At 61.5% G+C, this 115,343-nt stretch carries 98 protein-coding genes and 2 tRNA genes (2 of these 100 running past the window's edge); 40 read left to right on the top strand and 60 right to left on the bottom strand.

Annotated elements, in window-relative coordinates; genetic code table 11:
* A protein-coding gene (locus tag GM655_RS06190) for a YncE family protein (protein WP_155434168.1) crosses the window boundary here: on the top strand, positions 1-1,149 show its 3' portion. It extends 93 nt beyond the left edge of the window; only the last 1,149 of its 1,242 coding nucleotides appear in the window; its start codon lies beyond the left edge, outside the window; the stop codon is at positions 1,147-1,149.
* Between the two features lie 33 nt (positions 1,150-1,182).
* Here the strand turns inward: GM655_RS06190 and GM655_RS06185 are convergent, their stop codons facing one another.
* The 5 genes from GM655_RS06185 to galA all read right to left on the bottom strand — a co-directional run bounded on the left by GM655_RS06185 (position 1,183) and on the right by galA (position 7,325).
* Entirely contained in the window at positions 1,183-1,671 is a 489-nt protein-coding gene (locus GM655_RS06185) for a tetratricopeptide repeat protein (RefSeq protein ID WP_196308711.1), read from the bottom strand.
* Positions 1,658-2,074, bottom strand: coding sequence for a hypothetical protein (locus GM655_RS22735; RefSeq protein ID WP_196308710.1), 417 nt, complete (start codon positions 2,072-2,074; stop codon positions 1,658-1,660). The genes GM655_RS06185 and GM655_RS22735 overlap by 14 nt, the downstream gene beginning before the upstream one ends.
* Positions 2,075-2,093: 19 nt before the next feature.
* On the bottom strand, positions 2,094-2,717 hold the full coding sequence (locus GM655_RS06180) for a hypothetical protein (protein WP_155433676.1): 624 nt from the start codon (positions 2,715-2,717) through the stop codon (positions 2,094-2,096).
* Between the two features lie 154 nt (positions 2,718-2,871).
* Entirely contained in the window at positions 2,872-4,338 is a 1,467-nt protein-coding gene (locus GM655_RS06175; RefSeq protein ID WP_155433675.1) for a serine hydrolase domain-containing protein, read from the bottom strand.
* A gap of 149 nt (positions 4,339-4,487) precedes the next feature.
* Positions 4,488-7,325 (bottom strand): beta-galactosidase GalA, encoded by a 2,838-nt coding sequence (galA, locus tag GM655_RS06170; protein ID WP_229632388.1) that lies wholly within the window; start codon positions 7,323-7,325, stop codon positions 4,488-4,490.
* A 564-nt stretch (positions 7,326-7,889) separates the two neighbouring features.
* Here galA and GM655_RS06165 point away from each other — a divergent pair.
* Positions 7,890-8,489 (top strand): hypothetical protein, encoded by a 600-nt coding sequence (locus tag GM655_RS06165; RefSeq protein ID WP_155433673.1) that lies wholly within the window; start codon positions 7,890-7,892, stop codon positions 8,487-8,489.
* Positions 8,490-8,550: 61 nt separating this feature from the next.
* Here the strand turns inward: GM655_RS06165 and GM655_RS06160 are convergent.
* The 6 genes from GM655_RS06160 to GM655_RS06135 form a co-directional block, all read right to left on the bottom strand.
* Positions 8,551-8,627 (bottom strand) — tRNA-Arg (locus tag GM655_RS06160).
* Positions 8,628-8,701: 74 nt separating this feature from the next.
* Positions 8,702-8,778: transfer RNA gene (locus GM655_RS06155), tRNA-Pro, on the bottom strand.
* A gap of 82 nt (positions 8,779-8,860) precedes the next feature.
* Entirely contained in the window at positions 8,861-10,198 is a 1,338-nt protein-coding gene (gene glmM, locus GM655_RS06150; RefSeq protein WP_155433672.1) for a phosphoglucosamine mutase, read from the bottom strand.
* A 17-nt stretch (positions 10,199-10,215) separates the two neighbouring features.
* Complete coding sequence (gene folP / locus GM655_RS06145) at positions 10,216-11,061, bottom strand: dihydropteroate synthase (RefSeq protein ID WP_155433671.1); 846 nt, start codon at positions 11,059-11,061, stop codon at positions 10,216-10,218.
* Between the two features lie 85 nt (positions 11,062-11,146).
* The gene (gene ftsH, locus GM655_RS06140) at positions 11,147-13,030 is read right to left on the bottom strand and encodes an ATP-dependent zinc metalloprotease FtsH (RefSeq protein WP_348694101.1); all 1,884 of its coding nucleotides are present in this window, start codon (positions 13,028-13,030) and stop codon (positions 11,147-11,149) included.
* 200 nt (positions 13,031-13,230) lie between these two features.
* Positions 13,231-13,932 (bottom strand): RlmE family RNA methyltransferase, encoded by a 702-nt coding sequence (locus GM655_RS06135; protein WP_155433670.1) that lies wholly within the window; start codon positions 13,930-13,932, stop codon positions 13,231-13,233.
* Between the two features lie 45 nt (positions 13,933-13,977).
* Here GM655_RS06135 and yhbY point away from each other — a divergent pair, with 45 nt between their 5' ends.
* Positions 13,978-14,442: a ribosome assembly RNA-binding protein YhbY gene (yhbY, locus tag GM655_RS06130; protein ID WP_155433669.1), complete on the top strand. Its 465-nt coding sequence runs from the start codon at positions 13,978-13,980 to the stop codon at positions 14,440-14,442.
* Between the two features lie 184 nt (positions 14,443-14,626).
* Here the strand turns inward: yhbY and GM655_RS06125 are convergent, their stop codons facing one another.
* The 11 genes from GM655_RS06125 to GM655_RS06075 all read right to left on the bottom strand — a co-directional run bounded on the left by GM655_RS06125 (position 14,627) and on the right by GM655_RS06075 (position 31,903).
* Entirely contained in the window at positions 14,627-15,109 is a 483-nt protein-coding gene (locus GM655_RS06125; protein WP_155433668.1) for a DUF4149 domain-containing protein, read from the bottom strand.
* Positions 15,109-15,585 carry a transcription elongation factor GreA gene (gene greA / locus GM655_RS06120; RefSeq protein ID WP_155433667.1) on the bottom strand — a complete coding sequence of 159 codons (477 nt, stop codon included), beginning with the start codon at positions 15,583-15,585 and terminating at the stop codon, positions 15,109-15,111. The genes GM655_RS06125 and greA overlap by 1 nt, the downstream gene beginning before the upstream one ends.
* 125 nt (positions 15,586-15,710) lie before the next feature.
* The gene (carB, locus tag GM655_RS06115; RefSeq protein ID WP_155433666.1) at positions 15,711-18,941 is read right to left on the bottom strand and encodes a carbamoyl-phosphate synthase large subunit; all 3,231 of its coding nucleotides are present in this window, start codon (positions 18,939-18,941) and stop codon (positions 15,711-15,713) included.
* Positions 18,942-20,117 (bottom strand): glutamine-hydrolyzing carbamoyl-phosphate synthase small subunit, encoded by a 1,176-nt coding sequence (carA, locus tag GM655_RS06110; protein WP_155433665.1) that lies wholly within the window; start codon positions 20,115-20,117, stop codon positions 18,942-18,944.
* Between the two features lie 259 nt (positions 20,118-20,376).
* Positions 20,377-21,069 (bottom strand): LamG-like jellyroll fold domain-containing protein, encoded by a 693-nt coding sequence (locus tag GM655_RS06105; protein WP_155433664.1) that lies wholly within the window; start codon positions 21,067-21,069, stop codon positions 20,377-20,379.
* A gap of 184 nt (positions 21,070-21,253) precedes the next feature.
* Positions 21,254-21,664, bottom strand: coding sequence for a GlcG/HbpS family heme-binding protein (locus tag GM655_RS06100; protein ID WP_155433663.1), 411 nt, complete (start codon positions 21,662-21,664; stop codon positions 21,254-21,256).
* 43 nt (positions 21,665-21,707) lie between these two features.
* Positions 21,708-22,631 (bottom strand): patatin-like phospholipase family protein, encoded by a 924-nt coding sequence (locus GM655_RS06095; RefSeq protein WP_155433662.1) that lies wholly within the window; start codon positions 22,629-22,631, stop codon positions 21,708-21,710.
* Between the two features lie 81 nt (positions 22,632-22,712).
* Positions 22,713-24,074 (bottom strand): Gfo/Idh/MocA family protein, encoded by a 1,362-nt coding sequence (locus tag GM655_RS06090; RefSeq protein ID WP_155433661.1) that lies wholly within the window; start codon positions 24,072-24,074, stop codon positions 22,713-22,715.
* A 17-nt stretch (positions 24,075-24,091) separates the two neighbouring features.
* The gene (locus GM655_RS06085; RefSeq protein ID WP_229632387.1) at positions 24,092-25,366 is read right to left on the bottom strand and encodes a DUF3472 domain-containing protein; all 1,275 of its coding nucleotides are present in this window, start codon (positions 25,364-25,366) and stop codon (positions 24,092-24,094) included.
* Between the two features lie 76 nt (positions 25,367-25,442).
* Positions 25,443-28,415 carry a TonB-dependent receptor plug domain-containing protein gene (locus GM655_RS06080; RefSeq protein WP_196308708.1) on the bottom strand — a complete coding sequence of 991 codons (2,973 nt, stop codon included), beginning with the start codon at positions 28,413-28,415 and terminating at the stop codon, positions 25,443-25,445.
* A 110-nt stretch (positions 28,416-28,525) separates the two neighbouring features.
* A complete protein-coding gene (locus tag GM655_RS06075) occupies positions 28,526-31,903 on the bottom strand; it encodes a TIM-barrel domain-containing protein (protein WP_155433660.1) in 3,378 nt (1,125 codons plus the stop codon).
* A 270-nt stretch (positions 31,904-32,173) separates the two neighbouring features.
* On the opposite strand from GM655_RS06075, the gene GM655_RS06070 reads away from it, so the two are divergent.
* The 6 genes from GM655_RS06070 to GM655_RS06045 are packed head-to-tail and all read left to right on the top strand — an operon-like array spanning position 32,174 to position 39,390.
* Complete coding sequence (locus GM655_RS06070) at positions 32,174-33,310, top strand: SIS domain-containing protein (RefSeq protein WP_155433659.1); 1,137 nt, start codon at positions 32,174-32,176, stop codon at positions 33,308-33,310.
* Positions 33,297-34,238, top strand: a complete 942-nt coding sequence (locus GM655_RS06065) for an ROK family protein (RefSeq protein ID WP_155433658.1) — start codon at positions 33,297-33,299, stop codon at positions 34,236-34,238. Before GM655_RS06070 ends, GM655_RS06065 begins: the two co-directional genes overlap by 14 nt.
* Positions 34,239-34,255: 17 nt before the next feature.
* On the top strand, positions 34,256-35,557 hold the full coding sequence (locus GM655_RS06060; protein ID WP_155433657.1) for a D-tagatose-bisphosphate aldolase, class II, non-catalytic subunit: 1,302 nt from the start codon (positions 34,256-34,258) through the stop codon (positions 35,555-35,557).
* 33 nt (positions 35,558-35,590) lie between these two features.
* Complete coding sequence (locus tag GM655_RS06055; RefSeq protein WP_155433656.1) at positions 35,591-36,358, top strand: DeoR family transcriptional regulator; 768 nt, start codon at positions 35,591-35,593, stop codon at positions 36,356-36,358.
* A 4-nt stretch (positions 36,359-36,362) separates the two neighbouring features.
* Positions 36,363-37,496 (top strand): N-acetylglucosamine-6-phosphate deacetylase, encoded by a 1,134-nt coding sequence (gene nagA, locus GM655_RS06050; protein WP_371866717.1) that lies wholly within the window; start codon positions 36,363-36,365, stop codon positions 37,494-37,496.
* Between the two features lie 40 nt (positions 37,497-37,536).
* Positions 37,537-39,390 (top strand): MFS transporter, encoded by a 1,854-nt coding sequence (locus tag GM655_RS06045; protein ID WP_229632386.1) that lies wholly within the window; start codon positions 37,537-37,539, stop codon positions 39,388-39,390.
* Positions 39,391-39,452: 62 nt separating this feature from the next.
* Here GM655_RS06045 and GM655_RS06040 read toward each other — a convergent pair whose 3' ends face one another.
* Complete coding sequence (locus GM655_RS06040) at positions 39,453-40,115, bottom strand: glutathione S-transferase family protein (protein WP_155433654.1); 663 nt, start codon at positions 40,113-40,115, stop codon at positions 39,453-39,455.
* Between the two features lie 174 nt (positions 40,116-40,289).
* Between GM655_RS06040 and GM655_RS06035 the strand changes: the two genes are divergently transcribed.
* Together GM655_RS06035 and GM655_RS06030 are read left to right on the top strand one after the other, a co-directional pair.
* Positions 40,290-41,105: a MipA/OmpV family protein gene (locus GM655_RS06035; protein ID WP_155433653.1), complete on the top strand. Its 816-nt coding sequence runs from the start codon at positions 40,290-40,292 to the stop codon at positions 41,103-41,105.
* Positions 41,106-41,167: 62 nt separating this feature from the next.
* A complete protein-coding gene (locus tag GM655_RS06030) occupies positions 41,168-42,064 on the top strand; it encodes a CPBP family intramembrane glutamic endopeptidase (RefSeq protein ID WP_229632385.1) in 897 nt (298 codons plus the stop codon).
* A 16-nt stretch (positions 42,065-42,080) separates the two neighbouring features.
* Here GM655_RS06030 and phoR read toward each other — a convergent pair whose 3' ends face one another.
* The 7 genes from phoR to pstS all read right to left on the bottom strand — a co-directional run bounded on the left by phoR (position 42,081) and on the right by pstS (position 48,771).
* Positions 42,081-43,394, bottom strand: a complete 1,314-nt coding sequence (phoR, locus tag GM655_RS06025; protein WP_155433652.1) for a phosphate regulon sensor histidine kinase PhoR — start codon at positions 43,392-43,394, stop codon at positions 42,081-42,083.
* A 12-nt stretch (positions 43,395-43,406) separates the two neighbouring features.
* Positions 43,407-44,096: a response regulator gene (locus tag GM655_RS06020; protein WP_155433651.1), complete on the bottom strand. Its 690-nt coding sequence runs from the start codon at positions 44,094-44,096 to the stop codon at positions 43,407-43,409.
* Positions 44,097-44,141: 45 nt separating this feature from the next.
* Positions 44,142-44,855 carry a phosphate signaling complex protein PhoU gene (gene phoU, locus GM655_RS06015; protein ID WP_155433650.1) on the bottom strand — a complete coding sequence of 238 codons (714 nt, stop codon included), beginning with the start codon at positions 44,853-44,855 and terminating at the stop codon, positions 44,142-44,144.
* Between the two features lie 37 nt (positions 44,856-44,892).
* A complete protein-coding gene (gene pstB, locus GM655_RS06010) occupies positions 44,893-45,711 on the bottom strand; it encodes a phosphate ABC transporter ATP-binding protein PstB (RefSeq protein WP_229632384.1) in 819 nt (272 codons plus the stop codon).
* A gap of 19 nt (positions 45,712-45,730) precedes the next feature.
* Positions 45,731-46,588, bottom strand: coding sequence for a phosphate ABC transporter permease PstA (pstA, locus tag GM655_RS06005; protein ID WP_155433649.1), 858 nt, complete (start codon positions 46,586-46,588; stop codon positions 45,731-45,733).
* The gene (gene pstC, locus GM655_RS06000) at positions 46,585-47,580 is read right to left on the bottom strand and encodes a phosphate ABC transporter permease subunit PstC (RefSeq protein ID WP_155434161.1); all 996 of its coding nucleotides are present in this window, start codon (positions 47,578-47,580) and stop codon (positions 46,585-46,587) included. The genes pstA and pstC overlap by 4 nt, the downstream gene beginning before the upstream one ends.
* A 144-nt stretch (positions 47,581-47,724) precedes the next feature.
* Complete coding sequence (gene pstS / locus GM655_RS05995) at positions 47,725-48,771, bottom strand: phosphate ABC transporter substrate-binding protein PstS (RefSeq protein WP_155433648.1); 1,047 nt, start codon at positions 48,769-48,771, stop codon at positions 47,725-47,727.
* 299 nt (positions 48,772-49,070) lie between these two features.
* Here pstS and ppk1 point away from each other — a divergent pair, with 299 nt between their 5' ends.
* Entirely contained in the window at positions 49,071-51,167 is a 2,097-nt protein-coding gene (gene ppk1 / locus GM655_RS05990; protein WP_155433647.1) for a polyphosphate kinase 1, read from the top strand.
* Position 51,168: 1 nt separating this feature from the next.
* Positions 51,169-51,636 carry a SixA phosphatase family protein gene (locus tag GM655_RS05985; protein ID WP_155433646.1) on the top strand — a complete coding sequence of 156 codons (468 nt, stop codon included), beginning with the start codon at positions 51,169-51,171 and terminating at the stop codon, positions 51,634-51,636.
* Positions 51,637-51,946: 310 nt separating this feature from the next.
* Here GM655_RS05985 and GM655_RS05980 read toward each other — a convergent pair whose 3' ends face one another.
* The 5 genes from GM655_RS05980 to alr all read right to left on the bottom strand — a co-directional run bounded on the left by GM655_RS05980 (position 51,947) and on the right by alr (position 57,547).
* Complete coding sequence (locus tag GM655_RS05980; protein ID WP_155433645.1) at positions 51,947-53,047, bottom strand: polyamine ABC transporter substrate-binding protein; 1,101 nt, start codon at positions 53,045-53,047, stop codon at positions 51,947-51,949.
* A gap of 125 nt (positions 53,048-53,172) precedes the next feature.
* The gene (gene fliD / locus GM655_RS05975; RefSeq protein WP_155433644.1) at positions 53,173-54,546 is read right to left on the bottom strand and encodes a flagellar filament capping protein FliD; all 1,374 of its coding nucleotides are present in this window, start codon (positions 54,544-54,546) and stop codon (positions 53,173-53,175) included.
* A gap of 104 nt (positions 54,547-54,650) precedes the next feature.
* Positions 54,651-54,950: a PilZ domain-containing protein gene (locus GM655_RS05970; RefSeq protein ID WP_371866716.1), complete on the bottom strand. Its 300-nt coding sequence runs from the start codon at positions 54,948-54,950 to the stop codon at positions 54,651-54,653.
* Between the two features lie 123 nt (positions 54,951-55,073).
* Positions 55,074-56,450, bottom strand: coding sequence for a DNA repair protein RadA (radA, locus tag GM655_RS05965; RefSeq protein WP_155433642.1), 1,377 nt, complete (start codon positions 56,448-56,450; stop codon positions 55,074-55,076).
* Positions 56,451-56,452: 2 nt separating this feature from the next.
* Positions 56,453-57,547, bottom strand: a complete 1,095-nt coding sequence (alr, locus tag GM655_RS05960) for an alanine racemase (RefSeq protein ID WP_155433641.1) — start codon at positions 57,545-57,547, stop codon at positions 56,453-56,455.
* A 128-nt stretch (positions 57,548-57,675) separates the two neighbouring features.
* On the opposite strand from alr, the gene lplT reads away from it, so the two are divergent.
* The gene (gene lplT, locus GM655_RS05955; RefSeq protein ID WP_155433640.1) at positions 57,676-58,938 is read left to right on the top strand and encodes a lysophospholipid transporter LplT; all 1,263 of its coding nucleotides are present in this window, start codon (positions 57,676-57,678) and stop codon (positions 58,936-58,938) included.
* A 45-nt stretch (positions 58,939-58,983) separates the two neighbouring features.
* Here lplT and GM655_RS05950 read toward each other — a convergent pair whose 3' ends face one another.
* From GM655_RS05950 to tsaB, 4 genes are read right to left on the bottom strand one after another with little or no spacing between them, the layout of a single operon-like run.
* A complete protein-coding gene (locus tag GM655_RS05950) occupies positions 58,984-59,964 on the bottom strand; it encodes a DUF1853 family protein (RefSeq protein WP_371866715.1) in 981 nt (326 codons plus the stop codon).
* Positions 59,957-60,967, bottom strand: coding sequence for a uracil-DNA glycosylase (locus GM655_RS05945; RefSeq protein WP_229632382.1), 1,011 nt, complete (start codon positions 60,965-60,967; stop codon positions 59,957-59,959). The genes GM655_RS05950 and GM655_RS05945 overlap by 8 nt, the downstream gene beginning before the upstream one ends.
* A 5-nt stretch (positions 60,968-60,972) precedes the next feature.
* Positions 60,973-61,443 carry a ribosomal protein S18-alanine N-acetyltransferase gene (gene rimI / locus GM655_RS05940; RefSeq protein ID WP_348694207.1) on the bottom strand — a complete coding sequence of 157 codons (471 nt, stop codon included), beginning with the start codon at positions 61,441-61,443 and terminating at the stop codon, positions 60,973-60,975.
* Entirely contained in the window at positions 61,440-62,153 is a 714-nt protein-coding gene (gene tsaB / locus GM655_RS05935) for a tRNA (adenosine(37)-N6)-threonylcarbamoyltransferase complex dimerization subunit type 1 TsaB (RefSeq protein ID WP_155433637.1), read from the bottom strand. The genes rimI and tsaB overlap by 4 nt, the downstream gene beginning before the upstream one ends.
* Before the next feature lie 120 nt (positions 62,154-62,273).
* On the opposite strand from tsaB, the gene GM655_RS05930 reads away from it, so the two are divergent.
* A complete protein-coding gene (locus GM655_RS05930; protein WP_155433636.1) occupies positions 62,274-62,693 on the top strand; it encodes a thioredoxin family protein in 420 nt (139 codons plus the stop codon).
* 27 nt (positions 62,694-62,720) lie between these two features.
* Here the strand turns inward: GM655_RS05930 and GM655_RS05925 are convergent, their stop codons facing one another.
* Together GM655_RS05925 and GM655_RS05920 are read right to left on the bottom strand one after the other, a co-directional pair.
* Positions 62,721-65,024, bottom strand: coding sequence for a xanthine dehydrogenase family protein molybdopterin-binding subunit (locus tag GM655_RS05925; RefSeq protein ID WP_155433635.1), 2,304 nt, complete (start codon positions 65,022-65,024; stop codon positions 62,721-62,723).
* An 18-nt stretch (positions 65,025-65,042) separates the two neighbouring features.
* Positions 65,043-68,159, bottom strand: coding sequence for an EAL domain-containing protein (locus tag GM655_RS05920; protein ID WP_155433634.1), 3,117 nt, complete (start codon positions 68,157-68,159; stop codon positions 65,043-65,045).
* Between the two features lie 169 nt (positions 68,160-68,328).
* Between GM655_RS05920 and GM655_RS05915 the strand changes: the two genes are divergently transcribed.
* Positions 68,329-68,838 (top strand): DUF1993 domain-containing protein, encoded by a 510-nt coding sequence (locus GM655_RS05915; RefSeq protein ID WP_155433633.1) that lies wholly within the window; start codon positions 68,329-68,331, stop codon positions 68,836-68,838.
* A 62-nt stretch (positions 68,839-68,900) separates the two neighbouring features.
* Here GM655_RS05915 and GM655_RS05910 read toward each other — a convergent pair whose 3' ends face one another.
* The gene (locus GM655_RS05910) at positions 68,901-69,089 is read right to left on the bottom strand and encodes a DUF1289 domain-containing protein (RefSeq protein ID WP_155433632.1); all 189 of its coding nucleotides are present in this window, start codon (positions 69,087-69,089) and stop codon (positions 68,901-68,903) included.
* Positions 69,082-69,645, bottom strand: a complete 564-nt coding sequence (locus GM655_RS05905) for a DUF1415 domain-containing protein (protein WP_155433631.1) — start codon at positions 69,643-69,645, stop codon at positions 69,082-69,084. Before GM655_RS05905 ends, GM655_RS05910 begins: the two co-directional genes overlap by 8 nt.
* A 225-nt stretch (positions 69,646-69,870) precedes the next feature.
* Between GM655_RS05905 and GM655_RS05900 the strand changes: the two genes are divergently transcribed.
* The 7 genes from GM655_RS05900 to GM655_RS05870 all read left to right on the top strand — a co-directional run bounded on the left by GM655_RS05900 (position 69,871) and on the right by GM655_RS05870 (position 76,659).
* Positions 69,871-71,256, top strand: a complete 1,386-nt coding sequence (locus tag GM655_RS05900) for a transglycosylase SLT domain-containing protein (protein WP_155433630.1) — start codon at positions 69,871-69,873, stop codon at positions 71,254-71,256.
* Positions 71,257-71,474: 218 nt separating this feature from the next.
* Positions 71,475-72,266, top strand: coding sequence for an enoyl-ACP reductase FabI (fabI, locus tag GM655_RS05895; protein WP_155433629.1), 792 nt, complete (start codon positions 71,475-71,477; stop codon positions 72,264-72,266).
* A gap of 396 nt (positions 72,267-72,662) precedes the next feature.
* Positions 72,663-74,054, top strand: coding sequence for a DEAD/DEAH box helicase (locus tag GM655_RS05890; protein ID WP_155433628.1), 1,392 nt, complete (start codon positions 72,663-72,665; stop codon positions 74,052-74,054).
* Between the two features lie 157 nt (positions 74,055-74,211).
* On the top strand, positions 74,212-74,748 hold the full coding sequence (locus tag GM655_RS05885; RefSeq protein ID WP_155433627.1) for a sigma-70 family RNA polymerase sigma factor: 537 nt from the start codon (positions 74,212-74,214) through the stop codon (positions 74,746-74,748).
* Positions 74,749-74,774: 26 nt separating this feature from the next.
* Positions 74,775-75,098, top strand: a complete 324-nt coding sequence (locus GM655_RS05880) for a hypothetical protein (RefSeq protein WP_155433626.1) — start codon at positions 74,775-74,777, stop codon at positions 75,096-75,098.
* Complete coding sequence (locus GM655_RS05875) at positions 75,095-76,327, top strand: MFS transporter (protein WP_155433625.1); 1,233 nt, start codon at positions 75,095-75,097, stop codon at positions 76,325-76,327. Before GM655_RS05880 ends, GM655_RS05875 begins: the two co-directional genes overlap by 4 nt.
* Before the next feature lie 122 nt (positions 76,328-76,449).
* Complete coding sequence (locus tag GM655_RS05870; protein ID WP_229632381.1) at positions 76,450-76,659, top strand: hypothetical protein; 210 nt, start codon at positions 76,450-76,452, stop codon at positions 76,657-76,659.
* A 124-nt stretch (positions 76,660-76,783) separates the two neighbouring features.
* On the opposite strand, the gene GM655_RS05865 is transcribed toward GM655_RS05870, so the two are convergent.
* Both GM655_RS05865 and GM655_RS05860 read right to left on the bottom strand, forming a co-directional pair.
* Positions 76,784-77,032 carry a DUF3297 family protein gene (locus GM655_RS05865; RefSeq protein WP_155433624.1) on the bottom strand — a complete coding sequence of 83 codons (249 nt, stop codon included), beginning with the start codon at positions 77,030-77,032 and terminating at the stop codon, positions 76,784-76,786.
* A 42-nt stretch (positions 77,033-77,074) separates the two neighbouring features.
* Entirely contained in the window at positions 77,075-78,280 is a 1,206-nt protein-coding gene (locus tag GM655_RS05860; protein WP_155433623.1) for a cation:proton antiporter, read from the bottom strand.
* Positions 78,281-78,535: 255 nt separating this feature from the next.
* Here GM655_RS05860 and GM655_RS05855 point away from each other — a divergent pair, with 255 nt between their 5' ends.
* The 5 genes from GM655_RS05855 (at position 78,536) to GM655_RS05835 (ending at position 84,216) form a co-directional block, all read left to right on the top strand.
* Entirely contained in the window at positions 78,536-79,015 is a 480-nt protein-coding gene (locus GM655_RS05855) for a MarR family winged helix-turn-helix transcriptional regulator (protein ID WP_155433622.1), read from the top strand.
* A gap of 15 nt (positions 79,016-79,030) precedes the next feature.
* Entirely contained in the window at positions 79,031-80,452 is a 1,422-nt protein-coding gene (locus GM655_RS05850) for an MFS transporter (RefSeq protein WP_155433621.1), read from the top strand.
* A gap of 10 nt (positions 80,453-80,462) precedes the next feature.
* On the top strand, positions 80,463-81,425 hold the full coding sequence (locus GM655_RS05845) for a LysR substrate-binding domain-containing protein (protein ID WP_155433620.1): 963 nt from the start codon (positions 80,463-80,465) through the stop codon (positions 81,423-81,425).
* A gap of 175 nt (positions 81,426-81,600) precedes the next feature.
* Positions 81,601-82,893, top strand: a complete 1,293-nt coding sequence (locus tag GM655_RS05840) for a Glu/Leu/Phe/Val family dehydrogenase (protein ID WP_155433619.1) — start codon at positions 81,601-81,603, stop codon at positions 82,891-82,893.
* A 90-nt stretch (positions 82,894-82,983) separates the two neighbouring features.
* Positions 82,984-84,216: a malic enzyme-like NAD(P)-binding protein gene (locus tag GM655_RS05835; RefSeq protein WP_155433618.1), complete on the top strand. Its 1,233-nt coding sequence runs from the start codon at positions 82,984-82,986 to the stop codon at positions 84,214-84,216.
* An 11-nt stretch (positions 84,217-84,227) separates the two neighbouring features.
* Here GM655_RS05835 and GM655_RS05830 read toward each other — a convergent pair whose 3' ends face one another.
* The 3 genes from GM655_RS05830 to senA form a co-directional block, all read right to left on the bottom strand.
* On the bottom strand, positions 84,228-85,538 hold the full coding sequence (locus GM655_RS05830; protein ID WP_155433617.1) for a hypothetical protein: 1,311 nt from the start codon (positions 85,536-85,538) through the stop codon (positions 84,228-84,230).
* A 162-nt stretch (positions 85,539-85,700) separates the two neighbouring features.
* Entirely contained in the window at positions 85,701-86,996 is a 1,296-nt protein-coding gene (locus GM655_RS05825; RefSeq protein WP_155433616.1) for a Xaa-Pro dipeptidase, read from the bottom strand.
* Between the two features lie 86 nt (positions 86,997-87,082).
* Positions 87,083-88,285, bottom strand: coding sequence for a selenoneine synthase SenA (gene senA, locus GM655_RS05820; RefSeq protein WP_229632380.1), 1,203 nt, complete (start codon positions 88,283-88,285; stop codon positions 87,083-87,085).
* Positions 88,286-88,408: 123 nt separating this feature from the next.
* Here senA and selD point away from each other — a divergent pair, with 123 nt between their 5' ends.
* Positions 88,409-89,458 (top strand): selenide, water dikinase SelD, encoded by a 1,050-nt coding sequence (gene selD / locus GM655_RS05815; protein ID WP_155433615.1) that lies wholly within the window; start codon positions 88,409-88,411, stop codon positions 89,456-89,458.
* Positions 89,459-89,460: 2 nt separating this feature from the next.
* On the opposite strand, the gene GM655_RS05810 is transcribed toward selD, so the two are convergent.
* Positions 89,461-90,531 (bottom strand): rhodanese-like domain-containing protein, encoded by a 1,071-nt coding sequence (locus GM655_RS05810; protein ID WP_155434157.1) that lies wholly within the window; start codon positions 90,529-90,531, stop codon positions 89,461-89,463.
* 494 nt (positions 90,532-91,025) lie between these two features.
* On the opposite strand from GM655_RS05810, the gene leuA reads away from it, so the two are divergent.
* Complete coding sequence (gene leuA, locus GM655_RS05805) at positions 91,026-92,723, top strand: 2-isopropylmalate synthase (protein WP_155433614.1); 1,698 nt, start codon at positions 91,026-91,028, stop codon at positions 92,721-92,723.
* A gap of 145 nt (positions 92,724-92,868) precedes the next feature.
* Positions 92,869-94,416 carry a methyl-accepting chemotaxis protein gene (locus GM655_RS05800; protein WP_155433613.1) on the top strand — a complete coding sequence of 516 codons (1,548 nt, stop codon included), beginning with the start codon at positions 92,869-92,871 and terminating at the stop codon, positions 94,414-94,416.
* Between the two features lie 37 nt (positions 94,417-94,453).
* Here the strand turns inward: GM655_RS05800 and egtB are convergent, their stop codons facing one another.
* Together egtB and egtD are read right to left on the bottom strand one after the other, a co-directional pair.
* Positions 94,454-95,728, bottom strand: a complete 1,275-nt coding sequence (gene egtB, locus GM655_RS05795; protein WP_371866714.1) for an ergothioneine biosynthesis protein EgtB — start codon at positions 95,726-95,728, stop codon at positions 94,454-94,456.
* Positions 95,725-96,693, bottom strand: a complete 969-nt coding sequence (gene egtD / locus GM655_RS05790; protein WP_155433612.1) for an L-histidine N(alpha)-methyltransferase — start codon at positions 96,691-96,693, stop codon at positions 95,725-95,727. The genes egtB and egtD overlap by 4 nt, the downstream gene beginning before the upstream one ends.
* 257 nt (positions 96,694-96,950) lie before the next feature.
* Here egtD and GM655_RS05785 point away from each other — a divergent pair, with 257 nt between their 5' ends.
* Positions 96,951-97,826, top strand: coding sequence for a putative selenate ABC transporter substrate-binding protein (locus tag GM655_RS05785; RefSeq protein ID WP_155433611.1), 876 nt, complete (start codon positions 96,951-96,953; stop codon positions 97,824-97,826).
* 3 nt (positions 97,827-97,829) lie between these two features.
* Positions 97,830-98,651 (top strand): phosphonate ABC transporter ATP-binding protein, encoded by an 822-nt coding sequence (locus GM655_RS05780; protein WP_155433610.1) that lies wholly within the window; start codon positions 97,830-97,832, stop codon positions 98,649-98,651.
* Between the two features lies 1 nt (position 98,652).
* Here GM655_RS05780 and GM655_RS05775 read toward each other — a convergent pair whose 3' ends face one another.
* Complete coding sequence (locus GM655_RS05775) at positions 98,653-99,360, bottom strand: response regulator (protein WP_155433609.1); 708 nt, start codon at positions 99,358-99,360, stop codon at positions 98,653-98,655.
* A 21-nt stretch (positions 99,361-99,381) separates the two neighbouring features.
* Positions 99,382-100,926 (bottom strand): ATP-binding protein, encoded by a 1,545-nt coding sequence (locus GM655_RS05770; RefSeq protein WP_155433608.1) that lies wholly within the window; start codon positions 100,924-100,926, stop codon positions 99,382-99,384.
* Between the two features lie 190 nt (positions 100,927-101,116).
* Here GM655_RS05770 and GM655_RS05765 point away from each other — a divergent pair, with 190 nt between their 5' ends.
* The 5 genes from GM655_RS05765 (at position 101,117) to GM655_RS05745 (ending at position 105,633) form a co-directional block, all read left to right on the top strand.
* Entirely contained in the window at positions 101,117-102,718 is a 1,602-nt protein-coding gene (locus GM655_RS05765; RefSeq protein WP_155433607.1) for a cytochrome C, read from the top strand.
* Positions 102,719-102,847: 129 nt separating this feature from the next.
* The gene (locus GM655_RS05760; protein ID WP_155433606.1) at positions 102,848-103,681 is read left to right on the top strand and encodes a PhnE/PtxC family ABC transporter permease; all 834 of its coding nucleotides are present in this window, start codon (positions 102,848-102,850) and stop codon (positions 103,679-103,681) included.
* Positions 103,678-104,469: a phosphonate ABC transporter, permease protein PhnE gene (gene phnE / locus GM655_RS05755; RefSeq protein WP_155433605.1), complete on the top strand. Its 792-nt coding sequence runs from the start codon at positions 103,678-103,680 to the stop codon at positions 104,467-104,469. The genes GM655_RS05760 and phnE overlap by 4 nt, the downstream gene beginning before the upstream one ends.
* Before the next feature lie 15 nt (positions 104,470-104,484).
* On the top strand, positions 104,485-105,168 hold the full coding sequence (locus GM655_RS05750; RefSeq protein ID WP_155433604.1) for an ABC transporter ATP-binding protein: 684 nt from the start codon (positions 104,485-104,487) through the stop codon (positions 105,166-105,168).
* 177 nt (positions 105,169-105,345) lie between these two features.
* The gene (locus GM655_RS05745; RefSeq protein WP_155433603.1) at positions 105,346-105,633 is read left to right on the top strand and encodes a hypothetical protein; all 288 of its coding nucleotides are present in this window, start codon (positions 105,346-105,348) and stop codon (positions 105,631-105,633) included.
* A gap of 127 nt (positions 105,634-105,760) precedes the next feature.
* On the opposite strand, the gene GM655_RS05740 is transcribed toward GM655_RS05745, so the two are convergent.
* Positions 105,761-106,354: a YdeI/OmpD-associated family protein gene (locus GM655_RS05740; protein WP_155433602.1), complete on the bottom strand. Its 594-nt coding sequence runs from the start codon at positions 106,352-106,354 to the stop codon at positions 105,761-105,763.
* A gap of 91 nt (positions 106,355-106,445) precedes the next feature.
* On the opposite strand from GM655_RS05740, the gene GM655_RS05735 reads away from it, so the two are divergent.
* Together GM655_RS05735 and GM655_RS05730 are read left to right on the top strand one after the other, a co-directional pair.
* Entirely contained in the window at positions 106,446-107,237 is a 792-nt protein-coding gene (locus GM655_RS05735; RefSeq protein WP_155433601.1) for a transporter substrate-binding domain-containing protein, read from the top strand.
* Positions 107,238-107,301: 64 nt separating this feature from the next.
* A complete protein-coding gene (locus tag GM655_RS05730; protein ID WP_155433600.1) occupies positions 107,302-109,623 on the top strand; it encodes an FdhF/YdeP family oxidoreductase in 2,322 nt (773 codons plus the stop codon).
* Positions 109,624-109,635: 12 nt separating this feature from the next.
* Here the strand turns inward: GM655_RS05730 and fdhD are convergent, their stop codons facing one another.
* From fdhD to GM655_RS05700, 6 genes are all read right to left on the bottom strand, one after another.
* Positions 109,636-110,448 (bottom strand): formate dehydrogenase accessory sulfurtransferase FdhD, encoded by an 813-nt coding sequence (gene fdhD, locus GM655_RS05725; RefSeq protein WP_155433599.1) that lies wholly within the window; start codon positions 110,446-110,448, stop codon positions 109,636-109,638.
* An 87-nt stretch (positions 110,449-110,535) separates the two neighbouring features.
* The gene (locus tag GM655_RS05720; protein WP_155433598.1) at positions 110,536-111,300 is read right to left on the bottom strand and encodes a GNAT family N-acetyltransferase; all 765 of its coding nucleotides are present in this window, start codon (positions 111,298-111,300) and stop codon (positions 110,536-110,538) included.
* 198 nt (positions 111,301-111,498) lie between these two features.
* Positions 111,499-112,146, bottom strand: coding sequence for a hypothetical protein (locus GM655_RS05715; RefSeq protein ID WP_229632379.1), 648 nt, complete (start codon positions 112,144-112,146; stop codon positions 111,499-111,501).
* 63 nt (positions 112,147-112,209) lie between these two features.
* Positions 112,210-112,587 (bottom strand): response regulator, encoded by a 378-nt coding sequence (locus GM655_RS05710; RefSeq protein WP_155433597.1) that lies wholly within the window; start codon positions 112,585-112,587, stop codon positions 112,210-112,212.
* 2 nt (positions 112,588-112,589) lie between these two features.
* Positions 112,590-115,220 (bottom strand): hybrid sensor histidine kinase/response regulator, encoded by a 2,631-nt coding sequence (locus GM655_RS05705; RefSeq protein ID WP_229632378.1) that lies wholly within the window; start codon positions 115,218-115,220, stop codon positions 112,590-112,592.
* Positions 115,221-115,224: 4 nt separating this feature from the next.
* A protein-coding gene (locus GM655_RS05700) for a substrate-binding periplasmic protein (RefSeq protein ID WP_155433596.1) crosses the window boundary here: on the bottom strand, positions 115,225-115,343 show its final stretch. Its footprint extends 664 nt past the window's final position; the window shows 119 of its 783 coding nt (coding positions 665-783); the start codon falls outside the window, past its right edge; the stop codon is at positions 115,225-115,227.

Genomic DNA, 115,343 nt, shown 5'->3' with positions numbered 1-115,343 from the left:
GCCATCGTCACCGTACCGGGCATGCCGCCGGTGGTGAACCGCAATAACATCTACAGCGAAACCAACGGCCCGGCCTTCATCTCCGCTGCCGTCAAGGGCGATCTGGAACGCGTGTACGTGCCCAATCTGCGTTCCAACGACGTCTCCGTGATCGATCCCGTCACTCTCAAAGTGGTGGACAAGTTCAAGGTTGGCAAAGCACCGCAGCACGTGATTCCCTCGTGGGACCTGCGCACCCTGTGGGTGGCCAACAATGCCGAACGCACCAACATCGGCAGCCTGACTCCGATCGACCCGCGCACCGGCAAACCGGGCAAGGAAATCGCGGTAGACGATCCATACAATCTGTACTTCACGCCGGACGGCAAATCCGCCATCGTCGTAGCCGAAGCCAAGCACCGCCTGGACTTCCGCGATCCGCAGACCATGGCCATGCAGTATTCGATCGAAGCGCCCAAGTGCGGCGGCATCAACCACGCCGACTTCTCCATCGATGGCCGCTACGCCCTGTTCACCTGCGAATTCGAAGGCAGCGTCGCCAAGATCGATCTGGTCGAACGCAAGGTACTGGGCTATCTGAAACTGAACATGCCTAGCACCCGCTTCAAGGATGTGCCGCCATCGGACGCGCCATTCGCCAGCGAAATCTGCAGCTCCAAGAAAGGCATGCCGCAGGACATACGCATTTCGCCGGACGGCAAACGCTTCTACATCGCCGACATGGAAGCGGACGGTGTGCACATCGTCGATGGCGACGCCTTCAAGGAAATCGGCTTCATCTCGACCGGTCTGGGCGCACACGGCATCTACCCTAGCCGCGACGGCAAGCAGTTCTACGTGGCCAACCGCGGCACCCACAGCATCCACGGTCGCCGCAAGGTACGCGGCAGCGTGACGGTGGTGGACTTCGCCACGGAAAAAGTGGTGGCACAGTGGCAGATACCCGGCGGCGGCAGCCCTGACATGGGCAACGTCAGCGCCGATGGCAAATCGCTGTGGCTTTCGGGCCGCTTCGACGACGTGGTGTATCGCTTCGACACTACCGACGGCAGCGTCAAGCAGATCAAGGTGGGCCAGGAGCCGCACGGTCTGGTGGTCTGGCCGCAGCCGGGCCGCTACTCCGTGGGCCACACGGGCAACCTGCGCTAAGCGGCCTGCCCTGCCAGCTAGCCGCGCCAGCGGCTAGCGCGCGGGCGCCAGCCGTTCCAGATACAGTCTGGCGACCGCGCTGCCCTGTGCAACGGCGCGTTCGTACCAGAGGCGCGCCAATGCGCTGTCCTGCGGCACGCCCCGTCCCGATGCGTACATGATACCGAGCCAGTTCTGCGCCATATCGTCGCTGCGCCGTGCGGCACGTTGCAGCCATAACAGTGCCTTGCCATCGTCTTCGGCTACGCCTTCGCCGTACAGATACATATTGCCCAGCATGGCCTGCGCATAGGGAAAGCCATCGCGCGCCAGTTGCGCGAACATTTTAAAGGCGGCGGCAAACTGCTTTTGCTGGTACAGCGTCAGGGCCTCGTTTAGCTTACCCAGTTCGTTATCCTGCGCATGCAGCGGCACCTGCCCGAGACAGACCAGCAGCATTAGCAACTGGCCTAGCTGCCCGCGCCGCCGCCAGCTCGCCGGTCCACGCCCACCCATGCTGCCACGGTGGCTATTCGCGGACATAGCTGCCCGCATGGCGTGTATTCGGCTCGCCTGCCAGCATTGCACCCTGCGCCGGAGCCTTGGCATCAGCACAGCCGGCCAATAGCCCCAAGTCCACGCTGACGGGACCATACCATTCGTACACCCCGGCATAGCCGCCGGAACGCTGTATCCATGCCTGCTTGCTCAGCGTATCGACGTATGCCCGATGAATGAAACCGTCGAGCAGAGCTCCGCGTCCGTTCAGAGGAAGCCGCAGCACCCGTTCATCGTTCCTGCCAAAATCGACTTCTGCCGCAGGTAGCTCGCGCTCGAAACCTATCGCAGAAATTCCGTAGCGGTGCACCAGATCCTCGGCCAGCGGGCAGGCCTGCAGCACTGCCGTTACGCACATCAACCCCAGCAAAACCACGCAGCGCCACATGCTCGTCTCTCCCGTTCTATTACGGCTGACCGCTTGCCTGTCCGGCCGTGGCCAGACACCCAGCCAGCAGCGTGATGAACTGCTCGCGCAAGGCCAGGTACTCCGCCTCGTTTGCAAACTCGCGTACTTCCGGACGCTGATTCAGCAGATACGCGGTGGCGATAGTGCCACTGCGCTCGTCGAACAGGGTGTAGTGACTGATCACGCCACTGGCCTGGCCGAACTCCGCAAAGTTCAAGCCTAATATCTCGATACCCTGCTGTGTGCTGCGGTCCAGCACGATCTGGTGAGGCGCCTTGCTGGCAGCGGCAATATCCTGCACCTGCGTCGTGATGGCCGCACGGTCATCAGCAAAGCGGCCGCGGAACGAGCGCTCCAGCTTCAGATTGACCAGTGGCGCATTGCTGCGGCGGAACATCATCAGCCGGTAACCATCGGCCGTCGATACGGACAACTCGCCCTGACGGGTACTCACCATGCGCCCCGTCGCGCTGACTGGCAGCCGATCGCGCTGGCGGAACTGGAAGCCATCACGGTTGACGCATTCTGTCAGCGGAGCCAAAGGATCGTCGCTACGCTCCTGCGCGGCACAGGCAGCAGTGCTAGCCAGCAAAGAAAACAACAGCAGTAGAAATTTCGCCATGCCTGATACTACTCCTATGATGATGCTGAATGATGCAGCGAGCTTACCACCGGACCGACGATGAAAATGCGCCAAATGTCACTGCACGCGACCACCGCCCGTCCCCGCACCAGCTCGAGAAGCTGCCAGTCGCAGGCTACATAAGACTGCAGCATCAAGGCAGGCGCTTACCCGGACGCGGGCGACCATCATGCAGCGTCAGGGTCTGCACGGGCTGGCCCTGATTTGCATCGAAATGCAGCGTCGCATCCTTCTCGCGCACAAAATAATCATACGGTCCGGCCGCGATCAGCTCCAGCGCGGCAGGCCCCAGCGGCGGCCCCGCCACCATCAGCTTCTCGCCTACGCGCGAAATCCGCAGCGTGGTATTGGCCACCTTGAACTGCCCGGTGAACTGGTCAAACAGATCGGTCCGCGCTGGCGCAGCCGTACGCACGATAGGCCGGTAATCTTCCCAGCCATATTCGGCTGCAATACTACGCATCAGTTCCTCGATCAGCGGCCAGGCGCTATCGCCATTGGTCAGGATGACTGCGCCCTGCCCCGTCTGCGTATAGGCAAACAGCAGCGCTTTATAGCCTATGGTCGAGCCGCTGTGGTGGAATGCTGCGGCCTTGCCGACATGATCGAGCTCGAAGCCTAGCCCGTATTCATTGCTCACCGGCGTGAGCATCGCCTTGCCCACCGATGGCGCCAGCCATTGCCGGTTCTGGCCTGCGGCCGCATCCTGCACGGCCAGTGCGAAGCGCGCCAGATCCGTCGCCGTGCTCCATAAACCAGTAGGCGCCAGTTCGGGATGACGGCGCCAGCGTCCAGCCAGCACAGCGCCATCCAGATCATGACCAGCAGCGGCCAATGCAGCCTGCGGTGCTGGAGGCGACGGCGCAAACAACGAGGCCTGCATGCCCAGCGGCTGCAGCACTTCCGCTTGCGCCAGTGCGGCGAAAGGCTGCTGCATGACAGCCTCGAGATACTGCTGCAGCACCACATAACCCAGGCTGGAATAGGCATAGTCATGCTGGCTGCTGCGCGTGACGGGTGGATTAGTGGCCGGCGCCTCGCCGCGCAAAACCTGCAACAGGGTCGGTGTGCTGGCGGCAGCGGCATAGCCAGTCAGGCCATATTCGGGCATGCCTGCCGTATGGCTTAGCAAAGTACGGGCCGTGACTGCGGCTGCGCCTGCAGGCACCTGCCAGTCGCGCAGGCGCAGATTGACATCTTCATCGGGATCCAGCTTGCCGGCCGCCGCCAGCCGCATGACCAGCGCCGCCGTCACTGGTTTGCTCACCGAGCCGGCCTGAAACAGCGTCTCAGGAGTGACGGCCTGCTGGCCGCCGGCATCCGTAACGCCATAGGCGCGCGACCATTCGATTGCACCCTGGTTGATCAGTGCCACGCTCACACCGGGCACGCGCCAGTAGGCCATGCGCTGCTGCAGCGTCATGGCGGGTGCCGCCTGCCCTTGCACCACCACCGGCAACAACAGGCCCTGCTCTACCCGCGCTATGCGTGCCTGTATCTGCGCTTGTGGCGGCACGGCTGTGTGAGTGTAAGTTTGAGTCTGCGCCTGCGCCACGCCTGCCGCCAGCCATAATGCCGATAACCATGCCGCTGCCCGCAATATCGTCTCCCGATTCCGCCTGCACTAACAGCACGCGCTACAGCGCGATCAGTGGCCAGGCGGCGTTGTCATTTTTATTAAGAATATCATCTTATCAAAATTGGAACGACATTAATTTCCACTATCCCTGGCGGTGGCGCACGGGCCGCTCAGGGGAACGCCGGTTCGATCCGCACCACACCTTCGATTCCGCTGCGCTGTCCCTGCTGTCCTTCGATCAGTACATTCAGCTGGCGCGCACCAGAACCCGCCGGCAGAGCCACGCGCAACGGCGCTGGCGCGTAATCATCCTTGCGGCCGATCAGGCGGCCATCGAGCCAGACTTCGGCCCGTCCGGCCAGACGCAGGAAATGCAGCATGCCGCCGCCATCGGCGAGCTTTTTGCGTGGCGTGAAACTGGCGCGGAAAATCCGGTAGCCAGGCTGCGCGCTTTGTGCTGCATGCAGCATAGGCGGATCGCCATATTCCCAGGTGTTCATATCGAAGTCCGCCAGCGCCTGATTCGGGTCTGGCCGCACATCACTGTGCGGTGAAATACGCCAGTAGTTAACCGTGTTATATGGTGCCGCCGATGCTGGCTGGGTCGCTATGGGCGCGGTCGCGCGTACCGGCAGCACCAGCCGTGCCGGCGCCAGCCCCTGGGCGCTAGCCTCCACTACCAGCTCGCCTGCGCTGTCGTCCTGCGATTGCACGATCAGCTGCGCCAGTCCGTTAAACAGCCGGCGCGTCGGGCCCTGTTCGTCCTCGTGCGAGGTCGGATCGCCGTTGCCATGGCCGAGAGACCGCCCGGCACCATGCACGGCAAAGCGAATCTCCGCATCGGCCAGCGGTACGGGGCGCCCTTGCGCGTCCAGTGCGCGTACGGTAATCGGCATGGCGTCACGACCATCGCCGCACAATTCACCGCGGTCAGGTACTAGCTCTATCCGGACTGCGGCGCCGGTCGTTTCTACCGAAGTATGGGCGACCTGCTTGCCGTCGCGGTAGGCGAGCGCCTCCAGCTTGCCCGGCGCGTAAGCCACCTGGAAGTAGTTCATGCGGTACGGATCCACCTGTTGTTCGCCCAGCAGCTGTCCGTTCAGCAGCAACGCCACCTTGTCCGCGTTCGACATCACCATCACGCGGATTTGCTGTCCCTCGCGGCCGGCCCAGTTCCAGTGCGGCGCTATGTGCACCAGTGGCTGGTCTTTGATCCACTGCACCTGATGAATGTAATAGGCATTCTTGGCGAAACCATTCAGGTCCATGATGCCGAATACCGAATTCACAGCAGGCCACTGGTTGGGCGTGGGTTCGCCACGATAGTCGAACCCCGTCCAGACAAAGCCGCCTGCCACGTAGGGCCGGCGCGCAATCGCCTCCCACGCATCGCGATGGCTGTTGCCCCAGCTGGCGTAATCCTCGTCGTAGCTGGCAAACACATTGGTGCTCTGGTCTGTGCTGTAGACGCCGCGCGTCATGAAGGCCGACGTATCTTCTGAACTCGTGAACGGCACGTTGGGGAACTGCTGATGGAACTTGTCGTAAGCGTCGACCTGATAATTCGCTCCTACCACGTCGAGCGCATGGGCCACGCTGTATGGTCCGAAGAAGCCACCGTTCATGGCGGCCGTCACGGGCCGCGTATCATCCAGCGCCTTGACGGCAGCGGCCATGGTGCGCGTCATCTGGTAGCCCGCTTCCGTCGATTGCATGGGTTCTTCATTGAACAGCGACCACAGTACCACGCTCGGATGGTGACGGTCGCGTCGCACCAGCCACTCGAGCTGCGGCAGATAGTCGGGAGAGATATTGAAGTTGCGGTTCTCGTCCATCACGAGAAAGCCCATGCGGTCGGCCATGTCGAGAATTTCGGCCGCTGGTGCACCGTGGGTGAACCGGATGGCATTGGCACCCAGCTCCTTCAGCCTACGCAAACGGTAGGCCCAGATGGCATCGGGCACAGCCACGCCCACACCGGCGTGATCCTGATGGATGCTCACGCCCTGCAGCTTGACGTGGCGGCCGTTCAGGAAGGCGCCGCGGGCCGGATCGAAATGCATGTCGCGCAGACCGGTGTTCAGGCTCGTCTCATCAATCGTCGCACCATTCTGTATCACCTTCGCGCTGACCTGATACAGCTGCGGCTGTTCTAACGACCACAGTAGCGGCTTATCGATTGCCAGCGGCAGCTGCGCCACGGCCTGCGCCAGCACAGGCACCTGAATTTTGCTGCGCCGGCTAGCCACCAGCACGCCCGACGGATCGCGTAGCGTGACTTCAACCATCGCACTGGCGCCAGCCTTGCCGCCATTCTTGAGCGTGACAGCAACCGGTATCGTCCAACGCCCCTGCGGGCTACGACGCGGCGTGGCGTGCAAGCCGTCCGTCGCGATATGCAGCGGCGCGCGTTTGACCAGCCACGCATGGCGATAAATACCTGCGCCTTCATACCACCAGCCTTCCATGGGCACGGCATCGGCCCGTACCGCGATGGTATTCATCTCGTCACCGTAACGCAGGTAGGGCGTGATATCGATGTTACTTCCGTTGTAGCCGGACCAGTTGCGATGCACGAGGATACCGTTGACCCACACCGTCGCATGGGTCGCAATCGCATCGAACTGCAGCTCGAACTGGCGTCCCCGTTCGGCCGGCTCGATGCGCAGGTAGCGCCGGTACCAGCCTACCCCGCGCGGACGGTAACCCTGCGCCAGATTTTCCTGCGCGTCAAACGGCCCCTCCACCGCCCAGTCATGCGGCAGATTGAGCGTGCGCCAATCGCCGTCATCATAGGTGGTGCCGGCCGGGCCCCACGCAAAGCCGGCCTTGCCGTAGCCATAGCTGGCGCCATGCCCTTTCACTTCAGGCGACACGATATCGCCCAGATGGAACAGCCAGCCACGATCGAGCGACAGGCGTTCGCGGCCTGTGTTGGCCGACGCGGATACCGAAGCGATGTCAGGAGCTGCAAGCGCTACCACGGAAATGCCAAGCGTCAGCAGCATAGCCATCGCTGCGCTGCAACCGCGCAGGATAAAGAGCAGAGTGGAAATCATCGGGGGGTGACTCGCGGAGTAGTTATCACAGATCGCTTCGATGTTACGCAATCATACTCACGCTCACCAATGACTTTAACGATTCCAACTATACGATTCCGGAATAGACAATTTCGCGCACGAGTTAGGGGGGGGGAAATTCTAAATATCTGACCCGCCGGCATTTATCGTCTCGATACAGCCTGTCCATAACTCAGTTGACTAGAGCATCAGCCTTCTAAGCTGAGGGTCGCCGAGTCGAATTAACTAGGCGCTCCAAGTCAGAAATTATGTTTGCAACATCCTTGCTCTATGTCTCGCTGGCCTTCAAAGAAAGTGTAAAAATTAAGCGCCTACATTGCAGGAAGCATTCAATGCGAGACAAATATTTTCTTCAGTTTCTTCCCCTGATGCTATTCGCCAGCAATACCATTGTTGGCCACCCAACATATACCTTACAAGGCAGATGCGATTGCACGAGACTTTGAAAGTCTGCTCAAGGCAACCCCGTCAGGAAGAATACCGAGGTCAATCATGAAAATCGCACCACTCGGAATTTGCTTGTCTGGCCAATTGGCGGCCATATTCCACCTGCCTCTACATGCACAGGTCTTGATGTCATCAGCTACCGAGTCGGAATTAATTCACGCGACTAGGCCTCCGCCAGAAGTTGTAAAGTTAATTCTTCATGGCGAAACCCAAGATAACTTGCTATTCAATGAATGCCTGCGGTCAAGTCGAGAACATGGCATGTCTGCGAACCGCTTTTTTTCATCTAGGCGTATCGATTTGAACGGCGATGAATTGCCCGACTACTTTGTCCGTCCGGCACTTCAGCCCTATTGTTCAGCTTTTTATGGCGCTCATCTGTTCCGCTATTGGCTAGTGGTTGGCGTACGAAAAAATGCCAAGACGGACTATCAGATTGTTTTTGCCTATGGTGGCGACGAAGTGCGCGTACTAAGGCATCGAAGCAACGGATATCGCGACCTGGAACTGTTTGGACATACTGCGGAATGGGAAGCCAGATCTACCTGGCACTATGACGGGAAGCGCTATGTATCGACAGCATGTTCCATTCGAAATATCGACCCTGAGAATAAGGCCAAAATATCGTGTGAGACGGCAGAATGACTGGGGCAGATCGATACGCTCGATCACACAAGTTGCGCTACTTATAAACTTGGCTGAATACTGGCCTGCCCAGCAGGAATCGAACCTGCGACCCTCAGCTTAGAAGGCTGATGCTCTATCCAACTGAGCTATGGGCAGTTTTTTTGTCGCGACGGGAATTGCCGCCGGAAATGAAAAACGGGCTGTCTTAACGACAACCCGTTTTAGTATTTTGGTCGGAGTACAAGGATTCGAACCTTGGACCCCCTGGTCCCAAACCAGGTGCGCTACCGGGCTGCGCCACACTCCGAAGACATCATTCTAACGCTTGCTCTCTATAACGTCAATGTGAGCAAGCATTTTCTTTCATTAGCAAAAGATTCAGTCCTGCCTCAAGCCGCCATTTTGTCGGCAATCCGGCGCGCCATGCTTTGCGCTGCATCCTCTTCACGCGCTTCAACCATCACGCGGATCAGAGGTTCCGTGCCTGATGCGCGGATCAGTACGCGGCCGCTATCGCCCAGTTCGCGCTCGACCGCTTCCTTCTCAGCCACCATGGCAGCATTCTTGGTCCAGTCAAAGCCCGGGGTCACGCGCACGTTGACCAGCGCTTGCGGGAAGATCACCAGATCCTTGGTGCAATCGGCCAGCGATTTGCCGGCACGCTTGAGCGCCGACAGCACTTGCAGCGCCGAGATGATGCCGTCGCCCGTGGTGTGCTTGTCGAGGCACAGCAGGTGGCCCGAGCCTTCGCCGCCGAGCATCCAGCCATTTTCCTTCATCACTTCGAGTACATAGCGGTCGCCCACTTTGGCGCGGGCAAAACCTATGCCCTTCTGTTTCAGCGCCACTTCCACGGCCATATTCGTCATCAGCGTGCCGACGGCGCCAGCCACTGGGCCCGTAGCCAGACGGTCCATCACCATCAGGTACAGCAGTTCGTCGCCGTTATACAGGCGGCCATTGGCATCGCACATGATCAGGCGGTCAGCATCGCCATCCAGTGCGATACCGAGGTCGGCGCCATGGGCCTGCACGGCTTCAGCCATGGCTGCCGGTGCGGTAGCGCCGTGCTTGAGGTTGATATTGAAACCGTCAGGCTTGTTGCCTATGGCGATAACCTCGGCGCCCAGCTCGTGGAATACGTGCGGCGCGATGTTGTAGGCAGCGCCGTGGGCGCAATCAACCACCAATTTCATGCCGTGCAGATCGAGTTCGTTCGGGAAGGTACTCTTGCAGAATTCCACGTAGCGGCCGTTGGCGTCGTCCAGACGCTTGGCGCGGCCCAGCTTTTCCGACGAGACGCAAGACATCGGCTGATCCAGCGCAGCTTCAATCTCCAGTTCCACTGCATCCGGCAGCTTGGTGCCATGCTCGGAGAAGAATTTGATGCCGTTATCCTGGAAAGGATTATGCGAGGCCGAAATCACCACGCCAGCGGACAGGCGCAGCGCGCGCGTCAGGTAGGCAATCGCCGGCGTCGGCATAGGGCCGGCCAGCATCACGTCCACACCAGCGGCCGAGAAACCAGCTTCCAGTGCCGCTTCCAGCATATAGCCGGAAATACGGGTATCTTTGCCGATCAGCACGGTCGGGCGCGAGGTGCCGCTACGGCCACTGGCCAGCACTTTGCCGGCAGCATAACCGAGGCGCATCACAAAATCCGGCGTAATCGGAGCTTCGCCTACCAGACCACGGATGCCATCGGTACCAAAATATTTACGGGACATTGTGTTTCTCTCTATCGTTATCGGTTAATTCCAGCCTGCCAGACTTTCAAAGCATCTACGGTTTCCGCCACATCATGCACGCGCACGATCACAGCACCTTGCGCTACCGCAGCCAAAGCACCGCCCAGACTGCCTGCCATACGCTGCTCGACCGGCTTGCCCGTCACGGCACCCACCATGGACTTGCGCGACAGGCCAGCCAGCAGCGGCATCTGTAGCTCGGCAATGATACGCGCCGTAGATCTTAGCAAAACATAATTATGCTCTAAGGTCTTGCCAAATCCAAAGCCCGGATCGACACAGATGCGGCGCGGATCAATGCCGGCCGCCGTCATGGCCTCGATACGCTCACGCAAAAAGGTGATGACTTCGGCCACCACATCGCCGTACTGGGGCGCCAGTTGCATGTGCTGCGGGTCTTTCTGCATGTGCATGATGCACAGCGCGCAATCGCTATCGCGCACAGCCTCGATCGCACCGGGCGCGCGGAAGCCGTTGATATCGTTGATCATGTCGACACCGGCGATGATGGCTTCGCGCATCACCTGCGGCTTGTAGGTATCCACCGAGATGGCCGGACCCTGATCGCGCAGCGCGTACAGCACCGGCATCACGCGCTGCAATTCCTGCTCGAGCGGCAGCGGGTCGGCACCGGGCCGGCTCGATTCGCCACCCACATCGATGATATCGACGCCGTCGCGTATCATTTCCTCGGCATGGGAAATGGCAAATTCCAGCGTATGGTGCTGGCCGCCATCAGAGAAGGAGTCGGGGGTGATATTCAGGATGCCCATCACAAGGGCGCGGGCGTGTTCGCCGCTCAGGGGGTAGTTGAAGCGGCCAAACTGTAAAGTGCTATGCATGGAGTGTGTCAGTACAATGAAAAAGGGGCGAGGATCACTCCTCACCCCGATGTTACTTGCCGCTAGAACAAGCTAGGCTAGCTGCTTAGGCTGGTGCCGTGACGCTAGGCGCTACGCCCGAACCGCCATCGCTAGGTGGCTGCTTGCGGATGGTTACGCCAGCTTTCGGTGCACGTGGTTCCAGACCGGCCATGATGTCGTTGATCTGGTCGGCATCGATGGTTTCCCATTCCAGCAGCGCCTTGGTCATCACTTCGACCTTGTCGCGGTTTTCTTCCAGCAGCTTGCGCGCCAGTTGGTACTGGGTATCGAGGATGCGGCGGATTTCCGCATCGACCAGTTGCTGGGTGGCTTCCGAAATGGTCTTGGAAGCACCACCGAAGAAACCATCGTTCTGGCTATCTTCGTACACCATCACGCCCATGCTGTCGGACATACCGAAGCGCGTCACCATCGAACGGGCCAGCTTGGTGGCACGGGCAAAGTCGTTGGAAGCACCGGTCGACATCTGGCCGACAAAGATTTCTTCCGCGATACGGCCACCGAACAGGATGGAAATTTCTTCCAGCATCTTGTCCTTGTAGCCCGAAATATTGTCGTGCTCAGGCAGCTGCCAGGTCAGGCCCAGTGCCCAGCCACGCGGCATGATGGTGACTTTGTGCACGGGATCAGCCTTGGGCAGCAGCTTGGCTACCACAGCGTGACCGGACTCGTGGTAAGCCGTGTTGCGACGCTCTTCCTCGCGGATGATCATGGACTTGCGTTCCGGCCCCATGAAGATCTTGTCCTTGGCATCTTCGAAGTCGATCATGTCGACCAGACGCTTGCTGCGACGCGCGGCAAACAGGGCTGCCTCGTTGACCAGATTGGCCAGATCGGCACCCGAGAAGCCGGGCGTACCACGGGCCAGAATGTCAGCCTTGACGTCGGTGCCGATAGGCACTTTGCGCATGTGCACGTTCAGGATCTGTTCGCGGCCGCGGATGTCCGGCAGGCCTACCGAAACCTGACGGTCGAAACGGCCCGGACGCAGCAGCGCTTTATCGAGCACGTCGGCACGGTTGGTAGCCGCCACCACGATCACGCCGGACGATGCTTCAAAGCCGTCCATTTCCACCAGCAGCTGGTTCAGCGTCTGCTCGCGTTCGTCATTACCGCCGCCCATGCCGGCGCCACGGTGACGACCGACCGCATCGATTTCGTCGATGAAGATGATGCAAGGCGAGTGCTTTTTCGCGTTTTCGAACATGTCGCGTACGCGGCTAGCGCCCACGCCGACAAACATTTCCACGAAGTCCGAACCAGAAATCGAGAAGAACGGTACTTTGGCTTCACCGGCAATCGCGCGCGCCAGCAGGGTTTTACCCGTGCCCGGAGGACCAACCATCAGCACGCCGCGTGGAATGCGGCCGCCCAGTTTCTGGAATTTGCTCGGGTCTTTCAGGAAGTCGACGATTTCGTTGACTTCTTCCTTGGCTTCATCGCAACCGGCCACATCGGCAAAAGTCACGGTGTTATTGGTTTCGTCCATCATGCGTGCCTTCGATTTACCGAAGGAGAACGCACCGCCCTTGCCGCCGCCCTGCATCTGGCGCATGAAGAAAATCCACACGCCGATCAAGAGCAGCATAGGGAACCACGACACAAAGACCTGCTGCAGGAAGCCAGGCTCTTCTGGTGGTTTGATATCGAAGTGGATGCCGGCATCGCGCAGGTCACCGACCAGACCGCGATCGAGCATGGTGGCGGTCGAGCGCACCTTGGTGTCATCGCTGCGGGTGGCAGTGATGTTGGCGCCTTCGATCACCACATCCTTGATGCGCTTGGCTTTAACCTCATCCAGCAAATCGGAATAAGCGATCGTTTTAGGACCACCGGACACGCTATGGCTGTCGAACTGCTTGTACAACATCAGCAGCAGCAACACCACAACTACCCAGATGGCGGATTTGGAAAACATGTTATTCACGAAAACTCCTTGGATGCGGGGCGCATCTGTAACCTATAGCTTGAAATCCGATTTTACCTGCAATAAACAGCCACTGCCAGAAGGCCATTCAGGGGTGCGCGCAGATTTCTCGCCTAAAACACATTATTTGACCAAAACACGGGTGCGATCAAGTCAAAACTGATCTTCACGGTGGCTATGTGCGGCCCGTCAGGCAAATATCAAGGGCGGACGGGCGGGAAATCCCCGTCATCATAAGGTTGCGAAGAAAGCATGCCTTCCGTCGGATTTTTCAGTCCGCGCCCCAGCAGGAAGATTTCCGACGACTTGTCGCGACTGGCTTTCGGCTTCTTCTGGGTCACGGTTTTGAATTCCTGACGGAACTTCAGCACGATGTCGTTGAAACCCATGTCTTTAAAGCATTTCACCAGCAGCGCCCCGCCCGGCTTCAAATGGGCTTGCGAAAATTCGATGGCCAGATCGATCAGATGTTCCATCCGCGCCGCATCGGAGGCAGCAATACCCGACAGATTGGGCGCCATATCGGACAGCACCAGATCGACTTTTTGACCTTGCACCACATTTTCGAGCTGTTGCAACACTTCCGGCTCGCGGAAATCGCCCTGGATAAAGTGGAAATCGGCAATCGGCTCCATCGGCAGGATATCCAGCCCGATCAGCGTGCCATTGATGCCGCCGCCTTCCTTGCCGGCCAGCTTGCGACGCGTGTACTGGCCCCAGCTGCCCGGCGTACAGCCCAGATCGACAATGACCTGGCCCGGTTTGATCAGCTTCTCGTCCTCATCGATCTCCTTGAGCTTGAACGCAGCACGGGCGCGGAAGCCCTCTTTTTGCGCTAATTTCACGTAAGGATCGTTAATGTGGTCGTGAATCCAGTTTTTGTTGATTTTGTTCTTTGCCATTCGCGTAGAATACTGCCTTTAAGGGAACTACTAAAAAATATTATTATGCAAAAACTTACACCCGTTGAGCGCAGCGCACTGCGCGCCGAAGCGCATGGTCTCAAGCCTATCGTCCTGATCGGCGAGGCGGGATTAACCGCCAACGTCCTCAAGGAAATCTCGCTGGGCCTCGACTCCCATGGTCTGATCAAGGTGCGCGTGTTCGGCGACGACCGCGAAGCCCGTATTGCCATGTATGAAAGCATCTGCGAACAGCTCGACGCTGCTCCAGTGCAACACATCGGCAAACTGCTGGTGCTCTACCGTCCTAAAAAGGAAGCAGCGAACGAGCGTAGCGCCACGGCTGGCCGCGGTCTGCGCGAAGTCACCATCGTCAAGCCTAGCCCAAGCGGCACCAAACGTCCATCCGTGACCAAAGTTCTGCTGAAAGGCAACGAACGCGTCACCCAGGGCGGCAACATCAAACGCGCCAAAGTGCGTCAGAAATCGACCAAAAAGAGTCTGGGCTAAGCCGGTTTAGACCGCGTTTTTGCGAGAAATTCGGGGCCAGAGCATGCCGCATGCTCTGGCCCCGCTTTTTTATTTGGGGTCAGGTCGGGCAAAGTGTCGGTGTCAGGTCGGGCAATGGGGCACTCAACATTTTGCCCCGATGCCCGACCTGACACCTGCACTTTGCCCGACCTGACCCCGTGGTTTATTGTTTGACGACTAGCCAGGCGGCCAGCAAGCTCTGCACCAGATAAACGCTGCTGGAAATGCCGTGCAATATGCCGAACTCGTTGTGGGCGGCTTCTTCCATCACGCCGCCGGGACCGGCCGCAGCGCGCAGGCTGGCCATCATCGGCTGCAGACCGAAGTGCATGATCAGGGTGCAGGCCAGCATGATGGCGACGATCACCAACAGCACGCGGCGGGTACGGGCTGCCGAATTGGCGGCCGAACCGGCAAAAATGCCGCCCGTCTCGCTACCGCGCCCTACCCACAGCAAAGCCAGCATCACGAGCGCGCAGGCAATCGACAGCCAGGCCTGATGGGCGAATAAATTGGCGGCAATATTGCCAGCCAGCACACGGTCACTCAGCGTGGCAAACAGGGTCGGCGCGGCCAGATAGCCGACCGTCCAGATACTGCCCGCCCACAGCGTTGCAACCAGTAGCCGTGTACGTGCGAGTAACATCAGACGTAACGCACTTCCAGAATTTCGTATTCGCGCGGACCCGACGGGGCCTGCACTTCCACTACGTCACCAGCCGATTTGCCGATCAGGGCACGGGCGATAGGCGAAGTCACGGAAACCTTGCTCAGTTTCAGGTCAGCTTCATCGATGCCGACGATTTGGTAGGTCACTTTGGCGCCCGATTCCAGATCTTCCAGATCCACGGTCGAAGCGAACACCACGCGGCCTTCGGCGTCCAGGGTGGTCGGATCAATGATCTGAGCCGTGCTCAGCTTGCCTTCCAGTTCGGCAATACGGCCTTCGACAAAGGCTTGACGCTCTTTGGCCGCATCGTATTCGGCATTTTCCGACAGGTCGCCGTGCGAACGGGCTTCGGCGATGGCGTCGATCACGACGCGGCGCTCTACGTGCTTCAACTGGTGCAACTCTTCGCGGAGCAGCTCTGCGCCGAACTTGGTAAGTGGAACTGAAGTCATCTTGTATTTACTCTGTTGTAACAATGGAAAACCACAGAGGCCGCGCCTGCCTGCTGCGCGAGCTCTGTGGTTAGGAAGTCCTGCTTGGCGTCAGCGCAGTGGAACACCGCGCTGACTCAAGAACCTTAGTGTAAGGTTTTATGCAGCCCTTGTAAATCGTACACTTGCAACTGATCCAGATGACGGATACCTTCCACCGCCGCTTCGGCACCGGCGATGGTGGTGTAGGTGGTCACGCGGGCCGCCAGCGACGAGGTACGGATGGCGCGCGAGTCCGTGATGGCGCTGCGCTTTTCTTCCACCGTATTGATCACCAGTACGATTTCGTGGTTTTTGATCATGTCGACCACGTGCGGACGACCTTCCACCACCTTGTTGACGGGGGTGACAGGGATGCCGGCAGCGGCGATCACGGCAGCCGTACCCTTGGTAGCCACCAGCGTGAAGCCGATTTCCACCAGATCACGTGCCACTTTCACAGCGCGCGGCTTGTCCGACGATTTCACCGACAGGAATACCTTGCCCGATTTCGGCAGCTTGATGCCTGCACCCATCTGCGATTTGACGAAGGCTTCACCGAAGGTTTTACCCACGCCCATCACTTCACCGGTCGATTTCATCTCAGGGCCGAGGATGGTGTCCACGCCAGGGAATTTCACGAACGGGAACACGGCTTCTTTCACGCTGTAGTAGGAAGGTACGACTTCCTGCGTCACGCCCTGCTGTGCCAGCGTCTGGCCGACCATGCAGCGTGCGGCAATCTTGGCCAGTTGCAGGCCCGTTGCTTTAGATACATACGGCACGGTACGCGAAGCGCGCGGATTCACTTCCAGCACATACACCACGTCCTGCAGCGCGCCGTTGATTTCCTGCTTCTGGATCGCGAACTGCACGTTCATCAGACCCACCACGTTCAGGCCCTTGGCCATCAGCGCGGTCTGGCGTTTCAGTTCGTCGATGGTCGCTTGCGCCAGCGAGTACGGTGGCAGCGAGCAGGCCGAGTCGCCCGAGTGCACGCCAGCCTGTTCGATGTGTTCCATCACGCCGCCGATAAAGGTGGTTTCACCGTCGCTGATGCAGTCCACGTCGCACTCGATGGCGTCGTTCAGGAAGCGGTCCAGCAGCACTGGCGAATCATGCGACACCTTCACAGCTTCGCGCATATAACGTTCCAGATCGCGCTGCTCGTGCACGATTTCCATCGCACGGCCGCCCAGCACGTAGGAAGGACGCACCACCAGCGGGTAGCCGATTTCCTGTGCCAGTGCCAGCGCGTCGGCTTCGGTACGGGCGGTACGGTTAGGCGGCTGACGCAGATCCAGTTTGTGCAGCAGTTGCTGGAAGCGCTCGCGGTCTTCCGCAGCATCGATCATGTCAGGCGAGGTACCGATGATAGGCACGCCGTTCTTTTCCAGATCCAGCGCCAGTTTCAACGGGGTCTGGCCGCCGTACTGGACGATCACGCCCAGCGGTTTTTCCAGTTCGACGATTTCCAGCACGTCTTCCAGCGTCAGCGATTCGAAGTACAGACGGTCGGAGGTGTCGTAATCGGTCGATACGGTCTCTGGGTTGCAGTTGACCATGATGGTTTCATAGCCATCTTCGCGCATCGCCAGTGCCGCGTGCACGCAGCAGTAGTCGAACTCGATACCCTGGCCGATACGGTTAGGGCCACCGCCCAGTACCATGATCTTCTTCTTGTCGGTCGGATTCGACTCGCACTCTTCATCGTAGGTCGAGTACATATACGCCGTGTTGGTGGCGAATTCTGCTGCGCAGGTATCGACGCGCTTGTAGACCGGACGGATGTTCAGTTCGTGACGACGGGCGCGCACGGCAGCCTGCGTGGTCTGCAGCAGGAAGGCCAGACGGCGGTCCGAGAAGCCCTTCTGTTTCAGCTTGTACAGAGTGTTCTTGTCCAACTGTTCCAGCTTCTGGGTGTCCATCCACAGTTCCAGATCGACGATCTCTTTAATCTGGATCAGGAACCACGGATCGATCTTGGTCAGCTGGTGCACTTCTTCCAGCGTGAAGCCTTGTGCGAACGCGTCGCCCACGTACCAGATACGCTCAGGACCTGGCTCGCCCAGTTCCTCTTCGATCTTCTCGCGGTCTTTGGTCTTTTCGTTCAGACCATCCACGCCCACTTCCAGACCGCGCAGGGCTTTCTGGAACGATTCCTGGAAGGTGCGGCCGATCGCCATCACTTCACCCACGGATTTCATCTGAGTGGTCAGGTGGTGGTCGGCAGTCGGGAACTTCTCGAAGGTGAAGCGCGGGATCTTGGTCACGACGTAGTCGATCGAAGGTTCGAACGAGGCCGGGGTGGCACCGCCGGTGATCTCGTTGCGCAGTTCGTCCAGCGTGAAGCCCACGGCCAGCTTGGCCGCCACTTTGGCGATCGGGAAGCCGGTGGCTTTCGAAGCCAGTGCCGAGGAACGCGATACGCGCGGGTTCATCTCGATGACGATCATGCGGCCGTCTTTCGGGTTGATCGAGAACTGCACGTTCGAGCCGCCCGTATCCACACCGATTTCACGCAGTACCGCCAGCGAGGCGTTACGCATGATCTGGTATTCCTTGTCGGTCAGCGTCTGGGCTGGTGCTACGGTGATCGAGTCACCCGTGTGCACGCCCATAGGGTCCAGATTTTCGATCGAGCAGATGATGATGCAGTTGTCCGCCTTGTCGCGCACCACTTCCATCTCGTACTCTTTCCAGCCCAGCAGCGATTCTTCGATCAGCAGCTCGTTGGTTGGCGAAGCTTCCAGACCGCGTTTGCAGATGGCTTCGAATTCTTCTTCGTTGTAAGCGATACCGCCGCCGCTACCACCCATGGTGAACGATGGACGGATGATGGTCGGGAAGCCCACATCGCGCTGCACAGCCCAGGCTTCGTCCATCGAGTGAGCGATGCCGGAACGGGCCGAACCCAGACCGATCTTGGTCATGGCGTCCTTGAACTTGGCGCGGTCTTCAGCCTTGTCGATGGCTTCCGGCGTGGCGCCGATCAGCTCTACCTTGTACTTGTCCAGCACGCCGTTGCGGTGCAGGTCCAGCGCGCAGTTCAGCGCGGTCTGGCCACCCATGGTCGGCAGAATCGCGTCCGGCTTTTCCTTGGCGATGATCTTCTCGACCACTTGCCACGTGATCGGCTCGATGTAGGTGACATCGGCCATTTCCGGGTCGGTCATGATGGTCGCAGGGTTGCTGTTGACCAGAATGACTTTGTAGCCTTCTTCACGCAGGGCCTTGCAGGCCTGTGCGCCGGAGTAGTCGAATTCGCAAGCCTGACCGATGATGATCGGGCCGGCACCAATAATCAGGATGCTTTTAATATCAGAACGTTTTGGCATTTATTTTTTCTCCGTAGCTTCCATCAGGCCGATGAAGCGGTCAAACAGGTAAGCGACGTCAGTCGGGCCGGGCGATGCTTCAGGGTGACCCTGGAAGCAGAACGCTGGCGTATCGGTGCGGGCGAAGCCTTGCAGCGAACCATCGAACAGCGACACGTGGGTGACGCGGCAGTTGGCTGGCAGGGTGTTAGGATCAACCGCGAAGCCGTGGTTCTGGGACGTGATCATGACTTTTTTGCTGTCCAGATCCTGTACCGGATGGTTGGCGCCGTGGTGGCCGAACTTCATTTTCAGGGTGGTGGCGCCGGAGGCCAGACCCATGATCTGGTGACCGAGGCAGATGCCGAACAGCGGAATCTTCTTCTCCATGAACACCTTGGCGGCAGCAATCGCGTAATCGCAGGGCTGCGGGTCGCCAGGACCATTCGACAGGAACACGCCGTCCGGATTCAGCGCCAGCACGTCGGCTGCACTGGTCTGAGCTGGCACCACGGTGACTTTGCAGCCGCGCGAGGTCAGCATGCGCAAGATATTGCGCTTGACGCCGAAGTCGTAGGCCACTACGTGGAATTGGGCGGCCGGCGAGGCATCGGCCAGCTTGCCATAGCCTTCGCCGAGTGCCCATTCGGTTTCGGTGAACTCGTAGGTCGACTGCACGGTGACCACTTTGGCCAGATCCATGCCGGACAGGCCGGGGAAGGAACGGGCCAGATCCAGTGCCTGCGATTCCGATGGCTCGTTACCTTGCGTACCCACGAGGATGGCGCCGGACTGGGCACCCTTCTCGCGCAGGATACGGGTCAGCTTGCGCGTATCGATACCGGCGATGGCGACGATGTTCTCGGCCTTCAGGTATTCGGACAGGGTTTGGGTGGAGCGGAAATTCGAGGCGACCAGTGGCAGGTCACGGATGATCAGGCCAGCGGCATGAACTTTGGAGGATTCGACGTCTTCAGGATTGATGCCGTAGTTGCCGATGTGGGGATAGGTCAGCGTGACCATCTGGCGGCTATACGATGGATCGGTCAGGATTTCCTGATAACCCGTCATGGAAGTATTGAAGACCACTTCACCGGTAGTGTGGCCGGCAGCGCCGATCGAAAAACCTTTGAAGATGGTTCCGTCAGCGAGGGCCAGTATGGCTGGAACGGTGGGGCCAGAAAAAAATGGCGGCAAGGGCAACTCCTGATAAAGTTACCGTAGCTGCGCCACGTCAGACGACCGTCGTGCTATCTCAGCCATCTCAGGCTGGAAAGGATAGTCAGATTGAAGATGGATGAGTGGTAGTCGCTACGGTAGATGTGAGATTGGCTAAACCTTTGAATTATAACCAAATCTCTCCTGCTTGGCAATGGCGTGGCGGGAGTTTTTTTACGCCAAAAGCCCGGTCACGGTGTGCCGTGCCGGGCTATCCTCACCACTACCAGCAGGCGTATCAGGCCTTGCGCGAACGGCGGCGCAGCATCGCCAGCATGCCCAGACCAGCCGCCAGCATGGCGCCGCTGGCCGGCTCCGGCACGGGCGACACACCGGCTGCCACTTCGCCCGCCGTCAGCGCACGGTCGAAGGTGGCAATGTAGTCAACATTGCCAGCCGCCGCTTCCGGCTTGGTATTCGTCGTGTCATCCATAAAGAAGAAAGCGCCCTTGCCTTCGAAGGTGGCGATGTTTGCGCTATCGACGAACGAACCAGCCAGCGCACCATTTACATACAGCGACACCAGGCTGCTGCTGTCGCGCGTCAGCGTCAGGCGCGCTGCCTGCCCATCGGCAGGTACATTACCCATGCTGCCGACATCATAGAAGTACCAACGCGTATCGCTGGTGTATAGCCCCTTGTCCGAGGTGCGATCCTTGAAATCAATGATCTTCTGCCAGCCGCTGTGAGTATCGAAGCTCATCACCATATCGATGGTGTACACGCTACCGAGCTGTTCACCGAGCGACAGTCCTTCGTTCTTGCCGAAGCTGTAACTGGTGCTACCCAATATACCGCCAGCCCCCACCATGTCGGCGCCGCCCAGCGCGTCGGCCAGTGTGCCATTGAAGGTGTACAGGTGATTGGCCGCACTGGCGCTGCCGCCCAGTGCCAGCAGAGCCGAGAAAGCGAGTGCCTGGATTTTCTTCATGCTATATCCTGATTACTGATTGAATAAAAGATCACAAAAGTATCAACAAAGCACGTTTTATTGTCAACTGATTATTTCCACCGAACTCACACATACAACTGGAAGTGGGCCGTACGCAGCGCCAGAAAGACAAAAGCCGCCGGGCCTGAGCCGGGCGGCTTGATCTGGCGACAGAACGAAAAAATTAGCCCAGCGCAGCGATACCGGCTTTGGCGATCTGCGCGTCTTCGGCCGATTTAACGCCCGAAACGCCGACCGCGCCGATCACGTGACCATCCACCACGATAGGCACGCCACCTTCCAGCATGCCGTCCGTCTGCGGCGCCGGTGCGCTCAGGAAGGAAGTGCGGCCATTGTTGATCATGTCTTCATAGATCTTCGATTCGCGGCGCCCCAGTGCCGACACGCGCGCCTTGGCCGGAGCGATGTGGGCCGACAGCGCGGCGGCGCCATCCTGACGCTGCAGCCACAGCAGGTGGCCGCCGTCGTCGACGATGGCAATCACCACCGGCCAGTTATTGGCCACGGCTTCCGCTTCGGCAGCGGCAGCGATTTTTTTCACGTCGGCGAGCGTCAGATAAGGTTTGCTTTGCATGATGTTTCCTCTTTCAGGGAGTGTGTAATGGCGTAGTGCCGCCTCACAGCGGACGGCGCTTCGCTTCCAGTTTCTGTTTAAGCTGCGCCATCACCTGCGCAGCCGCCTGCTCGCCGGCCAGTATGGCCTGATTACGGCCGGCGAAATCATTGCTGGCCATCTTGCCCAGTGCAGGCACGATGACGACATCGGCATCCTTGAGTTCATACTGGTTGATGCGCTGGCCCATGATGCTGAAGGTCTGCATGATGACGTCGAGCGAACTGACAGTCGCCTGCACATCGGCCTGGGTCGAAATATTCACGGCGATGACGAAATCGGCACCCATGTCACGCGCAAAGCGCACCGGCACCGGCGCCACCAGACCGCCATCGACATAAGTGCGGCCATTGATGGTCACCGGCTGGAACACGCCGGGCACGGCGGACGAGGCACGCACGGCCATGCCGGTATTCCCGCGCTGGAACAAGATGGGCTGGCCATCTTTCAGATCCGCCGCTACGGCGCCGAACGGAATCTTCAGCTTTTCCATGGGCTGGTTGTTGACGGCCTTGTTGACGTAAGCCTGTAGCGCTTCACCCTTGAGCACACCGGTGCTCTTGCGGAACAGCGGCAAGGCCCAGTCGGAAATCGACGCTTCGTCCATTTCCAGCGCCATCTTCTGTAGCTGGAAGCCGGTATTACCGGCTGCGTACAGCGCACCGACCACACTGCCGGCACTGGTGCCTACCACCACATCGGGATGGATGCCCTGCGCTTCCAGCGCCTTGATCACGCCGATATGGGCAAAGCCGCGCGCAGCACCGCCACCCAGGGCCAGACCGATACGGACTTTTCTGGGCGGCGCAGGCTCCGCCAGCGGCGGCTGAAGTACCGGCGTTTCAGCCACCGGCGTGGTTTTACAGCCGAACAGCGTAGCGGCAGTCAGCGTGGCAAGAGTAACAAGAGCGAGGCGGCGTGCAGACATGGACGGGGTTGGATAGAACGTTGGGTTGAATTCAAGCGCCCAGATTGTACACCGCCTGCCCTAATCCTTCAGTGCAGCAGATTAATACCCATCATTAAAGGCAAAGATAGGCTTGCGCGACTTCCACTGCCCCGCCGTGAAGTCGGGGAAATCCAGCGTCTGGAAGTTCTGCGCGATCGACTGTTCCGACAATGGCGTAATGGCGCTCCAAGTCACCGCATCGTAAATATCGATAGGCATGGGCGCTTCGGCCTTCAGGGCCTCGACAAAAGCGTGGATCACGAAGAAGTCCATGCCGCCATGGCCAGCACCTTCTGCCGTCCTGGCGTACTTCTTCCACAGCGGATGCTCGTAGCGGTCCTGCCACTGCTGGAAATCGTCCCACTGGTGCGGCTTGCTCTTGCCTTCGATGTGGATGGCATGGTTCACATCCATCCACAGCCCGTCCGTACCCTGCACACGGAAGCCCAGCGAGTACGGCCGCGGCAGCGAAGTATCGTGCTGCAGGATGATGGTCTCGCCGTTCTCGCAGGCCAGCGTGGTAGTCACCACATCGCCCAGTTTGAACTGCACGCGCGCATTCGGATGCTGCGGCCCACCTTGCTTGACGATGTAGTCATGCAGGCCGCGCGCCTTGGTGGCAAAGGTGTTGATGCGGGTGAAGCGGTTGCCGCGATTGATATTGCTGTACATCGCACACGGGCCGATGCCGTGGCTGGGATACAGTTCGCCATTGCGCTGCACCGAGTGTTCGGTGCGCCAGCGCGCTTCCGACCAGCCCTTGCTGCCGAATTCCCCCCCGCCGCCATACGGCTTGGCCGGATCGCCGCTGTTGAATTTCACGGCCCGCAGATCGTGCTGATAGCCGCCCTGCAGGTGCACCAGTTCGCCGAACACACCGGTGCGCACCATCTGCAGCACGGCCATCACATCGCGCCGGTAGCACACATTCTCCAGCAGCATATACGGCGTACCCGTTTTCAGCTGGGTGTTCAGCACGTCCCAGTGGTCCTGCAGGGTGATGCCGGCCACCACTTCGCAGCCCACCGGCACCTTGGCCTGCATGGCTGCTATCGCCATCGGTGCATGCCATTCCCATGGCGTAGCGATAATCACGCCATCGAGCTTGCCGGCATCGAGCATGCGCTTATACGCTTGCGGGTCGCGGTCATCGCCGTAGGTCTGCGGCCGCACCTTGCCGAATTTTTCCACCTGCTTGAGCGCCTTGCCCAGCATGACAGGTTCGATATCGCATAGCGCCACCACCTCCACATCATCACGGCGCAGCAGTTCCTGCAGCAGCACCTGCCCCCGCATGCCCGTACCTATCATGCCGAGGCGCACACGCGGGCGCACCGCTGCATGGGCACTAGGCAGCAGCAGGCTACCGGCCAGTGCGGCACCGGCCGCCAGAAAATCACGTCGTTTGAATACAGATTTCATGCTACTCCCTCAAAAAATCATCGCGGCAGGCTAGCCACATCCACTTGCGGCGGCTGGCCGGCAGCAGGACGGGTAAAGCTCTGGTCGAGACCTACATAATCGTTAAAAAAGCCACAGTTGCGCAGGTAGAAGCGGCCACCTTCCAGACCACCGGCATAGTCCATGCGCTGCGCCTTGCGTGCCGTCATATCACCGGTCAGCCTGGCCGTGGTGACTTCGCTCCACACACCGCCGCTATCGCGTGCCCACTGATTGCCGTACAAAACACGGCGCCCTGCATAGCCCTGCGTATCCTCGAAGTTCTCGAGGAAGGAATGGTTACCGGCCAGATAGCTGACCGTGGCCGGCCGCTTCCAGGTGGCGATGAAGCGCCAGCGTCCTAGCTCCGGCGCATAGAACCACGCCGAGTACAGCGTGGCGCCATGGCCGTCGGGCTGGCCGCGGGTGATAAAGCGGTAAGTCGTGCCGGCCTTCCAGTTAAACACCAGATAACTCTGCCCGCCCGTACCTTCACCACCAAAGTTGTTGTCCACCACGCCCTCGCCCTTGCGTACCAGCGTGGTCCGCTCGCCGTTCTGGGCATCCCATACCGAGAACAGGATCCAGCGTTCGCTGGGAGAGTTGACCTGTATGCCGAAATAGCCCCCGCGGAAGCCGTTGGCCATGAAGTAGGACCCCAGCGTGTCCTGACCTTCGGGGATGGTCATCTCGTTATAGAAATACTCGGTAGCATTCGGCGTGCTGTAGTTCAGGTGCACCGAAGGACCACGGCGCGACCAGTAATAATTCTCCGCTTCGCTGGCATACACCAGCGGGCTGGCGGTCGTCACCTTCAGCGCGCTGACTTCACCGAACGTACTGCCATCCTTGCTCACGCCCTGCAGATCGACGCGCACATAACCGGGAGCTGCCACGGCGATGCTGCCCACGGCATAGCTGCGCACTGCGCTGCCCGCAAGCGCCACAGTAAAGGGCTGGCCATTCACGGTGACGCGGATGGTGCTGTGTTCACTGTCCTGCAGGCGGGCATCGAGCGCCAGTGTCAGCGTGCCTGCCTGCTGCATGCGGAAATAGGTGCTGATCACCGCAGCAGGATTGCTCCAGTGAGTCAGCCCCTGTTCTTCTATGCTCTCCTGCGCCCCGTCCGGCGCCTGCACGACAAACCCGTTCCCTGCCAGCGCCACCGTTACGGTGGGCACAGGCTGCGCCGCCGGTGCTGCTGCCTGCGCCAGCGCGCTGCTGTTCAGGCATAGCCACATCAGAGCGGAATACAGCAAACTACGTCCTTGCATCCTGATCTCCTCGTATCGTTATAGCGTCGGGCAGGCAGGCCCGCTGCCAGCACAGGCCTGCCTTACCCTGACGCGATCAGAAGAACTTGTAGTTCAGCGAGAAGGCGTACTGACGGCCGAACAGGTTCTGGCTGTGGTTATAGCCTTCCCAGCCGTTCGGATCGTAGTAAGGCTGCTTGTTAAACAGGTTCTTGATGTTCAGCCCCAGATCGAGGTTCTTCATCGGCGTCCAGTTCAGGCTCAGATTGACCGTAGTGTAGGACGGCGCACCGTCACACAGCTCGCTCGGCATTTTCACCCCGGCAGCGCTGCAGGTACCCGGCGCGTTGTCGGTATCCCATGGACCGTAAGCCCATTTGGTCTTGCCCGTGTAATTCACGAACAGGCTGGTGACGAAGTCGCGGTAGCTCCAGTCAGCATTGAAGGTGGCGCGCATGCGTGGCGAATCGTAATAGCCCACGTTGTTGCCACCGAAGCCGGCACCGTCATCGCTGTTATAAGTCTCACGCCGACGGAAGGTAGTGGAGACGCCCGTATTCAGCTTGCCGTAGGCGCCCAGACTGAAGCGGGTGCGCGCGTCCAGATCGATACCGTCGATCAGCGTGCGGCCGCGGTTGGAATAGGAGTTGATCAGACCACCGATATTGCCCACCGTGTAGGTCGGCAGCGTACCGGCACAGGCAGCCGCATTGGCTGGGTTCTTGCACATGGTCGCTACCGCCGCCATGTTGCCACGGTCAGCATCGCTGATCGGGTTGCGAATTGCCGCCGTGGTACCTGCCAGCGTAGGGCCGAATTTTTCCACCAACTGAGTGAACAGCTCGTTGAAGTCTTGGCGCACGATCTCGTTGCGACGGTAGGCGAACCAGTAGTCAATCGACACGCTGACATCTTTAGCAGGCTGCAGCACCAGACCGGCCGTGGAAATCTTGGCTTTTTCCGGACGCAGATTAGGATTCGGCGGGGTCAGGCCGCCCACGGTGGTGGAGCAGTTAGAGTTGAGCAGGGTCTTGCCCAGTTCAACGTCGGTCGGCACCACGGATTTCTTGAGCAGATTGGCCATGGCATTGGTCTGGTCGCAACGTACCGTATCGCGGATGCCGCCCACCTGCGCAAACACGCCACCGCTGCCCGATTCGGCCAGATTCGGCGCACGGAAGCCTTCCGAGTAGGTAGCGCGTGCCATCACTTCCGGCATGGCGCGCCACTGCACGCCCAGCTTGGGCGCCAGATTGGCAGCAAAGTTAGGATATTTATCGAGACGTGCCGCAGCATTGATTTCCAGCGTATCCGTCAGCGGCACCACCACTTCGCCAAACAGGGCGGCGATATTGCGCTGGCCGTCGAACCACGAACCACCCTGCTGGGTAATCAGGCCATTGGCCGCATCGGCATTACCGGGCGTACTGAAGGTCTCGCGCATCAGGCTGGCGCCAACGGCAGCACGCACTTCGCGTTCGCCTATCTTGGCTACCGTGCCTTCTACCTTGCCGTCCCAGGTAATCAGCTTGGTCCACGACTGGATATCGAAGGTCGGATAGGCTGCGCGCAGCAGTGCGGCATTGGCGTCGCTGATTTCGCCGAACTTGTAGGCCGGATTATCGGCTATATAGGTACGGCCGCTGACCGGGTCCTTGGTGAACGGGCCGAAGGCCGCCTCGAAGCCTTTGGTGTTGATGTTGATGGTCTGGTACAGGGTGGAGTGGCTGCCTGCCACGCTGAGCGCCGTTTCGAAGTCCCAGCCGTTGGCAAAGCTGCCGCGCAGACCGGCCAGCGCACGGTAGCTGTTGTCGATATTGGTCTGGCCGAAGTGGCCCACAGCATCCGTCAGCAGATAGTTCAGACCTGCTGCGCCACCCATCTTGGCGGCCATGTCGGCATCCAGCTTGCCCTTCAGGTAGGCATTGTTCGGGCCCAGATATGGCGTGACGAAGGTATTCAGATTGTTGCCGGTATTGCGCGAGAACCAGTTGCTGGTGGTGCCGCTGTTGAAACTGCGCGGGCCGTTTTCACCGCGCAGCTTGATGTGGGTATAGGCCGTTTCGGCAAACGCTTCCAGATCGCCGCCCAGTTTGATGCGGCCATTCAGATAGCCGGTGGCACGGTCGGAAGTCGGGCCCGTATCGAGTGCATACGGCAGCGAGTTCCACACGCAGCGCGTACCCGAAGCTTCCGTGATCGATGTACTGCAGCCCTTCACGGCACGCTGGGTGCGCGCATTGTTGGCGTTTTTGTCGAACACGAAGAAGGTGCCGGGATTGACCACTCCCGGTTCACTACCGACGCCGACGCGGAAGCCCGGTACAAAGGTCGGATTGTTTTCATAGAAGCCGGCCGGGCGCTTCAGGTAAGTGTCTTCCAGCGCAATGCGGTCACGCTGATAGACGTTGATCGAGCCATAGATGTTATAGCCTTCGTTATTCAGATCGCCGAGGCCGTACAGCAGGCTGGCCTGACGTTCGCCATAGGATTTCACGCTAGGCGAAAAATCGCCGTTGGCGCGCAGCTCCAGTCCCTGGTAATTCTTCTTGGTGATGACGTTGATTACACCGGCCACAGCGTCGGAGCCATACACAGCGGAAGCGCCGTCCGTCAGGATTTCCATGCGCTCGATGGCAGCAGCAGGAATCGCATCGATGTTGACGAACATGGTCTGGAAGCCGGCCGGCGCGCCGTAGAACGACAGGCGGCGGCCATTCAGCAGCACCAGCGTGCCCTGCGCACCCAGGCCGCGCAGATTGGCCTGCGAAGCGCCATCCGAGCCGGTGAACATGGAACGGAAGTCCTGCTGCGAAGGGCGGGCGGCCGGCAGATTATCGAGCACCTGCAGCAGCGTGCGCGCGCCCATGTTGGCGATCTGCTTGGCATCCACCACCTGTACCGGCGAAGCCGTTTCGCCGTTGATGCGCTTCAGACTGGAGCCGGTAATTTCTACCCGCGTGATCTTCTCGTCCTTCTTCTGCTTCTGTTCTTCCTGCTCGTCTGCTGCCAGTGCGCCCGAAGCCAGGCCCACCGCCATCATTGCAGCTACCAGTTTTTTTATCTGCATGTTTATCTCCCTGAATTGCGTGGTGTCGTGTGTTACTCAAAACGTCAAGATGCAACTACCCCTCCCCGGTCCGTGGAGGGGTTCCTACTTGTGGAAAAAAATGGATTAGATCAGCGTGGCCGGACGGTGCTGCCCTCGGTGCCTATCAGGACCGCGTTGGCCCAGTTGCCGCACACTTGCGCCGGCTTGCTGCCCTGCACACCCAGCGTGCGCAGGCTAAGCTGGGTCAGTCCGCGCACGTCGATCTCCGGCTTGACGACGGCGGGCGCGCTAATCAGGCCACTGTCGTACAGCAGACGTTCACCGCTCCAGATCTGGAACTGCAGGCCACCGGCATTGCGGCAGCTATCGTCCACACCGAGATCGGCACGCAGCAGATTCCAGTTACCGGCCAGTTGCAGATCGACCCGGCTGCTGGCCCCCACGCCCAGGCCCTTGCGGAACCACAGGCCGTTCATGCGCATTTCCTTGCCCTGCATGGGCTGATCGCGCCGCACACTTTTGGGCAAGGCCAGATCGGACAGATACTGCTGGATTTCCAGCCCTTCCTTGGGCTGGTAAGCCATCACGTGGAAAGTGGACAGGGTAATCGGCGCCACTTCGCTGGCCGTTACCGCGTTGTAGGCTCGCGCCACCGGCGTGGCTGCCGCCGTCACCATAGGGTCGCTGGCCGAAGCACCGTCGCCCTCCGGATTGTGCGTGCTCAGTACGCGGAAGCGCAGCAGCCGGCCCGCGGTAGCAGGGAAGCTGATGCTCTGCAGTCCTTCGGCCAGTTTCAACTGGCCCCGTTTAACGGGAGTACCCCAGTCGCCATTGTTATCGCCAAGGTAGATTTCGTAGTCGCGGATCTGGCCATGCTTCCAGTGCTGGTCATTGCGCGGCGCCAGCTCGATACCATCGATCAGACGGCGCTCGGTAAAGCCTATCACCCACTCGTGCGGCCCGCCCTGTACGGCCGGGCTGCGCGTGGTGCGGAACCAGCTGGCCGGATTGTCATCGAACGCATTTTCCAGCGGATTGCCCACTTCTTCTGACGGCCGGTTCAGCACCATCATGCCGTCAGCCGGAATGGCGCGGCCTATGGCTGGCGCGGCAGGGAAAGCATCGTCAGCCAGCGCAGGCTGGGCCGCATGCTGCACCTGTACCTGCAGCGGCTGGCGGATATCCTGCTGGCCCAGTTTCACATGCAGCGTACCCAGACGTTCCGCACTATCGAAATACCAGCCCTCGCTGGCCGCATCGAAGGCAGCGCGGTCGGCCTGTGCTGCCAGTACGCGATCACCAGCGCTGACCGAGGCGGGACGCTGGCGGCTCAGCACGCGCAGCGCATAGGCGCGCCGTAGCAGCTGGCCCTCGTAGCTGCCGACCACGGGCGCCAGCTCCACGCTATAGCCATCGGCGGCGCTGCGCAGGCGGAAAGTCTGCTGGCTGAATGCGCCCTGCTGGTAGCGCCGCGTGTTGCCGTCGTCTTCATACAGCGTGTAGTCGGAATCGCCGGCGCCGCTGTGCGGATACAGGTCCAGCGTCAGCACATCTTTCGGCTTTTCGCCGTCGTACAGCATTTCCGGATACATGGGCACAATCGCCCCGGCGCGCACGAACACGGGCAGCTTGTCCAGCGTGACGGCCAGATCGATATCGCGTCCGCCCTTGCCTGCCGTGGCCTGACGGCCGTCCCAGTAATCGAACCACTGGCCCTGCGGCAGGTGGATGGCGCGGCGCCAGCCAGCGCTGACCGCCTGGCTGCGGTACACCGGCGCCACCAGCAGATCACGGCCCAGCATGAACTGGTATTTATGGGCTTCCGTCAGCGCGGTCGGATCATCCGCATAATCCCACATCAGGCCACGCACCAGCGGCGCGCCGCTCTGCTCGGCCTCGTGCATCAGCGTGTACATATACGGCGTCAGGCGCATCTTCAACTTCAGATAGCGCCGGTTGATGCTGACGTACGGCTCGGCAAACCACCACGGGTGCTTGCGCTCCGCCGCGGCCCAGCCGGACATGCCCATCAGCACAGGCGTAAAGCTCTTCCACTGCAGGTCACGCGTATAGGTTTCCGGGCTGCCGCCAAAAATGGCGTCCACATCGCCCGTGGCATAGGCCTGGCCGGACAGGCCGGAGCCTATCAGGGTAGGCACATGCCAGCGAATGTAGTCCCAGCTGGCGCTCTGGTCGCCCGTCCATGTCACGGCATAGCGCTGGGTACCGGCCCAGCCCATCACCGTCCAGATGAAAGGACGGCCGTCGGAATTATTCAGAATGCCGTCGTAGGCCGACTTGTTGGCATCGAGCGAAAACTGGTAGCCCTTGCCGGTCCACGCCACGTCCAGCTTCTGCACGCGGGTGCCGGCCGTGCCCACTTCCCAGGCCATTTTCTCGACCCCGTTTTCCGTCCACAAACCAGTACGGAAGCCATATTTGGCCAGCCCCTGCACGGTTTCCGGCAGCGCCGTGTAGCCGCAGCCATAGCCATCGTTCGGCAGTATCCAGCCGCCCGGCATATCATGTTCGCGGTATTTGCGGGCCACCGTTTCGATCACGTCCGGCGTCTTGCCCGTTGGACCATCGCTCCAGCCCTTAGGCACGGTGCCCGGCTTCTTCACATTGTCGCCATCGTTGTAGCAATCGGCATCGCCATATTCGAGCGCCCAGCGCGGCAGCATGCGCGCCCGCCCGGTCCACTCGGTATAACGCGCCAGCACGTCCTTGACATCCTTGCCGACGAAGTAATAGGCATCGAAGCGGGCCTCGTCATGGGCCAGCGCGATCTGCTCGTTCTGGCGCAGATCGTAATTCCCGTCCGACCAAGTGTTACGCAGCACACCCCAGCCGCGTGAACTCATGAGGAAAGGCGCGGGGCTAGGCCGGTCGCCCTCTTCCCAGCCACCGGAGTAGGATACGGGTAATTGCCTGCCCTTGAATTCGTAACGCCCGTTCTGCTGGCCGCCGCCGAAGAAACGCTCGGCCTTGTCGCTAGACAGCACCTGCACGCTCTGCTTGTCGCCCAGTTCCAGCGGCTGCACTTCGCGCCACAGGGGCAGGGCCTCGCCTGTGCGGAACAGGCTGAAACGCAGCGGCTTGCGCTCTACTTTCAAGGTCAGCGCGGTGGTGCGGATCAGGATATGGTCAGGCTGTTCGCTCACGCTGTATTCGACTTTGCCTGCCGCCTGCGCTACCACGATGGGCGCGGCCTGATCGCCGGGGCCAGTCAGGCCAGTCTTTTTCGGGCCGGCCCAGATATGCAGCACATCGGCGCGGGGCAAGCTCAGTTCGATCTGCGCGCCCGTATCGGTCTGCAGTTGCCACTGTGCGCCGCTGCTGCTGTTGCTGCTGCCAACTGCCTGGATCGAGCGCAGGTTGCCGATCGCGGCGGCCTGCACGGCCGGACTGCTTGCCAGCATGGTCAGCGAGGTGGCGATGGCCAGCACCAGCGGCCGGACGGCGGGAACGCTGCACAAAGCAGCAGGATGCGGTATCTGTTTCATGTCGTGTGAAATTCGTAAATACAGTATTGCGATGTATTAACTCTAGAAATAAAAATTCAGCCGGTCAATGAAAAGAAAAGAAAAATTTTCAATTGGCTAGCAATATCTTTCGTTTACGTTCGAACAAGGAAATACAGCTTTCGTTTATGTAGCAAAATGTCCACATTGATGCGCAACAACATTAGCATTCGTCTTTCGTTTTACTTTCGACTTTGACAAAACGAAAATTAAACTTTATTCTTTGCCTTACCTAACCTGAGAATTCTTTCGATGACTACGCTATTCCAACGCACACCCGAAGCCTGGCGCGAACTCGGCGGCCTTGATACTGCCGAAGAAATCGCCCAGCAACCTGCCCTGTGGCGTGAACTGGCGCGCCTGCTCGACAGCCAGCGCGCCGCTCTGGCCGACTTCCTCGGCGACGTACTGAGCACGCCCGAAGCCCGCATCATACTGACCGGCGCCGGCAGCTCGGCCTATGCGGGCGAAATCATTGCCGACGAAATCAATGCAGCCTGGCCTTGTCAGGTGCGCGCCATTTCCACCACCAGCCTGCTGACCCACCCGGCCCTGTACCTGCGGCGCGAACGCCCTACGCTGGTGATCTCGTTTGCCCGCAGCGGCAATAGTCCGGAAAGCACGGCTGCCGTCCAACTGGTGCGCGACGTGGTGCCGCATGCCCGCTTCCTCAACATCACCTGCAACGCCGACGGCGATCTGGCACGCCAGGGCGCCGGCGACAAGTCCAGCTACAACCTGCTGATGCCGGCCGCTAGCTGCGACCGCGGCTTCGCCATGACCAGCAGCTTTACCTGCATGCTGCTGGCCGCACTGTCCGTGCTTGATCCGGACTTCCAGACGGCGCAGATCGAAATGCTGGCCCAACTGGGCGAGCGTGCGCTGACCGGCTGGTCTGCGCCCGTGGCGCAACTGGGTGCGCAGAAGGTCGCGCGCGTGGTGTATCTGGGCAGCGGTCCGCTGGAATCGCTGGCCAAGGAAGCGGCACTGAAAATCCTCGAACTGACGGGCGGCGAAGTGCTGTCCGTGGCGAATAGCGCGCTGGGCTTCCGCCACGGCCCGAAAGCCATGGTCAATCGCGAAACCCTGGTGCTGATGTTCCGCAGCTCCGACCCGGTAGCGCGCCGCTACGAAGGCGACCTGCTGGCCGAACTGCAGCGCGACCAGATTGCGGCTACCTGCCTGACTATAGGCGCCGGCGGCGACTTCAGCATCGATGCACCGGCCTGGGCCGACGCATGGCTGGCGCCCCTGTGGCTGCTGATGGCGCAGCAATATGCGCTGCACCAGTCGGCCCTGCTGCAGCTGCGTCCCGATAATCCCTTCGCCAGCGGCACCGTCAACCGCGTGGTACAGGGCGTCACCATTTACCGCCATGATGCGTTCTAGACTGCGCGGCTACCACGGCATCGACATCGGCGGCACCAAGATAGAACTGGTGGCGTTTCACGATGACGAGCATGGCCTGCGCGAAGTCCACCGCGAACGCATCCCCACGCCGGGCACCGACTTTGCGGAGTTCGTCCAGTCCATGCAGGCACTGGTGGCGCGCGCCGATGTGGAACTCGATATGCGCGCTGCCGTCGGCATCGGCCTGCCCGGCGTCGTCGACACCATCAGCGGACGCCAGCTCAGCTCCAATGTGCCGGCCCTGAACGGCCGCGTGGTCGCCAGCGCCCTACAGGAAGCACTGCAGCGGCCACTGGTAATCGGCAATGACTGCCAGTGCTTCGCCCTGTCGGAAGCCGATGGCGGCGCAGCCCATGCGCTGCCCAGCATGTTCGGCGCGATTATCGGCACCGGCGCCGGTGGCGGCTATTGCGTCAACGGCCGGCTGCTGCGCGGCGCCAACGGCATTGCCGGCGAATGGGGCCACTGGCCCATGCCGGCCGCCCTACTGCAGCAATACCAACTGCCTTTGCTGCCTTGCGCCTGCGGGCGCAGCGGCTGCCTGGAACGCTATGTGTCCGGCCCCGGCATGAGCCAGTTGCATCGCCATCTGGGCGGCGACGGCGCGCCGCCGCATGCCATCGCGGCGCAAGCTGCCGCCGGTTCGCAACTGGCCCAGCAGACGCTGGCACTGCATCTGGACCTGCTCGCGCATGCACTGGCGACGCTGGTCATCACGCTGGACCCGCATGCCATCGTGCTCGGTGGTGGCCTTTCGCAGATGAGCCACCTGTACCAGCAACTACCGGCGGCCGTGAAGCGCCACCTGTTTGCCGGCGTGATCGTGCCGCCCATCCTGCCGCCGGCTTACGGCGATGCCGGTGGTGCACGCGGCGCGGCCTTACTGGCACGCCAGCTTTATCCCTGACTCAATTCGTGAAGAAAATGAACGCTACGCTCTCCCCCGTCCAGCACATCATCGCCGCCCACCGCCGAGGCGAAGCGGCCGGCATCTACAGCGTGTGCTGCAGCCACCCTGCCGTGCTGCGCGCCGCCATGCAGGTGGCGCTGCACTACGACACCATCCTGCTGGTCGAAGCCACCTCGAATCAGGTCGACCAGTTCGGCGGCTACACGGGCATGACGCCGGCCGCGTTCCGCGACTATGTGCAGCAACTGGCCAGCGCACAGCAATTCCCGCTGGAGCGGCTGGTGCTGGGCGGCGACCATCTGGGCCCGAATGCGTGGCAGACGCTCGATGCTGTCACCGCCATGCAGCACGCGGAAACCCTGATCGCCGCCTATGCCGCAGCGGGCTTCCACAAGATCCACCTCGATTGCAGCATGCGCTGTGCCGACGATCCGGCCATCCTTGGCGACGACCTGATAGCGACACGCTCGGCGCGCTTGTGCGCCGTAGCCGAAGCGGCCGCCGCGCAGGCCGGCCTGGCGCCCCCCGTGTATGTGATCGGCACGGAAGTGCCGATACCGGGCGGCGAAGCCAGTCTGGCACAGGCTGGCGCCGTTACCTCGCCCAAGGCTGCCGCGCGCACGCTGGACGTGCACCGCCAGGCCTTCTTCGAGCACGATCTGCATGGCGCATGGCGCCGCGTGATCGCCATGGTGGTGCAGCCCGGCGTAGATTTCGACCATAGCCAGATCCAGCACTATCAGGCCGACGCCGCACAGTCGCTGTCCGAATTCATCGCCGGCCAACCCGGCCTGGTGTTCGAAGCCCACTCCACCGACTACCAGCGCGAGACTGCCCTGCACCGCATGGTGCACGACCACTTCGCCATTCTGAAAGTGGGGCCGGCGGCCACCTTTGCCCTGCGCAGCGCGCTGCAGGCCCTGTGCGCCATCGAGGCCGAACTGCTGCCCGCCAGCCAGTGCTCGCATCTAATGCAAATTCTCGACGATGCCATGCTGGCCCAGCCCAAACAGTGGCTCAAGCATTATCCGGGCACGGCCAGCGAACAGCGTCTGCTGCGCCGCTACGGCCTGAGTGACCGCTGCCGCTACTACTGGGGCGAGGCCAGCGTGCAGGCGGCCGTCAATCAGTTGCAGCGCAATCTGGATGGCCTGCAGATTCCACTGATGCTGATCGCCCAGTTCCTGCCGCTGCAGTATGAAGCCGTGCGCGATGGCCAGCTGCCCAACCGCTACGACGCCCTGCTGGAACACAGCATAGGCCTGGCACTGGCGCCGTATGCACGCGCCTGCAACCACAACCTCGCGATCTGTTAAGCTCGACGTCTTTTCTGCACTAGCCACATCATCATGCGACAAACCAGCCAACGCCGTGCCGCCATATTGCAAGCCCTGACCGAGCACGGTAACGTGCAGGTCAACGAACTGGTCGAGCAAATGGGCGTTTCTGCCGTCACCATACGCAGCGACCTCAGTGCTCTCGAATCACAGGGACTGGCGCGGCGCAGCCATGGCGGCGCGCGCCTGAGCCGCACGCCACCGCCGGAACAGACCATACCGCAGAAGGACGCGCTCAACCACGAACAGAAAGAGCGCATCGGCGCCTGCGCTGCCCGTATGGTGCAGCCCGGCGATAACATCATCATCGATTCCGGCACCACCACCATTTCGCTGGCGCGCCATCTGCACGACGCCGAGAACGTCACGGTGCTGACCAATGGCCTGAACATCGCGTGGGAACTGGCGCAGGCACCGGGCGTGGACCTGATCCTGACGGGCGGTCTGCTGCGCAAGCAGTCGCTGTCGGTACAGGGCAGCCAGGCCGAAGCCTGCCTGCAGGCCTACAGCTTCGACAAGCTGTTCCTCGGCGTGGACGGTTTCGATCTGCAGTTCGGCGTCACCACTCACCATGAGGCCGAAGCCAGCCTGAATCACAAGATGGTCGAGCGGGCCAAGAAAATCATCGTCCTCACGGATGCCTCCAAATTTGGCCGGGTCAGCCTGCACCGCATCGTGCAGCTAGACCGGGTCGACACTGTCATCACCGACGCCAGCATCAGCGACGAGTATCGCGAAGGCTTGCTGGCCGCCGGTATCGAACTTCTGATTGCGGACTAAGCACGTGTTTCCCCGTAAAGTAAGCGGTAACATCCTCACCCCTCAAGGCTGGCTGCAAGGCAGCCTGCAGTTCGGCCAACGCATCGAAGCCATTGAAGCCGATGCCGCCGCAGCCGATGCCGCGGCCACCGCCGCCGGCGGCAAGCTGACCATCCTGCCCGGCTTCATCGATCTGCACGTACATGGCGCCGCCGGCGTCGACATCATGCAGGGCGGCGATGCCGGTGCGACCGTAGCGCGCGCCCACGCCCGCCATGGCACCACGGCCATGCTGGGCACCACCATGACGGCCACCGACAACTCCATCCGCCGTGCCCTCAGCGGTCTGGCGCCGTCGATCGCCCTGCGTCCGGCCGGCGCTGCGCGCATGCTGGGCGTACATCTGGAAGGCCCTTTCCTCAGCATCCACCGGCTCGGCGCCCAGCCGGCCGATGCGGTGGTGGAAGGCAGCCTCGATCTGGTGCGCAGCTATCACGCCATTGCGCCGATACGGGCCATGACGCTGGCCACAGAAGTGGCCCAGCATCTGCAGCTGATACCGCAATTGAAAGAGCTAGGCATCCGCGTCCAGCTAGGCCATAGCAACGGCAGCTACGACGATGGCGTGGCAGCGCTGCAAGCTGGTGCCGCCGGCTTCACCCACCTGTTCAACGGCATGACGGCGCTGCAGCACCGCCAGCCCGGCATCGTCGGCGCTGCGCTGGCCCATGCCGAATATGCCGAAATCATTCCCGACCTGCAGCACGTGCATGAAGGCGCCATCCGCGCTGCGTTGCGCGCCATCCCGCGCCTGTACGGCGTGACCGATGCCACCGCCGCCACCGGCATGCCCGATGGCGAATATGGCCTTGGCAGCCAGCGCGTCTACAAATGCATGGGCTGCGTGCGGCTGGCCACGGGTTCGCTGGCCGGCTCCGTGCTGACCATGGATCAGGCACTGCGCAATTTCGTCGCGCTGGGGCTGGATCTGGCCGATGCCTCGCACCGCCTGTCACTCTACCCGGCCGACTATCTGGGCGAAACCGAACGTGGCCGCCTGCAGACGGGCGCCTGGGCTGATCTGGTGGTGCTCGATGCCGACCTGCAGCCCGTTGCCGTCTACGTCGAGGGTGAAGCCATCGCGCTGAACGCCGCCTGAACCACTGCCACTTCCCCCACCAACCCGAACCGGAGCACCGATGCACGTCACCGAGCCTAGCGCAGCAACGCCCACCGAGTTGAAATCCACTGCCCGCGCCATGCGCTATCTGCTATTCATCGCCGGCATGGGCGGTCTGCTGTATGGCATCGACGTCGGCATCATCGCCGGTGCCCTGCCCTATCTGGAAGCCACGGCTTCGGTGGCATGGCATCTGAGCGCGCAGCAGCTAAGTTTCATCGTGGCGGCCGTGCTGCTCGGTTCCGTGCTGTCCTCGCTATTCGCTGGTGCGCTGGCCGATCTGATCGGACGGCGCTGGGCCATGGTGCTGGCCGGTGCCCTGTTCACCCTGAGCATTCCCCTGATTGCGCTGGCCGACGGCTATCTGCCCCTGTTGCTGGGTCGTCTGCTGCAAGGCATCAGCGGTGGCCTGATCGGCGTGGTAGTGCCGCTGTATCTGGCAGAGTGCCTGCACGCGCGCCAGCGCGGCCGTGGCGCCGCCCTGTTCCAGCTGCTGCTCACCATAGGTCTGGTAGCGGCCGCGCTGATCGGCCTGTATCAGGCCCAGAGTGTGGAAGCCGTCAGCACGGCAGCACAGGCGCTGGCACCCGAAGCCCGGGCAGACGCACTGTTTGCCGCACGCGATCACGCATGGCGCAGCATTTTCTGGGTCTGCCTGACGCCGGGCCTGATCTTCACAGTGGGCAGCCTGCTGCTGGCCGAATCACCGCGCTGGCTGGCCCGCCGTGGCCAGCTGGCGCAGGCCCATCAGGCCTTGCTGCGCACCCGCCCTGCTGCCGAAGCGCAAGCCGAACTGCGCGAAATCGAACACGCGCTGGCACCGGAAACGGCGGACAGCCGCCATGCCAGCGAACCGCTGCTGAGCCGCCGCTATGTGCTGCCCTTCCTGCTGGCCTGTCTGGTGCTGGCATTGACGCAGGCGACCGGCATCAACTCGATTCTGGCGTATGTCGTCACCATCCTGAATCAGGCCGGCCTGCCCGGCGCCAGTGCGAATATGGCCGACGTGGGCCTGAAGGTGCTGAATGCGGTGATGACGGTAGTCGCGGTAGCACTGGTGGACCGCAAGGGCCGCAAATTCCTGCTGATGCTGGGCACGGGCGGCATCGTGCTGGCGCTACTGTCGGCCGGGCTGCTGTTCCGCAGCGCCGAGAGCCATCAGCGCGATGTCGCCAGTGTGCTACAGGCGCGCGTGCAGGGCGACAGCTTGAGCATACAGCTCGACAGCGCCACCTTGCAGGCGCTGGGTGCCAGTGCCGGTAGCAGCAACGCGGCGACGGCAGCAGGCAGCACCACCGCTGCGCCGGCACTGCAACTGACGCTGGCCTATTCCTATGGCCCGTTCACCAACGTGCAAAGCCTGCGCAGCGATGATCCGGCTCTCCCCGTGCTGCGCCTGAACCGCGCCGACACGGTGCAGCCAGACAGCGTGATCGGCGTATTCTTCCGTCGCCTGCATCTGAATCCGTTTGCCGATCCGGCCGATGGTGCCAGTGCACCGCTGCGTATCGAACAGGCCCACCTGTCGCCGCTGCCATCGACCAGCCACGGCTGGCAGGTAGCGCTGGCCATGTGTCTGTTCGTGGCCAGCTTTGCCGTCGGCCCCGGCGTGTGCGTGTGGCTGGCACTGTCCGAACTGATGCCCAACCGCATACGCTCTAACGGCATGAGCATCGCCCTGCTGATCAACCAATTTGTCTCGACCTCCATCGCCGCCGTATTCCTGCCCACGGTGGGACAGTATGGCTATGCCACCCTGTTCTTCTATGGCGCCGGCTGCTCGCTGTTGTACTTCCTCACGGCCGCCCTGTTGCTGCCTGAAACGCGCGGCAAGACGCTGGAAGAAATCGAAGCCCACTTCGCCGGCAAATAGCCGCACACGGTTTGCAGGCGCGCCGCGCCTGCTGCCTGCGGCGCCAGCGCGCGCCTCGCTCCTTACAGAAAACGTTCCGGTATATCGTCGTAGAACGGGTACATCTGGAAGTAAGGCTTGGCCTCTTCCAGCACGCGCCGCACGGAAGGCCGCGCCATCAGGCGATCGAAGTAAGTGGTCAGCGCATCGTACTCCTCGGGGAATGGCAGCACGGTAGCAGCGTAGAACAGTGCCGGCGCAGCAGCACAATCAGCCAGTGAAAAGCTGGCGCCGCACATCCACTCGCGCGCTTCCATACGCTTTTCTATCATCTTGTATGCTGTCTTGAGCTTGGTGCGCTCGCTGGTCTGGTCGCACTGGATATCGTTCAGACGCGCCAGCACGATGGACTGCATGGGCTCCTGCACATAGTGGTCGAAGAAACGATCCCACAGCCGCACATCAAGCGCCACATCGGGGTCCGTCGGCAGCAGCGGCTGCGCGCCCGGATAATGCCGATCCAGATATTCGATGATGATGCTGGTCTCCGGCACATCCACTGCGCGTGCATGGTCGCGCACTACCGGGAAGCGGCACAGTGGCCAGATGGCCTCCAGTTCGGCGCGGTCAGCTGGTTCAGCGAGATTGATGATGCGGCGCTCAAAAGCTGTATTGTTTTCATACAGGGCAATCAGCACCTTGTGGCAGAACGAAGCGAGCGGGTGGTAATACAGCGTCAGCGACATGGAAAGCTCCGAAGGTGAGGCATCACCGCGTGATACCAGAATATGCGGCACATGATACTTCAGACTGAGCGCTGGTGGCGTCTGATAAAAACGGCAATACTGCGTTCGCTCCAGCGCCGGGCCATTACACAACGCGCCGGCGGGGCAACGCCACTCCCCAACAACGAGGAAATCATGAAGCCAGTCGCCATCACCCTTGCCACCCTGTGCGCCATCAGCGCCCTGAGCCTGCCCTGCCACGCCGATCCACTAGCCAGCGCCAATACGGAAGACCGCCCGGCCGCCGCCAGCCAGGACAGCATGCGCCTCGGCGTGGGGCTGGCCTATATACCCGAATATGCAGGCGCCAAGAAAAGCCGCGTAGTGCCCCTGCCTATCTTCGAACGCACCTTCAGCAACGGCATGTTCATCAGCAGCACGCGCGGCCTCGGCATCCAGATGGCTCAGGATAATCTGCAACTGAGCGCAGCCCTGAGCTATGGCGGTGCGCGCGCTGACCACAGGCGCAATGTGTTTGAAGGTTCGGATGCCCTGAAAGGCATGGGCGATATCGACGGCGCGGCGCAAGCGGTACTCAGTGCCAGCTACCGCTTCGATGCGATCAGCGTCAGTCTGGGCACGACCCAGAATCTGGGCCAGCGCAGCCACGGTAGCACCTACACGCTGGGCAGCAGCCTGCAACTGATGAGCACTCCCAGCGATCAGATCGGGCTAGGCATCTCGGCCGAATACGGCGACCGCAAACATGTGCAGACCTACTTCGGCGTCACCCAACAACAGAGCCAGAACTCAGGCTATCACAGCTTCTCGACCAAGGCCGGTTTCACCAGCGTGGGCGCAGCCGTCAACTGGAACCACGTGATCGACAAGCAGTGGTCGGTGCATACGGTGGCCGGCTTCAAGACGCTGACCGGCGATGCGGCCGACAGCCCCCTCACCAAACGCCGCACCGCACCGATACTGCTGACTGGCCTGATCTATTCGTTCTAATAACGATGCCATAATGTTATGATCGGGAGCCGTACATCCTCAGGCCTGTGCTGCTCCCGTTTATGCTCGCTCTGATCACCGCTGCCCCGTATTCCCTGATCCTGATGTCTGCCATCGGCACCGTCTGGACACCCGCGATTACCCTCTCCCCCCGACTACAGATACCGCGCTGGCTAGTGATGGCCATGCCGGCACTGGGCTGGGCCACTTTGCTCGGCGCACTGCATATTACCGGCTGGCTGGCACTGGCGGCGCTGCTGCTGGCCGCATGGGCTTACCGGCAGGCGCCGCAGCGCGCGCTGCGCCTGCTCGGCGGTGTGCTCACGCTGCTACTGACACTGGCACTGGCCATGCACAAGCTGCCGGGCTTCGTGAATCCCGTGCTGCTCAAAGGCGTGCTGGTATCGCCGGATGGCCTGCCATACACCCAGTACGCCAATCTGGACAAGGCTTGCGTGGGGCTGGTGCTACTAGCGCTTGTCAGCCAGCGCCTGCACAACATGGCGCAATTGCGCACGGCGCTGCGCAGCTTCGCAGTGATCGCCCCTGCGACCGTGGTCGTCGTGATGGCTGCGGCACTGGCCAGCGGCTTCGTACACGTCGATGCCAAACTGCCCGCCTATACGCTGCAGTTCATCGTCGTGAATCTGTTCTTTACGGTGATAGCGGAAGAGACGTTCTTCCGTGGACTGATACAGGGCCAAGTGGCGCGCTGGCTGGAACAGCGCTGGCCACAGGCGCGCTGCTGCGGCCTGCTGGCCGTGCTGGTTTCTGCCCTGCTGTTCGGCGTAGCCCATCTGGGTGGCGGCCCGGCCTATGCCGCGCTGGCGGCGCTGGCCGGTGTGGGCTACGGCTATGCCTACCATGCCACGGGGCGCATCGAGGCGGCCATCGCCACCCACCTGCTGGTGAATACCGTGCATTTCCTCGGCTTCACCTACCCCGCGCTGGCTGGCTAATGCCGCTGGAATCGGCCTAGTGCAGTTGCAGTTCGATCTGCGGCAGCACTAGTGCCGTCTTGGGCATGCAGACGATGAAGGTACTGCCCTTGCCTGCTTCCGATTTGATTTGCAGCGTGCTGCTATGGCGCAGCAACACATGCTTGACGATGGCCAGCCCCAGCCCGGTGCCCTGGGTTTCGCGCGAGCGGCTCTTGTCGACACGGTAGAAACGCTCGGTCAGGCGCGAGATGTGTTCGGTGCTGATGCCTATGCCGGTATCTTCCACCATGAACTTGGCACCGGCGTCCGAAGCCTTCCAGACCAGACGGATCTGGCCACCGGCCGGCGTGTAGCGCACGGCGTTCGAAGCCAGATTGCCAAAGGCGCTATGCAGTTCCTCATAACTGCCCATCACATCAGGGCCATCGATCGCAATGCTGATGTCATGTCGCCCGGCCGACAGCGCTTCGGCATCGCGCTGCACCTGTTCCACCAGCCGCTTCACATCGACTCGCTCGGCGCGCAGCGGATAATCCACCGACTCCAGACGCGACAGCGTCAGCATGTCTTCGATCAGATGCTGCATGCGGTGGCCCTGCTCCGTCATCAGCTTCAGGTGGGCGCTGCGGGTAGCGGCATCGAGCCCTTCCGACGCGGCGATTTCGAGGAAGCCGACGATCACCGTCAGCGGCGTACGCAGTTCATGCGAAGCGTTGGCGATAAAGTCGCGCCGCATTTCCTCGATGCGCTCGCTCTCCGTCACATCGTGCGTGACCAGAATCTGGCGCCGGTTCTCGAACGGGATGATCTGCACGATCAGCTTGCGGTCGCGGAAGCTGATGGTCAGCGGCTGGTCGTAGCGGCCCAGGATGATGTAATCCATAAAATCGGGATTGCGTACCAGATTGGTCACGCGCATACCCTTGTCGCGTTCATGGGTCAGGCCCAGATGTTTTTCTGCAGCCGGATTGCACCATTCGAGGAACAGCACATCGTCCATGATAACCACGCCGTCCGGCAGCAAATGCATGGCCTGACGGAAGCGCGCCAGCCATTCGGTCAGCTCGGCCTGATTTTTTTCGTCTTCGCGCCGCATCTTGTACAGGCGCGAGAAAATACTGGTCCACGCGCCCCAGCCATCAGGCAGCTTGGCGCTTTGCGGATCGTCCAGCCAGTTACTTAGCTGGTACAGATAGGATAGCTGGACAAACACCATCACGATCATGGCCCCCAGCGCCAGCACCAGTCCTTCCACCCAGCCAAACAGCCAGCCCAGCGTGGCGCAAGCACCCAGTATGATGGCACTGCGCAGTGCCGCCGGCACCCAGAACAGCAACTTGGGATTCATCCGTTACGCTTTCTATTTTTCCGACAGCATGTAGCCCACGCTACGCACCGTCTTGATCAAATGCTCGGCTTCTTTGAGTGCCTTACGCAGGCGCAGCACATGCACATCCACCGTGCGCTCTTCGATCACCACGTGGTCGCCCCAGACTTTGTCGAGCAACTGGCTGCGCGAGAACACGCGCTCCGGATGGGCCAGCAGGAACTTCAGCAGCTTGTATTCGGCGTGGCCGATATCGATCTTCTGCTGGTCCATCATCACCGTGCAGCTGACCGGATCGAGCACCACATTGGCGGCCCGCATGGTGGCCTGCGCATGTTCCGGTGCTTTGCGGCGCAGCAGCGCCTTGGCACGGGCCAGCAGCTCGCGCGGCGAAAACGGCTTGGTGATGTAGTCATCGGCGCCGTTATTCAGGCCGGCCAGCTTGTCCTCTTCCATGCTCTTGGCCGTCAGCATGATGACGGGGATTTCATTGAAGTGGCGGTCGGCGCGGATGCGCGTGAGCAGACGCAGGCCGGTCTGGTCCGGCAGCATCCAGTCCAGCAAGATCAGTTGCGGCGTGCGGGTTTGCAGAAAGTCCCACGCTTCGCCGCAGCTTTGTACCGCAACGCAGTTCCAGCCTGCTTCACGCAGGGAGAAAGTCACCAGTTCCACAATCGCCGGCTCATCCTCGACGATCAGAATGGTAGTTTTATCAGATGCCATAGCTCTTTATTTTATTGTATTTATTGCGCCGTCCGTAGCGGCAATTTACTCCGCCTGCTCGGGGGCGCTGTTTTCGATCTGCGCAGTCTTGGTATGGCGGATGTCCTTACCATCGACGACGTAGATCACATATTCTGCAATATTCTTGGCATGATCGCCGATACGCTCGATGGCCTTGGCTACCCACAGCGTATCGAGTGCCGCCGAAATGGTGCGCGGGTCTTCCATCATAAACGTAATCAGGTTACGCATGATGGAACGGAATTCGTGATCGATCACGGCATCCTGCGCGATCAGCTGCAGTGCGCGTTTGCCGTCGTTGCGCGCAAAGGCATCCAGCGCGTCGTGCAGCATGTCGCTGGCATTGGTGGCGATGCCGCGCACCATTTCATAGTGGCTCACCGTGACGGTTCCGCGTGCATGCAGGGCCTTGGCGATACGGGCAATCTTGGTGGCTTCGTCGCCGATGCGTTCCAAATCGGTAATCACCTTGATGGTGGCCATGATGGTGCGCAGATCGTTGGCTGCCGGCTGGCGGCGCACGATCAGGTGGCTGCAGGCGTCGTCGAGCGACACTTCCAGCTGGTTGACGGCGTCGTCTTCGCGCATTACGCGGTCGGCCCGCTCAGGGTTGCCGATGCGGAAGCAGGTCATGGCGTCGAGAAACTGGGTCTCGACGATGCCGCCCATCAGCAATACCTTGGAGCGGATGGACTCTAATTCGTTGTCGTACTGTTTGGATGAATGCTCACCGATCATGCTGCTCTCCGTAATCGTATGGGTATTATAAGGTTGATCAGCCGAAACGGCCGGTGATGTAATCCTGGGTTTCCTTACGGGCAGGATTCATGAAGATCTGGTCCGTCTCGCCGAATTCCACCAGCTCGCCCAGATACATATAGGCCGTGTAGTCCGAGCAACGGGCGGCCTGCTGCATATTGTGGGTCACGATGGCGATGGTGTAATCGCCTTTCAGCTCGCTGATCAGCTCTTCCACTTTGGAAGTCGAGATCGGGTCCAGCGCCGAAGTCGGCTCGTCCAGCAGCAGCACATCCGGCTTCACGGCCACGCCGCGGGCGATGCACAGACGCTGCTGCTGACCGCCGGACAGCGACAGGCCGCTCTTGTTCAGCTTGTCCTTCACCTCGGTCCACAGCGCGGCTTTTTTCAGCGCCCATTCCACCCGTTCGTCCATCTCGCCTTTGGACAGGTCTTCATACAGGCGCACGCCGAACGCGATGTTGTCGTAGATCGACATCGGGAACGGCGTAGGCTTCTGGAACACCATGCCCACCTTGGCGCGCAGCATATTGACGTCCTGCGTGCCCTCCAGAATATTGTGGCCGCGATAGCGGATCGAGCCTTCCGCGCGCTGGCCCGGATACAGGTCGTACATGCGGTTCAGCGTGCGCAGCAGCGTCGATTTGCCGCAGCCCGAAGGGCCGATGAAAGCCGTGACCTGTTTCTCGTGGATGTCGAGGTTGACGTTGTGCAGGCTCTGGCTCTTACCGTAGAAGAAGTTCAGGCCCTGGATTTCGATAATTTTCGGTTTGCCGTTCACGGCCACGCTATTCTGCTTGGCTACCACGTTTTCTGCGCTCAGTTGGGTATTCATGGATACTCGCTCTATCAGATTAATTCGGTTGTTTCTGGCTAAACACGGTACGCGACAGGATGTTCAGCGCCAGCACGCTAAACGTCACCAGCAGGGCTCCGCCCCACGCCAGTTCACGCCAGTTGTCGTAAGGGCTCATGGCGAAACCGTAGATCACCACCGGCAGGTTGGCCATAGGCCCATTCATGTCAGCGCTGAAGAACTGGTTGTTCAGGGCAGTGAACAGCAGCGGTGCCGTTTCGCCCGAGATACGCGCTACGGCCAGCAGCACCCCCGTGATCACCCCGGCTTTGACGGCGCGCAGGCGCACCATCAGCGCCACCTTCCAGCGCGGCGCACCGAGTGCGAATGCAGCTTCCAGCAGGCTGTTCGGCACCAGGCGCAGCATATTGTCGGTGGTGCGCACCACCACCGGCACGGCGATCAGGGCCAGCGCGATGGAACCGGCGTAGCCCGAGTAGTGCTTGGCCGTCGCCACGTACATGGCCCAGACAAACATGCCGATCACGATGGACGGGGCCGACAGCATGATGTCGGTGACGAAGCGGGTCAGGTTGGCCACCTTGTTCTCTTCGCCGTATTCGGCCAGATAGATGCCGGCCAGAATACCGATCGGCGTGCTGATCAGCGTCGACAGGCTGACGATCATCACCGTGCCGAAGATGGCATTCATCAGGCCGCCGCCTTCGCTGCCCGGGGCCGGCGTGGTCTGGGTGAACATATTCAGGCTCAGGGCGCCGAAACCTTTCACGGCCAGCGTGATCAGGATCCAGGCCAGCACCAGCAGACCGATGGACATGGCGCCCACCGACAGCGCGATGCCGATGCGGTGCATGCGCAGACGCTTGCGGTACACCGGATTCATAACTTGCTTCATTTGACGCCTTCCTTGCGAGACATGCCAGCCAGCATCAGCTTGGCGGCGGACAGAACGATAAAGGTGATGACGAACAGGATCAGGGCCAGTGCGAACAGCGAGGACGTATGCAGCGGCGTATCCGACTCGGCGAACTCGTTGGCCAGCGTGGAAGCGATCGAGTTGCCGGCCGCGAACAGCGACCACGACAGCTTGTTGGCGTTACCGATCACGAACGTCACAGCCATGGTTTCACCGAGTGCGCGACCCAGGCCCAGCATCACGCCGCCCACCACACCAGTCTTGGTGTAAGGCAGCACGATCTTACGCACCACTTCCCAGCGCGTGCAACCTAGGCCATAGGCCGATTCCTTCAGCACGGCCGGAACGATTTCGAACACGTCGCGCATGACCGAGGAAATGAAAGGAATGATCATCACGGCAAGAATCAGGGCCGCAGTCAGGATGCCTATGCCCATGGTGGGGCCGCTGAAGAACTGGCCGATGATAGGCAGCGGGCCCAGCACGCTCTTCATCAGCGGCTGCACATAGTCGCCGAACAGCGGCGCAAACACGAACAAGCCCCACATGCCGTAGATGATGGACGGGATACCGGCCAGCAGCTCCACGGCCGTGCCCAGTGGGCGGCGCAGCGGGGTCGGGCAAATTTCAGTTAGGAACAGGGCAATGCCGAAGCTGACCGGGAAAGCGATCAGCAGCGCAATGCCGGAAGTGGCCAGCGTGCCGACGATGGCGATGGCCGCGCCGTACTGGTCATTGACCGGATCCCATTCCACCGTGGTGATGAAACGCGGGCCGAACTCCTTGAACGCAGGCCAGGCGCCCACCATCAGCGAAGCGATAATCCCCAGCAGCACTGCCAGCACGGACAGGGCGAACAGCATGGTGGTCTTGTGGAAGAAGAAGTCCTGGATGCGCTGGTTGCGCATAGTGCGATGCATGGCGCGCTGGGCGGCCTGTTCGGCATCGGTATTGGCGGCGGCTGTTGCCATCTGGACTGGCTCGTTGGTATTCAAGGGCGTGGAAGTGATGTCAGCACTCATATTGTGATCTCGTCGATGGAAGCTAGCCTGCGCTGCCCACCCGGGTAGCGCAGGCTAACCCCCTCGCCGCCGTGGCGGCGAAGGGACTGAGGATTAGTAGATGGCTTTGCCCGAAGCGTCTTTCAGGTTAGCTTTCCAGGCATCCTGTACCTGTTTCACGACTGCTGGTGGCAGAGGCACGTAGTCCAGTTCCACTGCAGCAGCGCCGCCGTTCTTGAAGGCCCAGTCGAAGAACTTGATGACTTCCTTGCCTTTGGTCGCATCGGCCTGAGCTTTGTGCATCAGGATGAAGGACACGCCGGTGATAGGCCACGAGTTCTTGCCAGCCTGGTCGGTCAGCACCACGCCGAAGCCTGGGGTCTTGGTCCATTCTGCATTGGCAGCAGCAGCTTTGAAGAAGTCGTCGTCAGGCTGCAGGTAGTTGCCATCCTTGTTTTTCAGCTGGGTGTGCGCCATCTTGTTTTTCTTGGCGTAAGCCCACTCGACGTAGCCGATCGAACCTTTGATACGCTGTACGTTGGCAGCAACGCCTTCGTTACCTTTACCGCCTACGCCTACTACCCACTTGACTGCGGTGCCGGCACCGATCTGGGTTTTGAAGGCTGGGCTGGTTTTCGACAGGTAGTCGGTGAACAGGAAGGAAGTACCGGAACCGTCAGCACGGTGTACCACGGTGATTTCGCCGGCAGGGATTTTCACACCCGGGTTCAGGGCCGCGATTTCTGGTGCATTCCAGTTGGTGATCTTGCCCAGGTAGATATCAGCCACGACAGGGCCGGTCAGCTTCAGCTGGCCTGGGGTCACGCCATCCAGATTCACCACGGTGACCACGCCGCCCATGATGGCCGGGAACTGCATCAGGCCTTCGGCGTCCAGTTCTTCTGCTTTCAGTGGCATATCGGAAGCGCCGAAGTCCACGGTTTTGGCTTTGATTTGCTTGATGCCGGCGCCCGAGCCGACCGATTGGTAGTTCAGACCGTTACCGGTGCTGGCTTTGTACGCTTCCGCCCATTTGGCATAGATAGGGTATGGGAAGGTTGCGCCGGCGCCGGTCATATCGGCGGCGTGAGCAGCGGACGAGAATGCCATTACAGCAGCCGCGCCAACTACCAGAGAGGAAAACAAGTGTTTCAGTCGCATATCAAGTCCTTTGTTATGACGGGTTAGGATGCTGCGCAGTCTAACCAGCGTATGTGACAGCTTTATGACATGAACAAAAAAACTTGAAATTTCCTCCAGCATTACTGGAATAGACGGAACGCACTATGAAAAGTTCGCCGCAACGGGACTAATATGACGTCGAGGGCTGTCATATTTCATGGTTTGTGACAGGCTTTTATGACAGCTTATGTCACGAACTTGTCATATTTGATGCTTACACTCACAACAATTACGCTACCTGGCGTAGAATGCAATAATTGCAAGGTGAACAAAAAGACATGAAGCCAGACCTGTCCGCTGACATAAGCAAGACCTCCGCCTTCCTCGACCGGGAGATTTCGCAACTGATGTTCAACCGGCGTGTGCTAGCTCAGGCCGAGGACCGTTCGATTCCGCTGCTGGAACGACTACGCTACCTGTGCATCGCCAGTAGCAATCTCGATGAATTCTTCGAAGTGCGCGTCGCCAGCCTGCTGGCAGCCGGCACCATCGATGGCACGCTGTCCAACCACCCTGCCCTGGTCGCCACACTCAACCGCATCAGCGACGAATGCCATGCACTGGTGGCCCACCAGTATGAAATCCTCAACCAGGAAGTGTTGCCTCAGTTAGCCGAAGCCGGTGTGCATCTGGTGCGCCACAACGAGCGCAACGAAGCCCAGCGTGCCTGGGTCAAGGAATATTTCGATCAGGAAGTGCGCCCCCTGCTCACGCCTATCGGCCTCGATCCGGCCCACCCGTTCCCGCAGGTGGTTAACAAGAGCCTCAACTTCATCGTTTCGCTGTCCGGCAAAGATGCTTTCGGGCGCGGCACGGCGATTGCCATTGTGAAAGCACCGCGCGTACTGCCACGGATTATCCGCCTGCCCGATCATCTGTCGGACAATGGCGGCGTATCGTTCTGCCTGCTGTCCTCGGTGATCCACGCCCACATCTCCGACCTGTTTGCCGGCCGCGAAGTGCTGGCCTATTCGCAGTTCCGCGTCACGCGTGACAGCGATCTGTGGGTGGACGAGGATGAAGTGAAGAATCTGCGTCAGGCCCTCAAAGGCGAGCTGCAAGGCCGCCAGTTCGGCAAGTCCGTGCGGCTGGAAGTAGCCATGAACTGCCCGCCCGAACTGTCGCAGTTCCTGCTCAACCAGTTCGGCCTCGACCAGAGCCGCCTGTACGCTGTGAACGGCCCCGTGAATCTGGTGCGGTTGACGGAAATCACCGATCACGTCAACAAACCGGCGCTGCGCTTCCCGCCCTTCATCCCCGGCAATGCGCGCAAAAATGCCAACCTCGATATTTTTGCCGAACTGCGCCAGCACGATATTCTGCTGCACCACCCCTACCAGACTTTCCAGACCGTCATAGACTTCATCCGCAGTGCCGCCACCGATCCCCATGTGGTAGCCATCAAGCAGACCATCTACCGTACCGGCATGAATTCGGACCTGATGGAATCGCTGATACTCGCGGCGCAGCAAGGCAAGGAAGTCACCGTCATCGTCGAACTCAAAGCCCGTTTCGATGAAGAAGCCAATATCAACTGGGCCGACAAGCTGGAACAGGCCGGGGCGCAGGTGGTGTATGGCGTGGTGGGTCTGAAAACCCATGCCAAAGTGGCGCTGGTGATACGGCGCGAAGGCCACAAGCTGCGCTACTACGCCCACCTCGGCACGGGCAATTACCACGCCAGCACCACCAAGTTCTATACCGACTTCGGCCTGCTGACCTGCCACGATGGCATTGCGCGCGAAGTCAATGAAGTCTTCATCCACCTGACCAGCCTGACCAAGCCGCACCGCCTGTCGCACCTGTGGCTGGCGCCGTTCGCGCTGCAGAACGAAATCATCAAGGCCATCCGCAACGAAGCACGTATCGCGCGCGCGGGACGGCCGGCACGGATTATTGTTAAAATCAATGCACTGGTCGACGAATCGGTGATCCGCGCGCTGTATGCGGCTTCCAAAGATGGCGTGAAGATCGATCTGATCGTACGCGGCGCCTGTACCCTCAAACCCGGCGTACCGGGCCTGTCGGAAAACATCCGCGTGCGCTCCATCATAGGCCGCTTCCTCGAACATAGCCGGATCTATTACTTCCGCAACGATCTGGCGCACGACATCCTGCTGGCCAGTGCCGACTGGATGAGCCGTAATCTGTTCCGCCGTATCGAAGTGGCTTTCCCCGTACTGGATAAGCAACTGAAACGTCGGGTATTGGCGGAAGGGCTGAATCCTTACCTCAAGGACAACACCAACGCGTGGGAACTGGAACCTAGCGGCCAGTATCAGCGGCGCAAACCACGCGCCAAGCAGGCGGCCCTGAGCGCCCAGCAGCACCTGATGGAAACGCTGGGCACGCCTAGCCCGCAACTGGAGGAGTGAAATGGATCTGATCCTGTGGCGCCATGCTGAAGCCGAAGACCCTCAGCCGGGCACGTCCGATCTGGAACGTGCGCTGACCGGCAAGGGCCAGAAGCAGGCGCGCCGCATGGGCCAGTGGCTGGGCTCGCAGCTACCCGATAGCTGCAAGGTGCTGGTCAGCCCGGCCATCCGCACGCTGCAGACGGCCGAAGCACTGGGCCGCAAATACCGCATCCACAACGATCTGGCGCCCGGAGCCGACCCGGTCGACATACTAAAAGCGGCCAACTGGCCCGGCAACAAGGATTCCGTGCTGGTGGTGGGCCACCAACCCACGCTGGGACAGGTGGCCGCCTTGCTGATGACGGGCGATGATATGGACTGGGAAATGCGCAAGGCCAGCGCGTGGTGGTTCTGCCAGCGCGATGCCGGCGATCCGGCCAGCCTCTACCTGAAAGCCGTGATGGCAGCCGATCTGGTGATGAAATAGAGACAAGCTGAGCTAGCGCAAAAATCCCGTGGAACGAGCCTTGTAAAACGGCAATTGGCTGCTAGAGTGAAAGCGTATCAACCGGAGGGAGGATCGCATGTTTACCTTGCTCACCATGGGGATCTTCGGCGGAATGATCGCCCTAGTCGTGTATGAAATTATTGTCGAAATGCGCGGCAGCAAACACAAACTGATGGACCGCTATCACGAATAGCCAGTATGGCCTAGAGCCTGACAGGCGCCCGCAGCAAACCGCTGCCGGCGCCTTAGTTTTTTTTCGGAGCCGCAAGGCGCGGCCCCGCCGGACTGCTTACATGCCGGTCTTGAACTTGGTGTAGATGCGCGTGATGTTGCGGCGGATATCGGCCGGTACGGCTTCCGGAGCGGCCATGCGCTGCTTGTCGGCATCGGTCAGGAACACCGTGTGGTTGTTCGCAATATCCTTGCGCACGAATTTCACACTGGCCGAATTCGGGTTGGCATAGAACACCTTGTTGGTCAGGCTGGCATGCACTTCGGGCCGCATGATGTAGTTCATCCACAGGTGGGCATTGTTAGGGTGCGGCGCATCGGCTGGAATCGCCATGGTGTCGAACACAAGTGCGGCCGACGTCTTGGGTACCAGCACTTCGATCACATTGCCGTTTTTGGCGTCGATCGCGCGCTGACGCGCAATATTGATGTCGCCCGACCAGCCCAGTGCCACGCAGACCGCGCCATTGGCCATGTCGTTGATATAACCCGAAGAGCTGAACAGGGTGATGTAAGGGCGGATCGATTGAAGCAGCTTGCCCGCTTCCGTGTAATCGGCCGCGTTTTTCGAATACGCCGGTTTGCCCAGATAGATCAGGGCCGCAGGCAGCACTTCCGATGGCGAATCGAGGAAGGACACACCGCAGGATTTCAGCTTGGCCGCATATTTCGGATTGAAGATCAGGTCCCAGGCATTGTCCGGCATGGGCATGCCGCCCAGTGCGGCCTTGACCTTGTTCACATTGATGCCGACCGTGGTATAGCCCCACAGCCAGTCGATCAGGTATTCATTGTTCGGGTCTATGCTGGCCAGCTTGGCCTGGATGGCCGGATCCATGTTTTTCAGATTCGGCAGCTTGCTCTTGTCCAGCTTGCGCAGCAGCTTGGCATCGATCTGCAGCCGGGCCCATTGCGCCGTCGGCACGACGATGTCGTAGCCCGACTTGCCTGCGGTCAGCTTGGAATTCAGAATCTCGTTGTTATCAAACAGGTCATAGCGTACTTTGATACCGGTCTCTTTTTCAAAGTTTTTCACGGTATCGTCGGCGATGTAATCCGACCAGTTGTAGATATTGAGGACTTTTTCCTCTTGCGCCTGCGCTGCACCAGCCATCAGACCGGCTGCCAGCATCAGACTGCCAACGAACTTCCCTGCCATAACACCTCCGAAATAGGAATCTATCACTAGCCCGCATGATCGGGCATAGCTGGCAGGGATGCAAGGAGTTCTGTAGAAAAATACGCCTAAACGGGGCCAGAACTGGCGCTGGTACTTGCGCTGGCTCAGCCCAGCATGTCGAACAGGGTGCCGGCACTGCCAGCAGCGCCGTTGATGGCCGAGCCCGAACCCGTCTGCGCCTGCGCCGAGTACAGCGCCGCCAGTGCTGTCGCCTGTGCCGTCAGCGCCTTGCTCAGGCTAGCCCGCTTGGCGTTAATGCTGGTAATTTCCTTGCTCACCTGCGTAGTTTCCCGCTTCAGCACACTGCTGTCGCCCGTCAGGCTGCCGGCCTGCGTCGCCAGCAGATCGGCCAGGCCGCGGCCTTCGTTGGTAAACAGTTTGCTGACTGCGCCCGCATCGGTTTTCAAGGCGGCCTGCAATTTTTTATCGTCGAGCACCAGATTGCCATTCGCATCCTGTCCCAGCCCGGCTGTCGCGAGTGCCGACTGCGATACGCCGCCACCAGATCGGAGCAGCGTATTGAACTGGCTGACGGCCTGATTGAGTGCCGTATCGCCTTTCAGATCACCTTTCTGCAAGGCTTGCAGCTTTTTGTTCAGCTCGTTGTAGGCGGAAACAAAGGATTTCAGGTTATTACCGATCTGGCTGGCATCCTGCGTCACCGTCACCTCGGTTTTGCCGGTGCCCGTCAACTTCAGCGTCAGGCCGGCAATGGCCTTGTCCAGCGTATTGCTGGCACTGGTGATCTGCTTGTCGCCCACGGTCAGCACGGCATCGCCGGCGGCCGCACCCTGCTTGAGCTTTTGCGTACCATCGGGATCAAAGCTGAGCAGGCTTTTCAGTGCCGCATCGCCCGAGACACTGATGCGCATGCTGTTGGCGGCCCCGCTAGCGCCCGTCAGGGCCAGCGCATATTTGCCGTCTTCATCCTTGACCACCTTGGCATCCACCCCGGCCGCCTTGAGCGCAGCGGCAATACCGTCCAGGGTATTGTTACTGCTATCGATGGTGATGGCTTTGCTGCTGGCGCTGCCATTGATGGTAAAACCCTTGGCGCTGGCCGTGCCGAAATCGATCTTGACGGTGGTCACCGCGCCGCTGCCGAGCTTGCTGTCCGAAGCGGCAAATGCGTCGCTGGTGAGGAACTGGCCCTGTGCCAGTTGCTTGATATCGAGCGCATAGGTGCCCGCTTTGGCGGCACCGCTGCTGCTGGCCGTCAGCACGGACTTGGCGGAAACACTGGCACTCGTGCTCAGGCCGCTACCGCTCAGGCTGGCCGCGAGCGTCTGGAAAGCGGACAAGGCGCTTTTCAGCTGGCCCAGGCCGGAAAGCTTGGTCTGATCGGCCTTGAGCGCCGTGTTGAGCTTGGTGGCCACCCCGTTTTGGGCAGACATGGTCTTCTGGACGCGGTTGTAGACGTCGGTCGACAGCGAAGTACCGCTACTGGTGGCGGCGGTATTGATGGTGGAGGTGGCCATGGTGAGATCCGATCACAATTACTTACATAGTATGCAACATGATGGAATTTTTAAAGCCGCGAGCAGAATCGGAAATCGTGTTCTGCTCGTACGACTGGCCCTGCCTAGCGCATATATTTGGCGATGGCCGCCGTAACGGCCGCATCAGGATTGACGAACTGGAAGCCGATCTTGAACTGGTCGCCGCTGAAGATGCAGTGGCTGACCTTGCAACGGCAGGTCAGCACCTGGGCTTTGCCATCAATGAAAATCTCGTACATCATCTGGCCCGTCTGGCCGGGATTGAGCTTGTGGTCAAAATGCAGCGACAAGCCCTGCGGACAAATATCGATGGTGCGACCCTGATAAGGTGGCATACCATCCATCGCCACCATAACTTTTGCTCTTAAAATCTTACGTGGCACAGCTCGTTGATCTGCTAACAATTTCCTATCCTTTGTACTAACACTTTGCCGGCTTTTAACCTGCAAACCACTCTATTCTCCAGTATTTCCGCGCTATCAGCGGACAAACATAACAATACAGGTTTACTGGATTTCGCGCAGTTTGGTAAAGGCATCATCGATACGGTCGACGGCCAGTATGCTCATGCCCTCGATAGGCTGCTTGGGCGCATTTGAACTCGGAATCATCGCTATCGAAAAGCCCAGCTTGGCCGCTTCGCGCAAACGTTCCTGGCCGCGCGGCGCAGGACGAATTTCACCGGCCAGCCCCACTTCGCCGAACACCACGAAGCCGCGCGGCAGCGGCTTGTTGCGCATCGACGAATGAATCGCCAGCAGCACGGCCAGATCGGCCGCCGGTTCGGTAATCTTTACCCCGCCCACGGCATTGATGAACACATCCTGATCGAAGGCAGCGATGCCCGCATGGCGGTGCAGCACGGCCAGCAGCATGGCCAGCCGGTTCTGTTCCAGCCCCACGGACAGGCGGCGCGCATTGGGCTGGTGGCTGGCATCGACGAGCGCCTGGATTTCCACCAGCAGCGGACGCGTGCCTTCCTGCGTCACCATCACACACGAGCCGGGCACCTGATTGTCGTGCTGGGACAGGAACAGCGCCGACGGGTTGGACACGCCCTTCAGGCCTTTTTCCGTCATGGCAAACACGCCCAGCTCATTGACAGCGCCGAAACGGTTCTTGATAGCGCGCACCAGCCGGAAGCTAGAATGGCTATCGCCTTCAAAATACAGCACGGTATCGACGATGTGCTCGAGCACGCGCGGGCCAGCCAGCGCCCCTTCCTTGGTCACATGGCCCACCAGAATAATCGTGATGCCGGTCTGCTTGGCCACGCGCGTCAACTGTGCCGCGCATTCGCGCACCTGCGCAACCGAGCCCGGAGCCGAACTCAGCGCATCCGAATACAGGGTCTGGATCGAGTCGATCACGGCCACTTCCGGCTTCAGGTCGGCCAGCGTGGCGAGAATTTTTTCTAGCTGGATTTCCGCCTGCAGCTTGAGCTCGCGTGCATCGATGGCCAGCCGCTTGGCCCGCAGCGCGATCTGAGCGCCCGACTCCTCGCCACTTACATAGAGCACTTTTTTCAGATGCGACACATTCGCCAGCGCCTGCAGCAGCAGCGTGGACTTGCCGATGCCGGGGTCGCCGCCTATCAGCACCACACCGCCGGCCACCAGCCCGCCTCCGAGCACGCGGTCGAATTCTTCGATGCCGGTGCCGAAACGGGGCACATCGATGGCATCGATATCGGCCAGCGACAGCACGGGGGCCGTCTGCGCCAGCGACAGATGCTGGGGCTGGGAATAGCGGTTGTTGCCACCCGTTTCCACCAGCGTTTCCACCATGGTATTCCACTGCTGGCACGCGCTGCACTGCCCCGTCCATTTATTGGCTGTGGCACCGCACTCGCTGCAGGTGTACTGGGTTTTCGCCTTGGCCATGCTCAGCCTTCCACCACCGGCACCCGCGGCGCCAGCGCGCACATCAGCTCATAGCCTATGGTACCGGCCGCCGTGGCCACATCATCGATAGGATTGCCACGGCCCCACAGTACCACCTTGCTGCCGATCTTAGCCTGCGGCAAATTGGTCAGGTCCACCGTCAGCATATCCATCGACACGCGGCCGATCAGACGGGTGCGCACACCATCCACCAGCACGGGCGTACCCAGCGGCGCGTGCCGCGGATAGCCGTCCGCATAACCGCAAGCGACCACGCCGATGCGCATCTTGCCTTCGGCCTGGAAACGGCTGCCGTAACCGACCAGCTCGCCATCGGCGATTTCCTGCACACCGATGATCTCGCTGCTCAGCGTCATGGCTGGCTGCAGGCCGAACTGTTCGGCCGTGGCGCCGCCCGGGGTGGCACCGTACAGCATGATGCCGGGACGTATCCAGTCATTGCGCAGGGTTTTCTGGTGCAGCAGCACGCCGGCCGAATTGGACAGGCTGCGCGCGCCTTCCAGTCCGGCCGTACCCGCTTCAAAACGGCGGATCTGCTCGGCGATAGGCAGCAGCGGATGCTCGGTATCATCGGCATTGGCGAAGTGGGTCATCATGGTGATGCTGGCCACGCAGGAAATCGCGCTCAAACGGGCATGGGCCGCGGCAAAGGCTTGCGGCATGAAACCTAGCCGGTTCATGCCGCTATTCATTTTCAGATGCAGATCAAATCGCACGCCGCACGCCGTCAGGCGCTCCTGCGCCGCTTCCAGCCAGGCCAGTTGTTCATTGCAGTGGACAGCCGCCTGCAGATTGTGCTCGGCCATGGTCTCGATATCCTGCGCGTCAAAAAAACCTTCCAGCAGCAAGATGGGCTTGGTCCAGCCCAGTTCGCGCAGGCGCACGGCATAATCGACTTCCACCAGCGCCAACCCGTCCGCCTCGGCAAAGCCGCGCATGGCCCGCTCCAGCCCGTGGCCATAGCCATTCGCCTTGAGTACGCCCCAAGCGCGCGCGCCGGGCGACTGCGCTTTGGCCAGCGCCAGGTTATGTTTCAGGGAATCAACGTGGATGGTAGCGAGTATAGGCCTAGGCATAATCACAATACGCAAAATCAGAGAAGCCCGTATTTTACCGTGTGCCGCCTCTAGCGCGCGGTGCAATTCTTGGGGATACGAACAAAGCATGGTATAAAGCAAGCCAGATAAGTTTTCAGGCATCCAGTATGAAGCGTGGTTTCTACACCATCATGGCAGCGCAGTTCTTCTCCTCTCTGGCGGATAATGCACTGCTGTTCGTTGCGATAGACTTGCTGGTTACCATGAAGTCGCCAGCGTGGATCACCCCGCTGCTGAAACTCTCGTTCACACTGTTTTACGTGCTGTTGGCCGCATTTGTCGGCGCTTTCGCGGATTCCATGCCTAAGGGCAAGGTCATGTTCATCTCCAACCTGATCAAGGTTGCAGGTTGTTTACTGATCTTTGCCGACGTCCATCCGCTGCTCGCCTATGCGCTGGTGGGCTTCGGCGCCGCCGTCTACTCGCCCGCCAAATACGGCATCCTCACTGAATTACTTCCCGCAGAGAAACTTGTTGCCGCCAACGGCTGGGTCGAAGGCCTGACCGTGCTGTCGATTATTTTCGGCACCGTGCTGGGCGGCAAACTGGTGGGCGCACAGGTATCGGGCTTCCTGCTGTCGTTCGACCTGCCCTTCTTCGATACCGGCATCGACACGGCACCGGAAGCCGCGCTGTGCGTGGTGGTGGCCATTTATGCCCTAGCAGCCCTGTTCAATACCCGTATTCCCGACACGGGCTGCGTGTACGGCCATCAGGAGCGCAACCCGATCAAGCTGATCGGCGAATTCTCCAATTGCGTCACCCTGCTGTGGAAAGACAAACTGGGCCAGATTTCGCTGGCCGTCACCACCCTGTTCTGGGGCGCTGCCCAGACCCTGCAATTCATCGTACTGGAATGGGCCAACCGCACGCTGCACCTGAGCTATGAACAGTCGACCAGTCTGGTCGGCGTAGTGGCCATCGGCGTGGCGCTGGGCGCCGTACTGTCGGCCCGCTTCATCGCCTTGCGCAAGTCGCTGGCCGTGATTCCCATGGGCATAGCCATGGGCGTGATCGTGATGAGCATGACGCTGGTGACCTCGGTCAAAGTGGCATACCCGCTGCTGATCCTGGTCGGCCTGCTGGGCGGCTTCTTCCTGGTACCGATGAACGCCCTGCTGCAGCACCGCGGCCACGTGCTGATGAGCGCCGGCCATTCCATCGCCGTGCAGAACTTCAATGAGAATCTGTCCATCCTGACCATGCTGGCCGTGTACTCGCTGATGCTGCGCGCCCACCTGAATCTGGACGTGATCATCGTGCTGTTCGGCCTGTTCCTCGCCGGCACCATGCTGTTCATCCTGCGCAAGCATCAGGCCAACCAGCGCGAGTTCGATTCCGTCGCGCTGATCGGCGAAGCCAAACACTGACCCCCGGCCTGCGCCGGCCCGCCACAGCGTTACGCTGACGCTGGTTCAGACCGGCAGCGCGCCGCTCTGGCGGCGCTGCACGGCCAGTTCAGGCCACGCATCAGGCACCACAAAGCCGCGCCGCACTTCCACCAGACTTTCACCGTAAGGTGCCAGATGGGCCACCATCACCGGCGCAGGCAGTTGCGCCTGCTGGTCGTCCAGCGCCAGCAGCAGCTCGGCCTTAGCTAGCACGGCCGCCTCGCCGGCCGCCGCCAGCGGCAAGCGCACGGGCGCCAGCCATTGCAGCCGGGGCAGCAGCACAAAGCGCTCGCCTTCCAGTTGCGTCGCTGCGCTGCGCGTCAGCCAGTAGCCATGGCAATGTGTGTTGGAGATGCCGGACATCTGCGCCGGAGTTTGCGGCGGGTAGAACAGCCAGCCCTTGACCAGCGCCTGCGCCTGCGTCACGGGCTTGGACAGCAAAGGCTGCGCCGCCGGATGGGCCGACAGGGACAGCTGCTGCTGGAAGATCTTGCGCATCTTGGCGCCCAGCGTATCAGCCAGATTCGGGCCGATCAGGCCACTGAAATCACTGGCCGCAGCGGCATCGAGCAGATAGAACTTGGTGGCGAACTCAAGGTGCTGCAGGCCATCGCCGGCATTCAGCAGGAAATCGAACTCGCCCACGGTGTCATTACGGCTGGCGCGCACCTGCAGGCCGTGCGCATGCAATTGGCCTTGCGCGGCAAAATAGAAGGCCATCAGCAGTTCGGCGTATTTACCGAGACGGGTCTGGCGGTGCTGACCTAAGGCCGCTTCCAGCGCGGCCGGCTGGCGGTCCAGTGCAGCCAGCCAGTCGGCCACGGCTGCACTCACCGGCCCTAGCGTGGCCACCTGCCCCTGCCACTGGGGCGCGGCGGGGTCGAGCAGATCGGGCGCATCGAGCAGCCAGGCCAGCGCCCGCACATGGGGATGGGCCAGATGGCCCCAGCGCTGCGCAAAGCCAGCCTGATAGGCATCGCCTTGCGCGAGCAGAGGATTAGTCACGCACCGACCTTGCCAGACACAGGTCGGCCCATGCTTTGGCCTTGTCCTGTGGACGTTGCAGCAGATCGTCAGGATGATAGGTGGCGACCACGGGCAGACCGCTGGCGCCATAGGTCATCACGCTGCCCCGTGCGGCAGCACCGAGCATCAGGCCGCGCGCTGCATGCTGGCCGAAGGTGATGGCCAGCGTTGCCCCCGTGAGCGCCAGTTCGCGCTCCAGATACGGCCGACAGGCTTGCAGTTCCGCCGCACTGGGCGCGCGCGCCTGCCCCTGTTCGTCCACGGGGCGACACTTCACCAGCGCCGTCAGATACACATCGCCGGCCAGATCGAGCTCAATAGCGCCCAGCATATTGCCTAGTAACTGGCCGGCGTCGCCCGATACCAGTTCTGCTGCCGCTTCGTCCTGTGCCGATGCAGCAGCCACCACTGCGATGGTGCTAGCCGTCTGACTGCCCCGTCCGATGGTGGGCTGCTGGCGGCTCTGGCACAGCGAGCAACGCGTGCAATGGCTGATGGCGCTCTGCAGAGCAGGCCAATCCAGCGCGGCAATCGCGGCGTCGGACAGCGGTGCGGCAGCTACCGCAGCCGGCTTGCCCTTCAGGGTCGGTGCCACTATCGGCGCAGGGACATCGTCGAACCACGACATGTCTTCTGCACCGGCAGTCTTGCCCAATGCCGAAGCTGGAACTGAAACGGGGGACGGGGCGGCGACTGGCGCCGAGGGCGAGGCCGGTGCCATCGTCACAGCGTCCATCGGCGCTGCCGTGTTCACAGCCGCCGTCGCTGCTGCAGGTGCTGCTGCCGTCGCTGCTAAATGCTCAAGAACCGGCAACTCTGCCGCTTCCATAGTCGGCGGCGCAATTTCGTCCTGCGCGGCATCGGCCAGCGGCTCCGCCTCGGCGGGCAGCTCGCTGGCAGCGGGCGCGGCCGGGCGCTGGCGCAACTGCCATTGCACGCCTATGCCCATCTCGTCGAGGAATATGGCCGAACGTTTATCCATGGCGCTCATAGCAGGAAACGCATCACCAGTGCGTCCTCGCGTTGTCCGTTAGCGGCCGGATAATAGCCCTTGCGCCGGCCTATGTGTTTGAAGCCATAGCGCTCGTAGATTTCCAGCGCCCGCGTGTTCGAAGGCCGCACTTCCAGCAGCATGGATTCCATGCCCAGCCCGCGCGCACACGCCACGGCCTGATTCAGCAGAAAACGCCCCAGCCCTTTACCCTGCTGGTCTGCCGCCACGGCGACATTGAGCAAATGGGCTTCATCGACTACGGCCATGACAAGAAAATAGCCGAGCAGGCTGCCGCTCTGGTCGCGCAGCACCCATGCCTGATACTGGCTGCGCAGCGAATCCTCGAAATTGGCCAGACTCCACGGATGGGGATAGACGCTCGCCTCCAGTGCTGCCACTTCCAGCAGATCGGCCGGCTGCATAGGCTCGTACTGCAGCCGCGCCAGATCCCACACCGGTTTCACGCGCCGCCCTCCGCCGCTTTGGCGGCAGCCATGGCAGCCCGTTCGGCCTGGGTGTAGGCGATCTTGTTGCGCAGGTAGAGCGGCTGGGCTTCGGCCGCCGTCACCGTCTGCCCTGCGGCAAACGCCCGCGCCGCCAACTGCGCGATCTGTACTGCATGCGGCATGATAGCAGCATCGCCGCGCGCCAGTGGCGTATCAGCATATGCTTCCGCATAGGCCGACAGGCCATTGCCGCATGCCAGCGGCGCCCCTTGCGGCTGCACCGCAGCCGGTGCCGACAGCACAGGCGCCAGCACCGTCCGCGGACTGCCATCGGCGCCAAACTGATACTGCGCCCAGTACACCTCGCCCATGCGCGCATCGAGCACGGTCAGCACGTCCTGAGCGCCATGCTGCTGATGGCAGGCCAGCGCCATCGCATCGAGCGTCACCACCGGCACCACCGGCAGGCTGGCACCAAATGCCAGTCCTTGCGCCACGCCGCAGGCTGTACGCACGCCCGTGAAGGAACCGGGACCGGAACCGAAGGCAATCGCGTCGCAATCGCGCAGGGCGATACCGGCTTCGGCCAGCAGCTCCTGTATCATCGGCAAAACCGACTGGGAGTGGGTGCGCACCCCGGACGAGACGCGGCTCAGCACCGACTCATCGCGCAGCAGCGCGCTGGAAGCCAGTTCGGACGAAGTTTCAATGGCAAGAATAATAGGCATCCCCTATTTTAACCTGCCGCGCTAACAGGCGCGACCCCGCTCGGCCATGTAAAATACGCCCCTTAGGCGGCTTGCCGCCCCAGCCTGAACCCGCATCCGACTAAAACTCTGACTCTGGCCATGCCTGTAATCACCCTGAACGCCGACAACCGCAAGGAACTGGCCGCCGCCATCGCTGGCGAAGGCTGGGTGGTGGCCTGCCTCTGCGCCGCATGGTGCGGCACCTGCGGCAGCTACCGCGCCACTTTCGAAGAACTGGCCAGCCGCCATCCGGACAAGCAGTTTGTCTGGATCGATATCGAAGACCACGCCGACGTGGTGGGCGATCTTGACGTAGAAAACTTCCCTACCCTGCTGATCCAGCATGACGACGTGGTGGCCTTCTTCGGCACCACCCTGCCCGATGCCGGCGTGGCGCACCGCCTGATCACGGCGCAGGCTGCGCTCAGTGAGACCGAGCTGGTTGCGCAAGCGGCCAGCAGTGCCGAGCGGCGCGACTGGCAGAACGACTGCAATCTGCGCACGCTGCTGACGGACTGACGCGCAGCACCAGCCGGCCCCGCCTCGTTACAGCGTCAGCGGCAAACTGCGCAAGCGCTTACCCGTCAGCTTGAACACGGCATTGGCCACCGCCGGCGCTATCGGCGGCGTGGCCGGTTCGCCCATCCCTTCCGGATGTTCGGCACTAGGCAGTATCAGCGTTTCCACCTCCGGCGCCTGCGGCATGCGCAGCACGGGGTAGTCGTGGAAGTTGCTCTGTTCGACCTTGCCATCCTGGATGGTGATGGCGCCATACAGCGCTGCGGACAGCCCGAACAGCACAGCCGATTCAGCCTGCTGGGCTATGATGTTGGGATTGACGGCGATGCCGCAATCGATCGCGCACACCACTTTGTAGACGCGGATCTGGCCGTCTTCGATCGCCACTTCAGCCACTTGCGCCACGATGGTGCCAAAAGACTGGTGCAGCGCCACGCCATGGGCGCGCCCTGCTGCTGGCGTACCGGCGCGCGCCACGGCCGCATCGAGCACGGCCAGATGGCGCGGATGGCGCTGCAGCAGGCCGCGCCGGAAGCTCACACTATCCTGCCCCGCTGCATGGGCCAGTTCATCGATAAAGCTCTCCTTGAAGAAGGCATTATGCGAATGCCCGACCGAGCGCCAGTAGCCCAGCGGCACGGCGCTATCGACGATCACATGGCTGATGCGCTGATGGGGGAATTCATACTGCATATCGAACTCGCCCTCGGCCGTGGTCTTATCGGGGCCGCCCGCAGGCAGGCCCAGATTGCGCGCGAAGAACTGGTGCGACACCGAACCGCTGGCCGATTTGCACACCAGCCCCAGCACGCGCCCCTGCCCATCGAGCGCAGCCTGAAAGCGCGACAGCGCAGCCGGACGATAGACATCGTGGCCGGTATCCTCTTCGCGGCTCCAGATCATCTGCACGGGCACGCCGCCAGCCTGTTTGGCCACGGCCACCACCTGCGACACCATGTCTACGTCGAGTCGGCGGCCAAAGCCGCCACCCAGCATGGTAACCACCAGATCGACCTGATCCTCCGCCACACCGGCAGCCTTGGCGGCCGCCTGCACGGCAAAGCCGGGTGACTGGGTGGGCACCCACAGGCGGACCTTGCCATCCTTGACCTGGGCCGTACAGTTGATTGGTTCCATGGCCGCGTGCGCGAGGTAGGGTGCGCGGTATTCGGCCGTAATGCGCCGCACGCCAGCCGCGCTACTTGCCTGCTGCATGGCGCCTTCAGCATCGCCCTGTGCGTAATAAGTGTGGCCCGCTTCACTGTCCAGGCGGGCCGCCATATCGGCATAAATGGCGGCGCTATTCAGACGGGCACCCGGCCCCTCTTGCCACTCGAGCGGCAAGGCTAGTGCGGCTTGTCTGGCCTGCCAATAGCTACGCGCCAGCACAGCCACGCCGGCACCAGCGCCTGTGCGCGCAGGCAGCGCGGCGGAAAAGTCCACCACCTGCAGCACGCCGGGCATTTTCAGCACGGCGGCCGGTTCGACTTTCGCCACGCTGGCACCGATCACGGGCGCCATGCGCACGGCCGCATACACCATGCCCTCGGGCCGCACATCGATACCAAATACGGCACTGCCATTGACTTTGGCCGCCGCATCGCGGCGCGGCTGGGAACGGCCTATCAATTTGAACTCCTGCGGCGCCTTCAGCACCACTTCGGCCGGCGTGGCCGTCACGGCCGCATGGGCCAGTGCGCCATACGCCAGACGGCGCCCGTCCGCATGGATCACATAACCCTGCTCGGTGCGGCAGTCGGCCACGCGGGCCTGCCATTGCCGGGCCGCTGCAGCCAGCAGCATGGCACGGGCCGTGGCACCCGCCTCACGCATGGGCAACCAGCCATCCTTGACGCTGGACGAACCGCCCGTGATGATCAGCCCCAGCTCGCGCGCGACCTTGCCCACCATCCAGCTAGCGGCTGCCTTCAGGCGGCCATCATCATCGGGGTGGAACGGCAGGCCATCCTTGAGCATGGCAATGTTGCCGTAGATTTTATCGATGGGCGCCTGTACCAGCCGGATCGCCTCGAGCGGCACATCGAGTTCTTCTGCCACCAGCATGGGCAAGGCCGTGTGTATGCCCTGCCCCATTTCGCTGCGCGGCATGGCCAGCATCACGCTGCCATCGGCACCCAGTGCTATCCAGCCGTTCAGCGCCACGGCGTCGCCGCTCAGTGGCAAGGGATGACTGGCATGCAGGCGCTGGCGCGGCGGCAGCACGCCCCAGCCCACCACCAGTGCCCCCAGCGCTGCTGCGCCGCCGAAGATGAAACGCCGGCGCGATGACCGGACAGGGACAGGCTGTGGCGCCTGCTGATCTTGCTGCATGAGGGAGTCTCCCGTTTTTTATTTTTTCCACTGCGTCAGCATAACATCGGCATCCAGCGGTTTGCTGTACAGGTAGCCCTGCGCCAGATGGCAACCGTGGCGCACCAGGAACTCGGCCTGCTGCGTCGTCTCCACGCCCTCCGCAATGACGGACAGATTCATGCTCTTGCCTAGCTGGATGATCGCGATGGCGATCGCTTCGTCATTGACGTCGGTCGAGATGTCCTTGATGAAGGAACGGTCGATCTTCAAGGTCTGCACGGGCAGCTGCTTGAGGTAGGCCAGCGAAGAATAGCCGGTGCCGAAATCGTCGATCGCCAGCCCCACGCCGATGGCATGCAGGTCGTTGATGAAGACCATGGCATCGTCGGTATTCATGATCACCGATTCCGTCACCTCCAGCTGCAGCCGGGCCGGTTCCAGCCCCGTCTCGTGCAGCGTATCGGCTACCATGTTGACGATGCTGCCCCGCTCGAACTGCTTGACGGACAGGTTGACGGCGATCTTGGGCACCACCAGTCCGGCCTCCTGCCAGCGCACCATCTGGCGGCAGGCTTCGCGCAGCACCCACTGGCCCAGCTGGTTGATAAAGCCTGTGTCTTCGGCCAGCGGAATGAAGCGGATAGGCGGCACCAGCCCCAGCTCCGGATGGTTCCAGCGCACCAGCGCTTCCACCCCGACCAGCGCGCCCGTGTCGATGTCGACCTGGGGCTGGTAGTTGAGGAAGATTTCGTCTTTTTCGATCGAGCGGCGCAGGAAGGTTTCCAGCCGCAGGCGCTCCACCCCTTCGCCCGTCATCGACGGCGTGTAGAAGCTATAGCCGTTGCGGCCGCGCGCCTTGGCCTGATACATGGCCACATCGGCATTACGGATCAGCATACTCAGGTCGGTGGCATCATCGGGGAACAAGCTGATGCCCACGCTGCAGGTAACAAACAGTTCGTGGCCGGCCACCACGAAAGGCTGCTCGAACATCTGCACCAGTTTTTCCGCCACCTGGCTGGCGCCATACTGGTTATCGATATCCTCCAGCAGCACAATGAATTCGTCGCCGCCCAAGCGCGCCAGCGTATCGCCTTCGCGCAGGCGCGCCTGCAGCGCCTTGGAGACTTGCTTGAGCAGCTCATCGCCGATGTGGTGGCCCAGCGTATCGTTGACGAATTTGAAGCGGTCCAGATCGATGAACAGCAGCGCCAGTTGCTCCTTGTCGCGCGTGGCGCGCTGCAGCGCATGCTGCAGGCGGTCATGGAACAGCAAACGGTTAGGCAGCGCCGTGAGCGGATCATGGTGCGCCAGATGGTCGAGTTTTTCCTGCGATTCCTTGGCCTTGGTGATGTCGCTGAACACGCCCACATAATGGGTGGTGACGCCATCGCTGTCGCGCACGGCGTTCACCGTCAACTGTTCCAGATACAGCTCGCCGCTCTTGCGGCGGTTCCAGATTTCGCCGCGCCAGTAACCCTGCGATACCTGCTCATGCCACATGCTTGCGTAGAAGGCCTCATCATGCCGTCCCGAACGGGTCAGCGTGTGATCCTTGCCCAGCGCCTCGGCTTCCGTATAGCCGGTAATCTGGGTAAAGGCCGGATTCACGGCCACGATCATGCCTTGGCCATCGAGCACCACCACGCCATCGGCGATATGCTCGATCACGGTGGCCGACAGGCGCAGCTTCTCTTCCGACTCCTTGCGTTCGCTGATGTCGGCAAACACCCAGATGCTGCCTTCTTCCGCATGCTGCTTGTCGAGCGCGCAGCCGCTGACCAGACACCACAGCATGCTGCCATCCTTGCGCCGGTAGTGGCGTTCTTCGCTGAAGTATTCGCCCTGCGACAGCGCGCGATACTGGCGTATGCCGCTGGCTTCGAAGTCGAAGCTGTCGGCGAACAGGATGGCCGTGGAAGCGCCAGTCAGCCCGCCCGGCTCGTAGCCGAACAGCTGTTCGCAGCGGCGGTTGACGGACACAATCTGGCGGTGGCGCACGAACATCACGCCAAACATCACGTTATCGAGAATCGCGCTCTGCTCGGCCAGCAGCGCAGCAATCCGCATTTCATTCGACTTGCGCTGGCTGACATCGGAAATGATGCCGTCCACCCAGGGCACCGGATCACCTTCATGGGTCTGCGGTTGGCCGTTTTCCAGCACCCAGCGCTCCACTCCGCGCGCATCGACGATGCGGTATTCGACTTCATACGGCTGGCGCGACTGGATCGCGTCCGTCACGGCGCGGCGCTGGCGGCGCCGGTCTTCCGGCACGATCAGATTGGTCCACTCATGGGTGGTACCGCGCATGAACTGGGCGGCCGGATAGCCGGAAATCTCTTCGATGGCTTCCGAGACGAAATCGATGGCGCCATCGGGACGGCAGCGGAACACGGCACCCGGCACCTGCGTGACGATGGTGCGGAAACGTTCCTCACGCTGGCCGATATCGTCGAACAGGCGGCGGATCGCCACGCGCATCTGGTCCAGCTGGCTGGCCAGCAGGCCCAGTTCGTCGCTGCCGCTCAGGTCCAGCCGTGTATCGAAATCGCCATGCGAGAGCCGGTTGGAAAAGCGCATCAGCTTGCGCAGCGGTTTCATCAGGCGGGCATTCAGGAAGAGCACGATCAGCAGCGCAGAAATCAGCGCCTGCCCGGCCAGCACCAGAATATACGAGGTACGCTTTTCGGCCAGCTCCTGCTGGCTGCGCGCATCATCCATTTCCAGCGTGATGTGGCCGATGCGCTCGCCGCGTACCACCACTTCGCGCTCGGCCCGCAGCACATGGCCTGTCAGCTTGCGCTGCGACTGCACTTTCATGAACTGGGTGTCGGCCTGCCCCACCACCTGCACCTGCAGCACGGCGGGGTCGCGCATGACGGAATCGACCAGCGAATGGGCCGATTCGGTATTCATATTCCACAGCGATTCCTGCATGCCCAGCGCGAGGATGTCGGCATTGCGCTGCAAAGCTTCCTGCAGGGCCGTGCGGGCCGCTTCCTGCTCGCGCACGCCTACCAGCACATAGCTGCCAACCATGGCCGGCACGGCCAGACCGCCTAGCACCACGAGCAACAGCGCGCCATATATGGAGCGTCCGTAGAGCAATCCCAGCCGTGTACGCAGGCTCACTATCAGGCGGCTAAGCATGCGGAAACGGGAAACAGTGTTGAAACAGCATCGTGTATGGGGCTATGGATAGCGGAAAATTAACATTACCAAGCAGAATTATGCACGGATTCCGTCTTAAAAGTTCCATGGCATGCAAAAAACTCCATGGCGCGCTATGATCGCCCCTCACCGTTTACGAGGGACTACCATGACTACCTTCTCTATGTACACCGCATCCATCCCCGTGTTTAAACAGATACTGGGCGCCCAGCTCGCACTGCTGGAAAAGGCTGAGGCACATGTCGCAGAAAAGAAAATTGATCCGCAAGCATTGCTGCAATACCGCCTCTACCCGGACATGCTGAACTTCACCCGCCAGATCCAGATCGCCTGCGACTTCGCCAAAGGTGCGGCGGCCCGTCTCGGCGGCCAGGACGTGCCCTCCTACGACGACAATGAAACCAGCTTCGCCGAACTGCGCGCGCGCATCGAGAAAACCCTGCACTTCATCGAAAGCGTGCCACGCAGTGCCATCGAAGGCAGCGAAGGCCGCGCGATCACCACCGGCAGCGGCGAGAAGACCAAACACTTCATGGGCGCCGTGTATCTATTCCACTACGCTCTGCCGCATTTCTATTTCCACGCTACCACGGCCTACGACATTCTGCGCCACAACGGCATCGAAATTGGCAAGAAAGACTTTATCGGTAATTACTAAGTTACAACTTAGCTGTCACTAAGCTGCAACTGAGCTGCACGGCCGCACTGCGGCCGTGGGCTTCAGGTGTTGCGGCGCGGATAGCCCTGCGCCAGAATGCGCTGCCACACCACTTCCTTGGCCTCGGCGCTCATGGAGACCCAGTGCGCTACCTCGGTCACGCTACGGCCGCAGCCGCGGCAGATTTCATCGAAGGTGGTCGAGCATACGGCCACGCACGGCGTATCGGGCCGGATCGGCAGATCACTCATCTTTGCCCTGCATCAGCTTGTCCCAGCCATCGTGCCCTAGCGCACGCATGGTGGCAATATTCTTTTCGAAAATATCGGCCGCCTCGGGGAAGGCCTCCACGGCGCGGTCTATGCTGTCTTCGCGGATCAGGTGCAGGGTAGGATAAGGCGAACGGTTGGTGTAGTTGTCGATATCATTACGGTCGGTATCGGCAAACTGGTAATCCGGATGGAAGCTGGCAATCTGCAATTCACCATCGAGCTGCAGCTCTTCCAGTGCCGCATCGGCCACATCAAGAAACTCGTTGAAGTCCTCGAAATCCGTCAGCACCTGCGGGTGGATCAGCAAGGTGGTATCGATTTTCTCGGGATGGGCTTCGGCCAGCACTTCCAGTTCCGCCACCAGTTGCTCGAGCAACTGTTCCGGCGTGCTGGCGTCCGAGACCACATAGCGGATCTGCTTCTTCACCTGCACGGCCTTGGCAAACGGGCACAGGTTCAGGCCTATCACTGCCTTGTCCACCCAGTGGGCGGTGGCGGCGATGACGGCATCATGATCGGGGACGGGACGGCTCATATTCAATTCCTTGTGGACTGCGCAAAAGCAGGATTGTACGCACTCTGCCGCGGAAAGCCTACTTCCCGCAATCTGCCGCCATCTGCTCGCTATCTGATTGGAAATATTCCACAAACCACCCTGTCATACGCCTGACATAGTTCTTGACGTGCCGGCAGGGTCTCCGTACACTCGGGGTTTATTCATAGTCCGATCGATGTTTCCAGTCGACAATATTAGGATACTATGCAAGCACGAATTCCCCATTCCGCGGTTCTGGCCACCCTGCTAGCGCTACTGGCGCCGGCCCAGGCCCACGATGACAACACCGGCTACCCGCCGGCAGGCTCAGCCGCCGCCACCAGTGCCGTCAACAGCGTCAACAGCAATCTCCCCCGCTTCCCCGTCTCCGACCTCAGCTCCCAGAAACCCGCCAAACCGGCCGCCAAAAGCGCCGAGGACGATGCTTTCCGTGAAAAAGACGTGTGGGGCCGCATCCGTAGTGGCTATGCCATCCCCGACATCAGCAATGAACTGGTCGGCAAGCATGTGAACTGGTATGCCACCCGTCCCGACTATATTGCCCGCACCACTACGCGCGCTTCGCGCTACCTGTTCCATGTGGTGACGGAACTGGAAAAACGCGGTATGCCGACTGAACTGGCGCTGCTGCCCTTCATCGAATCGGCCTTCAACCCGCAAGCCCTGTCCAGCGCCAATGCGGCCGGCATGTGGCAGTTCGTACCGGGCACGGGGCGCGATTTCAACCTCAAGCAGGATGCCTTCAAGGATGAGCGACGCGGCATACTGGCCTCGACCGATGCTGCGCTGACCTATCTGCAGCGCCTGTACGATATGTTCGGCGACTGGCAACTCGCGCTGGCCGCCTACAACTGGGGCGAAGGCTCGGTACAGAAAGCCATCAAGCGCAATCAGGCCGCCGGCAAGCCGACCGATTTCGAAAGTCTGGCCGAACTGATGCCGGCCGAAACACGCAACTATGTGCCCAAGCTGCAAGCCGTGAAAAACATCGTGGCCAATCCGGCCCAGTACGGCTTGAACCTGCCCGCCATCGATAACACGCCGTATTTCACGGCCGTGGACAAGACCAGCGATATCGATCTGACCATTGCGGCCCATCTGGCCGAACTGTCGGTGGACGAATTCAAGGCCTTGAACCCGCAGTTCAAGCGCCCCGTAATCACGGGCGACGAACAGACCAAGATTTTGCTGCCCAAGGAAAATGCCGACAAATTCCACCTGAATCTGGCTCAGTGGGGTAAAAACCTGTCCACCTGGACCACCCACAAGATCACCAGTGCGCGCGAAAGCATCAGCACGCTGGCCTCGCGCTTCCACACCACCCCCGATGTGATCCGTCAGGCCAACAATATCCCGCAGAAAACGGCGCTCAAAGCCGGCTCCACCATTCTGGTGCCAAAACTGTCGACCAGCGCCAGCCTCGACATTCCGGCCGAAGTGGAACGCACGGCCACCGTCGCCTTCGAAGCTGAACGCGAACGCAGCAGCAAGGCAGGCAAAGTCAGCAAGACCAGCTACAAGCAGGCCCGCAGCGACAGCAAAACGGAAAAAAGCAGTTCGCACAAGAAACGTCACAAAAACGACGACTGATGCTGTCTAAGGGGCAAAACTGTCGTTTTTGCCCCGTTTTATCCAGTCCGGGGCCGGTTTTCACAGAAATCGGCCTGCTGACCGGGTTGCAGTAGTGCCCCACTCGCCCTACAATCTCGGTCTTGTCCGGCCTCCGGCCTTTCAAACTCAATAACCAAACTGACGTCGCCAGCCCGCCTACTCGGCCAGCCAGGCACGCAGTCGCAATCGGAGTCAATATGGCGTTCCTGCAAGGCAAAAAAATCCTCATCACTGGTTTGCTGTCGAACCGTTCCATCGCTTACGGTATCGCTAAAGCTTGCCACCGCGAAGGCGCCGAACTGGCGTTCACCTATGTGGGCGAACGTTTCAAAGACCGCATCACCGAGTTCGCTGCCGAATTCGACAGCAAGCTGGTATACGACTGCGACGTCACCAGCGACGAGCAGATCGCTGCCCTGTTTACCGATCTGGCCCAGAGCTGGAGCCAGCTCGACGGTCTGGTACACGCCATCGGTTTCGCCCCGCGCGAAGCCATCGCCGGCGAATTCCTCGACGGCCTGACCCGCGAGAACTTCCGCATTGCCCACGACATTTCCGCCTACAGCTTCCCGGCACTGGCCAAAGCCGCCCTGCCGCTGCTGAAAGAAGGTTCCTCGCTGCTGACCCTGTCGTATCTGGGCGCCATCCGTGCTATCCCTTACTACAACACCATGGGCCTGGCCAAGGCTTCGCTGGAAGCGTCGGTACGCTATCTGGCCGAAAACCTGGGCAAGCACGGCATCCGCTCGAACGGCATTTCCGCGGGTCCGATCAAGACGCTGGCTGCTTCGGGCATCAAGGACTTCGGCAAACTGCTGGGCTTCGCCTCCTCGCACGCTCCGCTGCGCCGCAATGTGACCATCGAAGAAGTCGGCAATACGGCCGCCTTCCTGCTGTCCGATCTGGCCTCCGGCATCACCGGCGAAATCACCTATGTCGATGGCGGTTTCTCGCATGTGATGGGCTTGAACGCGGAAGACTACGCGTAAGCCGGCCCCAGCCCATAAAAAAGCGCCCACCACCGGGCGCTTTTTTTTCGCCGACCGGCTTGCCGCCATCGCGCGCGCTGCAGCGGCACAAAATGCGGCGCCGCAAAATAGCTGGTGCAGCGCCGCGCAATATCGGATATAATGCCGCCCTGCCCTGTACATCACAGTGGCAAAGATAACAATGAGCAGCTTCGCAAGCCTGTAGCGCACCCTTGGGGTGTCGCGATTTATAAAGCCCTCCCGCCCTGTGTGTCGAACCTGACACCGTCCCGGCGCAAAGCTTTTGTGCCGAAATTTCTGTCCTATACTAGTTCGATGGGCCATTTCGTCTGTGGTTGGCGTTGCTATATCGCGCTCGGCGCCTGAGCCGGACGCAGAATTTTACGAAAGAACAGCATGACATTTGAAGCACTTGGTCTCAACACGTCCATTATCAAAGCCCTCACCGACGCCGGCTACACCAAGCCTACGCCCGTGCAGGAGCAAGCCGTACCCGCCGCCATCGCCGGCAAGGACTTGTTGGTTTCCTCGCAAACCGGTTCCGGCAAAACGGCAGCATTCATGCTGCCTTCGCTGCACCGTCTGTCCGCCCTCGAGCCAGCTGCCGGCGGCAAAACCCACAATCAGGAAATGCAAGCTGCGCGCGCGCGTGGTGAACGTCCACGTTTCAAGCCAGCCCAGCCAAAAATGCTGGTACTGACCCCGACCCGCGAACTGGCCCTGCAAGTGACCACCAACACTGACAAGTACAGCGTCAACCTGCGCCGTCTGAAAGCCGTGTCGATTCTGGGCGGTATGCCTTACCCGAAACAGATGCAACTGCTGGCCAAGAATCCGGAGATTCTGGTCGCTACCCCTGGCCGTCTGATCGACCACATGGAATCGGGCAAGATCGACTTCTCGCAACTGGAAATTCTGGTGCTGGACGAAGCTGACCGCATGCTGGACATGGGCTTCATCGACGACATCGAAAAAATCGTCGCCGCCACTCCGGCCAGCCGCCAGACCATGCTGTTCTCGGCCACGCTGGACGGCGTAGTCGGCAATATGGCACGCCGCATCACCAAAGATCCGCAGATCATCCAGATCATGACGGCCGCCAACAAGCATGAAAACATCACCCAGCGCGTGCACTTCGTCGACGATCTGTCGCACAAGAACCGCCTGCTGGACCACCTGCTGCGCGACGAAGCGCTGGATCAGGCCGTGGTATTCACCGCTACCAAGCGTGACGCCGATACCATCGCCGACCGTCTGAACATCGCCGGTTTCTCGGCTGCCGCACTGCATGGCGACATGCATCAGGGCGCCCGTAACCGCACGCTGGAAAGCCTGCGCCGCGGCCACGTGAAGATCCTGATCGCAACCGACGTTGCCGCGCGCGGTATCGACGTGCCGAACATCACCCACGTGTTCAACTACGACCTGCCGAAATTCCCGGAAGACTATGTGCACCGTATCGGCCGTACCGGCCGTGCCGGCCGTAACGGTCTGGCCATCTCGCTGGTCAACCACGCCGAAGGCATGAACGTGAAGCGTATCGAGCGCTTCACCAAGCAACTGATTCCGGTCAACGTAATCGAAGGCTACGAGCCAAAGAAAACCAGCTTCCCACCGCGCTCGAGCTCGCGTCCGGGCGGCTGGAAGCCGGGCGACAACCGCAATGGCGCCAAGCCGGGCCAGCGCAGCTTCAGCAAGCCGGGCGCACCGCGCAAGGAAGGCGGCTACAAAGGTAGTAACCCGCGCAGCAGCGAAGGCGCGGCCCGCCGCAGCTACGGCGACCGTTAATCGGCCGCCGCACCCGTTCAGTTCCGCGTGCGCGATCTGAACGGGTAAGAACCCCGCAACGCCACCGCCAGTCATGCTGCCGGTGGCGTTTTTTCTGTCAGCGTCTACAATATCCGTTCCGCCGGCCCGTCTTCAGGGCATGACTTCCGCGCAAACCATGACAGAACAGGCTATTACCGCCACCGTGCTCAAGGAGCGTTCACGCCTCGGCAACTTCATCCGCCGCCGCGTGGCCGACCCTACCGATGCCGACGACATCCTGCAGGATGTGTTCCATGAGTTCGTGCAAGCCTATCGTTTACCGGAACCGATAGAACAGGTGACTGCGTGGCTCTACCGTGTAGCGCGCAACCGCATCATCGACCGCTTCCGCAAGAAGCGCGAAGTGGCGCTGGCCGATCTGACTGGCAGCGACGATGATGAAGAATATCACCTCGACCTGCTGCTGCCCTCGCCTGATGGCGGGCCCGAAGAAGCCTATGCGCGCGCCATGCTGCTGGAAGAACTGCAGGCCGCGCTGGAAGATCTGCCTGCCGCCCAGCGTGAAGTGTTCGTCGCCCATGAACTCGACGGCGTGAGCTTCAAGGAAATGGCCGAGGCCAGCGGTACCCCGATCAATACCCTGCTGGCACGCAAGCGTTATGCCGTGCAATACCTGCGCGCACGCCTGCAATACCTGTATGAACCTGAATAAGTAACGAATACCAAGGAGTGAATATCATGAAATGGAAACTGCTCTTCATCCCCCTGATACTGGCGGCGATTGCTGCCATGTCCGGCGTCGTCATGTGGCTATGGAACGCCGTCATGCCCGGCATCTTCAGCGGCGCCCAGAGCATCGATTACTGGCACGCCATGGGGCTGCTGATCCTGTGCCGCATCCTGTTCGGCGGCTTCCGCGGACGCCACGGCCACCATCACGACGGCCATAGCCACCGCGAACGCTGGGCCCGCTGGCAAGCCATGACGCCGGAAGAACGCGCCCAGTTCCATAAAGACCGCGGCATATTCTGCCGCCCTAAAGCCGAAGAAAAAACCGAATGAAACCAAGCTCTGCCGTACCGTTTAGCGGCTACCAGAAAATCGTCGTCGGCCTGCTGGCCTTCCTGCAGTTCGCCGTCATCCTCGACTTCATGCTGATGTCGCCGCTGGGCGCACTGATCATGCCAGCCTTGCAGATCAGCCCCAGCCAGTTCGGTGTCGTCGTCTCGGCCTACGCCTTCAGCGCCGGCATTTCCGGCCTGCTCACGGCCGGTTTTGCCGACCGTTACGACCGCAAGCGTTTGCTGCTGTTCTTCTACACTGGCTTCATCCTCGGCACGCTGTGGTGCGGCATGGCGCAGAGCTTTGAATCGCTGCTGCTGGCGCGCATCGTCACGGGCCTGTTTGGCGGCGTGATCGGCTCGGTCGTACTGGCCATCGCCACCGACCTGTTCGCACCGGAACAGCGCGGCCGCGTGATGGGCCTGATCCAGACCGCGTTTGCCGCCAGTCAGGTGCTGGGCCTGCCGGCCGGCATCTACCTGTCCAACCAGTGGAACTGGCATGTGCCCTTCATAGCCATGGCCCTGTTCAGTCTGGCCGGCGGCCTGCTGGTGGCCTGGCAGATGCAGCCCGTGAATGCGCACCTGAAGCAGCCGCAGGAACACAGTGCGTGGCTGCACCTGTACCACACGCTGACCGAGCGCGAACACTTGCTGGCGTTTGCCATCACGGCCCTGCTCAGCACGGGCGGCTTCATGCTGATGCCGTTTGGCAGCGCCTACGTGGTCAACAATCTGGGTATTTCGCTCGACCACCTGCCCACCATCTATCTGGTGACGGGCCTGTGCACGATCTTCATCGGGCCACTGGTGGGCAAGGCGGCGGACAGCGTGGGCAAATTCCGCGTCTACCTGTTCGGCACTGTGCTGTCGATCGCCATGGTGCTGATTTACACCAATCTGGGCCATACGTCGCTGCTGGCCCTGATCATCGTGAATACCCTGCTGTTCATCGGCATCTTCTCGCGCATGATCCCCGTGCAGGCCATGATGAGCAGTGTGCCGACGGCCACCAAACGGGGCGCATTCAATGCCATCAGTGCCTCCATCCAGCAGCTGTCGGGCGGGCTGGCCTCGGTGCTGGCCGGGCATATCGTGGCGAGCAGCGCCAGCGGCCAGCTACTGCACTTTGACCGCATCGGCTACGTGGTCGTTGCTTCCGCTTTGCTAGCCATGGCACTGGTGTGGCGGCTGCACCAGCAACTGGCGCTACGGCCCCGGCAAACTTGAGATTCTGTCCAATACAATGAAATAATTGAATACATTGTTGCCGCACGGAATCTTTTTTGTACTATAATGGTTCATGTCGACTACCGCTCACCCACTATTTATTACAGAAAGGGAAATAGCACATGAACCCGAGAACCATGGATGCCGGCTGCCTGCGTGCGCTGCGCCGCCGCGGCCATTCCGACGCCAGCATTAGCGCCATGACGCCAGAAGAAGCCTTCTGCGAATACTGCGCCTACCACGGCATCATGAACATGATGCCTGCTACGCTCGAAATGCTGGACAAGTTGCGCGCCGAAGTACCGGCCGCCGTCACGGCACCCGCCATCTAGTCGCTGTGCTGACGCGCACGCCGCGTCATCCACGGACGTAAAAAAGCCACCAACCGCACTGAGCATGCTCAGGCTGATGGTGGCTTTTTTGCGTTACAGGCCGCGCACACGGCCCGCACTGCGCTTAACGGTAGTATGCCTCGACTTTGCCTTTCAGCTTGATCAGCATAGGGCGGCCATGGCGGTCCAGGCTGCGGCCAGCGGCGACCTTGATCCAGCCTTCGCTGATGCAGTATTCATCCACATCCAGACGCTCTTTATCGTTGAAACGGATGCCGATATCGTGTTCGAAGATAGCGGCAACATGGAATTTGCTGCGCGGGTCGATCGACAGGCGATCGGGCAGCGGAGGGAGTTGAGTAGTATCGTTCATGCCGAGATTATAGCATCAGCTCCCTGCCCGCCTGCAGCCGCTTTAGCTGGTCTTGAAGATCAGCTGCGCCACCCGCTGCAGTTTCGGATACACCACCGGCACCGTCAGCATGGTGCTGCCGATAGCCATCAGCAGCAGCGCGGTAAACGTTTCGCTGGTGATGATCTGCTTGTCCAGCAGGATGTTGACGAAGATGATCATGATCAGCGCCTTGGTCTGCAGCAGCCAGCCGATAATCGACGCTTCGCCCGGCCCCCAATTGAGGATCTTGCCGGCAATGTGGATGCCGGTCAGTTTGCCCGCAACGGAAGCGAACAGCATGACGGCCGCCACCAGAAACACGGCCGAACCGCCCAGCGCCCAGTTGGTGCGCAAGCCCGTGCTGAGGAAGAATACCGGCATCACGGCCATCAGCACATTGGCGCGCAGGAAGTCCATGCGCTGCTGGTTAAACCAGTCCGCATCCATCACGGCGCCGGCCAGGAAAGCGCCCACCATGTAGTGCAGGCCGGCCCAATCCGCTGCGAACGCGCAGGCGGCCAGCCAGATGAAGGCCACATACCAGCGGTCGCGCTCCTGCAGACCCTGCATCAGGCGGCGGTACAGTATGGTCGCCACGCCAAACAACAGCAGGAAGCCCAGCTGGCGCCCCATGCGTTCCCAGTCCAGCAGGATCACGGCCAGCACGCCCCAGATGGCGATATCGTCCAGACTGGCATAACGCAGGATGCGCTGGCCGATAGGCTGGCGCAGGATTTCCAGTTTTTCCATCAGCAGGATCAGGATGGGCAGTGCCGTCACGGCGCAAGCCATGCCCACACCCAGCACGAACTGCCAGCTCTGGGCTTTCGGCCCCATCCAGCCGGCATAGCCGAGCAGACCGAGTGCCGCGATGCTGCCGAATACCAGCGGTACGCCTAGCGCCAGACCGGCCGTGATACTGCTTTCGCGCCGGTGCTCCCAGGCTTTTTTCAGGTCCAGCTCGATACCGGCGATCATCACAAAGATCATCACGGCCCACCACGCAATGCCGTTCAGCGACTGCACCACCTGCGGGTTAAACACGAACTGATAGTACTCGGGATAGGCCCGGCCCAGGATGCCAGGGCCCAGCAGTATGCCGGTAATAATCTGCACCACCACCAGCGGCGCGTAGTAGTCAGTCTGACCGACACGCCAGATCAGATAAGGCAGGCTGAATATGATCAGCATCGCGATCAGGAAAATTTCTGTGGTCGCCATGTGCATATGTCTCCAAAAAATTTTTGTAGTTTAAGTAAAGCCAGCAGAGCCAGCCGCGCCAATTCTAGCGCGGTTTTCGCGCAATATACGCAAATCAGTAAATATTCTCCGTGTTTAGCGCAACTGTAGTTTTGTGTCACACATTGTCCAAAACAAAACAATGCTTGCCAAGTCATGAAATAGGATTATACTTGCGTACTCAAGCACTATTTAAGTAGTTGTGCAGTAGTTTTCAATATTACTAGCCTACCGAAAGTCATCATGAGCGATCACTCTTCTCCCCTGCCCGAAACGGGCGCAGCGCTGGCGCTGGCGCTTGGTCTGGCGCGCGCCCAGGCCACCATGGTGCGCCGGCTCGATCAGGTACTGGGTTCATACCACGGTATCAGCTTCGGCGATTTTATGCTGCTGAACTCGCTGGCGCGCGCGCCGGGCGGACGCATGCGCCGCGTCGATCTGGCTGAACGTCAGGGCCTGACTGCTTCGGGTGTCACGCGCACTCTGCTGCCGCTGGAAAAAATCGGCCTGATCGAACGCCAGCAGGACCCGCGCGATGCGCGCGTGGCGTATGCCGCGATTACCGCTAGCGGCCGCGAACTGCTGCTGAATGCCACCCCGGCAGCAGAACTGTGCAGCAAAGACTTGCTGCGCAACTGCCCAGGCGAGCAATACGCCAGCCTGACCGAAGCCATGACCATCATCAGCGGCCTGCCCAGCGTCACTCTCGGCAGCGCAAACTAAGCAGGAGCATAGACCATGTCCCATCCGGCACCGAACCAGCGCGCTGAGCTGATGCGCAACTCCAACTTCCAGTGGCTGCTGCGCGGCGGCGTGATCTCCATGCTGGGCGACCAGTTGACCATGGTGGCACTGCCATGGCTGGTGCTCAAGCTGACCGGCGATACCATGGCACTGGGGCTGGTGATCGCGCTGATGAGCATACCGCGCGCTGCCTTTATGCTGATAGGCGGCGCCGTGGTCGACCAGTATTCGCCCAAGCGCGTGCTCATGCTGAGCAAATACGCCAACGCGATTCTGCTCGGCCTGCTGGCCCTGCTGGTGCTGCGCCAGCAAAGCGTGATCACACTGGCGCTGGGCAGCAGCCTGCAACTGAGCCTGGAACTGACGCCGCACATCACGCTCATGCTGATCTACGCACTGGCACTGGGCATAGGTCTGGCGCAGGCCTTCGGCGTACCGTCGGGCACCAGCATCATGCCGCAATCGATACCGGCCGAATATCTACAGGCCGCCAACGGCGTACTGATGGGATTACGCCAACTCTCCATGCTGCTCGGTCCCGTGCTGGCCGCTGTCCTGCTGACCGTGTTTGGCGCCAGTGGCAACAGTGGCAGCCACGGCGTAGCTGGCGCAGGCAGTAGCGGCATCGGCAGCATGAGCAGCGCGAGCATGCCTGATGCGCACGGATTGGCCGCCGCCTTCGCACTCGACAGCCTGAGTTTCATCGTCTCGGCGTTGACGCTGAGCCGCGTCACCACCCGGAGCGGCGCGGGCCGCGCTGCCGACGCCAGCGCATTGTCGGTGTGGAGCGCCATCGGCGCGGGTCTACTGATGGTGTGGCGCGATGTGCCGCTGCGGCTGTGCTTCATCTACTGGGGCACGGTGTCGCTGTTCATCGGCGGCTCCATGCAGGTGGCGCTGCCCGTGCTGGCCAGCGATGTGCTGCACGGCGCTTCGGCACTGGGCCTGCTGCTGGCCGCCAACGGTGCCGGCACCCTGCTCGGCATGGGCGCAGCGGCCGCCATCGGCGCGCGTCTGCGCTTGGTTAGCTTCGGCGCCATGATATTGCTGATGGATGCGCTGGCCGGTGTGCTGGTAATGGGGCTGGGCGCCGCCTACAATGCCTGGCTGGCCGGCGCCCTGCTGCTCTTGCTGGGTGTGCTGAGCGGCTATGTGCAGATCAATGTCTTCACGTGGATACAGCGCCGCGTACCGCCGCAGATGATGGGCCGCGCCATGAGCATCTTCATGTTCATCTTCATGGGGCTGGCGCCGATTTCGGCTGCCGCCACCGGCTGGCTGCTCAAACTGATCTCGCTGTCGCAATTGTTTGTCGGCGGTGGCATCATACTGGTCATATTTGCCGTGCTGGCCTACCTGTTCACGCCTATCGGCAGCATCACCGCTAACACGCCCGACGCAACGCAAGCGCAGTAAAGGACATCGCATGGAAACCAAATGGCTGGAAGACTTCATCTCGCTGGTTGAGACCAATAACTTCAGTCGTTCCGCCGCGCTGCGCCACGTCACCCAGCCGGCCTTTTCGCGCCGCATCCAGTCGCTGGAAAACTGGCTGGGCACCGATCTGATCGACCGCACTTCCTACCCCACCAGCCTGACCCCTGCCGGTGTGGTGTTCTACGAGCAGGCACTGGAAATGCTGGCACAGATTAACGGCGCGCGCGACATGCTGCGCTCCAAACGCGCGGCCGCGCAGACCAGCATCGATCTGGCCGTGCCGCACACGCTGTCGCTGACCTTCATCCCCAAATGGCTGACGGCACTCGAGCAGGATTTCGCTCCGATCAGCAGCCGCTTGATGGCGCTCAATGTGCACGACGCCGTGATGCAATTGGTGGAAGGCGGTTGCGATCTGCTGCTGTGCTACCACCATCCGCGCCAGCCCGTGCAGCTCGATCCGGGCCGCTACGACATGCTGGTACTCGGGCGCGAATCGCTGCGCGCCTATGCCCGCTGCGATAAAAACCGCGTGCCAGAATTCAGCCTGCCCGGCAGTAAAAAGGAACCACTACCATTCCTGTCCTACACCAACAACGCCTATCTGGGGCGTATGGTGGAACTGATCCTGACCGATGCGCGCACACCGCTGCATCTGGATCGCCAGTACGAAACCGATATGGCCGAGGGCCTCAAAATGATGGCACTGGAAGGCCGCGGCGTAGCCTTCCTGCCCGAATCGGCCGTCACGCGCGAACTCAAAAGCCGGCAGCTCGCGCGTGCCGATGATGGCAGTGCGCAATGGGAAATCGAAATGGAAATCCGCCTGTATCGCGAGCGCCCTTCGGCCAGCCGGCGCGGCAAGGCCATCGTCGAACGGCTGTGGGACTTCCTCGAACAGCAGCAGAAAAACAGTGGCCGCAAACGCCGCGTGGTGGTGTCCGAACGCTAGTGCGGAAGGCCGCAACTGCGCCAGATCAAATCAACGGATTTCATAACTATGCAAATTTTGCATAGTTGAATGCGCATACAGCATTGGCCGCCCCGCGCCCTCCGGTTCTATGATTCGCCCCACTTGAAGCGCGCCACAAGTGCGCTTCAGCCTCGAATCTATCGGAGACCTGAGCATGACTACCGCACCAGCACACGCATTGCCTTCCTACCTGAATCCAGAAGATTTGGGCCCATGGGGCGTCTACCTGCAACAGATCGATCGCGTCACGCCGCACCTCGGCAGCCTGTCGCGCTGGGTCGAAACCCTGAAACGCCCGAAGCGTATCCTGACCGTTGACGTTCCGATCGAACGCGATGACGGCAGCATCGCCCACTACGAAGGCTATCGCGTACAGCACAATATGTCGCGTGGTCCGGGCAAAGGCGGCGTGCGCTTCCACCAGGACGTAACTCTCTCCGAAGTAATGGCGTTGTCGGCATGGATGACGGTCAAGAACGCCGCTGTGAACGTGCCATACGGCGGCGCTAAAGGCGGTATCCGTGTCGATCCTAAAACTCTGTCGCGCGGCGAACTGCAGCGCCTGACTCGCCGCTACACCAGCGAAATCTCGCTGATCATCGGCCCTAACAAGGACATTCCTGCACCGGACGTCAACACCAACGAACAGGTGATGGCATGGATGATGGACTCCTACGCCATGATCGAAGGTAATCTGTCGACCGGCGTAGTGACCGGCAAACCGATCTCGCTGGGTGGCTCGCTGGGCCGCCGCGAAGCCACCGGCCGTGGCGTGTTCGTGGTAGGCCGCGAAGCCGCTGCCAAGCGCGGCGTAGCAATCGAAGGCGCCCGCGTTGCAGTACAGGGCTTCGGTAATGTGGGCGGCGTTGCTGCCACCATGTTTGCAGAAGCCGGTTCGAAAATCATCGCCGTGCAGGATCATACGGGCACCGTGGTGCATCAGGGCGGCCTGGATATTCCGCGTCTGCACAAGCACGTGGCCGAATGCGGCAGCGTCTCCGGTTTCCCCGGCGCTGAAGCCTTCCTCGACCGCGACGCGTTCTGGGGCATCGAGTCCGACATCCTGATTCCGGCTGCGCTGGAACAGCAGATCACGGCTGCCAATGCACCGAAGATCCGCACCAAAATCATTCTGGAAGGCGCCAACGGACCGACCACGCCGGAAGCCGACGACATCCTGACCGACAAGGATGTGCTGATCGTGCCGGACGTGCTGGCCAATGCCGGTGGCGTCACCGTTTCCTACTTCGAGTGGGTACAGGACTTCTCCAGCTTCTTCTGGACCGAAGACGAAATCAATGCGCGCCTGACCCGCATCATGCAGGACGCTTTCAACTCGGTGTGGACTGTCGCACAGGAGAAGAAAGTCACGCTGCGTACCGCCACCTTCATCCTTGCCTGCACCCGTGTGCTGCAGGCGCGTGAAGTCCGCGGCCTGTATCCATAATGTACTGATCCCCAGCAGTTCGCGCCTGCACCGGCTTCGGCCCGTGCAGGCGTTTTTTACATCGCTTGCAGAACCAATTCAAGGGACCACATGAGCACCATCGAACAGAAAGCGCTGGCCTATCACCGTCAGGGCAGCGCCGGCAAAATCGCCATAGAAGTGACCAAGAGCGTAGGCACGCAGGAAGATCTGGCACTGGCCTACTCGCCCGGCGTGGCCGCACCGTGCGTGGAAATCCAGCGCGAGCCGGCACGCGCCTACGAATACACGGCTAAAGGCAATCTGGTCGGCGTGATTACCAACGGCAGCGCCGTGCTAGGTCTGGGCAATATCGGCGCGCTGGCCGGCAAGCCTGTAATGGAAGGCAAAGTGGTGCTGTTCAAGAAGTTCGCCGGCATCGATGCCTTCGATATCGAAATCGATGAAACCGATCCCGATAAACTGGTGGACATCATCGCGGCCCTGCACCCTACTTTCGGCGGCATCAATCTGGAAGACATCAAGGCACCGGAGTGCTTTTACATCGAACGCAAGCTGCGCGAGCGGCTGGCCATACCCGTGTTCCATGACGACCAGCATGGCACCGCCATCGTGGTGGGTGCCGGCATGATCAACGCGCTGCAGCTGAGCGGGCGCGATATCGCCACGGTGAAAATCGTCTGCTCTGGTGCCGGTGCAGCCGCCATGGCCTGCCTCGATCTGCTGCTCGATCTGGGCGCCAGACGCGAGAACATTTTTGTCTGCGACAGCAAGGGCGTGCTGAGTACCCGCCGCCAGCTCGATGGCGAAAAAGCCGCATGGGCGCAGGACACCGATGCCACCACGCTGTCGCAAGTGATGGTGGGTGCCGATGTATTCCTCGGCGTGTCCGGTCCGGGCGTGCTGTCGCCGCGCGATATCGAACAGATGAGCAAGCAGCCCATCGTCTTCACGCTGGCCAATCCGGAACCGGAACTGCGGCCCGAACTCGTGCGCGAAGCAGCACCGGATGCCATCATCGCCACCGGCCGTTCCGACTACCCCAACCAGATCAATAATGCGCTGTGCTTCCCCTACCTGTTCCGCGCGGCGCTCGATAGCGGCGCTTCCACCATCAATCAGGAAATGAAGCGCGCCTGCGTGCTGGCGCTGGCCGAGATGGCCCGTAGCGACAGCCGCTTTGGCAAGGATTATGTGGTACCGGGTCTGCTCGATCCGCGCCTGCTGTCCGGCGTCACGCCGAAAATCGCTGCCGCAGCTTACCGCAGCGGCGTGGCACGCAAGCAACTCGATGAGCTGGTCTATGCGGAAGACTTGAAAGATCTGGCCGAGACCCTGCTGTAGACCGCAATAGCTTAGGGGCGCGTGATGCGGAACGCTTCCAGATGGTATTCATCCCCTACCAGCAGCAGGCTGTGATCGCTGAACATCAATTGGCGCAGCACGGGATAGTTCCCCATCACCAGCGCGCCACCATACAAGCGTAAGCGCTTGATGGTGGCCTTCTGCTCCGACAGGGCTGTCGTGCCGATGGCGTAATCGGCCAGCACCAGCACATCGCCCTGCGCGTCGCCGCTGGCATAGGTGCCCACACCTACATCGGCCAGCAGCAGATTATTCTTGTACAGGCGCGCATCAATAAACGGTGCCCGTCCCGACGCGGCCCACTGGGTAGACAGGACTTCCTGCCCCAGTTCCGTACGCCCCGTCGGCAGCACCGCCACGCCATTCTTGTCTAGCGCCACCCCCATTACCCCGCCCGGGCTGGTGAAAGTCGCTTTACCATTCCAGATCGCGCCCATCCTGCCGCTGTTATCCAGCACCACCGGCATAGGCTCGGCGCCGCCCGTACCCAGCGAATGGATCACGGGAGCGCCCAGCCCTTTCGGCCAGATGGCCAGCATGGCGGTAGACCCATCGAGCCAGGTGGTCAGCACCGTGCCCGCCGAAGTCGCCACGCGCGGCCGCACGGCCGACAGCGCGATTTCGAACGGTGGCGTAAGCTGGCGCCCTGAGTAATCGTACTTGCACAGCTTGAGCAGATACTGGGTCTTGTCGTTCACCGGCAGCAGCGAGAAAGTGGTGGCGAGCCAGAAGCCGTTGCCGTCCACCGAGGCTGCATTCTCAGCCGCTGCCAGTTCCGTGGTCGAGGTGGCCGCCACGGCAGGATACAGATCGATCGCACTGCCCTGCAATTTAGCCTGAGCATCGAACTTCAGCATGCGCGTGCCGGGACCGGCCTGCAGCATGACGAAACCGTCAGGCGCCGGCAGCAGCAGCCATTCACCCACATAGGCATCGGCCAGCGTAAAGCCGTAATCAGTGCTGGAGAGCAGCGTACCATCCTTATCCAGCACGCTAAGGCGGGTGCGCGGATGCACCTGCTTCTTATTCAGCGTGATTTCTGCGTCCGAGGCGGACAGCACGACGATGCGCTCGCCCACCACCAGCGCTTCGCCCAGCCCTTTGAGCGCGGCATTGCCGGGCAGCGTCACCAGCTGCGGGCTGGCCACGGTGATGCTGGCAGTGGCATCAGGCGTAGTCGTACTGCCGGAACTGGTCGGGGAACTGGAGGAACTGGAAGAAGAGGCGCCACCACCGCAAGCGCCCAAGGAGGCTGCCAGCAGCAGACAGGCTAGCTGGCGGGGAAAAGCTAGAAAACGCATACGGGCTCGCAGGGCTCGATCTGAAAGCAAAAAGTATATAGAAAAGCTAACAACGCCCTATACCATCTGCACCACAACAGCATGACCCTGCGAGCCAGCGGGATGACCGCGCAGGCCGCGCGCACGTGCACACGCCGGCCTGCCCATCACTGTACCCCTACTTTAGCGGCGGATAACGGCGCCGCCCTTCATGACGAAGTCGATCTTGGTCAATTCGCCAATATTAGCAAATGGATCACCTTTGACGGCCACGATATCGGCAAACTTGCCGGCGCTGAGCGAACCCACGCTGTCTTTCCAGCCCAGCAGGTCGGCTGCATTGATGGTGGCCGACTGGATCGCCTGCATAGGCGTCATGCCGTACTTGACCATGTAGGCAAACTGTTTGCCGTTGTCGCCATGCGGGTAGACGCCGGAATCGGAACCGAAGGCCATTTTGGCGCCACCGTTAAAGGCTTTGCGGAAGTTGTCGCGCTGGGTCTGGCCGATGACTTTTTCCTTGGCGATGGACTCGGGCAGCATGCCGGCCTTCTCGCCTTCCTGCAGAATGTAGTCGTCGTTATAGATGTCCATCACCAGATACACGCCCTTCTCGCGCGCCAGACGGATGCCCTCTTCGTCGATCAGGCTGGCGTGTTCGATCGAATCCACGCCGGCGATGATGGCATCGCGGATGCTGCTGGTGCCGTGTGCGTGCGCAGCGACTTTGCGGCCCAGTTTATGGGCTTCCGCCACGATGGCCTGCATCTCTTCCAGGGTGTACTGCTGCGCGCCCGGCTCGTCACCTTTCGACAGTACGCCGCCCGAAGCGCAGATCTTGATCACATCGGCGCCGTATTTGACCATTTCACGCACACGGGCGCGGGCTTCCCATGGGCCGTCGGCCACACCGCGACCGGTGACCTTCATATCTGGCGGCAGCAGGTTTTCATCACAATGGCCGCCCTGTATGCCGATCGCGTAAGCGGCCGTGCGCATGCGCGGGCCGATAAAGTCGCCGTCATTGATCGCATCGCGCAGCGCCACGTCGCCGAAGCCGCCAGCACCCACATTGCGCACGGAGGTGAAGCCTGCTTCCAGCGTCAGGCGGGCCGCACGTACGCCATACAGCGCAGCGCGGGTATCGGATACGCCCAGTGCATTGTAGCCACCCAGTTTGGCGTCATTGGTCAGGTGGGTGTGCATATCGATAAAGCCCGGCATCACGGTCTGGCCGGACAGGTCGATCAGCTGCGCACCGCTAGGCACTTTGGTGCTGGCCGTGGGACCGACTGCGCTGATACGCTCGCCGTCAATAACGATGGTCTGGTCCTTGAGGACGGTGCCCGCCACCACGTCTACCAGCTTGCCGGCACGGATCACCACGACCTTGCCATGATCGGCAGCAGCAAAGGTGGGCATGGCGGAGCTGGCGGCGCCGATCACGGCGGCGGAAATCAGGAGATGCTTGAAATTCATGGGGAACGCCTTTTTCACGGGAAAAGAAAAGCATAGCAGAGCAATACGGGATAGACGTACGTCTGGTTTAAAAAACTGCAGCGATTTCAGCGCGGCCAGGCACAGGTACGCAAGCCAGTAAACAGGTCGTCGCGCTCGGGCACATGAAAGTAGCGGAACTGCTCCCACAGCATGCGCTGGGGCGTGGCGAAGGAGGCGCCGCGCAGCACCTGATGGCTGCTAAAGCATGGCAGCGAGTATTCCCGTTCTGGCCCCGGCTGGAACTCAGGATAGGGCTCGAACGGCGTCGCCGTCCATTCCCATAACTGGCCCCAGCGGAATGCCGGATGGCCCGAGCGGGCAGCATATTCCCATTCGATTTCCGTCGGCAGGCGGCGCCCTGCCCAGGCGCAGTAAGCCTGCGCCTCATACAGATTCAGATGGCGCACGGGTTCGGCGCCAGCCAGCGTGGCCAGCCGGCCGAAACGCATGCAGCGCCACTGGGCACCGTCGCGCTGCCAGTAACGCGGGGCCGAACGCTCCTGCCGCATCAGCCAGTCGGCACCGGCCGGGCTCCAGAACTGGCGCTGATCGTAGCCGCCATCGTCGACAAAATCGGCAAACTGGGCATTGCTGACCAGCGTGCTGTCTATGCTGAACGGCGCCACCCGGCAGTGATGGGCCTGCTGTTCATTATCGAACGCGAAGGCCGCGCCACGTGCACTGCCAATGTCGATACTTCCGCCCGGGAAAGCGATTTCAGTCGGCGCATAAGCTAGTTGGCGTACCTGCGTGGCCGGCTCGGGCGCTTCCAGCCCCAGTACCTGCAGCGCAGCCAGCAGCGCTTCACCATGCATATCCTCATGCGCGAGCGCCAGCCGGTAAGGATACAGCGCCAGTGCTTCGTCAGGCTCGCGCATCAGCTTATCGAGCACGCGATCCAGCACTTCGTGGCAATAGGTTTTCAGTGCGCCAGGCGCAGGCAGATCAAATCGCCAGCGCTGCGCATGCGGCACGCGGTTGGCATCGAACCAGCTATCGCCACGGCTGAGCAGACAATTGCCATGCACATCCTGCGGGTCGCTGGAGCTGGCCGCGCGCAGGATGTACCACTCGGCCACCCAGGCGATATGCCCCACTTCCCACACGGGCGGGTTCAGGTAGCGTAGCTGCGGCACCTGCGTGGGCTGGTCCATGCCGGCGGCCAGAAAACACTCGAACAGCGCAAGCGTGTTGCTGCGCGCCTGACGCAGGGCATGCGCCAGTTGCTGCGGTGTGGCCGTGCGAAACGAAGGGGCAAGTATCGTCATGCTTTCGATTGTAGCGCTGTCGCGCGCTTTTGTGCCGCAATTCCGGCCCGCCCGTCGCACGTGCGCAGCGGCCGCACTTGGGCGATAATCTGCCATCATCGATCCGACATCAGGAAATCCACCATGAGCAATGAACCCATCCGCCTGACTTCGTTCTCGCACGGCGGCGGCTGCGGCTGCAAGATCGCGCCCGGCGTACTGTCCCAGATACTGAAGAATTCCTGCGGTTTCCCCGTACCGAAAGAACTGCTGGTCGGGATAGAAACCTCGGACGATGCAGCCGTCTACCAGCTTAACGACGAACAGGCGCTGATCGCGACCACCGATTTCTTCATGCCCATCGTCGACGATCCTTACGACTTCGGCCGGATAGCCGCCACCAATGCCATCTCCGACGTGTACGCCATGGGCGGCACGCCCATCATGGCGCTGGCACTGGTGGGCATGCCTATCAATAAACTGCCGATCGACACCATAGGCCAGATTATCAAAGGCGGCGAATCGATATGCGCCGAAGCAGGCATACCCATCGCCGGCGGCCACACCATCGATTCGGTCGAGCCTATCTATGGGCTGGTGGTGATGGGGCTGGTGCACCCGTCGCGCGTCAAGCGCAATGCCGACGCCAAGGCCGGCGACGTACTGATACTGGGCAAACCGCTAGGCGTGGGCGTGCTGTCGGCGGCACTCAAAAAAGGCCAGCTCGATGCAGCCGGCTATCAGGCCATGATCGCCAACACCACCAAGCTGAATAAGCCGGGCAAGGCGCTGTCCGAGCTGGCTGGCGTACACGCGATGACGGACGTCACGGGCTTCGGCCTGCTGGGCCACCTGCTGGAACTGGCCCGTGGCGCGGGACTGGAAGCGCAGCTGAAGATGGCCGATATTCCGCTGCTGCCGGACGTGGAACAACTGGCGCACGACGGCTACTTCACGGGCGCTTCGGGCCGCAACTGGGAAGGCTATGGCAAGGATGTGCAACTGGCGCCCGGCATCACTCAAGCCCAGCACATGCTGCTGACGGACCCGCAGACTTCCGGCGGCCTGCTGGTATCGTGCGATCCGGCCAGCGTGGATCAGGTACTGGCGCTGTTCAAGCGCGAAGGCTTCGAGCACGCCAGCGTGATCGGCCGGATGCAGGCCGGTGCAGCGCGCGTGGTAGTCGCCGGATAAGCCTATTCCGCAGCGCTGTCGACCGGCAGCGCTTCGCCGCGCCAGCGCAGCATGCCGCCGGCCAGATTGGCCACCTGCGTGAAGCCGGCCTTGGTCAGCAGCACGCTGGCCTGCGCCGAACGCACGCCCGAGCGGCACACCACCACCAGTGGACGATTGCGCTCGAATTCGTCCACCCGCTCGGTCAGCTGCGACAGCGGCACCAGCTTGGCGCCCTGCAGGTGGCCTAGCTGGTCGATGAACTCGGCCTGTTCGCGCACATCGACGATCTGCACGCGATCGCCGAGTTCCAGCAAGGCCATGGGCTCGATTTCCCACACCCCGCTAAAGCGCAGCGTCAGTGGTGCCCAGTCCGGGTTATCCATCGGCGGCGCCGCACCATCTGGCTGGCCGCAGCGCAGATTGGCCGGCACGGCGACTGCCATCTGCTTCGGATGGGGCAGGTGCAGGTTGTCCATATAGCCAGTGAAATCGCCCACGTCCACATCGCCGCCCAGACGCGGGTTGTAGCGCCGCTCCTCCGCCACCGTGGTCACGGTGATGCCGCGATAATCGTGGCCCGGATACAGCAGACAGTCGTCCGGCAGGGTCAGGATCTGGCCGCGCACGGAAGCAAACAGATGGCGCGGGCTGCCCTGCTGGAAGTCGGTGCGGCCGCAGCCGCGGATCAGCAAACAGTCGCCCGTAAAAGCCATGCTCTGGTCATCCAGCACAAAGGTCAGGCAGCCATTGGTATGGCCCGGCGTGGCGCGCACGGCCACATGGCGGCTGCCGAAAGTCACGATGTCCATATGCTTGAGGGCGCGCTGCACGCCCTGCGCACCGGCCACCGCCGCCAGCGCGATGCGGCTGCCGCAGCGCTGGCTCAGGCGCCATGCGCCCGTCACGTGGTCGGCATGGACGTGGGTATCGAGCGTGGCCACCAGGCGCAGGCCCAGCTCCTCCAGCAGTGCCAGATCGCGCGGCACCTGTTCGTACACGGGGTCGATCAGCAGCGCTTCGCCGCTGGCACGGTCGCCCAGCAGATAGGTGTAGGTCGAGGAAGCGGCATCGTATAGCTGGCGGAAGATCAACATGGCAGAACCCGGCAAAAAACATCACGATACCAGACTCCGATGAACCTTCAAGCAATTTTGCTTGACACCTGCGCCGGCTTTCTCGTACATTTAAGGCCATGACCTCGCATCTGCACCTATCCGCTTTCCTGCTATCGCCTGCCAGCGCCCTATCGCTAGCAGCGCGTCTCCTAGCACGCGCCTAAATCGCGTTCCAGCTGTACCCCCGGCGGCGGCCACAAGCCCCTCCAGTCTTCAAAAACCCAGGAAAGTTTGCACCGATGCTCCACCCGGCTACCCATGCTCAGCATTGCACCAGCGTTTGCACCCGCGCCTGCGCTGCCGCATACCGCGCGCTGCCTGCGCACGCATGCGCCCTGCCGCTACTGCTAATGCTACCGATCGGTTGCCTGGCCTAGTGTCCCGTGGCCGCCCGGCAGCCAGTTGCCACAGCAGAGCGCCAGCCCAGGCCGGCATCCAGCACTTTTCTTTTCAAGACTCAGGAGCACCCCATGATGTTGCAAAACCCGGCAGCGAAATACCGCGCCTTCCCCGCCGTTCAATTGACCGACCGCCAGTGGCCTAACCAGATCATCAGCCGTCCACCTATCTGGATGAGCACCGACCTGCGCGATGGCAATCAGGCGCTGATCGAGCCTATGAGCACCGAGAAAAAGCTGCGTTTCTTCGAACTGCTGGTGAAGATCGGCCTGAAGGAAATCGAAGTCGGCTTCCCTTCCGCCTCGCAGACCGACTTCGACTTCGTGCGCATGCTGATCGAGGAAAACCGCATCCCTGACGACGTGACCATCATCGTGCTGACCCAGTCGCGCGAAGAACTGATACGCCGCACGGTGGAATCGGCGGTGGGCGCCAAGCGCGCCATCATCCACCTGTATAACTCGGTAGCACCGGTGTTCCGCAAAGTGGTGTTCGGCATGTCGCGCGAACAGATCACCAGCATCGCCACCACCGGCACCAAGCTGGTGAAAGAACTGGTCAAGCAATACCCGCAGACTGACTGGGGTTTCGAATACACGCCGGAATCGTTCTCGACCACGGAGCTGGATTTCTCCAAGCATATCTGCGACGCCGTCACGGCCATCTGGGAACCGACCCCGCAGAAGAAAATGATCATCAACCTGCCATCGACGGTGGAATGCAGCACGCCGAATGTGTATGCCGACCAGATCGAATGGATGTCGCGCAAGCTGGCACGGCGCGACTCGCTGATCATCAGCGTGCACCCGCATAATGACCGCGGCACTGCCGTGGCTTCGGCCGAACTGGCCGTGATGGCCGGCGCCGACCGCGTCGAAGGCTGCTTGTTCGGCAACGGCGAGCGTACCGGCAACGTCGATCTGGTCACGCTGGCGCTCAATCTGTACACGCAAGGCGTGCATCCGGGGCTGGACTTCTCCGACATCGACGAAGTGCGCAAGGTGGTGGAAGAATGCAACCAGTTGCCCGTGCATCCGCGCCATCCGTACGTGGGCGATCTGGTGTTCACGGCCTTCTCCGGCTCGCATCAGGACGCCATCAAAAAAGGCTTCGCCCAGCAGCAGGAAGGCGCACTGTGGGAGATCCCGTATCTGCCTATCGACCCGCAGGATCTGGGCCGCAGCTATGATGCCGTGATTCGCGTCAACAGCCAGTCCGGCAAAGGCGGCATGGCTTATCTGCTCGAACAGGATTACGGTCTGGTGCTGCCACGCCGCCTGCAGATCGAATTCAGCCGCGCCGTACAGGCCGTGGCCGATGCCACCGGCCTCGAAATCACGGCACAGGGCATTTACGACATCTTCAGCAAAGAGTATTTCGAGCCGGTGACGCCGTACGCCTACAGCGCCCACAAGCTGACCGAAGACACCACCAGTGACGAGCCGGTGCAGATCGATATCGCCCTGCTGCACCAGCATGCGCCACTGGCCCTGCAAGGTGGCGGCAACGGCCCTATCGATGCCTTCGTCAATGCACTGGGGCTGGACATCAAGCTGATGGACTACCACGAGCATTCGATAGGTTCGGGCGCCAATGCCAAGGCCGCCTGCTACGTGGAACTGCGTCTGGCTAACGGCCCTACCCTGTTCGGTGCCGCCATCGACAGCAACATCGTCACGGCCTCGTTCAAAGCCGTGCTGAGCGCGGTCAACCGCCAGCTCAAACGCGGTGAAACCATGCCTGAGAGCAAGACTACTGCACCCGCATGAAGCTATTGTTTTAATAGTAAATAAATAATGAAAAGCCGCGTAGAAATACGCGGCTTTTTCGTTGTTGTGTTGCAACGCGGTGAATTCTCCGCCATGGGGATGTGGCTATACTAAATTGAAATCCACCCGCCAAGGAAATGTCACTATGTTCATCTCCAACCTGAAAATAGGCGCGCGTCTGGGCGCTGCCTTTGGTGCAGTACTCTTACTGATGGCAATCGTGATCGGTGTCAGCCTGCAGAAGCTCAATGGCATCGGCACGCTGAGCAGCACCATCATCGATCAGGACTGGATCAAGGCTGATGCAGCAGCGCTGGTCAGCAGCACCACACGGGCCAATTCAGCGCTGACGCTGGAGCTGTTCACCACCGAAGACCCCGGCCGCATCGCCGCCATCTACAAGGAAATCGACGCGAACAAGAAAGCCATCACGACGGCACTGGAAACCCTGGACCAACTGGTGATGCGCGCAGAAGGCAAGGCGCTGCTGCAGGAAATACGCGAACAGCGCAAAGCCTATGTGGCCTCGTTCTCGCAGGTGGGCAAGCTGCTGGGCTCCGGCCAGCGCGAAGCGGCCCAGACGGCCCTGCGCGCCGACATGCTGCCTAAACTAACCGTGCTGCAGGAATCCATACGCCGACTCAACGACCGCCAGCGCGCGCTGGTGACGGAGCATGGCGCAGAAATCAAGCAGCACATCACGGTCGCCAGCCATCTGATGATCTGGGTTGGACTGGCCGCGCTGGCCTTTGGCGCCTTTGCCGCCTGGCGCGTAACGCGCTCGATCACCGCGCCGATTGCCGTGGCGGTCGCTGCAGCGGAAGCTGTGGCCAAAGGTGATCTGACCTGCCACATCAGCCACGAACATACCGATGAGATGGGCCAGCTACTGACGGCCCTGCGCCAGATGACGGACAACCTGTCCGACATCGTGGGCCGGGTACGCGGCGGCACCACAGCCATCCGCACTGCCTCGAGCGAAATCGCCACCGGCAATATGGACCTGTCCTCGCGCACGGAAGAACAGGCCAGTTCGCTGGAAGAAACGGCCGCCTCGATGGAAGAGCTGACCAGCACCGTCAAGCACAACGCAGGCCACGCCATCGAAGCTAACGAGCTGGCGCGTGCCGCCAACGAAGTGGCGCGCCGCGGCGGCGAAGTGGTGGGCCAGGTGGTCGGCACCATGAACTCGATTAACGATTCCTCGCGCAAGATCGTCGACATCATTGCCGTCATCGACGGTATCGCCTTCCAGACCAATATTCTGGCGCTGAATGCCGCCGTGGAAGCGGCACGGGCCGGCGAACAGGGGCGCGGCTTTGCCGTGGTGGCCACGGAAGTGCGCAATCTGGCCCAGCGCTCGGCGGCCGCCGCCAAAGAGATCAAGGAACTGATCGACGATTCGGTGGACAAGGTTTCGGCCGGCGCCAAGCAGGTGGAACTGGCCGGCAGCACCATGAACGAGGTGCAGGAAAGCATACGCCGCGTGACCTCCATCGTGGGCGATATCACCCGCGCCGATACGGAACAACTGGGCGGCATCGAGCAGATCAACATCGCCATCAGCCAGATGGATGAAGTGACCCAGCAGAATGCGGCGCTGGTGGAACAGGCTGCCGCTGCGGCAGCGGCCATGCAGGATCAGGCCGATGAGCTGAGCCAGATGGTCAGCCAGTTCCGCATTTCCGCCTGAAGCGTGCTGGCAGCAGCGCCGCCTGCTGGCCTGCCACCTAGACAGCGGCGCTGCTCTGGCGCGCCAGCCGTATGGCCGTGAATTGCCAGCGCGCGCCAGCGGGGAAGAAATTGCGGTAGCTGATACGCGCATGGCCGGCCGGCGTGGCACATGACGAACCGCGCAGCACATACTGGTTGAGCATGAACTTGCCGTTGTATTCGCCCAGCGCACCGGCCGCCGTACGGAAGCCGGGATAGGCGGCATAACTGCTGCTGGTCCACTGCCAGCCCTGCCCCAGCATCTGCAGCAGGCTGCCGCGATCACCGTCTTCGCCCGCGCAACGCGGATGCAGTGCCATGGCCTGCAAGGGCTCCGCCACGCCGGCGCGCTGCGCCGCATATTCCCATTCGGCTTCCGTGGGCAGGCGCGCACCGGCCCAGCGCGCATAAGCATCGGCTTCGAACAGCGACAGGTGGCAGGCGGGCCGCGCCGGCACTAGCGGCTGTTCGCCATACAGCGTGAACTCGTGCCATTGCCCCTGCCCGTCCTGGCGCCAGTACAGCGGCGCTGCCAGTTGCTGGCTGCGCACCCAGTCCCAGCCTTCGGCCAGCCACAGGCTGGCATCGCGGTAGCCGCCCGCTTCGATAAAAGCCAGATACTCGCCATTGCTAACCAGCCGCGTCGCCAGCTCGAACGGGGCCAGATACTGGCGGTGGCGCGGCAGTTCGTTATCGAAGCAGAAGCCTTCACCCTGATGGCCGATTTCGCACAAGCCGCCTTCAAACGCCTGCCATTCCAGCACCGGCGCAGCAGGTGGCGGCTGCAGCGGCTGGGCCAGATAGGCCGGCAGCAGCGGGTTCTGCGCCAGCAAATGCTTGACGTCGGTGAGCAGCAGTTCCTGATGCTGCTGCTCGTGCTGCAGCCCCAGCGTAACCAGCGGCGCCAGCTCGGCCTGCAGACCCGTACCATCCTGCCCACTGGCGGCTGCCAGCAGCCTAACCAGGCGCGCATCGACATTGCTGCGGTAAGCCCGCACTTCCGCCATGGAAGGCCGCGTCAGCAGGCCACGCTGGGCACGGGGGTGCTTTTCGCCTATGCCGTTGTAGTAGGAATTGAACAGCACGCGGAAGGCTGTATGAAACGGCACAAAATCCGCTTCCAGCCGCTCCAGAATAAAAGTCTCGAAGAACCACGTGGTATGGGCCAGATGCCATTTCACGGGGCTGGCGTCGGTCATGGACTGGGCGCCGCAATCCTCGTCGGACAGCGGTTCGGCCAGCGCCAGCGTGTGGCGCCGCACCTGCCGATAGTGCTCGGACAGCAGGTTCACCGCGTCACCGCGCGCGCATACAGCACGGCAAACCAGTTGGCCGGGTCGGTCCAGTACTGCACCGCTTCGAAGCCTGCGCTTTCGAGCAACTGGCGGAAACCGCTGCGTGTGTACTTGTAGCTGTCTTCCGTATGAATTCTGTCGCCGCGCGCAAACTGGCGTGCCCCGCCCTGCCAGCGCACGGTGATATCGCACTGTGCCTGCAAATGCATTTCGATGCGGCTGGCCGCTTCGTCGAAATAGGCGCAGTGCTGCCACTGGCGCAGATCGAAGTTGGCGCCGGCCAGACGGTTCACATGGCGCAGCAGGTTCAGATTGAAGGCCGCCGGCACGCCCAGCGCATCGTTGTAGGCCGCATCGAGCACGCTGCTCTGCTTGACCAGATCTATGCCTATCAGCAGGCCGCCATCGCCGCCCAGATTGTCACGCAGATTGCGCAGCAGGCCGACCGCCTGCGGCGGCGAGAAATTGCCGATCGAGGAGCCGGGATAGAAGAACACCCGGCGCGCCTGGCTGATATGCTCGGGCAACTGGAAGCCGGCGGAAAAATCCACTCCGAGCGGGGTCATGGCAATGGCAGGAAAACGCTGCTGCAGCCCGGCTACCGCCTCGCCCAGAAACTCGGCCGAGATATCGAGCGGCACATACTGGCGCGGCCGCAGCAGCGGAAACAGGCTGGCCGCTTTGGCGCAATTGCCCGCACCGAGATCAATCAGGCTGATGTCCTGCCCTATGCAGGCGGCAATATCCTCACCATGGCGGGCAAAAATCGCCGCTTCGGTACGGGTGGGATAGTATTCATCGAGCTCGCAGATGGCCTCGAACAGGCGCGAACCCAGCGTGTCATACAGGTATTTGGGTGAGATATGAGGCCGGCGCGCCTGCAGGCCGGCGCCGATTTCCGCCACCACGGCAGAGCTGCCCTGCGCGACTGCGGGCGCGCTGCAGCGGGCCAGTGGCGGCATGGAACCTTGGCTGCTGGGGGAATGACCGGAAGGGCTGGCGGGAGGACTGCTGCAAGTATCGCCAATTGCTGCGGCCGTAGGCCGGGTGCTGCAACTTTCCGTCATCTGCATCATTGCTAACCCTTTCAAGGTGATGATCCCGGCTGCCGATGTTTGCTATGATAGCTGAAGTCGTATTTTCCCGTGTGACGCCATTGTTTCAGTGCGGCGTCCCACCCAGACCAGCAATCAACCACCATAAGGACAAGGTCACCGCCATGAAGTTTTCTCCTCTGAACACGCTCAAATCCCTGTTTGCCGCCTCGCTGCTGGCAGCAACCGCCTTTGCTCAGGCACAGTCGGCCGACCACGTATTCCGCGTTTCGGCCATTCCTGACGAAGCCCCTACCGAATTACAGCGCAAGTTCAAGCCGCTGGGCGAGTATCTGGAGAAGAAGATAGGCATGAAGGTGGAATTCACCCCGGTGACCGATTACGCTGCCTCGGTGGAAGCCCTGATCAACAAGAAAGTGGACATGGTGTGGTTCGGCGGCTTCACCTTCGTGCAAGCCAAGGACCGCAGCAAGAACCAGATTACCCCGCTGGTGCAGCGCGCCGAAGACGAGAAATTCCGCTCCGTCTTCATCACCACCAACAAGGACATCAACAAGCTGGAAGACCTGAAAGGCCGCACCCTGAGCTTCGGTTCCGAATCGTCCACCTCGGGCCACCTGATGCCACGCTCCTTCCTGCTGGCCGCCAAGATCAATCCTGATACCGACCTGAAACGCATCGCCTTCTCCGGCGCACATGACGCCACCGTGGCCGCCGTTGCTGGCGGCAAGGTCGATGCCGGCGCACTGAATATCTCCGTGTGGGAAAAACTGGTAGGCGAGAAGAAGGTCGATCCGGCCGTCGTGCGGGTGTTCTACACCACCCCCGGCTACTACGATTACAACTGGAGCGTACGCACCGACATGAACGCCGATCTGAAGAAAAAGCTGACCGACGCTTTCCTCGCACTGGATCCGAAAAATCCGCAGGACAAGGTCATCATGGATCTGCAGCGTGCTTCCAAATTCATCCCTACCAAGGCTGAAAACTACACTGCCATCGAAGCCGCAGCCCAGAACGCAGGCCTGCTGAAGAAGTAATCGATGCTGACTTATCAATTGCAGGAGCTGACGGTGCGCCATCCCGGCGCAGCGCAGCAGGCCGCGCTGCATAGCCTGAACCTGAGCATTGCACAGGGCGAGCAGATCGCCCTGATCGGCCCTTCCGGCGCAGGCAAAACCACGCTGCTGGCCACGCTGGCACTGGCTCAGCAACCGGCCAGCGGCAGCTTGCAGGCCTTCGGCCTGACGCCGTGGCAGCTCTCGCACAGTGAACGCCACCGCCTGCGCGCCAGGCTGTTTCTGGCGCCGCAAACGCCGCCGCTGCCACCGCGCCAGCGCGTGGTGACGGCCGTGCTGGCGGCACGTCTGCCGCAATGGAGCTTGTGGCGTGCGCTCGCTTCGCTGTTCAAACCGGCCGATCCGGAAGCGGCGTGGCAAGCCCTGTCGCGCTTCAATCTGGGCGACAAGCTGTACTCGCGGGTAGACCGGCTATCCGGCGGCGAACGCCAGCGCTGTGCGCTGGCACGCCTGCTGCTGTCGCCGGCACAGGCGCTGCTGGTGGACGAGCCGCTATCGGCACTCGATCCGGCCCTGTCCAGTCTCACGCTCAATACCCTGCGCGAAGAAGCACGCCAGCGCAACGCCACCCTGATCTGCAGCCTGCATCAGGTGGAACTGGCACTGGCCCACTTCCCCCGCATCATCGCGCTGCGCGATGGCCGCATTGCCTTCGATCTGCCGCGCGAACAGGTCACGCCGGCCATGATCGCCACGCTGTATCAAGGCGAAGTGCCGGCCGCACCGGCAGCGGAAAAGGCCATCGATCCGCTGGCCGTCATCCCCGGCGCTGGCGCCTGCCTATAAGCTATTGGCAGCGCTCGGGCTCATAACGGTAGCCCACGCCGTACACTGATTGCAGGCATTCGGCGCGGGCGCCCAGCTTGCGGCGCAGATTACGGATATGCGAATCCACCGTACGGTCGCTGGTGTCGCGCTGATCTTCATGCGATAGGTCAAGCAGTTGCTGGCGCGAGTACACGCGCTGGGGCTGACCTATCAATTCGGCCAGCAGCCGGAATTCCACTGGCGTCAGGACCAGCGCCTGACCATCAAGCGTGATGCGCATCTGCTCGCGCTGTACTACCAGCCCTGCCGCTGCCGATATGGCAGTGCTCTGCGGCGCCGGCATGGGTAGCGGCATGGCCGCACTGCGGCGCAGATGCACACGCGCCCGTGCCACCACTTCGCGCGGGCTGAAAGGCTTGCACACATAATCGTCCGCGCCCGTTTCCAGTCCCAACAGGCGGTCCACCTCCGTTACGCGCGCCGTCAGCATGATGATGGGCAGCTCAGAAAAACCGCGCACGGCGCGACACACGCCTATGCCATCCAGCCCGGGCAGCATCAGGTCGAGCAGCATCAGATCAACGCCGCCATTGCGCACCTGCTCCACTGCTGCGAGGCCGTCCGCCACATGGCTGCAGCGGTAGCCGGCCGCAACGAAATAGTCGTTCAGCAGCGCCGCGATCTTGCTGTCATCTTCCACGATCAGTATGTGCTGCAATTGCTCCATGTTCGTCCCGTTCTCCTGTCGTCACCCGCCCGTGTACAACGGCAGGCGCAACTGCATACGCACCCCGCCCAGTACTGAAGCGCTGGCGCTGATCTCGCCGCCGTGCGCCTGCACCAACGCACGGCAGATCGCCAGCCCCAGCCCACTGCCGCCACGCTCGCGCGTGCGCGCGGCATCTACCCGGTATAGCCGTTCGAACAATTGCCCGAGGGCGCCGGCCGGTACGCCGGGCGCCGTGTCTTCCAGCGTGATTTCGGCCTGTGCGCCCAGTGGCAGCAGTGTCAGCACGATCTGGCCGCCGCTATCGGTGTAGCGCAGGCTGTTCTCCAGCAGATTGATCAGCACCTGCGTCAGCCGGCCCGCATCGGCACGCACGCGCAGCGGTTGTGGCGCCAGTTGCCAGCTCAGGTCCAGCCCGCGATCACGCGCGCGCGACTGGTAACGCAACAACAGCGGCTGCAGCAGCGGCGCCAGTTCCACCACCTGCCAGTCGTATTGCAGATCGCCCGCATCGGCCATGGTGAGCTGGTGCAGATCATCCACCAGCTGGTTCAGGCGCAGCACTTCCGCATGCAGCGAGGCCAGCGCCTGTGTATCGGCCTGACGGATGCCATCCTGCAGCGCTTCGATTTCGCCGCGTATCACCGACAGCGGCGTACGCAGTTCGTGCGACACATCGGCCAGTTGCTGGCGGCGCTGCTGTTCACTGGCCTGCAGCGCTTCGGCCATGGCATTCACGTGTAGCGCCAGCTCGGCCAGTTCATCGCGCAACAGCAGCGGCGCACGGGCGGCAAATTCGCCGCGTGCCAGCTGCGCCGTCACATCACGCAGCGCGGCCACAGGGCGCAGCAGGTGGCGCGCCAGCCAGATGGCGGCAAGGATGGCCAGACCCAGCAAGGCGCAGGCCAGCAGCACGATGTTGCGCAACTGGTCGCGCAGGAAACCGGCCGCACTGGCATCACTGCCACTGGCCTGACGCAGCGGCAGCAAACGCATACGCCCCACCACCTGCCCGTCCACCTTGATATCGCGCTCTATCCCGGGCGGAAAATCGGGCGGGCCGATCAAATTGCGCCCGTCCGCATCAACGATGGAGATGCGCGACAAAAAGCCCACCGGATCGTGCCGGTTGGGTGGCGGATCGGCGCGCGGTCTGGGTGGCGGCGCTGGATGGCCATAAGTGGGCGGGCCATAGCCGGGCGAGCCATCGGTACGGGGTGGCCCTTCGCCACGGGGCGGGCCACGGCGCCCGTCCGGCCGGCCCCGGGGAGGCCGCTCATCGGCCGCATCGGCCTGCAACTGCGGCTGCATTTCGGCCACCAGATCACCGAGCACGCGCGGCCGGCCACGCAGCCATTCGAAATTGCCTTCGCGCCGATAACGCTGCTCGAGCAGCACGCGCAACTGGTCCAGATCCTGAGTCTGCAGTTGGTTGAGATAGGAGACAAATCCGCGCTGCAAGCTCAGATTGGTCACCCACGCCATGGTGCCCAGACACAGCAGCACGATGGCCGTGATGGCCAGCGCCAGCTTGCGTGCGATTGTCCAGCGCCATCGGTTGAGCATGGGTTTCCTGTCACTCCAGTTGCACCACATGGTGTGTTGCCATCATACCTGCCGAATGTGCATGAATTGTGGATGCGCCGCCCTGTGTGCATGGATGGTGTTTTTGAGCAACAGAAAATGCATCGTGCATTTTTCCTGCACATTTGGCCCCCAAGCTGGCGCCATCAACCAAACCACAAGGGAGACCACCATGCGCCAACTTCAGCAACTGCCTCTGGCACCCCTGGCCGCCAGCCTGCTCAGCGCCACCCTGCTGGTTGCCTGCGGTGGCGGCAGCGTCGATACGGCCAGCACCACCACCAGCACGCGCGTGCTGCAGGGCGCCGGTACGGCCGGCAGCGCTGCCGCACAAGGAGCTGCCACACAAGCTGGTGCCACGACAGCGGCTACCGTGCTGGCCACCTCGCTGGCGACCTCACAGGCCATCGATGCGCTGCAGCCAGTCAGCAACGAAGCCGGCAGCGCGCTGACCATCAGCAGCACGGGCAGCATCGATAGCAGCAATCCCTTCTTTCTAGCCATGGGCAATGGCCGTAGCTGCGCCAGCTGCCACCAGCCCGACAACGGCTGGAGCATAGGGCCGGACAAGCTGGCCGCCCGTTTTAACAGCAGCGCCGGCCTTGATCCCGTGTTCCGCAGCGTCGATGGCGCCGTCTCGCCGCTGGCGCCCACCACCACGCTGGAACAGAAACGCCTGGCCTATGCGCTGCTACTGGGCAAAGGCCTGATACGGGTCGGCCTGCGCCTGCCTGCCGCTGCCGAATTCACGCTCGCCAGCGTGGATGACCCGTACCACTATGCCAGCGCTACCGAACTGTCGCTGTTCCGCCGTCCGCTGCCCACCACCAACCTGAAATTTCTCAGTAGCGTGATGTGGGATAGCCGCGAAACGGCCAGCGCCAGCACGGGCGCCAACTGCCTGCGCAATGTGCGTCCCACCCTCTGCTTTGCCAGCATAGACAGCAGCCTGCTACATCAGGCCAACGACGCCGTGCGCGGCCATGCCGAGGCAGCACGCGACCTGAGCGCCGCCCAGCAGCGCGCCATCGTCGACTTCGAACAGACCCTGTTCACCGCCCAGATCAATTCTGCCAGCGCCGGCAGCCTGACGGCGGCCGGTGCACTGGGCGGGCCGCTGGCGCTGTCGCAGACCGCCTACTACTTCGGCATCAACGATCTCGATGCGGGCGACTACCAGACTAGCGCCCCCTTCAGCCGCGATGTGATCACCCTGTTCGGCGCGTGGCGCAATCTGGACCGGCCGCAGGCACCGCCCCAGCGCGGCCGCCCGCCCGTGCCGCCTGGCGCCACCGATGTAGCGCGCGCCGCCATTGCCCGCGGCGAGCAGATCTTCAACAACAAGGGCTTCAACATCAGCGGCGTGGCCGGCTTCAACGACGAACTGCGCCGCCCGCTGGCACGGGGCAGCTGCACCAGTTGCCATGACGCACCGGGCATAGGCTCGCAGTCGGTCGCGCGCATGTTCAACACAGGCGTGGCCGCTGCCAGCCGGCGCACGGCCGATCTGCCGCTGTACACCCTGCGTAACAGTGCCACCGGCGAAACCATTGCCGTGAGCGACCCGGGCGCCGCCATGCTGAGCGGGAAGTGGAAGGATATAGCCCGCTTCAAGGTGCCCAGCCTGCGCGGACTGGAATCACGTTCGCCCTACTTCCACGATGGTTCGGCCGCCAGCATAGAACAGCTGGTGAAGTTTTACGACACCCGCTTCAATATCGGCTACACGGCGCAGGAGGCGGCCGATCTGGCCGCCTTCCTCAAAGCGCTGTAACTGCGCGCCCGCGCAGCGGCGCAGAGGCTGGCGCGCCGCGCCAGCCTCTGCGCCGCAGGGTTCTTTGCTATCATAGCGGCAGACTAACCGATGGCGCCGCTAGCGCCGATAGCAACGATAACCCGCCCGATGACCAGCACGCTCACCAGCCCTCACCCCGATCCCGCATGGCGCGGCCGCATCGCCGCCAGCGTGGTGGCGCTGATCCTGCTGTGGCCCATGCTGGTGGTGACGGAATTTAAACCGTGGCTGCTGCTGGACTGGCAGAGCCTGAGCGCCACCGGCCGTTTTCTGGCCGACTTTCTGGTACCGGCGCACGGCAGCGAATTTCTGCTGATGCTGGCCGAGCAGACCTGGCAGACCGTGGCCATCGCCACGGCCGGCCTGACGCTGGCCCTGATAGGCGCCATCCCCGCCACCCTCATCATCAACGAACAACTGTCCATCTCGCGCCTGGGTACGGGACGCATGCATGCGCTGGCACGCGCCGTGCGCCAGTTGGTGCGCTGGAAAATGGTGGTGCTGCGCAGCGTACCGGAACTAGTGTGGGCGCTGATCTTCGTGCGCATCATCGGCCTCGGCCCCACCGCCGGCGTGCTGGCCATCGCCCTCACCTACTGCGGCATGCTGGGCAAGGTGTACGCAGAAATTCTTGAATCATCCGACGCGCGCGCCAGCCATGCGCTGCTGGTCAATGGCAGCGGGCGGCTGGCCGCGCTGCTGTACGGCGCACTGCCGGAAGCGGCGGCCGAACTAATGTCGTACACCGTGTACCGCTGGGAATGCGCGATCCGCGGCTCGGTAGTGATGGGCTTTGTCGGTGCCGGCGGTCTGGGCCAGCGCATGGACGAATCGATGAAAATGCTGGCCGGTGCCGAAGTCAGCGCTATGCTGCTGGTGTTCGTGGCACTGGTGGCGCTGGCCGACCTGTTCTCCAAAACCTTACGCCGCCGACTAGGATGAAACATCGCCTGCCCCCGCCCCCAGCACGCGACTGGACCGTCATCAGCCTGATGCTGCTGGTGCTGCTGCTAATCGTCGCCAGCTTTACCTCGCTGCCGCTCAAATGGCGCGAATTCTTTACTCTCGATGCCGTGCGCAGCGTGCTGGAACTGCTGGCCGGCTTCGCGCCGCCGGAACTGGCTACGCCCTTCCTGATCAAGACCGGCTGGGCCGCCATCGAAACCATGGCCATGTCAGCACTGGGCACCTTGCTGGCCGTGGCGGCAGCGCTGTTGTTCTCGCTGCCCGCTTCCGGCCGCATGGGACGCACGGCACGCGCGGCCATGCGCGCCATGCTCAATGTCCTGCGCTCGATACCGGAGCTGGTGTGGGCTGCCATCCTGCTGATCGCTGCCGGTTTGGGGCCGTTCGGCGGCACGCTGGCACTGGCCGCGCACACGGCCGGCGTGCTGGGGCGGCTGTTTGCCGATGCGCTGGAAAATGCCGCGCCCCTGCCGGAACAGACCCTGCGCACCAACGGCGCCAGCGCCAGCGTGGCCTTCTTCTACGCCACCCTGCCGCAAACCTTGCCGCAGATGCTGTCCTACACCCTGTACCGCTGGGAGAACAATATCCGTGCCGCTGCCATCCTCGGCGTGGTGGGCGCCGGCGGGCTGGGGCAGATGCTGAAATACCACCTGTCGCTGTTCCAGATGCAGTCCGCCGCCACCGTCATCCTCGCCATGCTGCTGCTGGTGGCCATGGTCGATGGCGTCAGCTTCGCATTGCGCCGCGCCCTGACCCGATAATAGGCTGAACCCCCTATGCTAGAACTGCGTCACCTGAGTAAGACCTACGGCAATGGCCGCACTGTGCTGAACGACGTGAGCTGGCACTTCAAGGCCGGCGAATTCGTCGCCATCATGGGCGATTCCGGGGTCGGCAAATCCACCCTGCTGAATCTGATCGCCGGCCTCGATACGCCCGATGCCAGCTGCCCTGCCGATGCCATCATGGTCGATGGCGTGGCGCTGGCCAGCCTCGATGACGATGCCGCCACCCGTTTGCGGCGCCAGCGCATGGGCTTTATTTTTCAAGCCTTCCACGTACTGCCCCACCTGACCCTGGTGCAGAACGTGGCCCTGCCCCTGCTGCTGAACGGCCTGCCCACAGCGGCGGCCAGCGAGATGCTGGCCGCCGTGGGGCTGAGCGGGCGCGATCACGACTTCCCGCACCAGCTATCGGGCGGCGAAATGCAGCGCGTAGCCATCGCGCGCGCACTGGTGCACCGTCCGGCACTGGTGCTGGCGGATGAACCGACCGGCAACCTCGATCCGGACACGGCACACAGCATCCTCGAACTGCTACAGCGCGAGATCAAGGCTACGGGTGCTTGTGCGATTATGGTGACGCACGCCCACTCTGCTGCCGCAAAAAGCGACAAAATCCTTCATTTATCAAAGATTGGCATACAAGAAACAACAAACGTCAAGCTATTTGACCAATAAACAAGCTAATTTATTTGTCAAATCGTGCCTTTCGTCACGCGGCGTAGTATGATTTGCCTAACTTGCATGGTTATCAAGAATGTTGAGTAGCGCTCCGCATTCAGATAAGAGTGTGGGCGCTAGCCCTGCCAGGAAACGTCATCTTTGATTTACGTTTTGAGCAAAGGAGGAGCAATCATGAACGTACGGCAAAAAAAGCTGGAACTGATCGAAGCCATGAATCGTGCTCGGGCTCTGGAACCATCCAGTTTCGTCCCGAACAAGCTGCTTGATACTTTGATCGAAAAGATGAACCTGAAAAACGACGCAGAACTCTGCCGAGTTTTGGAGGTGCAACCTCCGATTATCAGCAAGATTCGTCACCGCAAGCTCACCGTGGGGGCGACCATTTTGCTGCGTATGCATGAAAAGTCGGACATCAGCATACGGGAATTGAAAGACCTGTCGACCGCTTCTATGCACTAAACAGCGCTGCTGCTAGTGCCATGCCAGGCGCCGGCATGCGGTACCCGGCGCCCTCAGTAGTAACAACGTACAGCCCAAACCCTGCTGAACGACTCCCTCCCTGCCACATCCGCCGCTCTCGCCTCCACTATTTTTCGTATTTCCAGTTGCGTGCTTTGCCTTCGGCTATCCATGCCACCGCCTGTTCGCGCCTGCGCGTACGGGTCGCTGCCGTCTTGGCTTCCTCCAGCCATTCGATATAGTCGCGCTGCTTGCTGGGGCTAAAGGCGGCGAAATGCTGCTGCGCTGCCGGTAGCTGTGCCAGCGCGTCCTGCAGATCGTCGGGCACGGTCACCGTGCTGCTGCGCGCAGTGCGGGTGCGCACCGGCGCTATGCCTTCATCATTGAGCTGCATGGCCTGCCGCAGATAGGCCTGCAGCTGCGCGACGGGCGGCAGGTCTTCCAGCGCCGTGATGCGGCCGAACTGGCCCATCGCATCGCGCTGGGCGGCATCGCCCATCAGCAGTTCAGCCTTCCAGAAATTCAGTGCGCAATGGGCCTTGAAGGCCGCCATGCTGCACAACATGCCCTTGTACATAAAATGCGGGAAGCTCCACTTCATGGTCTCTTCCACCTCGGGGCAAGCCTCGTGCACGACAGCGCGCAAATGCTTCAATATGGTCTGGGCAAATGGCGCCGCTTGAGCGATATACGCATCTACGCGGGGATCTGGCGTCGGCATAAAAGACACTTTCATGTTGGCGGAAGGCATCAATATACCAAAAGTCATGCGCGCAACGGTAGAATGTCAGTACCCCCTCGCGGAGAAGCTTATGCACCATTCCCGTCTGCCTGCACTACTGCTAGCACTGACTCTGGCGCTCTGGCTGCTGTCGCCGGCGCAGGCCGTCACGCTGCGCGTCTGCACCATGGAAAGCGCCGTGCTGCCGTTTATCACGCCGGATGGTCAGGGCACGGCGGACCTACTGATCCGCATGGCCGCGCAGGAACTCGACATCACCCTGATCTATCAGCCCGCACCGCTGGCACGCTGTCGTGAACTGGTACGCACGGGCAGCGCAGATGCCTTCCCCGCCGCGCCCTTCATCCCCACGCTGGCAGCCGAATTCCGCTACCCGCTGCAACGGGGAGAAATCGAAACGGGGCATGCCGTGGCGAGCGGTCGCACCATGGTATTCCGCCGCGTAGGCAGCAGTGTCGATTGGGACGGGGTACGCTTTGCACGCCTGAATACGCCCGTGTTGACGCCGTTCGGCACAGTGATGCCGCGCGAAAAACTGCAGGCACTCAACGTGCCTATCGATGCCAATGGCCGCACCATGCTGGCCAACTTCCAGAAAATGCTGGCCGGCCGGGCCGATGTCGCCGTAGCGCTGGAAATCCATGGTGCACAGTTGCTGATGCTGCCCCCGTTTGCCGGCAAAATCGAAATGCTGCCTGCCCCCTTCCTCGACGAGAACTACTACCTGGCCATCTCACCAGCGTACTACGAGGCACACACGCAGCTGATCGAAAAACTGTGGGATACCATAGGCCGCCTGCGCCGCAGCCCGCTCTATTTGGCGCAGCAGCGCAAGGCCATCGACGAGCTGCTCAAACCCTAAGGTCGCGCCGCAAGCCGGGCAATCTGCTCTATACTCCGCACAACGGAAAACATGGAACTCGCCGATGCCCAACAACAAAGCGCCCGGACGCATACAGCCCTACCCGCACGCCGCCGCAGGCTGGGGTGCAGTGAAGCAGGTCGCCGTCAATCTGGTGCGCGAAAAAGTCAGCGCCGGCCATACCAGAGCCCTGCTTAGCCAGAACCAGCCCGGCGGCTTCGACTGCCCCGGCTGCGCCTGGCCGGACCGCGCCGCCGGCGCCAGCTTTGCCTTCTGCGAGAACGGCGTCAAGGCCGTCGCAGCGGAAGCCACCAGCAAACGCGTACGCCCCGAATTCTTCGCGGCCCACAGCGTCAGCGCGCTGCTGCAGCAATCGGACTATGAACTGGAACAGCATGGCCGCCTGACCACACCGATGGAATACGATAGTGCCAGCGACCATTACCGGCCCATCAGTTGGGAACGCGCCTTCGGCATCATGGCCGAACATCTGCGCGCCCTGCCCGATCCCGATCAGGCCACCTTCTATACCTCGGGCCGCACCGCCAACGAAGCAGCCTTCCTGTTCCAGCTATTCGTGCGCATGTACGGCACCAATAACTTCCCCGACTGCTCCAACCTGTGCCACGAACCCACCAGCCGCGGCCTGCCCGGCACCGTGGGCGTGGGCAAAGGCACGGTCACGCTGGAGGATTTCGAGCATGCCGACGCGCTGTTCATCTTCGGCCAGAATCCGGCCACCAACCACCCGCGCATGCTGGGCGAGCTACGCGCCTGCGCCCGGCGCGGCGCCACCATCGTCTCCATCAATCCGCTACGCGAGCGTGGGCTGGAGCGCTTCACCAGCCCCACCCACCCCAGCGAAATGCTGGGCAATGGCAGCACCACGATCAGCTCGCTGTTCATCCAGCCGCGCCTGGGCGGCGACTTCGCACTGATCAAAGGCGTGGCCAAGCGCCTGCTGGAACTCGACGATGCAGCGCTGGCCCGCGGTGCCGCCAGCCTGCTCGACCATGCTTTCATCGCCGACCATACCAGCGGCTTTGCCGCCTTCGCCGACGAGATACGCGAGCAACCGTGGTCTGCGCTGCTGCAAGAATCGGGCGTGCCGCGTGCACAGATCGACCAGCTCACGGATATCTACTGCCGCAGCGCCAACGTGATCAGCACCTGGGGCATGGGTCTGACCCAGCACAAGGGCGCTGTCAGCACCATCCAGATGCTGTCCAATCTGATGATGATGCGCGGGAATATCGGCCGCCGTGGCGCCGGCCTGTGCCCCGTACGCGGCCACTCGAACGTGCAGGGCGACCGTACCATGGGCATAGAAGACAAGCCCACGACCGCCTTCCTCGACCGTCTGCAGCAGGTGTTCGATTTCGCGCCACCGCGCCACCATGGCTACGACACGGTGGACAGCATACAGGCCATGCTGGACGGCAAAGTCAAAGTCTTCATCGCGCTAGGCGGCAACTTTGCCATGGCCACACCCGATACCCCGCTGACATTCGCTGCGCTGCGCGCGTGCGAGCTCACCGTACACGTCGCTACCAAACTCAATCGCAGCCATCTGGTGCACGGCAAGGCCGCGCTGCTGCTGCCCACGCTGGGACGCACGGAAATCGACTTGCAAAATGGCGTGCCACAGGGCGTCACGGTTGAAGATTCGATGAGCATGGTGCACCTGTCGTATGGCCAGAACACGCCCGCTTCCAGCGATCTGCTGTCGGAGACCATGATCGTGGCACAACTGGCCCATGCCACGCTGGGCAGCAGCAAGGTGGACTGGCTAGGCTATGCGGCCGACTATGGCCGCATCCGCGACGCCATCGCCCGCGTGTTCGACGACTTCCACGACTTCAATGCGCGCGTGGCGCAGCCGGGCGGCTTCCATCTCACGGTGGCATCGCGCCAGCGCGAGTGGCGCACGGCCAGCGGCAAAGCCCAGTTTCTGATACACCCGCTTGATCTGGATACGCCCATACACCGCGCCCGCGCCATCCATGGCGAACGCCTGATGGTGCTGATGACGGCCCGTTCCCACGACCAGTACAACACCACCATCTACGGCCTCGATGACCGCTACCGCGGCGTGTTCGGCCTGCGCCGCGTGCTGTTCATCCAGCGCGACGATCTGGCCATGCTAGGCCTGCAGCGCGGCGAATATGTGGACCTGCAAAGCGTGTGGGAAGATGGTATCGAACGGCGCGCCGAACGCTTCCTGCTGGTGGAATACGATATTCCGCGCGGCTGTCTGGGCGCCTACTTCCCCGAAACGAATGCGCTGCTGCCTTTGCACAGCACGGCCGATGGTGCCGGCACGCCAACGGCCAAATCCATTCCTGTGCTGCTGCAGCGCTCGGCGCTGCAGGAAGCGGCCGAATAAAGGGTCACGCCTTCAGGTGTACTCGACGCAGGCATCCTGGCGGCAGAAGCTCACCAGCTTGACGCCAGCGCGGCTGGCGACATCGATGGCCAGCGTGCTCGGTGCCGAGATGGTGGCCAGCAGAGGAATCTGCATACGCGCCACCTTGCGTACCAGCTCGTAGCTGGCGCGGCTGGACATGAACACAAAGCCGCGTCGCATATCCACACCGGCAGCGGCCAGCACCCCTATCAATTTGTCGAGTGCATTGTGGCGGCCCACATCCTCGCACACTTGCAGCACATTGCCGGCCGCATCGCACCAGCCGGCCGCATGCACCCCGCCCGATACACGCATCAGTTGCTGATGCTGGCCGAACTGCGCCACTGCATTGACCACGGCAGCGGCCAGCGCCGCATCGTCATGCAACGGCGCCGTGCTGATTGGTTCGGGGTACAGGTCGATCTGCTCCAGGCTTTCCAGTCCACACACGCCGCAGCCGCTGCGCCCCGCCATCGAGCGGCGCTGCTGCTTGAGGCCATGGAACGCCTGCTGAGACACGGTAAGGGCAACTTCGAGACTGCCGGAGTGGGACTTGACTTCGATATCGTAGACATCGGCAGCCTGCGTGATCAGGCCTTCGGTAAGCGCGAAACCCAGCGCAAATGCTTCAAGCTGGCGTGGCGTCACCATCATCACGGCATGGGAGATGCCGTTAAATACCAGCGCCACCGGCGCTTCTTCGGCCACGCTGTCATCCAGCGCCTGCGGCGCCTGCGCCAGCCTGTGACGCCGCACGGCACGTTGCTGCGCGCCAGTCTGGTCTACCCCTGTTTCAAACTTCATTCCCGCTCCGGTCGATAAGCACTGCGGCTTATTCTACACGGCGCGGCTGGGAAAGGCAGTCTGGCGCGGCCCGGACCACGCGCGGAATCAGGCTTCGCCGTTCACGCCGTAGTGGCGCGCATAGCGGTTGTCCAGATTCGCCAGCGGCAGCAGCAGGAACAGGTCGGCGCTTTCGAAATCAGGATCCCATGCCGGCTCGCCGCAGATCCATGCGCCCGAACGCATATAGCCTTTCAGCAGCGCTGGCACTTGCGGCTTCTGCGCCGCTTCGAGCTTGGAGAACGGGAATGGCAGGTGCGGCGTGACGCGGTATTCCGACGGTGCCATGTAACTGGCCGCCAGTTGCTGGTACACGGCGACGGCATTGTGGCCGCCATCGGCCAGACTGATACTGGCGCAGCCTATCAGGTAGTCGCAGTTCTCGCGGCGCATGTATTCGGCCAGGCCGGACCACAACAGCATGATCACACTGCCGCCACGGTAATCAGGATGGATGCAGGCGCGGCCAGCTTCCACCATGCGGCCGCGCAGATGGTTCAGGCGGCCCAGATCGAATTCGCCTTCCGAATACACGCGGCCCAGCTTGCGCGCGCGCGCGGCGCTGAGCAGGCGGTAAGTACCCACCACTTTCAGGCTGGCGCTATCGCGTACGATGAGGTGATCGCAATGCTCGTCGAACTCGTCGCAATCGAGGCCGTCCTCGCGCATCAGCGATGTCAGGCCCAGGGTTTCGATGAACACCTTGTAGCGCAGGCGCTGAACCTCGCGCAGCTCCTCCGGTGTGCTTGCCATACTGAGTACCAGCTTGCCGGACGCTGCTCGGACGTCGGCTTGTATGATCGAAGTTTGCATGCTTCATCCTTTCTGTGGGAGACGAAGCAAGCGTAACGGGGGAATACTTCAGGAACATGACATAGCCATGTCAGTTGCATGACATGCATCAAATCGTGGCGTATCCGCAAAAAAAGAGAGGCAGGATCTGCCGCGCAGACCTGCCCCCCGGGCTGAAACCCGCATATCCGCCCCGGACTGATAAGCCGGGGCCGCATATCAGATTTTCTTCGGACGGCCCGTCTTCAGTTGCGGCAGGCTGGCCAGCACGTTCTGCAGCGTGGCCAGATCGATCTGGCTGATCAGCGCAACGCCGATGCGCAGCAGTTCGCTCTTCTTGATTTCGAAACCAGCTTTCAGGCAGGCTTTCTTGACGTGACCCAGCACAGCGTATTCCTGCTCGGGCATGGTGAAGCTATCGCGCACCAGCTTTTCCTTGCGTGCCTTGTCCTTGGACGCATCCAGCGCAGGCGCAGTTACCGGCTTGGCGGCTGGCTTGGCGACCGGCTTGACCACTGGCTTTTTCACGGCTTTAACTACCGGTGCCTTGCCGGCCGGCTTGGCTGCCTTCAGCGCTGCTTTGGCAGGTGCTTTATTGACAGCCTTGGCGGGCGCTTTCACGGCCGTCTTGGCTGGTGCTTTGACTGCTGCTTTCGGTGCTGCCTTGCTGGCCGGCTTGGCCGCAACCTTGGCCGCTACCGGCTTGGCAACCGCCTTGGCGACTGGCTTAGTGGCCGGCTTAGTGGCCGGCTTGGCTGCAGCTTTCGGCGCAGCCTTGGCAGCCGGCTTAGCAGCAGCACGGGCAACGGTGGTTTTCGCAGCGACCGGCGTCTTGCTGCCGACGGTGCCATTCACGGATTTATTCATACCTGCTCCAGATGATGTTAATACTATAAACAATATATACTATTTATGTCATTGTTGCTTGAATTACCGCAAATTTGCCGCGACGTGACCGAACAGCACGGGCGGACTGACCGGCTTGCGCAGGAATTCCACCGCGCCCACACTGCGTCCCAGCGCTTCATCTTCGGGCTGGCTTTTCGCCGTAAGGAAGATCACCGGGATGGCACTGCTAGCCGGATCGGCCTTCAGCCGGCGACAGGTTTCATAGCCATCCATTTCGGGCATCATGATGTCGAGCAGGATCAGATCGACCTGCGAACTGGCCACGATCTGCAGCGCCGTCGCGCCGCTGGTCGCCACCTTGGTGTTGTACTGATCCTTGAGCAGGCCAGCCAGCAGCGTAATATTGTCCGGCGTATCGTCGACGATCAGTACCGTTTTCCGCTGCGGGCTCGCGCTCATGCTCACTCTCCGTCTAGCACTGCCAGCAGCTTGGCGGCAGCTTCAAATTGATAATGTTCCATGTAATCGGCCAGCCGGCTCATTTGCACCGGCGTCAGCAAGGTCGCCAGCGCGGGCCGCACCCGCTCGAAATAGTCGCCGCTTTCGCCGCTGAATTCGGCCAGCAGCTTGCGCAGGCCGGCAGCGGCCTGGCGCGCATCGCCTGCGACGACCAGCTTGTCATCGCGCGGCGGCAGCGGCGGTATCACCCTGATCGACATACCCAGCCAGCGTGACAGCACGCCGTACAGACGCTGCGGATCGATAGGCTTGGTGATGTAGTCCTGCATGCCTTCCTCGATGCAGCGCGCCTGCATGCCCGCCAGTGCGCGCGACGTCACCGCGATCAGCGGCAATTCGTCAAAGCGCTTGTCCTGCCGCAGCAATCGGGTAGCTTCGTGACCATCCATCACCGGCATGGCCAGATCCATCAGCACCAGATCATAGCCCTGCGGCCCCACCTTTTTCAGCCGGTCAAGTGCTTCCTGTCCGTTAGCCACCGCATCGACCTGCAACCCTTGCAGCTCGAGCAGCTCGCGCGTGACATACTGATTGACGGGGCTATCCTCGGCTAGCAGCACCCGCGCAGTGCGCCGCTCGCTGGTTTCTAGCGGCAGATCAGCCACCGCGCCCTGATGCAGCACGGCCTGCACCGAGAGTGCCGCCGCATCGGAGCGGGCCAGCTGCAGATCAAAATAGAAGGTCGAACCGAAGCCGGGCCGGCTCTCGACTTCGATATTCCCGCCCATCAGGCGCACCAGTTGCTGCGAAATCGACAGGCCCAGCCCCGTGCCACCGTAATTGCGCGTGGTCGAGCCGTTGGCCTGGCTGAATGCACGGAACAGCCGGCCCTTCTGCTGGGCCGTCATGCCTATGCCCGTGTCGCGCACGGAGAAGCGCAGCCGCACCATGCCGTCCGGCGCCTTGCCCGGCGCCAGCTGGCAGTGCAGTTCCAGCTCGCCCTGTTCGGTAAATTTGACGGCATTATTGGCCAGATTGATCAGCACCTGCCCCAGCCGCAGCGGATCGCCCACCAGATAGCGCGGCACATCGTCGGCCGTCGTCACCAGATAGCGCAGGTGTTTGTCGCTGGCGCGCTGGGTGGTCACGCTGGAGACGTTGCTCAGCACATCATCGAGCAGGAAGGGAATCTGCTCCACTTCCAGCCGGCCAGCCTCGATCTTGGAGAAGTCCAGGATATCGTTGATGATGCCCAGCAGCGACAGCGCGGCGCGGTGGATCTTGGTGATGTAGTCGTGCTGCTTGGGCGTCATCTCCGTGCGCAGCGCCAGATAGGCCATGCCGATCACCGCACTCATGGGCGTGCGGATTTCGTGGCTCATATTGGCGAGGAATTCGGACTTGGCGATATTCGCCGCTTCCGCCATCACGTTCGCATTGAGCAGCTTCTGTTCGCGCTCACGCCGGTCGCTGATGTCGCGGATGAAGGCGCAAAACTCGTAACTATGCTCGCCATCCGAACGCACTTTGGTAATCGCCAGTTCGATCGGGAATTCATCGCCATTGCGGCGCAGGGCCACTACTTCAATGCGCGCATCCAGTACCCGCGTCACGCTATTGCCGGCGGCCAGGCGCTGCATGCCACGCCGGTGCTCATAGCGGAAGCGCTGTGGAATGATGGTCTGGTCCAGCGACATGCCCATGACTTCTTCGCGACTCCAGCCGAAAGTGCGTTCGGCCTGAGTATTCCAGCCGACGATATTTCCGCTCAAGTCCATGCGCACCACGGCATCGAGCGCCGTATCGACGATGGTCTGCAGCTTGGCCTGACTATCGCCAAGGCGCTGCATGGATTCGGTCAGTTCACGGGTGCGGGTGGCTATGCGCTCTTCCAGCACGCTATTCAGGTCACGCAGTTCGCGCTCGGCATCGCGCACGCGAGTCAGCGCATCGCGGAAGCGCAGCACGGCACCGGACAAGCGCCCCACCTGATCTTCCCGGTCTATGCCCGAGAGCTTGATATCGGTCTCGCCGCGCGTCAGCTTCTCGAGACTGGTCTGGATATCGGCAAATGGCCGCGCTGCGCGCCGCCCCACCAGAAAAATCGATACCACAATGGCCAGCGCCAGCAGCAGGTTGGCCGCCACCGTATTAAAAATCTGCCGGCGCAGGTCGCGGTCGATCTGCTCGCGCGAAAACGCCAGATCGATAGAGCCCACCGCATAACTGCGGCGCGCATCGCTGAAGCTGATATCGCGGTGCACCTTGATGGCTGCTACCGGCACATCGGTGGGCGAAACATAGCTGGCCACTTCCGTGCCGTTTGGCGCCAGCACACGCAGCACCAGTACTTCCGGCGTGGCACCGGATGCATCGACCACACTGTTGATGGCCGCACTATTGATGTCGAACAGCGGCCGCGCCAGTGCCTGCGACAGCACGGCGGCGAGCCGCTCGGCGCGTTCCTGCAGGTTCTGCTCGGCCTCGGCGCTGAGCGAGCGCATGATGTAGGTGGTGTAGACCGCCGTGGACAGCGCTACTGCGAGAAAAATCCCGACGCCCAGACGCAGCAGGATATTGCGCCGCCAAAGGCGCTGTATGCGTACCAGCAAGCCAGCGTGAGGGTCGTTCAATGGATCAATGACGGGCTCCTTCTGCCGCCTCCAGCTTGCGGTAAGCGGGGCTGTTACGCACTTCCTCCACCGTGCGCCAGATGCGCTCGGCCAGTTGCGGGTCGGCCGCGACCAGCCCGTGCG

It is taken from the genome of Pseudoduganella danionis, from assembly GCF_009720775.1.
Classification (GTDB): domain Bacteria; phylum Pseudomonadota; class Gammaproteobacteria; order Burkholderiales; family Burkholderiaceae_D; genus Rugamonas; species Rugamonas danionis.
This window is presented reverse-complemented; position numbering and strand designations above follow the sequence as displayed.

Bases quoted from the DNA above. Each gene is read 5' to 3' on its own strand.
- GM655_RS06185 (WP_196308711.1), bottom strand. From the start codon at position 1,671: ATGTCCGCGAATAGCCACCGTGGCAGCATGGGTGGGCGTGGACCGGCG.
- GM655_RS22735 (WP_196308710.1), bottom strand. From the start codon at position 2,074: ATGTGGCGCTGCGTGGTTTTGCTGGGGTTGATGTGCGTAACGGCAGTG.
- GM655_RS06180 (WP_155433676.1), bottom strand. From the start codon at position 2,717: ATGGCGAAATTTCTACTGCTGTTGTTTTCTTTGCTGGCTAGCACTGCT.
- galA (WP_229632388.1), bottom strand. From the start codon at position 7,325: ATGCTGCTGACGCTTGGCATTTCCGTGGTAGCGCTTGCAGCTCCTGAC.
- GM655_RS06165 (WP_155433673.1), top strand. From the start codon at position 7,890: ATGAAAATCGCACCACTCGGAATTTGCTTGTCTGGCCAATTGGCGGCC.
- glmM (WP_155433672.1), bottom strand. From the start codon at position 10,198: ATGTCCCGTAAATATTTTGGTACCGATGGCATCCGTGGTCTGGTAGGC.
- folP (WP_155433671.1), bottom strand. From the start codon at position 11,061: ATGCATAGCACTTTACAGTTTGGCCGCTTCAACTACCCCCTGAGCGGC.
- GM655_RS06135 (WP_155433670.1), bottom strand. From the start codon at position 13,932: ATGGCAAAGAACAAAATCAACAAAAACTGGATTCACGACCACATTAAC.
- yhbY (WP_155433669.1), top strand. From the start codon at position 13,978: ATGCAAAAACTTACACCCGTTGAGCGCAGCGCACTGCGCGCCGAAGCG.
- GM655_RS06125 (WP_155433668.1), bottom strand. From the start codon at position 15,109: ATGTTACTCGCACGTACACGGCTACTGGTTGCAACGCTGTGGGCGGGC.
- greA (WP_155433667.1), bottom strand. From the start codon at position 15,585: ATGACTTCAGTTCCACTTACCAAGTTCGGCGCAGAGCTGCTCCGCGAA.
- carB (WP_155433666.1), bottom strand. From the start codon at position 18,941: ATGCCAAAACGTTCTGATATTAAAAGCATCCTGATTATTGGTGCCGGC.
- GM655_RS06105 (WP_155433664.1), bottom strand. From the start codon at position 21,069: ATGAAGAAAATCCAGGCACTCGCTTTCTCGGCTCTGCTGGCACTGGGC.
- GM655_RS06100 (WP_155433663.1), bottom strand. From the start codon at position 21,664: ATGCAAAGCAAACCTTATCTGACGCTCGCCGACGTGAAAAAAATCGCT.
- GM655_RS06095 (WP_155433662.1), bottom strand. From the start codon at position 22,631: ATGTCTGCACGCCGCCTCGCTCTTGTTACTCTTGCCACGCTGACTGCC.
- GM655_RS06090 (WP_155433661.1), bottom strand. From the start codon at position 24,074: ATGAAATCTGTATTCAAACGACGTGATTTTCTGGCGGCCGGTGCCGCA.
- GM655_RS06085 (WP_229632387.1), bottom strand. From the start codon at position 25,366: ATGCAAGGACGTAGTTTGCTGTATTCCGCTCTGATGTGGCTATGCCTG.
- GM655_RS06080 (WP_196308708.1), bottom strand. From the start codon at position 28,415: ATGCAGATAAAAAAACTGGTAGCTGCAATGATGGCGGTGGGCCTGGCT.
- GM655_RS06075 (WP_155433660.1), bottom strand. From the start codon at position 31,903: ATGAAACAGATACCGCATCCTGCTGCTTTGTGCAGCGTTCCCGCCGTC.
- GM655_RS06070 (WP_155433659.1), top strand. From the start codon at position 32,174: ATGACTACGCTATTCCAACGCACACCCGAAGCCTGGCGCGAACTCGGC.
- GM655_RS06065 (WP_155433658.1), top strand. From the start codon at position 33,297: ATGATGCGTTCTAGACTGCGCGGCTACCACGGCATCGACATCGGCGGC.
- GM655_RS06060 (WP_155433657.1), top strand. From the start codon at position 34,256: ATGAACGCTACGCTCTCCCCCGTCCAGCACATCATCGCCGCCCACCGC.
- GM655_RS06055 (WP_155433656.1), top strand. From the start codon at position 35,591: ATGCGACAAACCAGCCAACGCCGTGCCGCCATATTGCAAGCCCTGACC.
- GM655_RS06045 (WP_229632386.1), top strand. From the start codon at position 37,537: ATGCACGTCACCGAGCCTAGCGCAGCAACGCCCACCGAGTTGAAATCC.
- GM655_RS06040 (WP_155433654.1), bottom strand. From the start codon at position 40,115: ATGTCGCTGACGCTGTATTACCACCCGCTCGCTTCGTTCTGCCACAAG.
- GM655_RS06035 (WP_155433653.1), top strand. From the start codon at position 40,290: ATGAAGCCAGTCGCCATCACCCTTGCCACCCTGTGCGCCATCAGCGCC.
- GM655_RS06030 (WP_229632385.1), top strand. From the start codon at position 41,168: ATGCTCGCTCTGATCACCGCTGCCCCGTATTCCCTGATCCTGATGTCT.
- phoR (WP_155433652.1), bottom strand. From the start codon at position 43,394: ATGAATCCCAAGTTGCTGTTCTGGGTGCCGGCGGCACTGCGCAGTGCC.
- GM655_RS06020 (WP_155433651.1), bottom strand. From the start codon at position 44,096: ATGGCATCTGATAAAACTACCATTCTGATCGTCGAGGATGAGCCGGCG.
- phoU (WP_155433650.1), bottom strand. From the start codon at position 44,855: ATGATCGGTGAGCATTCATCCAAACAGTACGACAACGAATTAGAGTCC.
- pstB (WP_229632384.1), bottom strand. From the start codon at position 45,711: ATGAATACCCAACTGAGCGCAGAAAACGTGGTAGCCAAGCAGAATAGC.
- pstA (WP_155433649.1), bottom strand. From the start codon at position 46,588: ATGAAGCAAGTTATGAATCCGGTGTACCGCAAGCGTCTGCGCATGCAC.
- pstC (WP_155434161.1), bottom strand. From the start codon at position 47,580: ATGGCAACAGCCGCCGCCAATACCGATGCCGAACAGGCCGCCCAGCGC.
- pstS (WP_155433648.1), bottom strand. From the start codon at position 48,771: ATGCGACTGAAACACTTGTTTTCCTCTCTGGTAGTTGGCGCGGCTGCT.
- ppk1 (WP_155433647.1), top strand. From the start codon at position 49,071: ATGAAGCCAGACCTGTCCGCTGACATAAGCAAGACCTCCGCCTTCCTC.
- GM655_RS05985 (WP_155433646.1), top strand. From the start codon at position 51,169: ATGGATCTGATCCTGTGGCGCCATGCTGAAGCCGAAGACCCTCAGCCG.
- GM655_RS05980 (WP_155433645.1), bottom strand. From the start codon at position 53,047: ATGGCAGGGAAGTTCGTTGGCAGTCTGATGCTGGCAGCCGGTCTGATG.
- fliD (WP_155433644.1), bottom strand. From the start codon at position 54,546: ATGGCCACCTCCACCATCAATACCGCCGCCACCAGTAGCGGTACTTCG.
- radA (WP_155433642.1), bottom strand. From the start codon at position 56,450: ATGGCCAAGGCGAAAACCCAGTACACCTGCAGCGAGTGCGGTGCCACA.
- alr (WP_155433641.1), bottom strand. From the start codon at position 57,547: ATGCCTAGGCCTATACTCGCTACCATCCACGTTGATTCCCTGAAACAT.
- lplT (WP_155433640.1), top strand. From the start codon at position 57,676: ATGAAGCGTGGTTTCTACACCATCATGGCAGCGCAGTTCTTCTCCTCT.
- GM655_RS05945 (WP_229632382.1), bottom strand. From the start codon at position 60,967: ATGGATAAACGTTCGGCCATATTCCTCGACGAGATGGGCATAGGCGTG.
- tsaB (WP_155433637.1), bottom strand. From the start codon at position 62,153: ATGCCTATTATTCTTGCCATTGAAACTTCGTCCGAACTGGCTTCCAGC.
- GM655_RS05930 (WP_155433636.1), top strand. From the start codon at position 62,274: ATGCCTGTAATCACCCTGAACGCCGACAACCGCAAGGAACTGGCCGCC.
- GM655_RS05925 (WP_155433635.1), bottom strand. From the start codon at position 65,024: ATGCAGCAAGATCAGCAGGCGCCACAGCCTGTCCCTGTCCGGTCATCG.
- GM655_RS05920 (WP_155433634.1), bottom strand. From the start codon at position 68,159: ATGCTTAGCCGCCTGATAGTGAGCCTGCGTACACGGCTGGGATTGCTC.
- GM655_RS05915 (WP_155433633.1), top strand. From the start codon at position 68,329: ATGACTACCTTCTCTATGTACACCGCATCCATCCCCGTGTTTAAACAG.
- GM655_RS05910 (WP_155433632.1), bottom strand. From the start codon at position 69,089: ATGAGTGATCTGCCGATCCGGCCCGATACGCCGTGCGTGGCCGTATGC.
- GM655_RS05905 (WP_155433631.1), bottom strand. From the start codon at position 69,645: ATGAGCCGTCCCGTCCCCGATCATGATGCCGTCATCGCCGCCACCGCC.
- GM655_RS05900 (WP_155433630.1), top strand. From the start codon at position 69,871: ATGCAAGCACGAATTCCCCATTCCGCGGTTCTGGCCACCCTGCTAGCG.
- fabI (WP_155433629.1), top strand. From the start codon at position 71,475: ATGGCGTTCCTGCAAGGCAAAAAAATCCTCATCACTGGTTTGCTGTCG.
- GM655_RS05890 (WP_155433628.1), top strand. From the start codon at position 72,663: ATGACATTTGAAGCACTTGGTCTCAACACGTCCATTATCAAAGCCCTC.
- GM655_RS05885 (WP_155433627.1), top strand. From the start codon at position 74,212: ATGACAGAACAGGCTATTACCGCCACCGTGCTCAAGGAGCGTTCACGC.
- GM655_RS05880 (WP_155433626.1), top strand. From the start codon at position 74,775: ATGAAATGGAAACTGCTCTTCATCCCCCTGATACTGGCGGCGATTGCT.
- GM655_RS05875 (WP_155433625.1), top strand. From the start codon at position 75,095: ATGAAACCAAGCTCTGCCGTACCGTTTAGCGGCTACCAGAAAATCGTC.
- GM655_RS05870 (WP_229632381.1), top strand. From the start codon at position 76,450: ATGAACCCGAGAACCATGGATGCCGGCTGCCTGCGTGCGCTGCGCCGC.
- GM655_RS05865 (WP_155433624.1), bottom strand. From the start codon at position 77,032: ATGAACGATACTACTCAACTCCCTCCGCTGCCCGATCGCCTGTCGATC.
- GM655_RS05860 (WP_155433623.1), bottom strand. From the start codon at position 78,280: ATGCACATGGCGACCACAGAAATTTTCCTGATCGCGATGCTGATCATA.
- GM655_RS05855 (WP_155433622.1), top strand. From the start codon at position 78,536: ATGAGCGATCACTCTTCTCCCCTGCCCGAAACGGGCGCAGCGCTGGCG.
- GM655_RS05850 (WP_155433621.1), top strand. From the start codon at position 79,031: ATGTCCCATCCGGCACCGAACCAGCGCGCTGAGCTGATGCGCAACTCC.
- GM655_RS05845 (WP_155433620.1), top strand. From the start codon at position 80,463: ATGGAAACCAAATGGCTGGAAGACTTCATCTCGCTGGTTGAGACCAAT.
- GM655_RS05840 (WP_155433619.1), top strand. From the start codon at position 81,601: ATGACTACCGCACCAGCACACGCATTGCCTTCCTACCTGAATCCAGAA.
- GM655_RS05835 (WP_155433618.1), top strand. From the start codon at position 82,984: ATGAGCACCATCGAACAGAAAGCGCTGGCCTATCACCGTCAGGGCAGC.
- GM655_RS05830 (WP_155433617.1), bottom strand. From the start codon at position 85,538: ATGCGTTTTCTAGCTTTTCCCCGCCAGCTAGCCTGTCTGCTGCTGGCA.
- GM655_RS05825 (WP_155433616.1), bottom strand. From the start codon at position 86,996: ATGAATTTCAAGCATCTCCTGATTTCCGCCGCCGTGATCGGCGCCGCC.
- senA (WP_229632380.1), bottom strand. From the start codon at position 88,285: ATGACGATACTTGCCCCTTCGTTTCGCACGGCCACACCGCAGCAACTG.
- selD (WP_155433615.1), top strand. From the start codon at position 88,409: ATGAGCAATGAACCCATCCGCCTGACTTCGTTCTCGCACGGCGGCGGC.
- leuA (WP_155433614.1), top strand. From the start codon at position 91,026: ATGATGTTGCAAAACCCGGCAGCGAAATACCGCGCCTTCCCCGCCGTT.
- GM655_RS05800 (WP_155433613.1), top strand. From the start codon at position 92,869: ATGTTCATCTCCAACCTGAAAATAGGCGCGCGTCTGGGCGCTGCCTTT.
- egtD (WP_155433612.1), bottom strand. From the start codon at position 96,693: ATGCCGCCACTGGCCCGCTGCAGCGCGCCCGCAGTCGCGCAGGGCAGC.
- GM655_RS05785 (WP_155433611.1), top strand. From the start codon at position 96,951: ATGAAGTTTTCTCCTCTGAACACGCTCAAATCCCTGTTTGCCGCCTCG.
- GM655_RS05780 (WP_155433610.1), top strand. From the start codon at position 97,830: ATGCTGACTTATCAATTGCAGGAGCTGACGGTGCGCCATCCCGGCGCA.
- GM655_RS05775 (WP_155433609.1), bottom strand. From the start codon at position 99,360: ATGGAGCAATTGCAGCACATACTGATCGTGGAAGATGACAGCAAGATC.
- GM655_RS05770 (WP_155433608.1), bottom strand. From the start codon at position 100,926: ATGCTCAACCGATGGCGCTGGACAATCGCACGCAAGCTGGCGCTGGCC.
- GM655_RS05765 (WP_155433607.1), top strand. From the start codon at position 101,117: ATGCGCCAACTTCAGCAACTGCCTCTGGCACCCCTGGCCGCCAGCCTG.
- GM655_RS05760 (WP_155433606.1), top strand. From the start codon at position 102,848: ATGACCAGCACGCTCACCAGCCCTCACCCCGATCCCGCATGGCGCGGC.
- phnE (WP_155433605.1), top strand. From the start codon at position 103,678: ATGAAACATCGCCTGCCCCCGCCCCCAGCACGCGACTGGACCGTCATC.
- GM655_RS05750 (WP_155433604.1), top strand. From the start codon at position 104,485: ATGCTAGAACTGCGTCACCTGAGTAAGACCTACGGCAATGGCCGCACT.
- GM655_RS05745 (WP_155433603.1), top strand. From the start codon at position 105,346: ATGAACGTACGGCAAAAAAAGCTGGAACTGATCGAAGCCATGAATCGT.
- GM655_RS05740 (WP_155433602.1), bottom strand. From the start codon at position 106,354: ATGCCGACGCCAGATCCCCGCGTAGATGCGTATATCGCTCAAGCGGCG.
- GM655_RS05735 (WP_155433601.1), top strand. From the start codon at position 106,446: ATGCACCATTCCCGTCTGCCTGCACTACTGCTAGCACTGACTCTGGCG.
- GM655_RS05730 (WP_155433600.1), top strand. From the start codon at position 107,302: ATGCCCAACAACAAAGCGCCCGGACGCATACAGCCCTACCCGCACGCC.
- fdhD (WP_155433599.1), bottom strand. From the start codon at position 110,448: ATGAAGTTTGAAACAGGGGTAGACCAGACTGGCGCGCAGCAACGTGCC.
- GM655_RS05720 (WP_155433598.1), bottom strand. From the start codon at position 111,300: ATGCAAACTTCGATCATACAAGCCGACGTCCGAGCAGCGTCCGGCAAG.
- GM655_RS05715 (WP_229632379.1), bottom strand. From the start codon at position 112,146: ATGAATAAATCCGTGAATGGCACCGTCGGCAGCAAGACGCCGGTCGCT.
- GM655_RS05710 (WP_155433597.1), bottom strand. From the start codon at position 112,587: ATGAGCGCGAGCCCGCAGCGGAAAACGGTACTGATCGTCGACGATACG.